Raw genomic sequence first — 112,573 nt, 5'->3', positions numbered from 1 at the left:
ACGCAGCATGTTGAAACTGCCGATCAGGTTGATGTCGATGGTTCTGCGAAAGCTTTCCAGCCGGTGCGGACCCTCGCGCCCGACGGTCTTTTCCCCCGTCGCGATTCCGGCGCAGTTCACCAGAACGTCGATACGCCCCATCGCCTTTATCGCCCCGTCGATGCCCGCCGTGGCAGAACCTTCATCGGTCACGTCGACCTCGGCAAACCCGGCACCGATCCCTTCGGCGAAAGCCGCCCCGGCCGCATCGCGGTCGAGGATCATCACCGCCGCACCGGCCTTGCGAAACGCCTCGGCGGTGGCCGCGCCAAGCCCGGATGCGCCCCCGGTGATCACGGCGGCAGAGGTGGAAAGCTTCATCGCGGTCTCCGAAATTAAATGAACATTTGTTCAAAAATAACATTTGCCGGACCCCTCTGTCCAGAGCGGCGGGAACCGGCCGAAACCGGGCATGTGCGGCTGGTTTCCGCGCAATCAGGGCAAACTTTTGCCGATGAATATCAAGCGTTTGTGACGCCCCCTTTGAGCGGTTGCAGTGTAGTCTATGTAAAGCTCACCGGCGACGGACCAATCGGCCGACCCGAAGGATCAGATCCATGAGGCCGCCCCACACGCCGGACTGACATGAGCAGAAATGGAGATTGAAATGCACATGCTGACGAAGACTGCCCTTGGCGTGGCGCTTGTCGGCGCGCTGTCGGTTCCCGCCGTCGCCGGGGGGCTGACAGAACCGCTTCCCGAAGCGCCCGTTGCAGCCCCTGTGGTACCGGTCGTCGCAGGTACGGATTGGACCGGCGCCTTTGTTGGTGGCCAGCTTGGCTACGGCGATGTGAATGCGACGGGGCTGGATGGCGATGGTGTGACCTATGGTCTGCGCGGGGGCTATGACTGGGACTTCGGCAACTGGGTTCTCGGCGTTGGGGCGGACTATGATTGGACCGATATCGACCTTGGCGGGGCGGGAGATACGCTCGATTCCGTCGCCCGACTGAAGTTGCGGGCCGGTGCCGATCTGGGACGTGCGCTGGTCTACGGCACCGCGGGCGCCGCCCATGCCAAGGCCGATGTCGGTGGCAGCAGCCTGTCAGATACCGGCTGGTTCGCAGGTGTCGGTGCGGATTACCTGATCACCGATCAGTGGACCGTGGGGGCAGAGGTTCTGACCCATCAGTTCGATGATTTCGACAATTCCGGCGTGGATGTGGACGTAACAACCGCGTCCGTGAATGTCGGCTTTCGGTTCTAATCCGGGTTTGTAACACCGGGGCGGGGGCGCCGGTCCCCGCTACCACCGCCCGCTGGCACCGCCGCCAGAAGATTTCCCACCGCCGAATCCGCCCCGATCGGATCCTGACCTTCGTCCGGCTTGCGTCTTCATGGCTCTCGGTTCCCGATCCTCCCGGAAGTCGCAGTGGCGGCAGCTGATCCGATGCAGTTCCATTGGCACTTCGCTCGCATCCGTCGCGGGTCTGATCCCGCGCTCGCTGTGAAGTCCGCGCCGCCCGCAGCCGGGGCACCGGCGAAACCGGGTCATTCCGTCGCCGATCCGGCGTCCGAACAGGCCGTAGGCCGCAATCCCGGCAAACACTATGCCGAAAAGCCAGCCGTCGAACCGTTCGAACAGGCCCGGGTTGGTGAAGGGCGCGTTATCGATGGGACCGTCCTCGGCGTTGCGAAGCGCGACCCGGTCGATCACTTCCACGACGCCGCGTTCGATCCCTTCGCCATAGGCACCGTCTCGGAAATAAGGCACCATGTCTGAACTGACGATATCCTGTGCGATCACGTCGTATCCCTGATTGTAAGCAGAGCCAAGCTGTATGCGGGTTTCGCGGTCATCGCCGACAACCAGCAACAGGATCCCGTCGTTGCGTGTGACATCGCCGACGCCCCAATCGTTGAACAAACCCTTTGTAAATTCCTCAAGATCTCCTGACGCCTCGTAGTCCTGCCGGGACCTGATCGTGACGACGGTCATCTCGATCCCGGTTTGCGACAGGAGAGCTGACAGGGCCGCCCGGGTGCCCTCTTCGGTTTCGACATCGACAAGATTGGCGAAATCGTTGAAATGCAGATCCGCAACGCTTGGATAATCGCTGGCCGCCCCTGGTCCCGTGCACAGAAAAATGACGATGCCGAGCAGGGTACAAAATCGCCGCATGAGGATTCTCCTTGTGTCGCGCCGCTAGTGCCCCGAAATCTGACGCCCTGTCATCATGACATCGTCTTGGTTTCAGTCAAACAGGGGTTGGTGCACGACCTTGCCGCTGGAAATTCTCGTGCACGTTCAGTGACGTGGCGGAAATTCAGCGACCGGGATCTGGGCGATGGCCGAAATCGTTGCAAAACCGCCGCGAATTGCCCCGGATGCAGCAATCACATTCCAACTATTAACCAAAAGCAGGCCAATATCGGCCATGATTGAGTATGAGAAACGCGGGACTGGTGGACTTGATTCGCCGGTTGGATCACTGAGGGAGTTTGTGATGCGATTGCGCGATCTGTTCATTCGACTGTCGTCGTTGCTGCTTGTCGTCTTGCTGGCGGCTTGCGGCGGCCAGTTCCGGACCAGCTATGATGCGCCGGTATCCTCCGCGAACTGGCGGGTTACCGACGTCAATGTCTCGGTTCCGACCACGTTGACGGTTTCGGAGGCTGAGGTCTTCGTTCCCAATGCCGACATCGTCTGGCGGGAAGACCCGGCGGGTGACCGGTATGCACAGGTTGCCGCACTGATGGAAAACGCGATCCGCAAGGGCGCGGCCGGAGCCAAGGGCAGCCGCGCCGTTCAGCTGGATGTCACCATGATGCGGTTCCACGCCATGACATGGAAAGCCGAGACCCAGGCCCCGGCCGGCGTTCACAATGTCGAGTTCATGATCACCGTACGGGATGCACGAACCGGTGAGGTCCTGGCCGGCCCGGATCAAATCGAGGCTTCCCTGCGGGCGATGACCGGGGCCGAAATGGCGGCCGCGCGGGGCCGCGGTGAAACCCAGAAGTCGCAGATCAGTGCCCATGTCGCGCGGACCATTGCCGGATGGCTTGGCCTTGGCGCGGACCCGCGCACGGAATTCTCCAGCGTTGGCGCCTGACCGGAATCCGCACCCATAGGGGGAGCAATTTGAATAGGGCAACGCCCGGTCGGGCGTTGCCCTTATGTTTTTGAGTTCGTGCGACCCTCTGATCCTGTCATCCACTAAGAGGATATAATGGAGGATTGCTGTGCCTACGGCGTTGGTTCGCCTGGAAAGCCTTGGCAGGACGGGGAAAGTGCATTATGCACAAGGCCATGAAACTCAACGGCACCATCTGCATTTGCTGCATTACCGGCTGACATAAGTCAGGCGGGCCGTTCTTGTCGTTTTCATCGAACCGAGAGACTGGTAAGCCCGCCGCCGGGATGCGCGCGCAAGGGATATAGGCATGACCGAAATCAGGCTCAGCAATACAAAGACCCGCAGGAAAGAAGTCTTTACGCCCATCGACCCCGAAAACGTGCGGATGTATGTCTGCGGTCCCACGGTCTATGACCGCGCCCATATCGGCAATGCCCGACCCGTGATTGTCTTCGACGTGCTCTTTCGCCTTCTCCGCCATGTCTACGGTGCGGACCACGTCACCTATGTCCGCAACTTCACCGACGTTGACGACAAGATCAACGCCGAGGCGCAGCGCCGCAAGGATGCGGGCGATCCCCGCAGCCTTGAGGAACTGATCCGCGAACGCACGGATGAGACGATCCGCTGGTACCACGACGACATGGGCGCGCTAGGCAACCTGACGCCGTCCGCCGAACCGCGCGCGACCGAATATATCGGCCAGATGATCGCGATGATCGCGGACCTGATCGCGCGGGGCCACGCCTATGAGAAAGAAGGTCACGTTCTCTTCCGCGTCCGCTCCTATGAGGGTTACGGCAAACTTTCAGGCCGCTCCGTCGACGACATGATCGCGGGCGCGAGAGTGGAGGTGGCACCCTTCAAGGAAGACCCGATGGACTTCGTCCTCTGGAAGCCCTCCACCGACGACCTGCCGGGTTGGGAGAGCCCGTGGGGCAGGGGCCGCCCCGGCTGGCATATCGAATGCTCGGCCATGAGCCATGAACTGCTGGGCGACAGCTTCGACATCCATGGAGGCGGCATCGACCTGCAATTTCCCCACCACGAGAACGAGATCGCCCAGTCGATGTGCAGCCACCCCGAGGTCGAGTTCGCCAGGGTCTGGATGCATAACGAGATGCTTCAGGTCGAGGGCAAGAAGATGTCGAAATCGCTCGGCAACTTCTTCACGGTGAGGGACTTGCTGGATCAAGGTGTGTCGGGCGAAGTGATACGCTTTGTCTATCTCTCAACTCATTATTCCAAACCAATGGACTGGACGGTTGAGAAGGCAGTCGCAGCCGAAGCGAAAATTCATGGATTCATAGAATTGGTCGCCATGTACGGTGATCTGGAAGAAGCCAAGGCGCTGGAACCAGAGAAGGCAGTTATCGACGCGCTGTCTGATGACCTGAACACACACGCGGCCTTGGAAGTGATTTCCAAGATGACTGACGCCGGAACTGCCAGCCGTCTCGCGCGGAATTTGGTGTTTATCGGGTTGTTTACTTACGAGAGACTGGCTGAGCGGGTGAATGACTATCGAATGGGGCTGGCGCTTTTGCAGTCGAAAGCGGTTGAGCTTCAGAAACTTCGTGATGAAGCGATACTTTCGAAAGATTTCTCGCGCGTCGATGTTTTCAAGGAGATGTTGGCGCGCGCGAATGTAAGCGTGCAGATGACGAAGACCGGTGTCCACCTACGACCCGAAATGGACTTCGACCCCGCCAAACTGGAGGCTCTGAAATGAGTTGGCTTGTGGCGGTCATGGAACAACACAGGCTTGCGCCGGACCCGCGGGGGGGGCGCGTTTGCGCCCGCCCCGGGGGGGCGGGTCGGGCGCAAGCCGGTTCGCAGGCGAACCGGCAAGGGGACAGGCTTTTCGCTGATCTGGAATGCGGGGCGGGAAGAGTTAGTCGTAGTGTCGTCCCGGGCCTGACCCGGGACCTCCGGATGGATCAAGAGGCCCCGGATCAGGTCCGGGGCGGGTGTGCCTTATGACGAAGGAACGCCTCTACCTCTACGACACCACCTTGCGCGACGGGCAGCAGACGCAGGGCGTGCAGTTCTCCGTCGCCGAAAAGCGCCAGATCGCTGAAGCGCTCGACGCGATGGGCATCGACCATATCGAGGGTGGCTGGCCCGGCGCGAACCCGACGGACAGCGAGTTCTTTGACAACCGTCCCGAGACGAAAGCAACTTTCACCGCCTTCGGCATGACCAAGCGGGCCGGGCGCTCCGCCGAAAACGACGATACGCTCGCTGCCGTTCTGAATGCGGGCACACCCGCCGTCTGCCTTGTCGGCAAGACCCATGACTTTCACGTCACCACCGCGCTCGGCATCACGCTCGACGAGAACCTCGAAAGCATCGGTGCATCGGTTGCCCATCTTGTCGGTAAAGGGCGTGAGGCGCTTTTCGATGCCGAGCATTTCTTTGACGGCTACAAGGCCAATCCCGCCTATGCGCTCGACTGCCTGAAAGCCGCGCATGAGGCAGGTGCCCGCTGGATCGTGCTCTGCGACACCAATGGCGGCACCTTGCCCGCCGAGGTCGGCCGCATCACCGCCGAGGTCATCGCGGCAGGTATCCCCGGTGACCGCCTCGGTATTCACACCCATAACGACACCGAAAACGCCGTGGCGGCCAGCCTTGCCGCCGTCGATGCCGGCGCGCGGCAGATTCAGGGCACGCTGAACGGTCTGGGCGAGCGCTGCGGCAATGCCAGTCTTACGGCTCTCATCCCGACGCTTCTGCTCAAGGACCCCTATGCCAGCCGCTTTGAAACCGGCGTCACGAAAGCAGCCCTGAAGACCCTGACCCGCGCGAGCCGGATGCTCGACGACATCCTGAACCGCGTGCCCCTGCGCAGCGCGGCCTATGTCGGTGCGTCGGCGTTCGCCCACAAGGCGGGGCTCCATGCGAGCGCGATCCTTAAGGACCCGACAACTTACGAACACGTCGATCCCGCATTGGTCGGCAATGAACGCGTTATCCCGATGTCCAATCAGGCCGGGCAGTCGAACCTGCGCATGCGCCTTGCCGCCGCCGGGATCGAGGTCGCGCCGAAGGATCCTGCCCTGTCGCGCATTCTTGAGATCATCAAGGAGCGCGAGGATCAGGGATACGCCTATGACGGCGCGCAGGCCTCGTTCGAGTTGCTGGCGCGGCGGGAACTTGGCCTTCTGCCAGACTACTTCGAGGTCAAGCGCTACCGCGTGACGGTCGAGCGGCGGAAGAACAAGTACAACCGGATGGTGACGCTGTCCGAGGCGGTCGTCGTGGTGAAGATCGGCGGCGAAAAGACACTCTCGGTCAGTGAAAGCATGGATGAGACGGGCAGCGACCGGGGGCCCGTCAACGCGTTGGCCAAGGCGCTCGCCAAGGACCTCGGCCCCTATCAGGCGGCGATCGACGACATGAAGCTCGTGGATTTCAAGGTGCGGATTACCCAAGGCGGGACCGAGGCCGTGACCCGCGTCATCATCGACAGCGAAGACGGGGCGGGGCATCGGTGGTCCACGGTCGGCGTCAGCCCGAACATCGTCGACGCCTCGTTCGAGGCGCTGCTTGATGCGATTACCTGGAAACTTGTGCATGACGGCGTGACCCCGGCATGAACGAAGATCCGTTCTTCACCCTCCACCGCGACATTCCCCGGCAGGGGCCGGGAACGCCCGAGGATGTGCTCTGGGTTCTCGACCAGATAGATCCGCCTGCGCGCATCATCGATGCCGGTTGTGGGCCGGGCGCGGATATCGAGGCCTTCGCCGCCAACCTGCCCAAGGTGGAAGTGGACGGCTTTGACATCGTGCCGCATTTCGTCGAGGAGGCACGCGACCGGCTAAGCTGCTTCGGCCCGCGCGTCAGGGTCTGGTGCGGCGATATGGAAGAGATCATCGGCCCTGCCGATCTGATCTGGTCGGCAGGTGCTGTCTATTTCCTCGGCATCGAAACGGCCCTTGCCCGCTGGCGCGCGGCACTTGCACCGGGTGGGGTGATCGCATTCTCCGAACCGGTCTTTCTGACCGATCCGCCATCAAAAGCGGCGGCCGCTTTCTGGGCCGACTGTCCCGGTGTCGGCATGGCGGACAAGATCGCCACACGCGTCGAAAGCGCAGGCTTCAGGACCCGCGCCACGCGGCTCATCACCGGGCGGGCCTGGCTCGACTACTACCTGCCGCTGATGTCGCGCGCCGCGCGGCTCAGGATCGGGGCGGGGCCGGATCTGGCCCGCGAACTCGACGCGGCAGAGGACGAGTTCGCGGGGTGGCGCGCCGCCCCGACCGATATCGCCTATCTTCTCAGCGTCGTGGAACCGGCATGACCGAGGCCTGCGCCGCGCTTGTTGAGGAGGGCGATCCGGGCCGCTTCGCCGCAACCATGGCCGCCCCCGTCGCGGTGCGCGGGAAACTCTGGCCGCTTTACGCCGCCAATCTGGAGATCGCACGCGCACCATGGGCAGCATCTGAGCCGATGGTCGCCGAGATGCGGCTGCAATGGTGGATCGACACGATTACTGATCTTGCCAAGGGGTCCGACCGGCGCGGCCATCCGGTGACCGAGGCACTGTCTCCCATGTTGCAGCGTGACCCCGCACTTGCGTCACTTCTGAACGGTATCGCCGAAGCGCGGCGCTGGGATTGCTGGCGAGAGCCATTCGAGGATCGTGGCGCCTTTGACATGTATCTCGACCAGACCTCGGGCAATCTGATCTGGGCCGCCGCCCGCGCGCTCGGCGCGCCCTCCTCATGTGAGGGGGCGGTGCGCGCCTTCGCCTGGGGCGCCGGGCTCGCTGCCTATTTCCGCGCAGCGCCGGAACTGGAGGCGCGTGGCCGCGTGCCCTTCACGGATGGTCGCCCGGAATCACTCCGTTTACTCGCCTCCGAGGGCCGCGCTCGTATCGCACAGGCAAAGGCCGCCAACATCCCGCTCCACGCCCGGCCCGCACTCTTGCCCGGTGCCACGGCTGATGCCGTGCTGAAACAGGCGGAACGCGATCCGTGCCGTATCGCCGATGGGCGGCTTGGTGTTTCCGGTATTGCCGAAAAATGGGCGCTGCTGACGCGCGCGCTTACCGGGCGGTACTGAGTCCCACTTTCTGTCGGGCAATATTCCGGGGGTCCGGGGGCTGGCCCCCGGTCCTCACATCGCTCTTGGCCGCAGCACCAGCCAGATGAGCGATCCGCCCGCGAGGACCAGAAACGGCAGCATTGCAAGGTTCACCGCCTGCCAACCAGCGATCACACTCGTCCCCGAACAGTTCATCAGACCGCCGGAGGCCAAAGAGGCGACGGTCACACCGCCGAAGACGACGAGATCGTTGATGCCCTGAATCCGGCCCCTCTCCTCTGGTGCATGAGCGGTGGCCAGCAATGTCGTGGCGCCGATGAACCCGAAGTTCCAGCCGAGCCCCAGAAGGATCAGTGCGACATAGAACTGTTCCAGCGCGACCCCGGACAGGGCCACTGCGCCTGCGCCTGCCAGGATGGCCAGACCTGTGCCCATGATCGCGGGCGGGCCGAACCGGGCGATCAGATGGCCGGTGAAAAAGGATGGAATGAACATCGCCAGAACATGGGCCGAAACGATATCGGCCGCATCGCCCTCCTCAAAACCACAGCCGACCACGGCGAGCGGGGTGGAGGTCATCACAAGGTTCATCAGCGCGTAGCTCACCATCGCGCAGATCATGGCGACAAGGATCGTCGGATCGCGGAGCATCTCCATCCGGGTGCGCCCCATTGGCTCGCCGTTTTTCCGCCTGGGAGGGCGGGGAATATCAAGCAACAGGAACAGGCCCGCGCCGAGGATGTTCAGGGCAGCGATTGCGACATAGGTGCCGAGAAAGGCCACCGGCAAGGCATCGGTCGTGGCCTTTGCGATCTGCGGTCCCACGATGGCCGAGGCGAGCCCACCCGCCATGACCCATGAAATCGCTTTGGGGCGGAAGGTATCCGAAGCTGTATCGGCGGCGGCGAAGCGATAAAATCCTTGTGCCGACATGTAGATACCGGTCAGGAATGACCCGGCAAGGAAGACCAGGAAGGAACCATGATACAATCCTGCGGCGCTGACGGCTGCGCCGGCCGCACCTCCGGTCGTGCCAAGCCAAAACCCCGCCCTTCGCCCAAATCGACTCATAAGTGCGGACATCGGCGTCGCCATCAGCATCGAAGATAAGACGATCATCGTGATGGGTAGCGTGGCGAGGCAGGGGTTGGGCGACAGCATCTGACCCGACAAGCCAGCGACAATGAAAACCATCGGCATCTGCGCACCAAGCACGGCCTGTGCGAGGATCAGCACGAAGACGTTTCGTTTTGCTCGGTGCGAATAGTCGGGCAGGGGGGCGGTGACTTCCATGCTGCCTGCCTAATCGCGCTTCGCGGCATTTCGCAAGTGCGACCTTGTCGCGGGTACAATTTGTCGCCCCTCGCCGGTGCTGTTTCCGGCAGCCTATCGCCTCAGGGTCAGCCGGTCCGGCCGCAATATCATTTCAAACCGGCCGAGATAGCTCATCCCAAGCAGCGAGGTATCAAGCTCGCCGCCATTCACGACAGCCGGAAGGTTGGTATCGGTCTGGCCGCCGAGTGTGAAGCTTTCCAGTCTGACAGGGGCGGTTTCCACCCGGCCATTGGCCGTCATTGCGCTGCCGAAAAAATTCAGCGTATCTGGATCAAGCCCGGCGCGTTCGGCATCGCGCCGCGTCAGAACGATCTCGCTTGCCCCGGTATCGACGACGAAAAGCACCTTGGCGCCGTTGATCTCCGCAGCAAGGTAGAAATGCCCGTCATTGGCCACCGGAACTTCCAGCGTGTCGCCCCTGACTACGGCTTCGGTCGGATAGGCCCCGCGCCTGATATCGCTCCAAACGCCCGCAACGGCGATGGCGCCGAGGAAAATCAGCGCCCAGATCGCGGCCTGCTGCGCGGTTTTGCCCAGCCGGTCCCGGTTTTCCATCAGGAAATAGCCGCCAACCACAGTGCCAAGCAGAACGAGATAGATGAGCCGGGGAAGGTCTTCGCTGTCCATGGCTCAGATGAGCCCAGTGCCCTTGACGCCGTCAACGACGAACTGCACCGACAGAGCCGCAAGCAGCATGCCCAAAAGCCTCGTGATGACCAGCAGCCCGGTCCGGCCGATGGCGCGTTCGATGGTTCCAGCGGCAAGGAAGAAAAGGAAGGACACGGCGACGACTGTGATCATCACGCCATGGATGGCGAGCGTATGGGCCACGCCCGAGGCAGGGGAGTTGTTGACGAGCAGGATCATCGTCGTGAACGCCCCCGGCCCGGCAATGAGCGGCGTGGCAAGTGGAAAGACAGACGGGTCGTGATCGGGATCGGCATGTTGCCCTTCGCGCCGTTGGGTGCGGCGTTCAAAGAGCATGTCGAGTGCGGTGACGAACAGAAGGATCCCGCCCGAAATCTTGAAGGCGGGCATGGTGATGCCGATGACCGCAAGGATCTTGTCGCCAAGCAGCCCGAAGAGCGTAAGCAGGATGATCGCGATGACGCAGGACCGCAAAGCGAGACGGCGGCGGCGGCGATCCTCCATGCCCTGCGTGAGCGCCACGAAAAGCGGTGTCAGCGCCAGGGGGTCGATGATCACGAAGAGCGTGACGAAGGCGGTTATGTAGAATTGCAGATCCATCGCTCAGGCCTCCGCCAGTTCCAGCTTCTCCGCCGCTTTCAGCCAAAGGGCCTCGGCGCGGTCCAGCCCCTCCATCACCTCGGCATATTTCTTCTGCCAGACGACCGCTTCGGCGGGCCGGTCGTAAAGCTCCGGATCGGCCAGCTTCACCGCCAGTTTGTCGCGCATTTCGTTCAGCTTGGACAGCCTTTCCTCGCATTTGCGCAACTCGGACTTCAGCGCAAGGATCGTGTCGCGCGAGGGGCGGGGGGCCTTGTCTTTTGGTTTTTCGGACGGTTTGTCGGCCTCGTCTCCGGCGAGGAGTTCCTTGCGGTAGCTCTCCAGGTCACCGGAATAGGGCGCGACCGCGCCGCCCTTGACCAGCCAGAGCCGATCGGCCACGAGACCCAGAAGGTGCATGTCGTGGCTGACGAGGATGACTGCACCGGAATACTCGGTCAACGCCTCAACCAGCGCCTCGCGGCTTTCGATATCCAGATGGTTCGTGGGTTCGTCGAGGATCAGCAGATGCGGCGCGTCGATGGTGGCCAGCAGCAGCGACAACCGCGCCTTCTGCCCGCCCGACAGCCGCGCGACAACCGTGTCGGCCTGATCCGCGCCAAGTCCGAATCCGGCAAGCCGGGCGCGCAAGCGCGGCTGCCCCTCGGCGGGCCTCAGCCGCATGATGTGCTGCAGTGGTGTTTCATCCAGATGCAGTTCATCGACCTGATGCTGGGCAAAATAGCCGATCCGCAGCTTTGACGAGCGGACGATCTTTCCCGCGCAAGGTTGAAGTTTTCCCGCCAATAGCTTGGAAAGTGTAGATTTTCCTTCGCCATTCCTGCCCAAAAGCGCGATCCGGTCATCCTGGTCGATGCGCAGGTCGAGCCGAGTCAGAACCGGCGGGCCATCATAGCCGACCGCAGTGCCTTCCATCGTGATGATCGGCGGCGAAAGCTGTTCCGGCTCGGGGAAAGTGAAGACGACCTTTTTCGCCTCTTCCGGCGCAAGGATCGGCGTCATCTTTTCCAGCATCTTGACGCGCGACTGCGCCTGCACGGCTTTCGATGCCTTTGCCTTGAACCGGTCGACAAAGCTTTGCAGATGCGCCCGGCGCGCATCCTGCTTTTTGGCCTCGGCGGCCTGAACCGCCCGCAAGGCCGCGCGTTGGCGCGCAAACTGGTCGTATGGCCCGGACCAAAGCGTCAGCTTGCGGTTCTCCAGATGCAGGATCGCGCCCACGGCCCGGTTCAGAAGGCCGCGGTCGTGGCTGATGATGATGACCGTATGGGGGTACTTGGCCAGATAGCTCTCCAGCCAAAGCGCGCCTTCAAGGTCGAGATAGTTGGTCGGTTCGTCGAGAAGCAAGAGATCTGGCTGGGCAAAGAGCACGCCCGCAAGCGCCACCCGCATACGCCAACCGCCCGAGAAATCTGAACAGGGTCGCTGCTGGTCTGCATTGTCGAACCCCAGCCCTTTTAGGATCGCCGAGGCACGGCCCTCGGCCGACCATGCGTCGATATCCGCAAGCCGCGCCTGAATCTCGGCGATCCGATGGGGGTCACTCGCGGTCTCGGCCTCTGCCATGAGGCTCGCGCGTTCGGTATCGGCCTCAAGGACCGTATCCAGAAGCGAGGTCGACGAGGACGGCACTTCCTGTGCCACGCCGCCGATCTTCGCCCGCGATGGCATGGCGATCTCGCCACCCTCCAGCGCCAGTTCCCCCCGGATCAGCCGAAAAAGCGTGGTCTTGCCCGCGCCATTGGCGCCGACAAGGCCGACCTTGTGACCGGTCGGCACGACGGCCGAGGCGCCCTCAAACAGGGGGCGGCCTTCGACGCTGTAGGTGATGTCACTGATCCTGAGCATGGCCGCGCCATAGCAGAGCGCCGGGGCGGCGAAAAGCACATGTGCTTCACCTTGCCGCAAATTCTCCCGTTGAAGACGCGCCCGCGTATGCGAGCCAGCAAAGAGCGTCACGCCGGACCGGCGGGTCCCTCAGGTCAGATGGAAAACGAAGTGCCGCAGCCGCAGGAGGATGTGGCGTTCGGGTTCTCGACAACGAAACGCGCGCCGATCAGTTCCTCGGAAAAGTCGATGACAGCATTTGAGAGGAAGGGCAGGGAGACGGAGTCGATCAGTACCTTCTGGCCTCCACCCTCAAGAACCAGATCGTCCGGGGTCGGGTCATCCAGTCGGATGTCGTACTGAAACCCCGAGCAGCCACCGCCCTCTACCGCGACGCGCAAAGCCTTCATCGCACCGGAATCGGCATTGATCTCGGCAAGCCGGGCAAAGGCCCGTTCGGTGACTTTCGGGGGCAGGGTGAGGGACATGATCGTCGTGTGTAATTGCTCTCACACCCAAGATAGTGACGGGGAAGGGGTTCCGCAACCGGGTGGGGGACAGCAGGCCAAAGGCAGCATGCCCGGTTGCGGATCGGTGGTCATGCGGCTTCGGCACGCACCACGGGGAAGTCGATGTCAGTTGCGAAGATGTGGTTGAGGTAGTTGGTGAAGATGTTCTGGACCACTGCGCCCACGGTTTCGACGACATCGGCATTGGTCAGCCCGGCCGCGCGCGCCGCCTCAAGGTCGGCATCGGAGATCAGGCCGCGGTTTTCGGTGATGACGCGGGCGAGTCGGAGGATTGCGGCAGTGCGTGGCGCTGCCGAAGCGGCCTGGCGGTTCGCGGCGATCTCGGTCGCCGGAACCTTCATCCCCGACGAGATGGCGCTGTGGGCCGAGAGGCAATAGTCACATCCGTTGGTCTGACCGACGACAAGTGCGACGGCTTCACGCTCCTGCGCGGTAAAGCTGCCCTTGCCGAGCGCATCGCCAAGGCCGAGCAGCGCAGCGAGCGTCGACGGGCTGTGGCCCGTGGTGCGGTAGAGGTTCGGAACCATGCCGATCTTGCCCTTCACGGCGGCAAAGATCGCGGTGGCTTCGGGTGATGCGTCTGAGTCAGTCAGGGGAGAAATGCGGGGCATATCTGGTCTCTTTCAGTTTCAAGGAAGGGGCTTTGCAGCACCGGTAAATGGGTCCTATTATGTTTCGGACTGTATGGTAAAGAATAATTACGGACTGAACGGTAACAAATTCGGGAGCACGCGATGGCACGTCCCCTTGGATTCGATCCGGAAGACGCGAGAACCGCGCTAATGAACGTGTTCTGGGCGCGTGGATACGAGGCGACCTCGATGCAGGACATCGAGGCAGCGACGGGTCTTCGCAAACAAAGCCTTTACCGTTACTTCGGTGACAAGCACGCGATGTATCTCGCGGCGCTGCGGTCCTACGAAGAATGCGTGGTCGCCGAGGCGGAACGGATTCTTGGCGAAACACCGGGACCTGCGCGGGCGCGGTTCTCGGCCCTTCTCGACTGGGTAATCCGCTCCTCGTCCGACACAGGGGGGATGCGTGGATGTTTCCTCGCCAATGCGAGTGCGGAAGCAAGTGCAGCCGACCCCGAAACGGCAGAGGTTCTTGCCGCGATGAGCGGTCGTATGGCTGATGCATTCGGCGCGGCACTTGCTGCCGACACGAAGTATCGTGACGACGCCGACCTCAGGCGCGCGCGGACACGGCACCTGCTCGCAGCCTATGTTGGCCTCAGGGTCTTGGTGAAGGGAGCGTTCGATGCGGCGGCGGTGCGCGAGGCAGCGGATGATCTACTTTTATCGGTCTGAAAGGCCTGTTCGCTGTACCGTTCCCCTCCTATAGTCGCGGCAAAGACGAAAGACAGACACCTATGCTCGCCCCCTATGCCTGCCAGCCCGACGAAAGCCGCGGCAGGCTTTATCCCGAACGCATGTCCACCTTCCGCTCGCCCTTCCAGCGCGACCGGGACAGGATCATCCATTCCTCGGCCTTCCGGCGGCTGAAGCACAAGACGCAGGTTTTTGTCGAACATGAGGGCGATTATTATCGCACCCGCCTGACCCATACGATCGAGGTGGCGCAGGTCGCGCGAACCATTGCGGGTACGCTGGGGCTAAATGTTGAATTGGCCGAGGCCATTGCTTTGGCCCATGACCTCGGCCATCCACCCTTCGGTCATACCGGCGAGGATGCGCTGCATGATCTGATGGCGCCCTATGGCGGCTTCGATCACAACGCGCAGGCCATTCGCATCGTCACCCGGCTGGAACGGCACTACGCCGATTTCGACGGGCTGAACCTGACATGGGAGACGCTGGAAGGCATCGCCAAGCATAACGGTCCGGTCATCGGCCCCCATGCCTCGGGCTCTCATGCGGTGAAGGAAGGGGGCGAAATGCCCTATGCGCTGGCCCAGTTCAACGCCGAATACGATCTGGAACTGCACACCCATGCCTCGGCCGAGGCGCAGGTGGCCGCCGTTGCCGATGACGTGGCCTATAACCACCACGACCTGCATGATGGTCTGCGCGCGGGGCTGTTCACCGAGGCCGATCTGATGGACCTGCCCGTCACCGGCCCCTGTTTCGAAGAGGTCGACAGGCTCTATCCCGACCTCGACCCGACCCGCCGGCGGCATGAGGCCCTGCGCCGCGTCTTCGGCGTGATGGTGGAGGATGTGATCGCGGTTGCCCAGAACCGCCTGACCTCCAGCCAGCCGCAATCGGCGCAGGCGATCCGCGACATGGACGGGCCGATCATCCGCTTTTCCAAGCCGCTCTACCAGAACCTGAAAGCGATCAAATCCTTCCTCTTTACCCGCATGTACCGGGCGCCGACCGTGGTTGTCGAACGCAAGCGGGTTACGGCGATGATCAATGATCTCTTCCCGCTCTTCCTGAAAGACCCGTCGCAACTGCCCGCAGAGTGGCACGCCGATGTGGCACGGGCGCGGAACGAGACCGAACTCGCGCGGGTCGTCCTCGACTATGTCGCGGGCATGACCGACCGCTTCGCGATACAGGAACACGAGAGGCTCTGCGGTTAACCGGCAGTGCTGATACGTGCTGTATCGACAGATTACATACTGCCGATACTCCTCCAGTCCCCAGAGTTGCCGGTCAAGCCTGAGAAGGCAGTTTCGGCTCCATAAACCGAAGCACCTGATCCACGACAGCATCCGCAGCCTCAAGTTGGGGCAGGTGCCCCACGCCTGGCAACATCGAAAACTCCGCATTCCGAATCAGGGCATGAAGGGCCTGGCCACGTTTTAGTGGAATCCAGGGATCATCTTGCCCCCAGACGATTTTAACGGGGCAACGTATCTCGCTATACAGTGGCTCGACTTCGGCGGTGTATTTCTCGTCGGCTTGGGCAAACTGGCGGTAAAAGCTGGCTGACCCGGCCTTCGTGAGCCAGGGCGCGACAAGTTCATCAAAATCGTCTGAAGCGATATCGTTGACAAGTGCACCTTCGATATAAGCCCTAACCAATGCGCGATGAATGTGCGGGGGTAAGCCCTGGAACGCATCTACATGCCGCCCTACGTGGTCGAAGAAATCCGACCCCCAAGGCCGCATCGCCACGACGTTCATGAGCATGTATTTTTCAAAATCACAGCCGTGCAAAAGGTGGGCACGCAAAGTTGTCGCGCCCCCGAAATCGTGTGCCAGGACGCGAGGTCGGCCAAGTCCCCAGTTGTCCAGCAGTTCTGCAAAAATCTCACCCTGAACATCTAGGGATGTTCTCTGATGATTGCTTTTGGCCGACTGACCATAGCCCGGCATATCATACCAATGAACACGGTAGTGCTCGGCCAGTTCAGGGATCACGCGATGCCAGGAAAAAGAGGACCAGGGCCATCCATGTGCCAGCACGAGGTCTGGTCCATCTCCTGCGCGCCCTGCCGCAACCGTACCTGCGGCCGTCTCATAACGCTCTTCCAAACCCCAACCGTGCATGCTGCCTCTCGAATCTTACTGTTAAAATAATTTAGATAGTAAGATATATGAGCTCTTAACACCGTCAAGTAATAGTTTTACGGTAAGATATGGATGGATTCGATCAGATGGACTGGACCGAAGGCGACTTCATTGGTGGCCATCCAGTACTCGATTTCCTCAACACGGCCGCAGGTCGCACCAAGCAGCGCGACGTTGAGCGATTGGTCGATTTTGAGACTTTCCTCAAATGGTCTTGCGTCGCTGGCATAGTGTCCGAGAGCGAGGTGAACGCTCTAACAGATCGTCTGCATCGCGATCCAACAGGAGCAGGAACGGCGCTGTCCGACGTATGTCGATTTCGCGAAGCGTTGCATGGTTGCCTGATCGCCGAACAGGCGGGCTCGGAATGGCCCGAGGATGCTAAGGCACTTGTGATTTCTAATCTCCGCGATTGCCTTGCAAAAGCCCAGCTCGCAAAGTGCGCCGCAAGCTATGAGTGGTCCGTTTCAGCGTGTGAAACTGATCTGGCGCTGCCACTAACCAGGCTGGTTCTTGAAACAGAAGCCCTTTTGCGAAGCGATGACCTCGCTCGTATGCGCTGTTGCGACCGTTGCTCCTGGCTCTTTATAGATCGTGGCCGTGGACCGTCTCGCCGTTGGTGTAGCATGGCAGCCTGTGGAAGCCGCGCGAAATCGGCGCGTTACTATCAGCGCAAAACTGGTAACGGGGATGAAAGGTAATTTGATCGGGCGCGGTGGAAGTTCAAGTACTTTCGAAATCCGACAGGATTGTTGTGGTGTTGCCAAATACCTTTCCTACCCGCCCGCCTTGTCATCCTTTACCCGCCCCAGAATGTAACCCGCGATCGTGCCGATCAGGCCATAGACGGCTGAGCGGTCGGCGATGCTCGAATCCGGGATGAACGAGATCATCACCACGGTCGGTATGACAAGGCAGACGGTCAGGATGCGGATATTGTTCTCGGCCAAGGCCACGTTGTGGCGGACCATGACATAGCCCACGAGAAAGAGGGCGATGGCGGCGATTCCGATCACACCGACCAGCGCGATGGTCTGATGCATGGTGACAACTTCGTCCATGTAAAAGGCTCCCGTCCTTAATATGACACCTGAAATGAATGCCTCAGATTAGCACGGAGGATCACATCCGTCCAAATCGCCTATGGCCTTGCCTTCCGCGCCGGGGCCGGATCAACTTCGCCAGAAGTTTCGCGCGAAGGGATCAGCAATGACAACGGCAGACAGGGTGGCAGTGATCACGGCAGGTGGCAGCGGTATGGGGGCGGCTTCGGCCCGCAGGCTTGCGGCCGATGGCTACCGTGTCGCGATCCTTTCATCATCGGGCAAGGGCGAGGCACTGGCGGAGGAGCTCGGTGGTTTTGGCGTCACCGGTTCGAACCGCTCGAACGAGGACCTATCCCGGCTCGTCGATGGCACAATGGAACGCTGGGGGCGGATCGACGTTCTGGTCAACTCCGCCGGTCACGGGCCGCGCGCGCCGGTGCTGGAGGTGTCGGACGAGGACTGGCACACTGGCATGGAGGTCTATTTTCTCTCTGCCGTTCGTCCCACCCGGCTGGTGACTCCGCACATGCAAAATCAGGGCCGGGGTGTGATCCTGAATATCTCGACCTTCGCCGCCTTTGAACCCGATCCGGTGTTCCCCACATCGGGTGTCTTCCGCGCAGGTCTTGCCGCTTTCACAAAACTTTTCGCCGACAAATACGCGCCTGACAATATCCGGATGAACAATATCCTGCCGGGCTTCATCGACAGCCTGCCTGAGAAGGAAGAGTTCCGCTCCCGTATCCCGATGGGCCGCTATGGTCATGAGGCGGAGATCGCGGCCACCGTCGCCTTTCTGGCTTCCGATGGTGGCGGGTATATCACTGGCCAGAATATCCGCGTCGATGGCGGCATCACCCGGTCGGTCTGACAGATGGCCGTCGATCAGGCAGTTGCGGGGCTGAGCCCGGTCATGGCCTTCGCGCTGGTCGGCGCGCTTGGCGTCGGCAGCCAGTGGCTCGCCTGGCGGCTGCATCTGCCGGCCATCGTGCTGATGCTGGTCGCCGGTATCCTCGTGGGTCCGGTATTTGGACTTCTTGACCCGGTACGCGATATCGGAGAGATCACCCGGCCGATGATTTCTCTCGCTGTTGCGGTGATCCTCTTCGAGGGCGGGTTGACGCTGGACCTGCACAAGCTGGGCGATGCGCGGCGCGGCGTCATGCGGCTCGTCCTGATCGGCGCGCCGCTGGGCTGGCTGCTGTCCACCCTCGCGCTGCGCTACGGCGCGGGGCTGGGATGGGAGGCGTCCTCGGTCTTCGGCGGCATCATGGTCGTGACGGGTCCCACAGTGATCGCGCCGCTGTTGCGTCAGGCACGGCTCGCCCGCCGACCGGCGCAACTGCTGCAATGGGAGGCGATCGTCAACGATCCGATCGGCGCGATGGCCGCCGTACTTGCCTTCCAGATCGTGCTCGTCCTGCATACAGGGGCCACCGCGGCCGAGGCGATGGGCCATCTCGCGCTCGGCATCGGATTTGCCACAATCATCGGCCTAGCCGCCGGTTTTGGCACGTCCTGGGCGTTCTGGCGGGGCAGGGTGCCGGAATACATGAAGGTCCCGGTTCTCTTTGCTGTCCTGCTTCTGGCCTTTGCACTCTCGGACACGGTGCTGCATGAGGCGGGCCTTCTGGCCGTTACCGTCATGGGCCTCGTTATCGCCAATGCCGACCTGCCGAGTTACGAGGAACTCAGGCGCTTCAAGGAACATGCGACGATCCTTCTGGTCTCTGGGGTCTTCATCCTGCTCGCCGCTTCGCTCGATTTCTCCACCCTTGGTGCGCTCAACTGGCGGGCGGGCCTCTTCATCGTGGCGGTGGTGCTGATCGCCCGGCCCCTGACGGTCCTCGTCTCGTTGATCGGAACGGATCTTCCGTGGAACGAACGGCTGCTGATTGCCGCGACCGGCCCGCGCGGCGTTGTGCTGGTGGCGGTGGCCGGTCTTTTCGGCGACCGGCTGGCAGCGGCTGGGATTGCCGACGGGGCGCTGATCGGTCCGCTGGCCTTCCTTCTGGTCCTCGCCACAGTCGTTCTGCATGGCTTCGGCCTCGCCCCGCTTGCGCGGCACCTCGGGTTGGCGGGGGCCGATCAGCCGGGTATCCTCTTCATCGGCGGTTCGCGCTTCACCACGGGCCTCGCGGAATGCCTGAAAAAAGCCGGTGCGCCGGTGCTGATCGCCGATCCGAACCGTGGTCATCTGATCCGCGCCCGTGCCGCGGGAATCAAGACCTTCTATGGCGACATCCTGTCAGAAGCTGCCGAACATCAGGTGGAGCTTCTGAGCTACCGCACCCTTGTCGCCGCGACCGACAACGATGCCTACAATACGCTCGTAGCCACCGACTTCGGCCCCGAGTTCGGCCGCGACAATTGTTGGCAGATTGCGCGGGCCAAGGCCGACAAGTCGCGCCATGCGCTGCCGACGCAGCTTGGCGGCCGCCCGTTCGGCGAAGGACGGGGCTTTGACGGGTACGAAGACCTGCTGCTCAAGGGCTGGACCTTCCGTATGACGAAACTCAGTGCGGAATTCACCCAAGGCCAGTGGCGCGAAAAACGCCCCGCTGCCGTTCTCGTTGGCCATCTCGATGCCGGCGGCGCCTTCAGGCTGACGAAAGGCGATGCCGATCCCGACCTTGCAGCCGGAGCACGCGCCATCGCCCTTCTTCCGCCGGAGACCGCTGCGCAAAGCGCCTGATCTTCTTCTGTTCGGAAATACTCCGGGCGGTGCGGGGGGCTGGCACCCCCCGCTCTGGTCGGCCAGAGCGAAGCCAGGGCCGAAACACGGCCCGAGCATTGACGCCGCATCCGCCCTCTGGCATGGCAGCGGCGATGGAAGGACCTGAGACATGAACCTTTTCGCCGATATCCGTGCGCTCGTCATCGACAGCCTCAACGCCATGGTCGCCGCAGGCGATCTGCCCGAAGGGCTAGACATGGCAAATGTCGCGGTGGAGCCGCCGCGCGATGCCGCTCACGGCGATATGGCGACCAATGCCGCAATGGTGCTGGCAAAGCCCGCCGGTCTTCAGCCGCGCGTTATTGCGGAAACGCTTGCTGCTCGGCTTGCCGCCGACGATCGCATCGTGACGGCCGAGGTGGCCGGACCCGGTTTTCTAAACCTGCGGCTTGCCCCGGCGCTCTGGCAGGCTGTGGTCAACGCAGCTCTTGCGGCGGGCCGGGATTTCGGCCGCTCGGACATGGGCAAGGGCATAAAGGTCAATGTCGAATTCGTCTCGGCCAATCCGACTGGCCCGATGCATGTCGGCCATACGCGGGGCGCGGTCTTTGGCGATGCGCTGGCAGCCCTTCTCGATTTCGCGGGCCATGAGGTCACGCGCGAATATTATATCAACGATGCCGGTGCGCAGGTCGATGTGCTGGCGCGGTCCGCCTATGAGCGCTACCGCGAGGCCAATGGCCTCAGCCCCGAGATCGCCGAAGGGCTCTATCCTGGCGACTACCTCATTCCCGTCGGTGAAGCGCTGAAGGAAAAATACGGCACCACACTGCTGGACAAGCCGGAAAGCGTCTGGCTGGCCGATATCCGTGAATTCGCGACCGCCGCGATGTTGCAGATGATCCGTGATGATCTGGCGCTCCTCGGCGTCAGGATGGATGTCTTTTCCTCTGAGAAAGCCATCACTGCTTCGGGCCGGATCGAAGAAGCGATCGAGACGCTGCGCGGCATGGGCCTGATCTATGACGGTACGCTTGAGCCCCCCAAGGGAAAGCTGCCCGAGGATTGGGAGGAACGCGAACAGACCCTCTTCCGTTCGACCGCCCATGGCGACGATGTCGACCGGCCGGTGAAGAAATCGGACGGGTCGTGGACCTATTTCGCCCCCGACATCGCCTATCACTGGGACAAGGTGCACCGGGGTTTCGACCAGCTTATCAATGTCTTCGGCGCCGATCATGGCGGCTATGTGAAGCGGCTGAAGGCGGTTGTTTCGGCCCTTTCGAACGGGCGGGTGCCTTTGGACATCAAGCTGACCCAGCTTGTGAAGCTCTACAAGAATGGCGAACCCTTCAAGATGTCGAAGCGGGCCGGGACCTTCGTCACGCTCCGCGATGTGGTCGAACAGGCAGGCGCGGATGTGACCCGCTTCGTCATGCTGACCCGCAAGAACGACGCGCCACTGGATTTCGATTTCGACAAGGTGCTGGAGCAGTCGAAGGACAACCCGGTCTTTTACGTGCAATACGCCCATGCCCGTGTGTGCTCGGTGATCCGTAAGGCAACAGAGGCGGGTATTGCCGCAGATGACGCGACGCTTGGCGCCGCCGACCTCACGGAGCTTGCGCATGAGGCCGAGATCGGCCTTGCGAAAAAGATCGCCGAATGGCCGCGTCTGGTCGAGATTGCCGCGCGAGGGCATGAGCCGCATCGGGTCGCGTTCTACCTTTATGAGCTCGCCTCTGACCTTCATGCCCACTGGAACCGGGGCAATGAGGAGACCGGTTTGCGCTTCATTCAGGACGATGCCGCCGTCAGTCAGGCCAAAATCGCCCTTGCACGGGCGGCAGGCGTTGTTATTTCCGCCGGTCTTGGTATCCTTGGCGTAACCCCTGCGGAAGAAATGCGCTGAGAATAGGCGCCACCGCCGGGACGAAGCAGGCAAGAGCCGGACCCCGAGAGGACCGGGACGAGCGAGGCAGAGCATGGCGGATTGGGATTTCGACGAATTCGAAGCCTATGACCGGCACCAGCCGGGTAAAGGTGCGGGACGTGGCGTCCGGGCGCAGAAACTTGTCAATGCGGCGGGGGCCATCACTTCGGCGGCCCTGATCGTAGGGCTGGGCGTCTGGGCGTACAAACTTGCCGTGCGCGATGTGCGCGGTATTCCTGTCATACAGGCCCTTGAAGGACCCGCGCGGATCGCGCCCGACAATCCCGGGGGCGAACTCGCGCTTCATCAGGGCATGGCAGTGAATGAGATCGCGGCAGATGGTACGGCGGGCGATGCGGCTGACCGGCTGACGCTTGCCCCGCGCGTGGACGAGCTGGATGCGGCCGACCAGCCGATGGGTGAGCTTGCATCCGCCGAGGGTACTGCCGCTGCACTGTCGCAGGAACCCGGCACTGTCCTTCCCGCCCCGGACTTCACGGCGCAGCAACTAACTGCGCCCCTGCCGGACGGACCGGTCGAACCGGTTGCCGGCCTTCCCGGAGCTGACGAGACGCAGACCGCCTTCGTTGCTCCGGATGTCATTCCCGCCAGCATTCCCGGTGTATCTACATCGCCAAGACCCCTGCCGCGCCCGGCCTCGTTCGGCGGTGAACGCGATGTGATGGCCGAAGCGGCTGCGGCGGCTGTCGCTGCCGCCTTTGCCCAGCCGGTGACCGAGGACGTCGCCGCCGCGACGCTTTCCGAGGGAACGCAGCTTGCCCATATCGGTTCTTACCCCGATGAGGCGACCGCCCGGCTGGAGTGGGACAAGGCCGCGACCCGGTTCGGGGCCCTGATGGACGGCAAGCGCCGCGTCATCGAGCAGGCCGAAAGTGGTGGTGAGGTCTTCTTTCGCCTGCGCGCTGAAGGTTTTGCCGATGTCGAGGATGCGCGCCGGTTCTGCGCAGCCCTGAAGGCCGAAAACACCGAATGCGTACCCACAGCGGTGCGCTGATGACCTCAGCGGCTTCGGCCACGATCCTCGGCCCGTCCGGTCCCGTCCTGAATGCCGATGAGGCGGCGTTCTATCGTGACGCAGACCCGTGGGGATTCATCCTCTTCGCCCGCAATGTCGAGACGCCCGATCAGCTTCGCCGTCTGACAGGTGATCTGCGTGCCGCAGTGGGTCGGGACGCGCCGGTGCTCGTCGATCAGGAAGGCGGGAGGGTACAGCGCCTTCGCGCACCGCATTGGCGTGAATATCTGCCGCCGCTCGTTCAGATGGCGCGCACTATGCCCGGAGATCATGCCCGCGCGGTCTGGCTGCGCTACCGGTTGATCGCGGCAGAGCTGCGCGAAGTGGGTATCGACGCCAATTGCGCCCCCACTGCCGATATCGCAGGGGCGGACACCCATCCTTTCCTGCGCAACCGCTGCTTCGGGTCCGACCCCGCGACGGTGACACTGGCGGCACGGGCCACAGCCGATGGTCTTCTGGCGGGCGGTGTCCTGCCTGTGATGAAGCATCTGCCCGGTCATGGACGCGCGGTGGTCGACAGCCACCTGCACCTGCCACGCGTGGCCGCGCCGCTTGAGGAGCTTGATGCGGCCGACTTCGCGCCGTTCATGGAGTTGACCGACCTGCCGATGGCGATGACCGCCCATATCGTCTTTGATGCAGTCGATCCCGATCGGCCCGCCACGGCCTCTCCGGCCGCCGTGCGACTGATCCGCGAACGCATCGGCTTTGACGGTCTGCTGATGACGGATGATTTGTCAATGGAGGCGCTGTCTGGCACACTTTCCGACCGCGCCGCCGCCGGGATCGCAGCAGGCTGCGATATCGCGCTTTATTGCAAAGGCGTGAGGGAAGAGGCCGAGGCGGTCGTCGCGGCCGCCGGTCGCATGAGCGATGCGGCGTCCCGGCGCGCCGAGGCGGCACTTGCCGCCCGGATCACACCGGATGCCATTGACACTGCCCTTCTGGAGGCCGAATTTGAGGCGCTTCTGAAGGGACAGGCGGATGGCTGAGGGCCACGAATTCGAGGAAGACACGACAAGCGTCACCGAGCGGCTGGCCGCCGAGGCGCTGATCGTCGATGTCGAGGGGTTCGAGGGGCCGCTTGATCTGCTTCTCATGCTTTCTCGGACCCAGAAAGTCGATCTGCGCAAAATCTCGGTCCTGAAACTTGCCGAGCAATATCTGGGCTTTGTCGAAAAGGCCAAGGCGCTCCGGATCGAACTCGCGGCCGATTACCTCGTGATGGCCGCGTGGCTTGCCTTCCTGAAGTCCCGCCTGCTCTTGCCGCCGGACCCGTCGGATGAGGGACCATCGGGCGAGGAACTGGCCGCGCATCTGGCCTTCCAGCTTGAGCGGCTTCAGGCCATGCGCGAAGCGGCGGCGCGACTGATGGGGCGCGACCAGAAGGGGCGCGATTTCTTTGTGCGCGGTATCCCCGAGGATGTCACGCGGGTTCGCAAGATCACCTATACTGCGACACTTCTCGACCTGATGCAGGCCTACGCCCGCACCCGCACCCATGACGAATTCCGCCCCTATGCATTCGACCGCGACCATGTCTTTACCATGGAGCAGGCGCTGGAACGGATGCGCGGGCTGATCGGCTTTGCGGGCGACTGGACGGATATTTCGGTCTACCTGCCAGAGGGATGGACGTCCGACCCGTCAAGGCGACGCTCCGCCACTGCCTCAACCTTCGCGGCCTCGCTGGAACTTGCCAAACAGGGGCATATCGAGTTGAAACAGGCCGATACATTCGCCCCGATTGCCATAAGACGGAAGCCCACGTGACCGAGATCAGCGCCCCGGAAAAGAGCCTCTTCGAAGCGCCGCCCATGGCCGAGCAGGAGCGGATGGTGGAGGCGATCCTCTTTGCGTCAGCTGACCCCGTGACGGTGGCCGAGCTGGAGGCGCGGATGCCGCATGGTGCCGATCCGGCGGAAGCTTTGGTGCATCTCAGGAAGCGTTATGAGGGCCGGGGGGTGCGGGTTGTAAAGGTTGGGGATGCCTGGGCAATGCGCACAGCGCCCGATCTGGGCTTCCTGATGCAGAAGGAAACGACCGAGACGCGGAAACTCAGCCGCGCGGCGATCGAGACACTGGCGATCATCGCCTATCACCAGCCCTGTACACGGGCCGAGATTGAAGAGATCAGGGGCGTCGCGGTCAGCCGGGGCACGGTGGATCAGCTTCTGGAAATGGAATGGATTCGCTTCGGCCGCCGACGGATGACGCCGGGGAGGCCGGTGACCTATGTTGTGACGCAGGAGTTTCTCGATCATTTCGGGCTCGAATCCGCACGCGACCTGCCGGGGCTGAAGGAGCTCAGGGCGGCGGGTCTGCTCGACAACCGGCCTTTGCCGGGGGCAGCGAACCTTTCCGAGGATGAGGAGGAAGCCGAGGATCAGGTTGGCCAGAGCGAGTTGTTCGAGGATTGAGGTGAAACGATGGATGCCCAAAGGCTGATCAACATGATCGTCAGCATCTTCACCCGGCGGCTGATCAATTTCGGCATCAACAAGGGCGTCGACGCGGTGGCGCGCAAGGGCAAGCCTAATGGCAGGATGACTGCCGAAGACAGGAAGCAAGTGCAGGACGCACGTGCTTTGGCCAAACGTGCCCGTCAGGCCGCGAAGATCACCCGGCGTTTGGGTCGTTGATCTCTACGGGCCTGACAGGCTAAAATATTTAATATTTCCGAATGTTTGCGGGACGATTTGGTCAGCGGCTGCGGAAGTGCTTTGACAGTTTCAGCCCCTGACCCTGATAGTTGGAGGCGATCCCCGCGCCGTAGACCCGTTCGGGTACGCTCGCCATGCGCTCATAGACCAACCGCCCAACGACCTGACCATGTTCCAGAACGAACGGTGCCTCGTGACAGCGGACTTCCAGAACGCCGCGTGATCCCGCGCCACCAGCTTCGGCCCAGCCGAAACCCGGATCGAAAAAGCCCGCGTAATGCACCCGGAACTCACCAACCATGGCCAGATAGGGTGCCATTTCAGCCGCGCAGTCAGGCGGGATCGCGATCGCCTCGCGGCTGACAAGGATGTAGAAGGCGCCGGGATCGAGGATGATCCAGCCGGTATCGGTGCGCACCTCTTCCCAGAATTCCGCCGGGTCGTAATGGCCGAGTTTGGAAAGATCGATCACCCCGGTATGGGGCTTGGCGCGGTAGCCGACGAGATTGCCGGTCTCGGGGCGCAGATCGACCGAAAAGCCAAGCCCGCCCGAGATCACCGCCTCGCCCGAGACAATCGGCGTTTTCGCATGGATCGCCTTCAGGTTATCATCGTCGATCAGCGTGTGGCCCTGGCGGAAGATGATCTGGTTCAGCATCTGCCCGGCCGTGGCGATGACGGAAAAGCTTTGCGGGCAGATCTCGACATAAAGGCGGCCGGAATAGCCTGCCTGAACCCGGTCGAATTCGGTGCCGTGATCGGTAATGATGCGGGTCAGCAGATCGAGACGCCCGATGGAGGATTTGGCGCTGGCCGCCCCGGTCATGCCTGCAGGCAGAGCGAGGCTTTCCATCAGCGGCACGACATAGACGCAGCCCTTTTCCAGCACGGCGCCGGGGCGCAGGTCGATGCGGTGCATCTCGAATTCCGTCAGCCGGTCTTCGACCGTTCGTCCTTTACCCGCAAGGAAAGAGGCGCGGACCCGGTAGGCCGTTGCACCAAGGCGCAGATCAAGGCTCGCTGGCTGGATCTGGGCGTCAAGTACCGGCGCATCGGCCACGATCTGACCGGCATCTACCATGGCGCGGATGGCGCTGTCGGCGAGCACTCCGGTTCCCGTCATCTGGCCCCTCCCGATATGCGAACGCCCACCCCGATCATGGGGTGGGCGTTTCGGTGATGGTCGGGCCGGCGAGATTCGAACTCGCGACCTTCCGCCCCCCAGACGGACGCGCTAACCAGGCTGCGCCACGGCCCGACGGGGCGGTGTATAGGCCGATTGCGGGGGCGGGGGCAAGCGACAAAACGCAAGGCAGGGGAACGGGATGGAATGGGCACGGTCAGGTTCAGCCGCGTGACGCGGGTACGTTGCGCTGAAGGCGATCCTTGAGGTTGACGAGCCGCAAGTAGACCGATGTGAGTTCCGATTTCTTCTCCTCAGCCCTAAGCGCATCCATTGCCCTCAGCATTGCGGCCGCGGGCTGGACATCGCGCGGCGCGGAGGCCCGCGTGACGGGGCGTTCGTCTGGCTTCTGAGACTGGGCGCCAAGCGGCAGCACGTTGTCGTCGCCGCCAAGGGGCAGGGTGGGCGCATCGACATGCATCGGCGCCTCCGGCGTGTCGTCCGGATCGGGCAGAAGCCGGTCGCCCGGTGCTGCCACATCAGGCGACGCGGTTTCCGGCCAGACCATATGCGCACTGGCGGCCGCGGGCTGATCCTTCGCCTCTTCGGTACCCGTCAGATCGACGGTCGAGAATGCCGCGACATGGCGGACGCCCTGTTCCTTGAGGATCTTCTGTACGCCTCGGATGGTCAGCCCGTCCACATGCAGCAGTTTCTTTATCCCGCCCAGAAGCGCCAGATCGTTCGGCCGGTAATAGCGGCGCCCGCCCGCCCGTTTGACGGGCCGGACCTGCGAAAAACGGCTTTCCCAGAAGCGCAGCACATGGGCTGGCGTGTCGAGAAGCTCGGAGACTTCGCTGATGGTGCGGAAGGCCTCAGCCGATTTCTCCATCGCGGATTGCCTCAGCCCTTGTTTCCGTCGGCGACGCGATCTTTCATCAGATGCGACGGCCGGAAGGTCAGGACCCGGCGCGGGTGGATTGGCACCTCGTCACCGGTCTTGGGATTGCGACCGACGCGGGCCGCCTTGTCGCGCACCGAGAAGGTGCCGAAGGACGAGATCTTGACCGTCTCGCCCTTTACCAGCGCGTCGGACATGTGCTGCAGCACGCCTTCGACCAACTGCGCGGATTCATTGCGGGAAAGACCCACTTCGCGGAACACCGCCTCGCTCAGGTCCATACGCGTCAATGTCTTGTCGCTCATCTCGTCCCCCTGAATGTTTGGGCGAGGATGAGGTGTTTAAAAACCCAAGTCAATATCAATGGCTTGGGAAGGTGTTTTCAAGCGGAGTTTTACCAGCGCAGGACGACTGAACCCCAGGAAAGACCACCGCCGATGGCCTCGGTAACGATCAAATCGCCTTCCTTGATCTGTCCGCGCTCTTTCCCGACCGACAAAGCGAGGGGAATCGACGCGGCCGACGTATTGCCGTGATCCTGCACGGTGACGACAACGCGGTCCATCGGCACCTGCATCCGCTGGGCGGTCGCGGTGATGATGCGTAGATTGGCCTGATGGGGTACGATCCAGTCGACATCGGCACCGGAGAGGCCCGCCTTGTCGAGCGCAGTGTGAGCAGTTTCCGCAAGCTTTTCAACGGCGTGGCGGAAGACCTGATTGCCCTGCATGCGTAGATGCCCTGCTGTGCCGGTGGTGGAGACACCACCGTCGACATAGAGCAGGTCCTTGTAGCTGCCATCGCTGTGCAGGTCCGTTGCGAGGATGCCGCGGTCGTCGGCCGTGCCGCCGCCGGTCGCCGATTCCAACAGCACCGCCCCCGCGCCATCGCCGAAAAGAACACAGGTGCCGCGATCTTCGAAGTCGAGGATGCGACTGAAGGTTTCGGCCCCGATGACGAGGACCCGCTTGGCCTGACCCGAAAGAATCAACGCATTGGCATTCGCCAGCGCGTAGACGAATCCGGCACAGACCGCCTGCACATCGAAGGCAAAGCCGTTCTTCATACCGATCTTGGCCTGAACCATTGTCGCAGCTGACGGAAATGTCAGGTCGGCGGTCGAGGTGGCCACGACCACGGCGTCGATATCCTCGGCCGTCATCCCGGCATCGGCCAGCGCGGCCTGGGCCGCTTTAGCGCCCAGGTCGGATGTCGTCTCACCCTCGGCCGCGAAATGGCGGCGTTCAATACCCGTGCGGCTGCGAATCCATTCGTCGGTGGTGTCGACGCGGTCCTCGAACCAGGTATTCGGGACTACACGTTCGGGGAGATAGTGCCCCACCCCCCGCACAACCGCACGAATTGTCATTCGGAATTTCCGCCCTGTTCACCCTTCGCGGCGGCATCCTGCCCCGCCTGCGCGGCAGAGGCAACCCGCGCGGCGAGTCTTTCCTGATAGCCCGACTTTGCCAGCCGGAATGCAAGTTTCAGTGCTGCCGAAACACCCGTCGCATCCGCCGATCCGTGCGATTTGACCACCGTGCCGTTCAGCCCGAGGAATACTCCGCCATTGACCCGGCGGGGGTCTATGCGTTGGCGAAGCTGTTTCAGCGAGCCCATGGCCAGAAGCGCGCCGAGGCGCGACATGAGACCGGCATTCAACGCTTCTTTCAGGAAGTCACCGACCAGCTTGGCCGTGCCTTCACCGGTTTTCAGCGCGATATTGCCGGTGAACCCGTCGGTGACAATCACATCGACCTTGGTGGAGGGCAGGTCGCTGCCCTCGACGAAACCGGCATAGTCGAAGCGGCCGGTTTCGGTTGAAGCCATCAGAAGGTCCTGTGCCGCCTTCAGCTCGGCCCCGCCTTTGTGGTCCTCGGTTCCGACATTCAGAAGACCCACCCGGGGCCGCTCGATCCCGAGCCCGTTCCGGGCATAAGAAGCGCCCATCAGGGCGTATTGCAGAAGGTCCTGCGCCTCGGCCTTGATGTCGGCGCCGACATCCAACATCACGTTGAACCCGCCCGCATTGCGCGAGGGCCAGAGGCAGGCAATAGCGGGACGATTGACACCGGGGAGTTTCCGCAGCCGGATAACCGAAAGGGCCATCAGGGCGCCGGTATTGCCACAGCTGACGGCGACGGTTGCCTCGTGGTTCCGCACACTTTCGATGGCGGACCACATCGAGGTGTCCTGCCCGTTACGCATGACCTGACCGGGCTTGTCCTCCATCGTCACGATACCGTCAGCGTGACGTATGATGCAGCGACCGCTCAGCGACGGGCGCGCAGTTACAAGGCCCCGCAGCAGCGGTTCGGGACCATGAAGGATGAACTCGATCTCCGGGTTTTTTTCGGCAGCGTCGGCCATGCCGCCGACAACGGCAGCGGGCCCCTGATCGCCGCCCATGGCGTCGACCGAAATAACGATACAACCCGAAGTCCCGGGTTTCGGGGCTTCGGGCGCTGGATCGTTTTCTGACGTCATGCCGGGGACCGGTCAGACAGCGGGCTTACGCCGCGTCTTCGTCCAGGTCGATCTCGGCGGTCTGCGCGACGACTTCGCGATCTGCGTAATGACCGCAGGCGCCACATACGTGATGCGGGCGCTTCAGTTCGCCACAGTTCGGGCATTCGTTCGGATTTGCAGCGACCAGTGCATCGTGGGCGCGGCGCATGTTGCGGCGGGACCGTGTGGTACGGTTCTGAGGGACAGCCATGTCTCAACCTCGGGCTATTTGGGGCAAAGCCCCGGTTTTCCTGGGGTTTCGACACGTGGCAGCCAAATGGCGACCGGTGCGAACCCAACGTTCAAGCGAGGCCGGGAACATACTGCGATTCCGCGCGGGCGCAAGTCTTTTCTGGCGCTTTTCCGGAGGCATCGTTTTCTCGGCCACTCACGCGGTGTCATCGCCTTTTTTCAGCAAGTCCGCAAGGCCGGCAAACGGCTTCAGCGCCTCGTCGGACAGCGGTTCTGCACCCGGCTCGGCAAAACGTGCCTCGCCCAGTTCAGCGCCTTCGGCACGGGGGTACTGCGGCAGCGCCAGTGCCAGCGCCTCAAAGAGGACCGCGCCGGGATCGATTACGTCGGACAGGGCTTCGGCACTGTCATCTTCCGGCATTTCGATCTCTTCACCCTCTGGTTCCGGCATGTCGGCCAGGTAGCGCCGGGTCACGTCTTCCTCGATCCGGGTCGTAACCGGGACGAGCGTGACAACGCAGGACTGCGTGACCGTTGCGCCAAGGCTCGCTTCCAGAAGCCAGTCGCTTCCACCCTGCGGGCGGACCTCCCCGGCAAAGCGCAGCTTGTCCAGCGCCACAAGGCCCAAGGCCTGTGCGATCCGTTTGCAGGTGGTCGCATCGGGGGTCAGTTCAAAGCGTTTTGGCTTGCGTGTCGGCAGGTCGGCGACGCGGAATGGATGCGAGTAGGGGATTGTGTCGGCTGTCATCTTGCGGTCCTGTGCGCGGGCAGGTGCTTTGCCCCGGGGGCGGCTTCGTCCTTGAAGGACGGCCCCGGCATGTTGTAAGCCGGATAAAAGGCTTGGGGCGGTAAGGCAAGAGGGCGGTATGGGTAGGCTCGGTTCCGGGATGAAGCGTGGCGCGGCGATGCTGTCGCTGATCATCCTCACGGCATGTTCGGCACAATACCGCAATCACGGTTATGTCCCGCGTGACGAAGAACTCGAAAAGGTCGTTGTCGGCGAATCGACGCAAGAGACGGTGGCCCGCGCGGTCGGTCGTCCGTCTTCGACCGGTCTTCTGACCGGCGGGGCATGGTATTACGTCGGCAGCCGGTTCCGCCATTACGGCGGCAAGGTGCCCCAGGAAGTGGACCGTCAGGTCGTGGCGATCACATTCGACGAAGGCGGCACGGTCGAGAATGTCGAACGCTTCGGGTTGGAGAACGGTCAGGCCGTGGTCCTGTCGCGGCGCGTGACCGACAGCAATATCAAGGGCCTGAGCTTCCTGCGTCAGCTTCTTGGAAATATCGGCAATATCAGTGCCGGTCAGGTTCTCGGCAACAACAACTGATACGGACCAACCAGCGGTGTCGTTTCGGTCGGATCTCAGAGGCCTGAGCCGGTTCGGGCCGCACGTCCACCCCGGCGTTGCCGCAGGCGCGGCGCGCGCGAGGGCAGATCCGCCATGATCGCCTGGCGTTCCTCGGGGCTCATCCTGCCCCAGCCAGCGATCTCGTCAATCGAGCGCAGGCAGCCGACGCAGAGCCGTTCGGCCGGATGGATCGTGCAGATCTTGATGCAGGGGCTGTCCACCTCCTGCCGTTTCCAGACCTCGTCGCTCATGGTGCCCGCCTCATATGCCCGATCCGGTCGAGCGCCCCTTGCAGGATATACCCCGCCGCGACGTGGTCGATCACCTCGGAGCGACGCTTGCGTGTCGTATCCGCCTCCAAAAGCGCCCGTTCTGCGGCGACGGTCGACAGGCGTTCGTCCCAATAGGTGATCGGCAGATCGGTCAGACGTTCCAGATTGCGGGCGAAGGCGCGGGTCGACTGGCAGCGTGGACCTTCGGTCCCGTCCATGTTGCGCGGCAGGCCCAGCACCAGCCCGCCGATCTCGCGCTTGGCGCATATCGCCAGCAACGCATTGGCATCGGCGGTGAACTTCGTCCGTTTGATCGTTTCAAGCGGTGTCGCGACCGACAGGCGCCGGTCAGAGACGGCGACACCGATGGTCTTGGTGCCAAGGTCGAGCCCCGCCAGCGCGCGGTCGCGGGGCAGGGCGGTTGCGAAATCCTCCATCGCCTCGCAGATCATTCGGCGACTCCGACCTGCACCGCCGCCGCGCGGACTTTCGCCAATTCTGCCTCATGGTCCGCGAAGACGCCCTGAGCATCGGCCCAGATTGCCTTGGCCCGGTCAACTTCGCCCAGTACCGCAAGCGAGGAGATAAGTCGCGCCCACTCCTCTGCCGGACCGCCTTCGGTGGCGAGCCGTTCAGCGAGCCCCTCAACCATCGTCCTGATCATCGCCTGCCGGTCCTCGGCACTCATCTCGGACGCTGCAGCGATATCGTCCGCATCCGGTCCCCTTACAGAGGGCGGTGTGTAATCAACCCCGGCCGCACGCGCGACGAGGTCGATCTGGGACCGGATCGGCGCGATCCATGGCGCCTCTTCCGGGCCTTCGTCCAGCAAGGATTGCCAGAAGCGGAAGGCGAGGTCCGGCCGCCCGGTCTGCGCCCACATGAGTCCGGTATAGAACCGCGCGGTGCCATTCTTCGGATCGCGCTCCAGTGCTGCTTTCAGCGCAGCCTCGGCTTCGGGCGAGACATATCCGGCGGTCGCCAGCACGTAGATGTCGGCAAGCGTCGCGTAGTCGCCCGCCGTCGCTTCGGCCCCCAGCAGCTCGATCAGCTTGTGCTGTGCCGTGGCTGCGGCAGTGTAGTTGCCCAGCCCGGCCTCATTTCGCGCCAAAAGGCGCTGACCGGTGGGATCGTCGGGATTGTCGGTGACGGCAATGCGCAGTTTGCCGATCAGGTCTGCATAGGTCGCATCGGGTTCTGGTGCGGGGGGCAGGGTGGTCTGGGCCTCGGCCTCCGCTTGTGACGGGCGTTCTGCCTTGAAGGCCTCGGCCCGCGCGACGCGTTCAGAAATCGGCAGGTCGGGATAACCCGGAGCGCCAAGGCTGAGGTAAAGACCGGCCGCGCCGGCCACGGCAGCGCCAATCAGAAGCGCCGGGAAAAGCAGGCCGCCACGTCCGGCCGTTTCCGCCGCACTACTTGTCCGGTCGGCCTCCAGAATCCGTCGGGAAATCTCGATCCGCGTCCGCTCCGCCTCGCCCGCGTCAATCACACCACGCGCGGCATCCCGGTCTATCTCGGCCAGTTGGTCACGATAGACCTGCAAGTCGGCATTGCCCGCAGACCCGCCCGCCCGGAAATGGGCGCGGATGAGCGTCGCCGACAGGAATGCGGCAAGAGCCAGCGAAATGATCCAGAAAAGCATCAAGCCTCCCGTGTTTGGCTTCATCTAAGCCCTTCGGCCCCCGTCTGAAAGGGCAAACACCCCGGCAAGGGCGGGGCGCGATGCCGCAGAGCGACCGGAATGTCGTATTTTGCCGAAATGCGACGCTTGGACGAGCGTTGCTTTTGTCCCGCCGATCCATCAAGCCGACCAGAGGTGTCACCACGCCGGAAAGGGGATTCGCATGGGGTTCAAACGTTATTCGGCTTTTGCCGTCGCACGTGAGGCGATGAACTATCACCTCGGCTGGGAACGCGCCTGGGGCTCGCCCGCGCCGAAGAAGAAATACGACGTCGTGATCGTCGGCGCCGGTGGCCATGGCCTCGCCTCGGCCTATTACCTCGGCAAGAACTACGGCATCACCAATGTCGCGATCATCGAGAAGGGCTGGCTCGGCGGCGGCAATACCGGCCGCAACACCACGATCATCCGCTCGAATTACCTGCAGGACCCTTCGGCGGCGATCTACGAAAAGGCCCGCTCGCTTTACGAGACGATGAGCCAGGACCTGAACTACAACGTCATGTTCTCCCCCCGCGGCCTTCTGATGCTGGGCCAGACCGAGCATGAGGTGCGCGGCTACAAGCGCACCGTCTATGCCAACAACCTGCAAGGCGTGGCGACCGAATGGATCTCGCCGCAGCGCGTCAAGGAACTGGTGCCGATCATCAATATCGACGGCCCCCGCTACCCGATCCTCGGCGCGCTCTATCAGGCGCGCGGCGGCACCGCGCGGCACGATGCCGTGGCCTGGGGCTATGCCCGCGCCTGTTCGCAGATGGGCATGGATGTGATCCAGCAATGCGAAGTGACGGGCGTGCGGACCGAAGGCGGAAAGGTCGTGGGGATTGACACGTCGAAAGGTGCCATCGACTGCGACAAACTCGGCATGGTCGTCGCGGGTCATTCCTCCGTGCTGGCTGAAATGGCCGGGTTCCGTCTGCCGATTGAATCGCTAGCACTTCAGGCGCTGGTCTCCGAGCCGATCAAGCCCTGCATGGATGTCGTCGTCATGGCCAACACCGTGCATGGCTACATGTCCCAGTCCGACAAGGGTGAGATGGTGATCGGCGGCGGCACCGACGGGTTCAACAACTACACCCAGCGCGGGTCGTTCCATCACATCGAGGAGACCGTGCGGGCGCTGGTCGAGACCTTCCCGATGATCTCGCGGCTCAAGAACCTGCGGCAATGGGGCGGCATTGTCGACATGACCGGCGACCGTTCGCCGCTGATCTCGAAGACGCCCGTGGATGGCATCTTCGTCAATTGCGGCTGGGGCACCGGCGGTTTCAAGGCGATCCCGGGTTCAGGCTGGGCCATGGCGGAACTGATGGCGCGGGGGTCCTCCCCGCTCGCCGAGGAATTCTCCATGTACCGCTTCCGCGAAGGCAAGTTCATCGACGAAAGCGTCGCTGCCGGGGTGGCGCACTGATGTTCCTTCCATTTGGCACAAATATCCCGGGGGTCCGGGGGCAGAGCCCCCGGCCGGCTTCCGAAAGGACTACGACATGCTGATCCTTGAATGCCCCTGTTGCGGCGTTAAGGCCGATGAGACCGAGTTGCAGGCCGGTGGCGAGGCGCATCTGAAGCGCTACGGGCCGGGCTCGACCGACGAGGAATTCGACGGCTACATGTTCAGCCGCAAGAACCCCAAGGGTGTGCATTTCGAACGCTGGCGCCATGCCTATGGCTGCGGCAAGTGGTTCCTTGCCGCGCGTTGCACCGCGACGCTGGAAGTCTTCGGGACATACCCTGCGCAGACTTCGGCCCCGCCTGCCGACCTTCAGGCGAAGATCAAACAGAAGCGCCCGAACTGGGAGGGCTATAAATGAGCACGCGTCTTCAGAAAGGCGGCCGCCTTATCGACCGGTCAAGGGCGATGTCCTTCACCTTCAACGGCAGGAAGATGCAAGGCTATGCGGGCGATACGCTGGCCTCGGCGCTTCTGGGTGCCGACCAGATGCTGGTCGGCCGGTCCTTCAAGTACCACCGCCCACGCGGCATCATGTCGAGCGGAGCCGAGGAGCCGAACGCTCTGGTGGGTCTCGGTGAGGGCGGCCGGTTCGAACCGAACCAGCGCACCACCACGACCGAGCTGTTCGATGGCGCGGTCACGGCCAGCCAGAACCACTGGCCGAGCCTTGAGTTTGACGTCGGTGCGATCAACGACAAGTTCTATCGCTTTCTGCCGGCGGGCTTCTACTACAAGACCTTCATGTTCCCGCGTTTCGCGTGGAAACATGTGTTCGAGCCCTTCATCCGCCAATCGGCGGGCCTTGGCAAAGTGCCGCATGCCCGTGACGAGGACCGCTATGAATACGCCTATGCCTTCGCCGATCTGGTGATCGTCGGCGGCGGCATCGCCGGTCTCGCCGCCGCTCTGGCCGCAGGCAAGCAGGGCAAGCGCGTCTGGCTGATCGAGCAGACCGCCCATTGGGGCGGTCGCGCCGTCGTGGACGGTGTGCAGATCCAAGGTCAGGAGGCTGACGAATGGGTGACGGAAACGCTCCAAGCCCTTGAAGGGATGGAGAACGTCACGCTCCGTGCCCGCACGATGGCCTCGGGTCTCTATGACCACGGCTACCTGCTGATGTACGAGCGCATCGCCGACCATACGCCGGGCGACGGCCGTCCGCGCCACCGGTTGTGGCGCATGCGCGCCGGTCACATCGTCACCGCGACGGGCGCCATCGAACGACCGCTTTCTTTTGCGGGCAACGATATTCCGGGCGTGATGCTGGCCTCGGCCGTCCGCGACTACGTCGTCAACTGGGCCGTCAGCCCCGGCGACCGCACCGTGATCGTCACCAACAATGACGACGCCTACCGCACCGCTCTGGCGCTGCTCGACGCGGGCCTTGCGGTTCCTGCCGTCATCGACGCGCGGCCCGAGGCCAAGGGCGACCTGCCCGAGGCGGTGCGCGCGCGCGGCGTCAAGGTGCTGGAAGGCAAGGGCATCGCCAAGGTCAAGGGCGGCAAGCGCGTGACCGGCGTCTCGGTCTGCCTGCAGGCGGGCGAGGGCGCGGAGCTGGAGACAATCGACTGCGACGCGGTCGCGATGTCGGGCGGCTGGTCGCCGGTCGTGCATCTCTGGTCCCATTGCGGCGGCAAGCTGAACTGGGACGACAAACAGGCGATGTTCCGCCCCGACCCGAACCGCCCGGCCACCGGCGCGGATGGCGAGGCGATGGTCACGGCCATCGGCTCGGCCAACGGTCACCTGACGGCCGCCGACGTTCTCGACGACGCCCACAAGGCCGTGGGCGGCAAGGGCGCGGCCCCGGGCGCGGTCTGCGCGACAGAAGCGCCGATCATGCCGGTCTGGATCATGCCGCAGGGCGCAGGCCCGGCTTTGCGCTTCAAGATGTGGCTTGACCCGCAGAACGACGTCAAGGTCTCCGATATCCAGCTCGCGGCGCGCGAAGGCTATGAAAGCGTCGAGCATGCCAAGCGCTACACCACGCTCGGCATGGCAACGGATCAGGGGAAGATCAGCAATATCAACGGTCTGGCGGTGCTTTCTGATGCACTGAACCAGGCCATCCCGGCCACCGGCACCACCACGTTCCGTCCGCCCTACACGCCCATCTCCATGGGCGCGATCGCGGGCGAGGCGCGGGGCGAGATCTTCCAGCCTTTGCGCAAGACGCCGATGCATGACTGGCACGAGGTCCATGGCGCCCATTGGGAGCCGGTCGGCCACTGGCGCCGTGCCTATTGCTTCCTGCGTACGGGTGAAGGTGTTCACGATGCGGTCAACCGCGAGATCCGCCAGGTGCGGAACTCGGTCGGCCTCTTGGACGCCTCGACTCTGGGCAAGATTCTCGTGAAAGGGCCGGATGCGGGCAAGTTCCTCGACATGCTCTACACGAACATGATGTCGACGCTGCCGGTGGGCAAATGCCGCTATGGTCTGATGTGCAACGAAAACGGGTTCCTCTCGGATGACGGCGTCGTCGTGCGCCTGAGCGAGGATACCTGGCTCTGCCACACCACCACGGGCGGCGCGGACCGCATCCATGGCTGGATGGAAGACTGGCTGCAATGCGAATGGTGGGACTGGAAGGTCTATACCGCCAACGTGACCGAACAATATGCCCAAGTGGCAATTGCGGGCCCCAATGCACGGAAACTGCTGGATAAACTCGGCGGCATGGATCTTTCGAAAGAGGCGCTGCCCTTCATGGAATGGCGCGAGGGCACGCTGGGTGGTTTCCGCGCCCGGGTGCACCGGATTTCGTTCTCCGGCGAACTCAGCTTCGAAGTCGCGGTCCCGGCCTCTGAAGGCCGCGCCTTCTGGGAGGCGCTGATCGCGGCGGGCGAGGAATTCGGCGTCATGCCCTACGGCACCGAGGCGATGCATATCATGCGCGCCGAGAAGGGTTTCATTATGATCGGCGATGAAACCGACGGCACGGTGATCCCGCAGGACCTGAACCTTCAGTGGGCGATCTCGAAGAAGAAAGAGGACTATCTCGGCAAGCGCGCGCATGAACGGTCGTTCATGGCAAGCCCCGAGCGCTGGAAGCTCGTCGGTCTTGAGACGCTCGATGGCGGCTTGATCCCCGACGGTGCCTATGCGGTGGCCGACGGGCACAACGCCAATGGCCAGCGCAATGTGCAGGGCCGCGTCACCTCGACCTATTATTCGCCCACGCTCGACAAGGGCATCGCGATGGGGCTGGTGAAGCATGGTCCCGACCGGATGGGCGAGGTCATCGACTTCCCCGTCGACGACGGCAAGGTGGTCAAGGCGCGGATTGTCGATCCGGTCTTCTACGACAAGGATGGGGAGAAGCAGAATGTCTAAGGCAGTCAGCGCCTTGGGGGGCGTTTCTCACACAGGTTTCGTCGATGTGGCCGAGGCTGGCCTGCGCGGCATGATCACGGTGCGCGGTGATCTGGCCTCGGCGAAGATGAAGAAGGCGGTCAAGGCCGCGACCGGCACCGCCGTGCCCGCCGCGCGCCGGATTGAACTCAACGGTGACAAGGGTGCTGCCTGGATGTCGCCGGACGAACTTCTGATCCTCGTCCCCTATGACGAGGCCGTTGCCACCGTCGAGGTGCTGGAAAAGGCGCTCGCGGGCGAGCATCACCTTGTCGCCGATGTCTCCGACGCGCGGTCCGTCTTCACCGTGAAAGGTGCGAAGGCTTCGGAAGCGCTGATGAAGCTCTGCCCGGTCGATTTCGAAACGCTGGCCGAAGGCGAGATCCGCCGCACCCGCGCGGCCCAGGTCGCCGCCGCCTTCTGGGAATCCGGCGCGGATGAGTTCACGCTCGTCTCGTTCCGTTCGGTCGCGGGTTACGTCATGGGGCTTCTGGAGGTTTCGGCCCGCAAGGGCGGAGAGGTCTTCCCGGCCTGAGCTTCTTCATTGCTGAAATACCCTCAGGGGGGTGCGGGGGGCGGAACGCCCCCCGTTTTCGTTTTGGCTACTGAATACCGTTCGCGCGTTGCAGTGCTCTGACATAGGCCACGATATTGGCTACATCTGACTGGGTGAGACCCTCAACAGGGGCCATGTCCCCGAACGGCCAGTGATGCGCCCTGACGCCATTCTGTGCAGCGAGCAGAAAGGCATGATCGCCGTGATGGCTTGGCTCATAGATCTTGTGAACGAGCGGCGGGCCCATGCCATTCCGGCCAGCGGCGTTTTCACCGTGACAGGAAGCGCATTTGGCGGTGAAGGCGGTTTCGCCGAGAGCTTCTTTGCCTGACAGCTCGATCGTCTTGACCTCGACCATCGGCACCCCTTCCGGCGCAGTGGAGGGGCGGGTGGTAGCAGTCTGCATGTCAGGACCGCGTTCCTGGCCGGATTTCATGCCCCAGTATCCCGCGACAAGAAGAGCAGAGAGAGCGATTGCGGCAAGTATTGTTTTGTTCATGGTGTCCTCGGAGGTTTGGAGGGGCCGAAGTTTCGAGTCTGACCCCGTTTCCTGAATGTGTTTCATCCGGATAACCGGACATCCCGAGTCACCCTTTCGGAGGACGCAAAAGCTCATTCGTTATTCGAAGGGGACAAAGTTCCGCCGGGTCGTAGCAGGATTTGAGACTGGAGAAAAAGTAAGTATCAGGCCGCACGCGCACATCGGGGAGCGACAAGGCGAAAGAATGGCTCAAGCAGCCATCACTCCAGCAGAGCGGACCGCTTGGCGGGCAGGGGGAGGGCATGTCGCCCGATGCCATTGTCGTTCCGGTGGCGTGGCAAGCTGATCCCGGCGTCCGTGTCATCGGCATAGCGGGTTGAGCCGCGACCGTCAGGGCAAGGCACAGGTAAAGGAGCCAGGCTGCAAGCATTCTGAGCATGGCGACAGGTTTAACATCATGTGCCGTGCGCTCAATGGGAATCCGGTTGGGATGCTGATCCGGCGGCCAATGCGGCGGTGCTTTGCGGTTACTGTGGCGGGGCAAAGGTCCATCTGTCTATGGTTGTCATTGCCAACAATGACCCTGTTTACTAAGAACATGCACAGAGAATAAAAAAACGGTCGTTGAGGTATGTCGAACTACCCCGTCAGCAATGTGCGTGCGCAAGTCAAGGTTGTCATCTGGGACCTGGACGAGACGTTCTGGAACGGCACGCTTTCCGAGGGTGGCATCACACCTATTCAAAAGAACATCGACCTCGTCCGGATGTTGGTCGACCGTGGTATCATGTGCTCGATCTGTTCCAAGAACGATTTTGACGCGGCCAAGGTGGCATTGGAAGAACTTGGGATCTTTGATCTTTTCATTTTTCCGCACATCGCTTGGACACCGAAGGGGCAGGCGATCGCGACCATAATTGACCGGATGCAGCTGCGCGACGAAAACGTGTTGTTCCTCGATGATAACCACCTCAACCTTGAGGAAGCGCGGTTCGTCAATCCGAACCTCATGTGTGTTGACGGAACGCTGGACCTCACGACTCTGCTTGAACTGCCCGAACTGAAGGGCAAACAGGATACCGATCACAGCCGGTTGCAGCAGTACAAGGTGATGGAGACAAAGTTCTCCGAACAGGAAACCGGCGGGCTGTCGAACGAGGACTTCCTCCGTCAGTCGGGCATCAAGATCCGGATCATCACCGATATCGACGGTCAGATGGATCGGGTGCTGGAGCTTCTGAACCGGACCAACCAGCTGAACTTTACCAAGGTGCGGGCGAATACTGAGAAGGAGCGCGCAGACCTAGACAAGCTCTTGGCCACATCTGGCATGCATGCCGGGCTGATCCATGTAAAGGACCGCTACGGCGACTATGGCATTGTTGGTTTCTTCTGCGTGCGTACGAAGTTTTCAGGCACGACCGTTCACCATTTTGCGTTTTCCTGCCGCACGCTGAACATGGGCGTCGAACAATGGGTCTGGCAGTATCTTAACAAGCCCGAATTCAAGGTGGTGGGTCCGGTTTCCGGCGATCTCGATCCGGCGATGGAGGTGGACTGGATCACCGAGGTATCCGATTTCGATGCTGGTGAGGATCAGGTCGAACAAAAGAGGCTTTGCCTTGTCGGTGGATGCGACCTGCTTCAGGTCTCGTTCTACTGCGGCACTAACCGTGACGAGTTCGTCAACAAGCAAGACGATCAGGGAATGCTTGTCCGTTATGACGATGTCGGCTTTTTCCTGAATGCGCGGGAAATGGACCTTAAACATTCCAAGCCGCTCAAAAACTTCGTCGGCTGGACCCTGCAGGACATGCTGGATCTCGACAAAAGCCTTGCCGAATCCGACCTCGTGCTCCTGTCGATGTATTTTTCGGTGCCGTCTGACAACCTTTTCACATTCGGCGGTCACGAATTCGGTGGCAAGTACTGGGCCACGATCCCGCCGCGCCGCCTGAAGAAACTGATGCGCGATCCCGACCACGCCCTGCGCTTCGCCAAGGAGATGTTTCATCGCAGGCTGCCGCTTGAAGACCGGTTGAGCCTTACGAGGTCGGCCTTCGCACGGGCACATGAACTGAAGAAGCCGGGCGTGCCGCTGTTCATCCTCGGTGCCGCGACGCGACACGGCGAACAGGCGAAACGTACGATGGCGATCCGGGAGCCTTTCAACGCCATGTGCAGGGAATTCTGCAACGCGTTTGAGGATGCGATCTTTGTTGATGTCGACGAGTTGCTTGACGCAGAGGAGTTTGCCGACAGCGATCACTACACCCGAACCGGCTACTTCAAGATCGCCGATTTTGTGAACAAGAAGACGGACGAGATTCGGCAACCGGATGGTGCCACGCTTGCGGTGGTTTTGGCTGCCGCGAACGCGCCTGCTGAATCACGGTCAATCGAAGGTCAAACCGTCAAAAAAAAAAGTCCTTGAGTCCCGTCATGACGGGCAGGTAGGCAGGGGCGAGCACTTCAAAGGACCGGAAAAGATCCGGCACCACCGCTACGCGGGTATGACGAAACAGGACCAGTTGCAGGAACAAAACCCGATGACAGAAGCGGCTGAGACCGAAAATGATGCAGTAATGAGGCGATATATCGGCTTCCTGCTGCAGGAAATGCCGAAGCTGGCCGAGAAGTCCCTCATCGCGCCGTCGGACGAACCGCACAACCGGACGAACGTACTGGACGACACGATCAGTAAGGTCGGCGACCATCCCGGTCTCAGGCTGGAATTCGGCGTCTGGCGCGGCAATTCGATCCGGCGTTGCGCCGAGCGTTTCCCCACGCAGCATTGGTATGGCTTCGACAGCTTCGAGGGCTTCCCGGATGACGGCCGTGTCGACTGGCAAAAGCCCTTCAAAGTCATCGAACTGCCCGACACACCTAAGAATGTGACGCTGGTCAAGGGCTATTTCTCGGAAACGCTCGACCCGTTCCTGATAGAAACTCCGGGTGAGGTGGCATTTGTAAATGTCGACTGCGACATCTATTCGTCGACCGTTGACATCTTCACTGCGCTCGAAAAGCACGATCGCCTCAAGCCGGGCTTGGTTATCTATTTCGACGAGCTCATCAATTACGCCGATTATATGTGGAATGAGGCCTTAGCCTTGTTCGAAATGCTGGAGCGGACTGGGCTGGGCGTCGAGTGGCTGAGCTGTGATCACCGCCTGCGCTTGCCAGAGACTTCGGCGACACACTTCCATGACGGAGATCATCCGACTTGGAACGAGGATATTCGGAATGGCTACTGGGTGCAGGCAGCCTGCGTACTGACGGACAAGCCGGTCGACTGCGGGCCTCTCGGTGAAAAGGACTATGACCAGTGTGTAACGTGGGTTCTGAGCGGTATCCGAAAGCAGGAGGAGCGACGCCAGGCTGCGCTTGACGAGCGCAATCGTCGCTTGGAAGAGCAGGAACGCGAACGTGAACGACGGTATGTCGAGCGCAAGAAGCTGGAAAAGCAGCGCCAGTTAGAAAATCTTGAGCGCAGGCGCCGCGAGAAAGCGGCTGCCCAGCAGTCGGGCGACGTCGCGGCGTCGATTGGAGCGTCCCGTCCCCGGGTCGAAAATGCGCAGGCCGAGGACACCAGCGTGGACGACCAGCAAGATGTCATCGTCGCATCGAAAGCACGGCAGGCTGGGGCACCCGCCGGCGGGCCGGTGGTCGCCCAGCCTAAGGCCGCGCGGCTCGCATCCGCAGGAAACGGCCTGACTTACAATCAGTTTATGCAGGAACTGACCCGGCGCTCAGCTGGTTGGACTTGGATGGCCCAGGATCTAGGCGAACAACTGGAAGTAGCCTTTTCCACCCATTCACCATTCCGGCTTGACATTTCGGCGACTGAGGTCGCGACCTGGATGCGCGACGCCCACAAGGATGGCTGGACGATCGAGCCTTTGAGCTGCCTCGTCATGGAGACACTAATCGAGATGAAGGGTGCCCGAACGGCTTTGGATATAGGCACCCACTTCGGCTTCATCTCAACGTTTCTCTTGCGCCTCGAACAGTTGCAAAAGGTACACGGGATCGAGATGAACCCCTGCGCCGTCGAGGCAGTCGAGCGGCACCTCGCTCTTCCTTCTAACCAAATGAAGTTCGCCCCGGAGCAGCGCTACCAGATGCACTGGTGCGCACTATCCGACAAGGACGAGCCTCAGGCGACGGTCTGGTATTCAGGGATGCGCCTTTCATTCAAGCCGCATCCGCAGTTCACAGAAGCGAAGATGGACGTCCGCTCACTCACTTCCATCGTAGAGGACATCGGCGGGGTTCCGGATTTCATCAAGATCGACATCGAGGGTTATGAGGGTAAGTTGGTGGAATCTCTCGACCGCCTGCTCGAGACCTCGCGACCGACGGTGCTGATGGAGCTGCATTGGGACGAGGTTGTCGAGATACACGGCGCAACGCGGGTCCAGCTTCTGGACCTTTTCCTGTCCCGTGGTTATTCGGCAGCGCGCCTGAACTGGCATCAACGAATGCCGCGGCAGAATTTCGGGGTCGAAGTGACGGTTGAGAACGCGGCACAGATGCTCAAGGAAAAGAACCACGCGATGTACGTGTTCTTCTGAGGGCGGGTTTATCACAACTGACCCGACACGATTGCTTCCGGTTTGGTGGTATCGGACCTGCCAGAGGACTTAGGAGAGTGAACTGGTGACAACTAAAGTGGCAAAAGCGAAAACGACCGTCGGCAAGTCGGCCAAGTCCCGGACGACGAAGAAGCTAGCTCCCGCACGCAGGTCAGCGGTGGCCGAAGCGGTCCAGGCGCACGAGTCGACCGTCGAGACCGTGGCTTCGGCGCAGCCCACCTTCGACGTCGAGGGCTTCCTCAAGCTCTTCGACGACCATATCCGCCGTATCTATGGTGAACTAAGGCAAGTCACGCAGGAGCTGAATGCTTCGGCGCGGTTGATGGCGCTCGGACCCAACCGGATCCTTGACGTACCCTGCGGCGACTATCCGTTCCGCTTCAAGCTTCCATATGTAGGTACCGACCGTGTGATGAACACGATGTTGATGCGCAGGGATTTTCCCAAAGCGGAAAACCTCGCCTCACTTGCGAACCGTCTGCCAAAGGGTGGCGTGTTCGTCGACGGCGGTGGTTTCCTGGGTGCGAGTTCATCGTACTTCTCGCAGATTCTGGGCGCTGACGAGATACATGTCTTCGAGCCACAAAGGATCATATTGCCGACGTTGGAAGAGAATCTGGCGATGAATGAGGTGAAGGGCTTGCACCTGCACAAGGCGGCCCTGATGGACGAGGAAGCTGCTGTCGCGCCGGGCACGTTCCGGCCACGCGAGATCTACAACACGCCCTTCCTTAAACATAAGGAAGGTACCTACAAAGGCATGTCGATAGACGGGCTGAATCTTTCGCGCCTCGACGTCATTCATCTAGATTTTCACGGGCCAAAAATCCTCGCGTTGAAGGGCGCGCTGAAGTCGATCGAGAAACATAAGCCGTTCATTGCGATTGACGTGGAGGGTCGTGACCAGGCCGAGGTGACCGAGTTCCTTGAGCCTATGGGTTACGACATTGCCGGACTACCGACCTCGTTCCTTTACTACCCGAAGGCGTAAGCATGGCTACGGCGTTGGTTACGATGGTCTATGACGATCCGGAGCTTCTTCGGATCTGGGTCGGCTACTATTCAAAATTCACCGACCGTCGGAATCTTTACGTCGTTACGCACGGACACCAGCCATATGTCGCCGAAGCGGCGAAGGGTTGTACGATCATCCCTGTCCACCGCCGCCCAACCTATGGTCAGATGGATGTTGACCGCTGGCATTTTGTATCGGAATTCTGCTCGTCGCTGACGCGGATGTTCGATACAGTCATCTATAACGATGTCGATGAGCTGCTGGTCGTCGATCCCGATGTCGCGTCGGACCCGCTCGCCTACATTGACGAGGTGTCGGATGAGAAGGTGCTTAGCGCCTTTGCGCTTGAGATCATGCACCGCTGGAGCGAGGAACATGACCTCGATTTCACCCGTCCGATCCTGAACCAGCGCAAATATGTTCGTTCGAACTTCACCTATTGCAAGCCTTGCGTCGTGCGCCGCCCGGTGGTGTGGGTGCCAGACGGCCACGGCATCATGCATCAACCTCAACCGAACCTTATCGACCATCTCTATCTCTTCCACCTGAAGTGGATCGACCGTCAGTTCCATATCGATCGATATGAGCGTCGCTACAGGATGCACGAAGCGGCTGAGGGAGAAGACGCCGTGCATGTCGGTGCTGGAACTTGGATAAAGTCGAAAGCGCAATACATGCGGATGACCGACGATATTGAGGATTTGCCCATCGAGAAGTGGGGCAGTGGCCTGGATTACGCCGATGAACGAAAGCTGTTTCTCGAACAGTACCACGGCTCGAACTCAGGTCGCTTTATGTCGAGCCGCCGGGTCGGTCGGGAACTCAGGGTGCTGCCCGAACGTTTTGTCGGTGCGTTCTAACCATGCCACAGAGGTCGCTCTCCCGGCGTTGAAGCCGGGATGCGGTCACACTATAAATCGTTAATACCCCAACTCAGGAGCCGTGCGATGCCATTCACCCTTCCCGACCTTCCCTATGCCCATGATGCCCTTGCAGGACTCGGCATGTCGAAGGAAACGCTCGAATATCACCACGACCTGCACCACAAGGCCTATGTCGACAACGGCAACAAGCTGATTGCCGGAACCGAATGGGAGGGCAAGTCGCTCGAAGACATCGTTACCGGCACCTATCAGGCCGGTGCGGTCGCGCAGAACGGCATCTTCAATAACGCCTCTCAGCATTGGAACCACGCCCAGTTCTGGGAAATGATGGGGCCGGGCGGCAATACAATGCCGGGCGAGCTGGAAAAGGCGATCACCGAAAGCTTCGGTTCGGTCCAAAAGTTCAAGGATGATTTCGCCGCTGCCGGCGCCGGTCAGTTCGGCTCAGGCTGGGCTTGGCTTGTCAAGGACAAGGACGGCAGCCTCAAGGTCACCAAGACCGAAAACGGCGTGAACCCCTTGTGCTTCGGTCAGACCGCGCTTCTTGGTTGCGATGTGTGGGAGCACAGCTACTACATCGACTTCCGCAACAAGCGTCCGGCCTATCTCACGAACTTCCTCGACAAGCTCGTGAACTGGGAAAACGTCGCCTCGCGCCTCTGAGGTGATCACACGGCGCGCAATACTGAAGGGCCTGCTGGGGGTGTTCCTGGCAGGCCTTTTCACGTCGGCCTATGGGTTCTTCATCGAACCCGCCTTGCGGCTGCGTGTCAAACGGCGGCGGATCAACCCGGCGAATTGGACTGGCGGCCCGTTGAAGATCGCGGTTCTGGCCGACATCCACATGGGGGAACCCTATGTTACGCTCGACCGGCTCAGGCAGATCGTGACGCGGACCAATGCGCTCGGTGCCGATCTGATCGTCATTCTTGGCGATCTGGAGGCGGGGCACCGTTTCGTAACGGCAAGGGTGTCGATGGAAGAAACCGCCAAGGTCCTTGCAGGTTTGTCCGCACCGATGGGAGTCCAAGCGATACTGGGCAATCACGACTGGTGGCATGACCGCGCCGCGCAGGCGCGTGGCGGCGGATCGAACCGGATTGCCGAGCATCTGCGTGCAGCGGGCGTGCCAGTCTTGCAGAACCGGGCGATCAGGCTGGGAGAGGGACAGGCTTCCGGCCCGTTCTGGCTGGCGGGCCTTGACGACCAGCTTGCCATCGGCATCGGTGACATGCAGTTTCGCGGTCTTGACGACCTGCCGGGCACGATGTCGCAAATCACTGACGACGCGCCCGCGATCCTGCTTGCGCATGAGCCAGATATCTTTCCCAACGTGCCAGACCGCTTCTGCCTGACTTTGTCGGGACACACTCATGGCGGTCAGGTGAGGCTTTTCGGCTATTCCCCGATCGTGCCGTCGAAATTCGGCAACCGCTATGCCTATGGCCACGTCAGGGAAGGCGCTCGTGATCTTGTTGTCTCGGGCGGGATCGGCTGTTCGATCATTCCCGTCCGATTTGGTGTCGTGCCCGAGATCACTTTGGTGGAGATCAGTGCGTGAGTGAGGCGGCTAAGGGCGTTGCCGCAATGGTGCTGGCCTGCGTCGTCTGGGGCCTGTCGGCGCTTCTCTACAAGGCCATCGCTCATGTGCCGCCGCCTGAGGTGCTGGCGCACCGGACACTCTGGTCGCTCGTTTTCTTTCTGGTCGTCCTCGCGATACAGGGTCGGCTCAGGCTCTTGCCCGGGCTGATCGGCAGCAGGGCGGTCTGGCTCGTGGCACTCGCGGCGCTGCTCGTCTCGGCAAACTGGTTTGGCTATATCTGGTCGGTCCAGAACGAGCGGGTGATCGAGGCTTCGCTTGGCTATTATATCTTTCCGCTGGTCGCGGTGCTTATCGGGTGGGTGATTTATCGTGAAAGGCTCGCTCCGCTGCAATGGCTGGCCGTCGAATTGGCCGCCCTTGCCGTTCTTGTTTTGACGGTTGGGCTCGGCGCTGCGCCGTGGATCGCACTCTACCTTGCTGTCACATTCGGCCTCTATGGCCTTCTGAAACGGCAGATCGAGGCGGGACCGGTCGTGTCCGTCGCGGGGGAGGTCACCGTTCTGGCGCCGATTGCCGCAATCTGGCTCTGGGGCGTTCACACTGGCCATTGGGGCACCGGCGGGGCGTTTGGAAAAGGCTGGTCGGATAGTCTGCTTCTGGCCGTATCCGGCGTCGCCACCGGCGGGCCGCTGATGCTCTTTTCCTATGCGATGAAGCGGGTCCGCATGGCTACGGTGGGTCTTGTTCAGTACCTCAACCCCACGCTGCAGTTCGCCCTTGCCGCCCTGCTTTTTGCAGAGCCTGTGACGCTCTGGCATATGATCGCATTTCCCGTGATCTGGGCCGCGCTCGGCCTCTATTCCTTCAGCGTTCTCAGGCAGGAACGCAGACGCCGGGCAATACCCGTCGCGGGGTAAGGGTTCAGTTCAGGCTGCTGGCCAGTACAGCCTCCAGTTCCGCCACGTTCCCGACCACTGTGATAAACCCCGCAAGAGTGGCATCCGCGAAGCCTTCTGCGACGATGTGGTCGATCAGACCGACCAGCTTGTCCCAGTAGCCCTCGGTGTTCAGTAGGATGATCGGCTTCTCATGCAGGCCGAGTTGGCGCCATGTCAGCACCTCGAAGAACTCGTCGAGCGATCCGCCACCGCCGGGCAGCACGACGACCGCGTCGGCATTCATGAACATCACCTTCTTGCGTTCATGCATCGTCTCGGTGATCACGAAGATTGAAAGGTCCCGCTTGCCGACCTCGTGCTGCAAGAGATGGGTCGGGATCACCCCGAAGGTTTCGCCGCCCGCGCCCTGCGCTGCACGCGCGACCGTGCCCATAAGCCCGATGTCGCCTGCGCCATAAACCAGCCGCCAGCCTCTCCGGGCAAGCATCTCTCCGGTGGTCCGTGCGGCTGCTTGATAGGCAGGCCGGACCCCCATACGTGAGCCGCAATAGACACAGATGGATTTCGGGGTGCTGCTCATGACCGGCCTCGCTCAGGGTTCCTTTTGACCCGTGATAACCGCGTTGCTATGGTCCCTCAAGCGCACCGGGGACGAGTGCGCGTCCGAGGGGGATGTATGACAGAAAATCCGAACGGGCAGGGGCCTCAGGCGGCCACGCTGAAATGGGTCTTGGGGGCGGTCGTCGCGTTGTTCGTGGCGATTGGGGCGTTTTATACATATCTGCGCCAGGAGGCGACTGTCGCACCGGAAGCGGTCAACGGGACTGCGTCAAAATCGACCACCGATGAGGCTGTGACAGCCGAGACGGAATCCGGGTCTGAAACCAGGACGGCGACAGAAACCGCGGAACCAGCCAGTGCCGAAGAGGCCGTTGTTGCAGAACCGACCGAAGATCCTACCGGTCAAGAATCCGCCGCCGCCGAAACCGCAACCGAAACGGCACCCGAACCGGAGGCGCAGCTGGAAGCGGAACCCGAGGTGGCCATGTCAGAGGCGCCCGTTTTCGATACGGTACGGGTGGAGGTGGACGGCTCGATCCTTGTTGCTGGTCGCGCCGGGGCTGGAAGCAAGGTCGCGGTTCTTATCGACGATGCCGAAGCCGACAGCGTCGAGGCCGACAGCCGAGGTGCCTTCGTTTCGCTCTTCACGCTCGGACCGAGCGCCGAACCCAGAGTATTGACGCTCCGGACGACGAGCCCCGACGGTGTCGTGGTTACGTCCGAGGCCAGTGTGATAATTTCACCGATCGCAGCGCCGGAAGCGGTCGCGGCAGCGGAACTCGAGGCCGTGTCTGACGGGGCTGCGGACGGTTCAAGCGATGGTCAGGTCGTGGCACCCGACACTGACACCATTGCTGAACCCGCGCCCGAAACGGATGCAGCCGCACCTCAGGTGCTGATCGTGGACAATACCGGCGTCCGCAAGCAGGACGCATCCGGCCCGGTGGTCGGGGTTGTGATCGACACGATCGGATACGGCGTCGGCGGCGAGGTTAACATCGCCGGGCGCGGAACGGCCGGTCAGTTTGCCAGGCTCTACCTCGATAACAGCGAGGTTACGACGGTGGGTATTGGCGCTGAGGGCAACTGGAACATGCATCTGCCGGAGATTGAGCCGGGCCGCTACACGCTTCGTATCGATCAGGTGGATGGCACCGGTAAGGTCACGTCACGTTTCGAGACGCCGTTCCAGCGCGAGGCGCCAGAGACCGTCGTCGCAGCATTGGGCGCTGCAGCCGGTAGCGATCTGAATACGGTGGCGGAATCCGCAGATACAGTGCCGGCGACTGCGGCACCCGATTCCACGACCGCGACTACTGGGCTGGACGGTGTCGCGCCCACAAGCGAAACCGAACCCGCCGAATCTGTTGGCGCGGAATCCCTATCCACCACATCGACCGCCGAGGGAACGCTTGCCGCTGCGCCAGCCAATGCTTCCCAACCGCAACCAGCAACCCGCGCGGCGATCGTCACGGTTCAGCCCGGCTTTACCCTCTGGCGCATCGCGCGTGAAAGCTACGGAGACGGTATTCTTTATGTGAAGGTTTTTGAGGCCAACAGGGACCTCATCCGCGATCCTGACCTGATCTATCCGGGCCAGATCTTCAAGGTGCCCGATCCGTCCGAATAGATCACAAGGCTATCGTCGCAAAACGTCCCTCGCCTCACTGCTTCGCGGTGAGGCAGCAGGCCCGCACGTCGGGATCGGCGAGACAGCAATCGTTCAAGAGGTACGATATTGTGCCGCCAATCCCGCTCGCATCCGCAGCATAGATCACATTGCGCGACTCCCGGCGTGACGTAATGAGCCCGGCCTGCTCCAGTGTCGCCAGATGAAACGACAGCCGCGAGGCCGAAATGTCGAGCAGCCGGGCGATCTCACCGGCAGGAAGCCCGCCTGCACCAGTGCCCACAAGCATGCGCACAAGGTCCAGTCGGGTTTCGTTCGCCAGCGCCGACAGCGCGAGCAGGGCTTGTTTCCTGTCCATAATTCAACACTTCATGAATTTATGAATTAACCCACTTGATAGCCGGGACGTGTTCTGCGATCAAGCGGTCATGTTTCAGAAGGGAAGATAAGATGGCAGGCCCCGCGCAGCAGAGTGACGGCTGGAAGCGAAGCGCGCGCACCCTGCGCCGTGTTGCCCCTTATCTCTGGCCGGAAGACGAGGCTTGGGTCAGGCGCCGGGTCGTGCTGTCGCTGTTGGCGTTGGCCTTCGCCAAGGTCGTCTCTGTCCTGACCCCGTTTCTCTACAAGGCGGCTGTCGATGCCCTGTCGAACGAGACGCGGAACGATGCCTGGTTGCTGGCCATCGGAGCCGTCGGGCTGACGGTGGCCTACGGGCTCGCTCGGGTCGGTTCGATCGGCTTCAACGAGCTGCGCGACGTGATCTTCGTCAAAGTTGGGCAGCGGGCGCTCAGGCAACTCGCACTGGAGACGTTCCGCCATATCCACGCGTTGTCGATGCGCTACCATATCACCCGCAAGACCGGGGGACTCAGCCGGATCATCGAACGCGGCGTGAAGGGCGTCGAGTTCCTCTTGCGCTTCATGCTTCTGTCGGTCGGGCCGCTGATCCTAGAGCTTTCCATGGTCACAGTGATCTTCGCGCTTGTCTTCGACTGGCGCTATGCCGCCGTGGTTCTGATCACCATCGCGCTTTACGTGACCTATACGTTCAAGATCACCGAATGGCGGGTAAAGATCCGCCGCAAGATGAATGAGCAGGACACCGACGCGAACCAGAAGGCGGTGGACAGCCTTCTGAACTTTGAAACCGTGAAGTATTTCGGTGCCGAGGCGCGCGAAGCCGCACGTTACGATGCGGCGATGGCGGGCTATGAGCAAGCGGCGGTCAAGACCGGCCAGTCGCTGTCGATGTTGAACTTCGGTCAGTCGCTGATCATCACCACGGGCCTCGTCATCGTCATGGTCATGGCGGCGATGGGGGTGCAGGCGGGGGTCCTGACAGTTGGCGACTTCGTCATGGTCAACGCCTATATGATCCAGATCACCATGCCCCTGAACTTCCTCGGCACGGTCTATCGTGAGATCAGACAGGCGCTTGTCGATATGGGCGAGATGTTCGACCTGCTGGGTCAACCTGCCGAGATCACCGACAAGCCGGGCGCGCCGGATCTGAGAGTCGAGGGTGGCGAAGTGGAACTGGAGGCAGTCAAATTTGCCTATGACCCGACCCGTCCGATCCTCAAAGGGGTCAGTCTCAAGGTCGGGGCCGGGCAGACCGTCGCCATCGTCGGCCCGTCTGGCTCGGGCAAGTCTACCATCGGACGGCTCTTGTTCCGTTTCTATGACGTGACAGGCGGTAGCTTGCGGATCGACGGGCAGGATGTGCGCGACATCACGCAAGATAGCCTTCACGCGCAGATCGGTGTCGTGCCGCAGGATACTGTCCTCTTCAATGACACCGTCTTTTACAACATCGCCTATGGTCGTCCCGATGCCCCGCGCGAAGAGCTGATCGCGGCGGCGAAAGCGGCAAAGATCCACGATTTCATCATGTCGCTGCCCGAAGGTTATGAGACCAAGGTCGGTGAACGCGGTCTTAAGTTGTCAGGCGGTGAAAAGCAGCGCGTGGGTATTGCCCGTACGCTTCTAAAGAACCCGCCGATCCTGCTTTTGGACGAAGCGACGAGCGCACTCGACACTCAGACCGAACGCGACATTCAGGACAGTCTGAAGGCGATGGGAGAGGGGCGGACGGTGATCACCATCGCACACCGGCTGTCGACCATTGCGGATGCCGACCGGATCGTGGTGCTGGAGAGGGGTGAGATCGTCGAGGAAGGCACCCATGGCGACCTTCTCGCACGGGGTGCACGCTACGCTGCGATGTGGGCGCGGCAATCGGCCGACGAAGAAACCCAAGAAGCGCCGGGCCCGCGCTTGCGCCTCGCCGATGCCGAAGAAGCCGCGGGCTAGCCCTGATCCGATTGTGCCGGCGCTGATCGCGCCTGCAAGACATGCATTGACGCTTTTTCCGCGAACGGTCCCGGGCTTGGCAAGGTCGCGCGCTTGCGTGTAAGACGGTGCCGAACAAAGGGCCCGTGAGCGGTCCGAGGTGGGAGAATACCGCGTGAGCGAGACCGACAGTTTCATCGAGGAAGTCACCGAGGAAGTCCGCCGCGACCGGCTCTACAAGCTCTTCCGGAAATATGGCTGGATCGGTGTGACGCTGGTCGTGCTCGTGGTCGGGGGTACAGCCTGGACCGAGTGGAGCAAGGCACAGGCCCGGCATGATGCGCAGGTCTTCGGCGATGCGGTTCTGGCCGCGCTCGACAGTGATGATGCCGCCGCGCGCGCGGTGGCGCTGGAGCAGATCGGGGCAGGGGACAAGGCTGGCCGGACGGCGGTCCTGGGCTTTCTGGCGGCTGACGAGGCGCTGAAAAGCGGCGATCGCGCGGCGGCGTTGACCCGCCTTCAGGCTTTGGCTGCGGATGCGAATCTTGCGGACAGCTATCGGCAACTGGCCGAGCTCAAGGCCGTAATCCTTGCGGATGCCGACATGCCGGCTGCCGACCGGGACGCCGCATTGTCCCGCCTGGCCGCGGCCGGTGCACCCTACCGCGTTCTGGCGTTGGAGCAGCAGGCACTGGTTCTGGCGAAGGACGGTAAGATTGACGAGGCGCTGGGGCTTTTCAATCAGATTCTGAACGAACCGGATGTGACCGCGGGCTTGCGTCGCCGGGCGTCACAGATGATTGTGGTTCTCGGCGGAGAGCCCGGAGCGGCATGATCCAGCATCCGGATGCCGGGTGGGCAAAAAAACGAAGGGGCAGACTGGTGAAGATTTCCCAAGGTGTTGGCACTCTGGCCGTTCTCGCCCTTGTGGTGGGATGTACCAAAGGTGAGGTTATCCTGCCGGGTGAGCGTCTGGACGTGCGGGCCGCCGCGATGGGCGAGGACCCGGCGACGGCGCTTGCTCAGCAATCGGTGCCCATCGCGCTTCCGGCGGCGGTTGCCAACGCCGACTGGACACAACGCGGTGGTAACGCACTGCACCGGTCGGGCAATCTTTTGCTTTCTCCGACCCTGACCCAGGTCTGGGCTGCCTCCATCGGCTCAGGTGACCGTCGCAAGAACCGCATCACGGCCAGCCCGGTCGTCGCCGGTGGACGGATTTTCACCCTCGATGCCGAGGCAAGGGTTACCGCGACCGGCACCAATGGCACTACACTGTGGCAAGCGGACCTGACGCCCGCAGCGGATCGGTCGGGTGACGCCTCTGGTGGTGGGCTTGCGGCTGGCGAAGGGCTCGTATTTGCTGCCACAGGCTTTGGCGAACTTGTCGCCCTTGATCCCGCGACCGGCGGCGTCGTCTGGCGGCAAAAGGTCGAGGCCGCGATTGGCGGTGCGCCCGCCGTGTCGGATGGAAAGGTCTTTATTGTCGCGCGGGATGATGCGGCCTGGGCGGTGCGCGCCGCCGATGGCAAGGTTGAATGGATCCTGCCCGGGACACCATCTGGTGCTGGTGTGGCCGGAGTCTCCGCCCCCGCCGTTGATCAGCGGCAGGTGGTCTATCCGTTCTCTTCGGGCCAGATGATCGCTGTCGCGAAGGACAGCGGCACCGGGCTCTGGCAGGCCCATGTGGCGGGCAAGCGGCGCGGCCGCGCTTATGCGACGGTGTCGGATCTCACGGGGGATCCGGTTATCGCCGATGGGATCGTCTATGCCGGAACTTCCGCAGGCCGGTTTGTCGCGATCAACGCCGATACTGGACAGCCGGTCTGGAGCGCCCCCGACGGCGCCCTGAGCGCGGTGAGCGTGGCTGGTGGTTCGGTCTTCCTCGTCAACGACGAAGATCAGCTGATGCGCATGAATGCCGCGACGGGCGAAGAGGTGTGGCGCGTGGACTTGCCCTATTTCACAAAGGATAAAGAAAAGCGGCGCAAGGCGATTCACGCCCATTACGGGCCGGTACTCGCTGGTGGAAGGCTGGTGATCGTGTCCTCCGACGGGCTGATCCGCAGCTTCGATCCGGCCTCGGGCGCGCTGGTCGGAACGTCTGATCTGCCGGGCGGGGCGGCCGTGGGTCCCGCCATTGCAGGCGGTGTCCTTTACGTCGTGACCAAGGACGGCAAGCTTCGGGCTTTCCGATAGGGAAAAACCCGTGTATGCGGGCCGCTTCGTATCAGGAAGAACCCCATGAGCTTCACCCTCGCCATTGTCGGGCGCCCGAATGTCGGCAAATCGACTTTGTTCAACCGCCTTGTCGGGAAGAAACTCGCACTGGTCGATGACCAGCCCGGGGTGACGCGCGACCTGCGCGAAGGCGACGCTCGGCTGGGCGATCTGAAGTTCACCGTGATCGATTCGGCGGGGCTGGAAGATGTCACGGATGACAGCTTGCAGGGCCGGATGCGGCGGCTGACCGAGCGCGCGGTGGAGATGGCCGATATCTGCCTTTTCGTGATCGACGCGCGGGCAGGGGTCACGCCCACCGATCAGGTCTTTGCCGATATCCTGCGCAAGAAGAACGCCCATGTGATCCTCGCGGCCAACAAGGCCGAGGGGAAGAACGCCGATGCCGGGGTTCTGGACGCCTATGCACTTGGCCTGGGAGAGCCCCTGCGGCTTTCGGCCGAACATGGCGAGGGGATGGACGAGCTTTATCACATGCTGCGCCCATTGGCCGAGGAGTTCGCGGCGAAGGCGGCGGCGGATGCACCTGAGGTCGATGTCGATGTCTCCGACGACGAGAGCGAGGAGGGGCCGCGCACGCCCACACGGGAAAAGCCCTTGCAGATCGCCGTCATCGGCCGCCCCAATGCGGGCAAGTCGACGCTGATCAACAAGATCATCGGCGAGGAGCGGCTGTTGACGGGCCCTGAGGCCGGGATCACCCGCGATGCGATCTCGGTCAGCGCCGACTTCATGGGCACACCGATGCGAATCTTCGACACGGCGGGAATGAGGAAGAAGGCGAAAGTCACTGAAAAACTAGAGAAACTCTCGGTTTCGGACGGGTTGCGCGCGGTCCGGTTTGCCGAGGTTGTGGTGGTTCTTCTGGATGTCGGCATTCCGTTTGAGCAGCAGGACCTGCGCATCGCCGATTTCGCCGAGAGCGAGGGCCGCGCGGTGGTCGTGGCCGCGAACAAATGGGACCTCGAAGAGGACAAGACGGAAAAGCTGAAGGAACTGCGCGAGTCATTCGAACGGCTTCTGCCGCAGTTGCGCGGCGCGCCGATGGTGACTGTCTCGGCCAAAACCGGCAAAGGGCTCGACCGGCTGCATGCGGCGATCCTCAAGGCCTATGACGTCTGGAACCGCCGGGTTTCGACCGCCAAGCTGAACCAGTGGCTGGGCGCCATGACCGAGGCGCATCCGCCCCCGGCCCCGGGCGGGCGGCGGATCAAACTGCGCTATATGACACAGGTTAAGACGCGGCCCCCGGCCTTCGTGGTTATGTGCAACCATGGCGACATGCTGCCGGAAAGCTATTCCCGCTATCTTGTCAATGGATTGCGCGCCGATTTTGACATGCCTGGCACGCCGATCCGACTGACCATGCGCGATCAGGGCGACAAGAACCCGTTCAAGGACAAGAAGTTCCACACGCCGTCGCGGCTAAGAAAGCATAAGGGAGTTCAGATCAAGAAATCCTGAGCCCCACTTCACTTTCTGTCTGGAAATACTCCGGGGGTGCGGGGGCAGAGCCCCCGCATTTGGTCAGACCAACGCGCCTTCTTTCGTCAATCGCGTCTTGCCGCCGAGCCACGGCACCAGAGCCTCGGGCATTACGATCGACCCGTCCGCCTGCTGGCCGTTTTCCAAGACCGCGATCAGGCAGCGGCCGACGGCGAGGCCGGAGCCATTCAGTGTATGGACGAAATCGGGTTTGCCTCCTGCCGGGCGGTAGCGCGCATTCATCCGGCGGGCCTGAAAATCACCGCAGACCGAGACCGACGATATCTCGCGGTACTTGTCCTGCCCGGGCAGCCAGACCTCGATGTCATGGGTCTTGCGGGCGCCAAAACCCATATCGCCGGTGCAGAGGACGACCGTTCGATAGGGCAAGCCGAGCCGCTCCAGCACGGCTTCCGCACATTTCGTCATGCGTTCGTGTTCGGCCAGCGAGGTCTCGGGCGTGGTAATCGACACCATCTCCACCTTCTCGAACTGGTGCTGGCGCAGCATGCCCGACGTATCCTTGCCCGCGCTGCCCGCTTCCGAGCGGAAGCACTGGGTATGCGAGGTCATGCGGATCGGTAGGGCTGTCTCATCGACGATGTCGCCGGCGACGGTGTTCGTCAGCGTAACCTCGGAGGTCGGAATGAGCCACCAGCCATTGGTGGTCTGATAGCTGTCCTCGGCGAATTTCGGCAGCTGGTTGGTGCCGTACATCGCCTCGTCTTTCACGAGGACCGGGGTCATCGTTTCCGTCAGCCCGTGCTCGGTCGTGTGCAGGTCCAGCATGAACTGCGCCAAGGCCCGGTGAATACGCGCAACGCCGCCGCGCAGGAGGACGAAGCGAGCGCCGGAGAGTTTCGCCGCCGTCTCGAAATCCATGCCCGGCTTCACGCCCGCGATTTCGAAATGCTCCACTGGCTTGAAGTCGAACGTGCGCGGCGTGCCCCAGCGGCGGATTTCGACATTGTCGTTTTCATCCGCGCCGGTCGGCACGTCGTCATGCGGGAGGTTTGGAATGCCCATCAGCATGTCGCGCAGCCGTACGTCTTCTGCTGCCGCTTCCTCGTTCAGCCGCGCCACCTCGGCCTTCTTCTCCGCCACCAGTGCGCGGAGCCGCTCGAACTCCGTCTCGTCGCCCTTGGCCTTGGTAGCGCCGACCTCTTTCGAAGCCGCGTTCTGGGCGGCCTGAGCGGTTTCAGCGGCAAGGATCTTGGCGCGCCTTGCCTCATCGATCGCTAGGATTTCCGACGACAAACCCGACAGCCCCCGCCGCGCCAGAAGGGCATCGAAGCGTTCAGGGTTTTCGCGGATCGCGCGGATATCGTGCATGTCATTTATCCTTCGGATGGTATCGCCGTTCGGCACGCCCCATATGCCCGATCTCTTTGGCTATTTGAACCGGCAATTGATCGGGTTTCACAGGAATGGTCCGGGCTCCTTGCAAAGCCCCATCCGCGACTATAGGTTCCCGGGCGACAAAAGCGGGCGATCAAGCGCCCCATCACGCAAGAGGACGCTTTCCATGCTGATCACACCCGCCTATGCCCAGGCCGCCGGGGGCGGTGGCGCCGCCGGTTTCGCGCAGTTCCTGCCGCTCATCCTGATCTTCGCGATCATGTATTTCCTGCTGATCCGTCCGCAGCAGAAGAAGATGAAGGAACACAAGGCGATGGTCGAGGCATTGCGCCGCGGCGATCAGGTGATCACCCAGGGCGGCATCATCGGCAAGGTCGTCAAGGTCAAGGAAGACGGCGAGCTTGAGGTCGAGATTGCCGAGGGCGTCAAGGTCCGCGTCGTGCGCGCGACCATTGCCACGGTCCTGTCCAAGACCGAACCGGCCGCGTCGAAGTAATCGCGCCCGCGTCAAGGAACTGAGCCCCCGAAATGTTGCACATCCCCCTCTGGAAGCGGATCGTCATCTGGGGGCTATGCGCCCTCGGCCTGCTGACGGCGCTGCCGAATACGTTCTACACCCGCGTCGAAAAGCACAATGACGCGGTGACGGCCGCCGAACGCGCCGGGTTCGAGACTGAGGCGCAGGCGGCCGACCGGGCGCTCTGGCCGGACTGGCTGCCGTCGGGCCTCGTCAATCTCGGCCTCGACTTGCGCGGCGGCGCGCATCTTCTGGCCGAGGTGCAGGTGGCGGATGTCTACAAGGCGCGGATGGACGGGCTCTGGCCCGAGATGCGGCGGGCCTTGGCCGACGCCCGTGGCGAGATTGGCGGCATCCGCCGGGCGCCCTCCGACCCGTCGGAATTGCGCATTCAGATCGAAAAGCCCGAGGCGATGGCGAAGGCGGTTGAGATCGCGAATGGCCTGGCCTCGAACGTCGTCAGCCTGACCGGGGTCGGACAGAAGGACATCGACGTCACCGTTGACGGCAACCAGCTTGTCATCCGTCTGAGCGAGGCCGAACGTGCCGCGACTGACGACCGGACACTGAAACAGTCTCTGGAAATCATCCGACGCCGTGTTGACGAGGTCGGCACCCGTGAACCGACGATCCAGCGGCAGGGCGACAACCGTATCCTGATTCAGGTACCGGGCATCGGTTCGGCCACCGAACTGAAGGAACTGATCGGCACGACTGCACAGCTGACCTTCCACCCCGTTCTGGGGCGCGACACTGACGGCAATGCGATCGCCAAGCCCGGCACGGTCATTTTTCCGTCCATAGACGAGGATGAAAACGGCGTTTTTTATACGCTCGACGAACTGCCCGTCGTAACGGGTGAGGATCTTGTCGATGCCCGGCCGGATTTCGACCAGAACGGACGGCCTGCTGTTTCGTTCCGGTTCAACCCGACCGGCGCGCGCAAGTTCGGTGATTATACGGCCGCCAATGTCGGCCAGTTGTTCGCCATCGTGCTGGACAACGAGGTGATTTCCGCGCCGCGCATCAACCAGCATATCCCGGGAGGCTCGGGGATCATCACAGGCTCATTCTCGGTGGAAAGCTCCACTAATCTCGCGGTTCTCTTGCGGGCCGGTGCGCTTCCCGCCCAGATGACATTTCTTGAGGAACGCACCATCGGACCGGAACTGGGTCAGGATTCGATCGATGCGGGCCGGATCGCGGCAATCGTCGGCACGGTCGCTGTCGTTGCCTTCATGATCGCGAGCTACGGTCTTTTCGGTGTCTTCGCAACGATTGCACTCGGCCTCAACATCTCCATGATGTTTGGGCTGCTCTCCACCATCGGGGCAACGCTGACGCTGCCCGGTATAGCCGGGATCGTGCTGACGGTCGGCATGGCGGTTGACGCCAACGTGCTGATTTTCGAACGCATACGCGAGGAACTGAAGACCGCAAAGGGGCCCGCGCGGGCAATCGAGCTGGGATATGAAAAGGCGATGTCGGCGATCATCGACGCCAACATCACCACGTTCATCACCGCGCTGATCCTCTTCGCCCTTGGCTCTGGCCCGGTGAAGGGCTTTGCCGTCACGCTGGTTGTCGGCCTTGTCACCTCGGTCTTCACGGCGATTTTTGTTACGCGGACCTTCGTCGTTCTCTGGTTCGACCGTACGCGGCCGAAGACGATCACGGTCTAAGGGGGCATTCTCATGGCATTCCGTCTCAAACTTGTCCCCGACAACACCAATATCGACTTCTTTCGCTGGCAATGGTTGACCTTCTGGGGGTCGGTCGCGCTGGTGATCGCCTCGATCATCCTGAGCGCCGTGGTCGGCCTGAATTTTGGCATCGACTTCAAAGGCGGCACCACAATCCGGACCGAGTCGACCTCTTCTGTCGATGTCGGCGCCTATCGCGCCGCTGTCGCGCCGCTTGGTCTCGGCGATGTGTCGATTACAGAGGTCTATGATCCGACATTCGGGCCCGACCAGCATGTCGCCATGCTGCGCATTCAGGCGCAGGAGGGGGATGAGGCGGTCACGCCCGAAATCATCACCAAGGTCGAACAGGCGCTGAAAGGCGTCGATCCGTCGATCACCTTCCCCTCGGTGGAATCCGTCGGCCCCAAGGTCTCGGGCGAACTGATCAAGACCGCGATCCTTTCGGTCCTCGCCGGGGTTGCCGCGATCTGCTTCTACATCTGGCTCCGCTTCGAATGGCAATTCTCGGTAGGCGCGGTCGTGGCACTCATCCACGATATCGCGCTGACCATTGGTATCTTCTCGCTGTTCCAGATCAAGTTCGACCTGACGATCATCGCGGCCCTGCTCACGATCCTCGGCTATTCGATCAACGACACGGTCGTCGTCTTTGACCGGCTGCGCGAGAACCTGATCAAGTACAAGACCCGGCCTCTGCGCGATCTCTGCAACCTCTCGGTCAATGAAACCCTCAGCCGCACGGTCATGACCTCGGGCACGACTCTCATGGCGCTGATCGCGCTTCTGATCTTCGGCGGCGATGTAATCCGGGGCTTTGTTTTTGCAATGACCTGGGGTGTGATCGTCGGCACCTATTCGTCCGTCTATGTCGCCAAGAACGTCGTCCTGATGCTGGGCGTCAAGCGCGACTGGGGCAAGAAGGATGACGGTCCGGCGGGCACCCAGTTCGCCACGGGCAAATGATCCAACTGACCGATATCGCCTTTGATGGGCTGACGCCTATCGACGGCTACGGACCGGGTTTTTTCCGGGTCGGTGGCAAGGTTCTGCATGGGCCCGTGCTGGTCACGGTGACCTCGGCGCGAAGCTGGGGCGGATATGAGGACATCGCCTCCCTTGTCGCGCTGGTGGAAGAAATCGACGTCCTCTTCATCGGCACTGGCAAGGCCATTGCCCACCCTCCGGCTGCACTGCGAACGGCGCTGGAGGAAGCCGGGATCGGGGTTGAGGCAATGGCGACCGACGCGGCAGCCCGCACCTATAACGTGCTTCTCTCCGAGGGGCGGCGGATCGCCGCGGCGCTCCTGCCGGTCGAATAGGCGCATTGGGCTTTCGGAGGGGCGTTTTGTGAACCTCCTCCCCTGTTCCGCTCTCTTATCAAATGGTATCCGGACGCGAATAAATCGTTTTAGGAGAATAACATGACAGTGTCCGGTGCATGTGAATGCGGAGCGGTGGCTTACGCTATCAAAGACGGCCCGCTTCATGTCTATGCGTGTCACTGCCTGAATTGCCAGACGCGAAGCGGAAGTGCTTTTGCAGAGCATGCAATGGTTCAGGACGATGCTTTTGATTGCGTCGGTTCTGTTGTGGAGTTCCGGCGCGCGGCGGATGGTATGCAGTTTACAGAGGTGTTCTGCCAGGAATGCCATACGCGGCTTTATAACCGGAACAGCATGTTGCCCGGCATGGTCTTCCTGCGCGCGGGCACGCTGCAGTGCAGCCAGCAGCTTGGACCCATGGCCCATATATGGACCAGCCGCAAACAGGCCTGGGTCACGCTGCCCGATGGAATTCCCACGTTCGAACACTCACCAAGCCCGGAAGAGTTTGGCGTCGCAGTTGCAGCGGCGCTGGAACGCAGCGCCCGGTAATGCTTTTGTCCGGGTCAGTGGAGACCACAGCTTCGCGATGCAAACGCGGGAACTGCAAGAACCGATGACATCGCCTGCAGAGCTTCCATCGAACAAACCAAGCAAACCCGGCAGCCTATTGCCCCTTTGCCTCGCGCCAAGGATCGGCTAGCCCTTGGCCATGATGCTTTCTGTCCATGACCTTGCCGTCGCCCGCGGCGGTATCACCATCCTCGACGGCGTCTCACTGACGCTCGGGGCGGGGGAGGCATTGGTGCTGCGCGGCCCGAACGGGATCGGCAAGACGACATTGCTGAGGACCATCGCCGGTTTGCAGCCCGACATCGCGGGCCGGATTGATCTGCCGCCCGAGGGGGCCGCCTATTCCGGCCATGCTGACGGGCTGAAGGCGACGCTGACGGTGCGGGAGAATCTGACCTTCTGGGCGCGTATCTACGGACAGAGCGATATTGCGCCGGCGCTTAGTGCGATGAATCTCGAAACCCTTGCCGACCGCGATGCTCAGAACCTCTCGGCTGGACAGAAGCGTCGACTGGGTCTCGCCCGCCTGCTCGTCACCGGTCGGCGCCTTTGGCTTTTGGACGAACCCACTGTTTCGCTCGATACAGCCTCGGTGGGGCTTTTCGCAGAATCGGTCCGCGCCCACTTGGCGGCGGGCGGCGCCGCTCTCATGGCGACCCATATCGACCTCGGCCTCGATGAGGCAACGATCTTCGACCTCGCGCCTTTCCGTGCAAAACCGCCACGGCCGGGGCAGGGCGGCGACTTTGACGGGGCCTTTGCATGATTTCCTGGGTCTTCTGTTCAGAAATTCACCGGGGTCCGGGGCAGCGCGCCAGGACTCTCCGCCAGAGGAGCGCCCGCCGATGCTAGCGCTTCTCCTTCGTGACCTGCGTCTTGCGACGCGCGCGGGCGGTGGCTTCGGTCTTTCTCTCGCTTTTTTCCTGATCGTCACGGTGCTTGTCCCCTTCGGGGTCGGACCGGAGGGTGGGACACTGGCCCGGATCGCGCCCGGCATCCTCTGGGTCGGCGCGCTTTTGTCCTGCCTTCTCTCGCTTGACCGCATCTTCGCGCTCGACCGCGAAGATGGCTCGCTCGATCTTCTGGCAACCGCGCCGATTCCTCTGGATGGGGTGGTTGCGGTCAAAAGCCTCGCGCATTGGCTGACGACCGGCCTGCCACTGACGTTGGCGGCCCCCGTACTCGGCGTCCTTCTGAACCTGCCACAGAGCGGGTTCCTCTGGCTGACGCTGTCGCTCCTCCTTGGAACGCCTGCGCTTTCGGTCATCGGCACGTTCGGTGCCGCCCTGACGGTCGGGCTGAAGCGTGGCGGACTGCTTCTCTCGCTCCTCGTCCTGCCGCTTTATATCCCGACGCTGATCTTCGGGGCCGAGGCGGCCAAACGCGGGGCGGAGGGGCTGGCGACCGGTACTCCGCTTCTGATGCTCGCGGGAATCACCGCAGGCACCGTTGCCATCCTGCCTTTCGCCGCGGCTGCGGCAATCCGCGTCAATCTGCGCTAGGGAGAGACGTGTTATGAGTGTTGAGCGCGCTAGCGCAAACGGCTAGTCAGGGCGCCATGTCGATCTGGGAATACGCGAACCCGAAGAAATTCATGCAGACCTCGTCCTGGGCCTTGCCCTGGGTGACGGGGCTTGCCGTGCTGACTCTGCTGACGGGGCTCGTCTGGGGCTTCTTCTTCACGCCGGACGATTTCCGTCAGGGCTCGACGGTCAAGATCATCTTCATTCACGTACCCTCGGCGATGATGGCGATCAATTGCTGGGCGATGATGCTGGTGACTTCGCTCGTCTGGCTCATCCGCCGCCACCATGTCTCGGTTCTAGCGGCCAAGGCCGCGGCACCCATCGGCATCACGATGACGCTGATTGCGCTCTTCACCGGTGCGATCTGGGGGCAGCCGATGTGGGGGACCTGGTGGGCGTGGGACCCACGGCTGACCTCGTTCCTGATCCTGTTCCTCTTCTACCTCGGCTATATCGCGCTCTGGGAAGCCGTGGAGGACCCCGACACGGCGGCCGATCTCACCTCGGTCCTTTGCCTCGTCGGATCGGTCTTTGCGCTTCTTTCGCGTTACGCGGTGCTCTTCTGGAACCAGGGCCTGCATCAAGGGGCGTCGTTGTCGCTCGACAAGGAGGAACACGTCGCGGACCAGTTTGCCCACCCACTCTGGCTCACGATGGCCGGTTTCGTCCTTCTCTTCGTCGCGCTTGTCCTGCTCAGGACACGGACCGAGATCCGGGCGCGCCGTCTTAGGGCGCTGGAAGCGCGGGAAAGGATGGCGTGATGGTGGAGCTTGGCAAATACGCGGGTACGGTCCTCGGCGCCTATGGGGTGACAATCGCTCTCTTGCTCGGCCTCGTCTGGATGACGATGCGGCAAGGTGCGAAGATGCGTAGGCGGCTGGAAGAGCAGGAACGCAGGATGGGCCGCAATGGCTAAGGTTTCACCGTTGATGCTCTTGCCTCCGGCGATCTTCGCCGGGCTTGCCGCGATCTTCGTTTGGGGCATGAGCCGGGAGGACCCCGATGCGCTGCCCTCGGCGCTGAAAGGCCGCGAAGCTCCGGCGGTGGTGGTCACTCCACTCGGCGACCTGCCGGTCTTTTCGGATGCCGATCTGCGCGACGGAAACGTCAAGCTGGTGAACTTCTGGGCAAGCTGGTGTGCGCCCTGCCGGGCGGAACATCCCAATCTTGAGCGGTTGAAGTCAGAGGGCATCACGATCTACGGCGTGAACTACAAGGACAAGCCCGAGGCCGCGCTGCGGTTCCTGAACGAGCTTGGCAATCCCTTCGCCGCGATTGGTGCTGATGACAGCGGCCGCATGGGCATCAACTGGGGGCTCTACGGTGTGCCAGAGACCTTTGTCATCGACGGCGAGGGCACGGTGATCCTGCGGTTCGCGGGTCCCATCACCGAACGTTTCCTGACGTCTGATATCTATCCGGCCATCGAAGAGGCGAAGGGCGGAAACTGAGGTTCACCTGTGTTGGACGGTACTGGTCGTGTGCTGCGCCAAGGTTCGAACCGGGATTGCCCTTCACGACACAAATGTATTGATGGATGAAAAAAGGGCCGCCGCGAGGTAGCTGCTCCTCGCGGCGGCCGGCCGTCACCCTGCGCGTGTTACGGCGATCAACAAGAGCAAACCGGCGGTTTCGAACCACGGCATACTCGGAACAAATGGAAGTCTGGTTACAATCGCTCTCATGCAGTTTTGATACAAAGTTTAGCCGTGTAAAAATATTCCGAAGTATCAATATCTTTTTAACTCATTGATATCAAATGGTTTCTTGTTTTGAAACAATGTTGTAGTGAAAACAAGTTGTGTATTCTCGCCTGATCATTTCTTGAACAGGACTAATTAACTAATTCGCCCTGCAGAATCATGTCGATGCAACATGAATGGAATGTGAACGCGGGCTTAAAATACGAGTAATTCTTCAAAAAAAATTGAGTTGTAGGAAATACGAAGGCAACTTTCGTTTCGCAGCGATGACACGCCATAGCCTTGGCACCTACGGCATCAATCTTCTGCTGTTTACCCCCACTTCATTGCGCGCGCGGGTCGTGAAGGCGATCTTTCATTATTTTTTGCAGATTATGCGGAGGTCGCAAAGAAAAAGGGCAGCCCGAAGGCTGCCCATTCTAGCGGTCACCATCCGGTCAGGCCTTGGCGAGGTTTCTGAGCACGTAGTGCAGCACGCCGCCATTCTCGACATATTCGATCTCGACCTCGGTATCGATCCGGCACTTGATCTGGATCGTCTTCTCGGTCCCGTCGGCGTAGCGGATGGTGCAGGGCACCTCGGCCAGCGGCTTGAGGTCGCCCTGAAGCCCGGCGATAGAGATGACTTCATCGCCTTTCAGGCCGAGAGACTTTCGGTTGTCGCCGCCGGTGAACTCAAACGGGATGACGCCCATGCCGACGAGGTTCGAGCGGTGGATGCGTTCGAACGATTCGGCAATCACCGCCTTGACGCCCAGAAGGTTGGTGCCCTTCGCCGCCCAGTCACGCGACGATCCCGCGCCGTATTCGATCCCGCCGATGACGATCAGGGGCGTGCCCGCCTCCTGGTAGGCCATCGAGGCGTCGTAGATCGAGGACTGTTGCCCGTCAGGCCCGAGCGTGTAGCCGCCCTCCACGCCGTCCAGCATCTCGTTCTTGATGCGGATATTGGCGAAAGTGCCGCGCATCATCACCTCGTGGTTGCCACGCCGCGATCCGTAGGAGTTGAACTCGCGGGGCGCGACCTGCCGTTCGGTCAGGTACTTGCCTGCAGGCGTCGTGTCCTTGAACGACCCGGCCGGGCTGATATGGTCCGTCGTGATCATGTCACCCAAAAGCGCAAGGATGCGGGCGTCCTTCAGATCGGTGATCTTGCCCTTCTCCTTGCCCATGCCCCGGAAATAGGGCGGGTTCTGGATATAGGTTGAGGTCGGCGGCCAGTCATAGGTTTCCGACTCGGTCACCTGCACACCCTGCCACTTGGCGTCGCCCTTGAAGACATCGGCGTATTTCTTCAGGAACGCTTCCCGCGTCACAGTCTTGTGCACGAGATCGGCGATCTCCTTGTTGGTGGGCCAGATATCCTTCAGATAGACCGGCTTGCCGTCCTTGGATGTGCCCAAGGGCTCCGTCGTCAGGTCGATATTCATGTCACCGGCCAGCGCATACGCGACGACGAGCGGCGGCGAGGCGAGATAGTTCGCGCGCACATCTGGGCTGATCCGGCCTTCGAAGTTGCGGTTGCCGGACAGGACGGCGGTGGCGACCAGATCGCCCTCGGCGATGGCCGCCGAAATCTCGGGCTGAAGCGGGCCGGAGTTGCCGATGCAGGTGGTGCAGCCGTAGCCCACCAGGTTGAAGCCGATGGCGTCGAGGTCCTCTTGCAGGCCTGCCGCCTCGAGATATTCACTGACAACCTGAGAGCCGGGGGCGAGGGAGGTCTTGACCCAGGGCTTGCGGTTGAGCCCCAGTTCGCGGGCCTTGCGGGCGACGAGGCCCGCGCCGATCAGCACATAGGGGTTCGAGGTGTTGGTGCAAGAGGTGATCGAGGCGATCACGACCTTGCCCGAGGACATGGTGTAGTCCTCGCCCTTCACTGCGACTTCCTTGCCCTGAGGACGCTTGAAGGTCTCGGCCATTTCCTTGGCGAAAGCGGCCTTAGCACTGGTCAGCGCCAGATAGTCCTGCGGCCGCTTCGGGCCCGAGATCGCCGGGACGATCTCGCCCATGTCGAGTTCCAGCGTCGAGGTATAGACCGGATTGTAATCCGAGCCGCGCCAGAAGCCGTTTTCTTTGGCATAGGCCTCGACCAGCGCGATGCGGTCCTCGTCGCGGCCCGTCTGGCGCAGGTAGCGCAGCGTTTCGCCGTCGATCGGGAAGAAGCCGCAGGTGGCACCATATTCCGGCGCCATGTTGGCGATGGTCGCGCGGTCGGCGAGCGGCAGATGATCGAGCCCCGGCCCGTAAAACTCAACGAACTTGCCGACAACGCCGTGCTTCCGCAGCATCTGGACGACCTTGAGCACAAGGTCGGTCGCGGTCGTGCCCTCGACCATCTCGCCGGTCAGTTTGAAGCCCACCACTTCGGGGATCAGCATCGAGACGGGCTGACCGAGCATCGCCGCCTCTGCCTCGATCCCGCCAACGCCCCAGCCGAGGACGGCAAGGCCGTTGACCATTGTCGTATGCGAGTCTGTGCCGACGAGCGTATCGGGATAGGCGACCGTCTCACCATTCTGGTCGGTATCGGTCCAGACCGTTTGGGCGAGGTATTCGAGGTTCACCTGATGGCAGATGCCGGTCCCGGGCGGAACGACTCGGAAGTTCTGGAAGGCGTTCTGACCCCATTTGAGGAAGACGTAACGCTCCATGTTCCGCTCATATTCGCGGTCCACGTTCATCTGGAAAGCACGGGGATTGCCGAACTCATCAATCATCACCGAATGGTCGATGACAAGGTCAACGGGGTTCAGCGGGTTGATCTTCTGCGCGTCGCCGCCAAGCGCCTTGATCCCGTCGCGCATCGCGGCAAGGTCGACCACGGCGGGAACGCCGGTGAAGTCCTGCATCAGCACGCGGGCGGGGCGATAAGCGATCTCACGCGGGTTCTGGCCGCCCTTCTTGCCCCAGTCGGAAAAGGCCTTGATGTCGTCGACCGACACGGTGCGGCCGCCATCCTCAAAGCGCAGCATGTTCTCCAGCACGACCTTCAGAGCCGCCGGGAGTTTGGAAAACTCACCCAGTCCGGCCGCCTCGGCCGCCGGGATCGAATAATAGCTGACGGTCTTGCCGCCTGCCGTAAGTGTCTTGCGCGTCTTGGCGGTGTCCTTGCCGGTGACGATTGGCATCGGGATCTCCCTAATCGGTGGGCTGTTCTCGGTCTCTCTTCGCCTGACTTGTGCCGTAAGGGAAGGGGGCGATCAAGAGGAATACGCCGAATTGTATACAATTGTGCACAATGAAAAGCAAGAGGGAGATAAACGGTCACGGAGTCTCGCAAAACCTTGATTGGCAATTTGCGATCGGTTTCACTACCAAGGTGGGGACTAGGGGATACGGAATAAAGAACATGCGCAGGATCATCAGCGCCGCGGCTGGCCTCTGGCTTGGCCTCGTCGGAACCGTGCTTGCCCAATCTGCCGGGGATAACCCGGTGGTGGTGGAGCTTTACACGTCTCAGGGCTGCTCATCCTGCCCGCCTGCCGACAAGATACTTGGTGAACTTGCGGCGCGCGACGATGTGATCGCGCTCGGTCTCCATGTCGATTACTGGGACTACATCGGCTGGAAAGATATCTTTGCGAACCGGCAGTATTCTGATCGTCAGCGCGCCTACGCGCTCCATGCCGGCGCACGCACGGTCTATACGCCGCAAATGATCGTCGCCGGGATGGATCACCTCGTCGGCAGCCGTCCGGCCGAACTCGATCAGCTGATCCGCCGCCATACCGCCAGGAAGGGCGTGGTGAAGCTGGATATCGGCCGCACTGGCAATCGGCTAAAGGTTCGGGCGCGAACCGTTACGCCACTGTCCCGCAAGGCTGTCGTTCAGGTCGTGCGGTATCTGCCAGAGCGCAAGGTTGAAATCGGCCGCGGTGAGAATGCAGGGCGGACACTAACCTACAGCAATATCGTCACCGATTGGACGCGGGTTGCTGAATGGGATGGAAAAAGCGATCTTTCGCTGGATCTGTCCGCTTCGGGTTCGGAACCGGTCGTCGTCATCATACAGGAAGACGGGCCGGGCCCGGTCCTGGCCGCCGGACGTCTGCGCTGAGGCCTGCCGCAACGTCGTTTGGCTCTGCCGATTGACACTGAGTGGCTGCACATTCCTAGCTGTCGGCCGGAATGGGCCGATGGGACGATCATGGACAGCGATGCGGCGACAAGTGAACTGGGACGGTTGACGTCAATTCTGGCCATGCAGCGCGCGGCCGCCTCGATTGGCGGCGTACCCGACTTGGCTGCGCGCCGGACTGATCTTTCCTGTATGAAGGCTTCGATTCGCGCCCGCCGTCTCGACTTCGTCCGGGCCGCGCAGGAAGACTTCGGTCGCCGCCCGGCGGAAGACACGCTGATCCTCGATCTCGGGCCGGTGGTTCAGGGGATCAATCACATGCGCCGCCACCTTGGCCGCTGGATGCGGCCCGAACGGGTTCCGGTGTCCCACACGCTCTGGCCCGGACGGGCACGGATCCACCGCCAACCTCTGGGCGTCATCGGCATCATGTCGCCGTGGAACTATCCGTTCGGCCTGTCGCTGATGCCGCTTGCGACGGCACTCGCCGCCGGAAACCGCGCGATGCTGAAACCGTCCGAACTGGCGCCTGCATCGTCGCGCCTGCTGGCTGATCTTTTGGGTGACATATTCGACGTCGATCAGGTCGCAGTGGTGGAGGGCGGCGTGGAAACCGGCGCGGCTTTTGCGTCTCTGCCCTTCGATCACCTCTTTTTCACCGGATCGACCGAGATCGGGCGCAAGGTGATGCGGGCGGCCGCCGAAAACCTCGTGCCGGTCACGCTCGAGTTGGGCGGCAAGTCGCCAGTGATTCTCGCCCGCGATGCGGATTTCGCCAAGGCCGCGCGCGATATCGCCTTCGGTAAGGTGGCGAATTCCGGGCAGACCTGCATCGCGCCTGACTATGCATTGGTGCACGAAGACGACGCGGCGGAGTTCATTGCCCGGCTGCAAGTCGAACTGGCCCGCACGACGGAGACCGCCGCGCGGCGGGGCGGGCCAACGGGGATCATCAGCTCAAGACATGCCGAACGGCTCGCGGCGCTTCTGGACGAGGCCCGCGCCGGAGGTGCAGAGGTCACCGGGGCAGGGGAGACAGGCGGCGGGGCGCCCGCGATCGTGACAGGCCTAAAGCCGGAAATGCGGCTGATGCGGGAAGAGATATTTGGCCCGCTCCTGCCGGTCGTGACCTATGCGACGATTAAGGAGGCAATTGCCCGGATCGGCGGCGGATCGTACCCGCTGGCGCTCTACCTCTATACCGCAGACCGCGACCTTAAGGACCGGGTGCTGCGTGAAACGATCAGCGGCAATGTCACGCTGAATGGCGTCATGACCCATTATGCGGTCGAAAGCCTGCCCTTCGGCGGCGTCGGCGCAAGCGGCATCGGCGCCTATCACGGGCGGGCGGGGTTCGAGGCGATGAGCCATGCCAGAGGCGTTTTCACCGAGCCGCGCCGCAGCTTCATTCCGCTCGGCCGCCCCGCCGGAAGGTTCGCGAAGCTTTTCGCACGCTATACGATGCGCTGAACCGGTTCTACTTCCAGCGGCGATGAATCCAGAACCACTGGTCCATATGATCGCGCACGAGCCGTTCCAGACTGTCGTTGATCGCCTGGGTCATGGTCAGCGGGTCACTATGTGGAATAGGTGCGTCGGTGACGATCCGGAAATTCAGCCCGTCCGGTTCACGCACCCCATAGACGGGGATTATCTCTGCCCCGTATTTCAGTGCCAGGTCGGCGGCTGAGGTCGCGGTGTAGGCCGGATGGCCAAAGAATGTCAGCTTCTCGCCGCGCCCCATATGCTGGTCCATCAGCAGGCCCAGCATGCCGCCCGAACGCAGGAACTTGACCATCGCCCCCATGCCCTTCTGCCCGCGCGGGAACAAGGGCGTGCCGATTACCGAGATTGTGTCGAGGTAATGGGCGTTGAAGAGCGGGTTCTTCATCGGCTTGTAAAGCGCGCCGACCCGGTAGCCGCGCGCGATCAGGGCGGCGCGGGCGACGTCGTAATTTCCGAAATGGCCGGTGGCGAGGATCACCGGGCGGCCCTCGCGATGGGCCGCCTCCAGCGCTTCGGCCCCCGGACCGGTCAGCGGCAGGTCGCGCACGCGCTTGATGAACTCGCGGCCCGAATAAAGCTCGATCATGGTGCGGCCGACATTGTCGGCCACGGCGCGGGCAAGGCGCCGGACTTCGGATTCCGGCAGGTCAGGGCAGACGAGCGCCAGATTGTCGCGCACCCGGCGCGACCAACCGGCAAGTGGCGCGATGAGGCGCGAGATTACCCAGCCCGCAACCGGCACCCGACGCTCATAGGGCAGGGTCCGGGCCAGCGTCAGCAGCAGCCGGAAAGCCCCGTCCGTCACTTTATCGCGCAGGCTGGCCTTCAGTCCGTTCTCCGCCGTCATCGGTCCTCGTCGATCTGGCGCGGCTCATCTTTCCGGCGCGCACCTTCCGCAGCCAGACATAGAGGCGCGAAAGCGCGATCACAAGCGCATGGGGGAAGCGGCCGGGACCGCCCTAGCAGGGATTTAACCGGCGACAGCCGGCGCGTCAGTCGTCGTCCTCGTCGCTTGTCTTCAACACCAGTTCGCCAGCGCTTTCCAGATCGCGGATGGCGACGATGATCGCGGTCATGGCCGCCTCGGCATCCTTATCCTTGACCTTACCGCGTTCGACCATCTCTTCCCTGAGCGAGGACGCCATGCGCTGCGACATGTTCGATAGAATGAATTCCGCCGCGGCCCTGTCGTTATCGCCGGCCGCTCCGGCCAGCGCGTTGATCAGCGTTGCCTGATCCACGCCACGCGTGACCTTGGAAATATCTCGTCCCTCGATCCGGTCGGGAATATCGGCGAAGGTGAAGATTGCGCGGCGCACTTGCGTGGCAAAATCGGTGTCGGTTTCGGTCAGCCCCTGCAACACGTCGTCGCGGGTCGCGGCCGGCGAGAAATTGAGGATCGCGCCCACCCGTTCCACCGGGTCGGCCTCAAACGCGCGGACCGGCTGTGTCTCCAGCTGACCGACCAGCGACAGGCCGATCTGGCGCACCGTTTCGGGGTCGATGTTGCCGGTCTGGCTGACCGCATAGGCGATGCGTCGGGCGCGGTCGCCGGGCAGCTTGCCGAGCAGTTCGGCGGCGCGCGAGACGGCGAGCTTCGACAGCATCACCGCGCCGACCTCGACGCTTTCCTCGGTCAGGACGGGCAGGAGTTTTTCTGGATCAAGCGCGGCTATCCGGTCCCAGGGATCGGCCTTGGCCGAGGCGCTGGCGAGCCGTTTCAACCGGCTGGCGGCGGTGGCGGAAATATGACCGTCGAGCATCTGCAAGGCGCCGTCGATGCCGCCGGGAAAGGACAAGCCGACCGATTCAAGACGTGTCAGGAACTCCTCCACGACATTTCGCAACGTGTCGCGATCGACCGAGCGCATGGAGCCGATCTGTTCGGTCAGCGCGGCCTGCAGGTGGTCCGGCAGATCGCGCAATGGCAGGTTACCACCTTCGGACAAAAGAAGCCGCACGATGATTGCGGCTTTCTGGCGGCCTGTCATGGCAGGCGGGGCGGGGGGACGTCCGGGTGCGGAATTGGCCTGCGGTCGCGACAAGGGCGTCAGGGCCGACATGTTCCGATTCCTCCGTTCCGGTCTTCGGAGGAGGCTGTCAGAAAGCGGTTAAAGCGTCGTTACGGTTGTTCAGCTTCCGACGGTGACGCAGCTTTGGGTCGCGGCATCCCAGGCCGTGCCCTCGGCGCAACTGATCTGGGCCTGACGTTCGCCGTGGCTGCAGCCCTGCGCAAGCACAGCCGCCGGGGCAAGGCCCGCAACAAGCGCAATCGCGGTGATCAGAGACTTCATCGGCATGGTATCCTCCATCCTGTCTGGGGTGGAGTGTGCCAGCGGAAGGGGGCGCCACGCAAACAAAAGCTGCCCGAAACCCCTTATTGCTCACGGAATCGTGTGCCGGGGTGTCAGTCCCCGAACACCCGGCGAAAGATCGTATCGACATGTTTGGTGTGATAGCCCATGTCAAACTTCTCGTTGATCGCGTCCTTGCCGAGGGCTGCCACGACTTCCTCATCGGCCAGCAGCATTTCGCGGAAATCGACGCGGTCTTCCCAGACTTTCAGCGCATTGCGTTGTACCATCGCATAGGCGTCCTCGCGGCTGACACCGGCCTGGGTCAGCGCCAAGAGAACCCGCTGCGACATGACAAGGCCGGGGAACTTGTTCATGTTGGCCAGCATGTTTTCCGGAAATATCAGCATCTTCTCGACAACGCCTGCCAGCCGGTGCAGGGCGAAGTCGAGCGTGATGGTCGCATCCGGGCCGATGCCGCGTTCGACCGAAGAATGCGAGATGTCGCGTTCGTGCCAGAGCGCCACATTCTCCATCGCTGGGATCACCGCCATGCGCACAAGCCGCGCGAGGCCTGTCAGGTTCTCGGTCAGGACCGGGTTCTTCTTATGCGGCATAGCCGAAGAACCCTTCTGCCCCATCGAAAAGAACTCCGCCCCTTCCAGCACTTCGGTGCGCTGCATGTGGCGGATCTCGATGGCGATGTTCTCGATCGAAGAGGCGATGACGCCGAGGGTCGCGAAGAACATCGCGTGGCGGTCGCGCGGGATAACCTGCGTCGAAATCGGCTCGGGGCGGAGGCCGAGTTTCTCGCAGACATGTTCCTCGACCGCAGGGTCGATATTGGCAAACGTGCCGACGGCACCGGAAATCGCGCCGGTCGCAATCTCCCACCGGGCCTTTTCCAGCCGGTTCTTGTTGCGGTCCATCTCGGCGTAGAAGCGGGCAAAGGTCAGGCCCATCGTGGTCGGTTCTGCATGGATACCGTGGCTGCGGCCGACGCGAACCGTGTCCTTGTGCTCATAGGCGCGCTTTTTCAGTGCCGCCAACACCTTGTCGACGCCGCCAAGCAAAATATCGGCCGCGCGCACAAGCTGCACGTTCAGGCAGGTGTCGAGCACGTCGGACGAGGTCATGCCCTGATGGACAAAGCGCGCCTCTTCGCTGCCCACATGCTCGGCCAGATGGGTCAGAAAGGCGATGACATCATGTTTGGTGACGGCCTCGATCTCATCGATCCGCGCCACGTCGAATTCCACGTCCCTGGCCTTCCAAACCGCATCCGCATTTTCGCGCGGGATCACTCCAAGATCGGCCATCGCGTCGCAGGCATGAGCTTCGATCTCGTACCAGATGCGGAACTTGGTTTCCGGCGACCAGATGGCAACCATGTCGGGACGGGAATAACGGGGGATCATCCGGGGGCCTTTCCGTTTGAGGGACGCGCGGGCGTGTCCTAGACTGGCATGGAACAGGTGGCAAGCGGGCAGGGATGAATATGCGGCGATTGATCCTGACGATGGGGCTTTGTCTCGCGGCTCCGGCTCTGGCTGAGGACTGGCAGGCGCTGAGCGGAGCGGAGATCACCGAGGCGCTGGCGGAGCGCAAGCTGACCTATGAGAACGGCGCGGTACAGATCTTCCGCGAAAGTGGCGCGACGACCTATAGCGTCGGGTCCGGTCTCAGCGAGGGGCGCTGGCGGGTGGAGGGGGATGAATACTGTTCGAACTGGCCCCCAGCGGCGATCTGGAGCTGTTATGCGCTGGAGCGGGATGTTGAAACCGGGCGGCTGCGCTTTGCCGGGGCCACTGGCGACATGACCGTCGGGAGTTACTCCGACGAATGAGCTTTGTGCCGAAACTTGAAGATTTTGTTGGAAATTGGAAGATCGACCGGGTGATCGTGGACCGCCTGACGGTACAGGAAGGTCGATTTGAAGGCCGCGCGAGCTTTGTGCCCGATGGTGATGCATTGCGTTATCGCGAGGAAGGACGGTTGCGATTTGGTGATGGTGCGCCGATGACGGCGGTGCGGCAGTACCTCTGGCGCGACGCCGCCGGGCGGATTGCGGTCGACTATGGCGATGGCCGGGTGTTTCACGATTTCGATCCGGCCGATCCTGCGGCCCGTCATACGTGTGAACCCGATGATTACCGGGTGCGTTACCACTTCCACGGATGGCCCGGCTGGAGTGCCGAATGGACGGTGACGGGGCCACGCAAGGATTACACGATGATCAGCCGCTATTCACGCTGATCGGCAGTGTCAGGCGGATCGTCCTGCGATGAACCGCTCCACCAGCTCGACGATAACAGGCGCCAGCGCGGGCGTAATGACATGCCCCATCCCGTCGATGACCTCCAATTCCGCCCCTGGAATCAAAGACGCGATCTCGCGCCCCTCCTCCGGCGGGATCAGCGTGTCCTCTTCGCCGTGGATCACGAGGCAGGGAAGGGCGACCTTCTGCAGGGCGTCGCGCCGGTCCGGTGTGTTCAGGATCGCCATCAGTTGCCGGTTCACGCCCTCGGCTTCTGCCCCCCGGTCATAGGCGCGTTCCGCCTGTGCCCTGAGATAGCTCTCCGTGGCCGGAAAACCCGGACTGCCCCATTCGCGGTCGCCGGCAAGCGCAGCTTCGATATAGTCAGCACGGCCCGCGGGGCGGGACAAAAGCCGCTCCCCCAGATCGAGCCCCCTGAGCCGGGCAGAAGACATGACGATCGTTGCGGACAGCAGACGGTCGGCGTAATCGCAGGCGAGGAGCTGTACAATCGCCCCGCCCATGGAGATGCCGAACACATGGGCCCGATCAATGCCAAGCGCATCCATGAGCCCTGTGACATCACGCGCCATATCGGACAGGACATAGGCGGGCTTCGGTACCTGCCCCGCGTGCAGGTAGGCCAGGATGGCGTCGGCATCACCCTCAGCTCCCGGCACCGGGCAACGCGCGGACAATCCAACATCGCGGTTGTCGAAGGTTACGAGACGGTAGCCCGCCGCCACGAGGCCGGTAATCAGCTCCGGTGCCCAGTGAACGATCTGCGAGCCCAGCCCCCGGATGAGTATCAGGGCCGGAGCGTCGGGGTCGCCATGCTCTTCGACTTCCAGATGAACACCGTTTGCCACAATACGCATTGCCATCCCCGAAAAGACCCGGTTGTGACGATGGCGCGGAGTGAAGTGATGATCAAGCGGGCTGCCACGCCCCGCGCCAGCGGGCGCTCCGGGTGCGGCAACCGACCGATACCCTGTCCGACGGGTCCGAGCCACATACTAAGGCGGTTGGTTACCCCTCGTAGTCAGGCAGGGGTGGCAGCGTGCGTAAGTAGAGAATAATCGCCGCGAGATCGTCGTCGGTCATCTTTGCGAGGAAAGAATAGGGCATCGGCGGCATCATCGGTGTTCCGTCCGGCCGAATTCCTTCGACGATCATCTTCGCGATTTCTTCATCCGTATAACCGGCGAGACCATCCTCATGTGTCGTCAGGTTGGCCGAGACCGATACGCCCCATGGACCCGGAATCTCGAACCCGCCCTGACCAAGTGAGGTGTCGAGCATCGGCCCTTCCGGTCCCATCGGCGTATGGCATTCCATGCAATGCGCGACCGGTCCGGCGAGATATGCACCATATTCGACCGTGACACCCGCGGGGATGGCCGCGACATGCTCGACCGGTGGTCCGTAGGCGGGTGGAAGCGGAATGTTGTAGACACTTTCCGGCACCGTGTTTTCCACTGCCGGAACGGTGCGCAGATAGGCCACCATGGACATTACGTCGTCGTCCGAAAGGCCGCGATACATAGCGAATGGCATCGGTGGCCTGATGAGCGATCCGTCCGGTCGAATGCCTTCACGGATCGCACGGGCGAATTCCGCGTCGGTCCAGTTGGCGACCTCGCCCGCAGGCGTGATGTTTTCCGAATAGGCGGTGAATTCCGGGATATCGAGAACCAGCCGTCCGGACAATTCCTGCCCGGCGACGAATCCGTTCGGTCCGAGAGGCGTATGGCAGTTGCCGCAGCCTGCCGGACCATTCACGAGATAGTCCCCCCGTTCAAGCGAGGGTTCGGCCCAAACCGGACCTGCCGCGAAACACGCGGCGATCACCAGCACCCGTTTCATGATGTACCCTCCCGTTCGCGCAACACCTTCATTGAGGTGCCTAAGATACCAGACTACCACGGATTATTGTGCGCCTGTGTGGAACTATTCAGGTTTCGGAGGCGAAACGAAGGCTGAATGACCGGTCAGGATTGTGTGGGAGAGCAGTGAATCACGCCTTGGTGGTTTACGCATAGGGCGGTGGCGACTCAGGTGACAAGGGTTGTTTCAACACGTGACGTGGCCTCAAGTGTCCGGTGCACCGGACATTTGTCCGCTATTTCCAACAATCTCTCGCGCTGGTCGGTGTCCAGATCGCCCTCGAGCGTGATCTCGCGCTGAAATACATCGACCTTCGCGCCGTTATCACAATCGATGCAATCCTCGGCATGGACCTTGGCGTGGCTGACATCGACCCGGACATGGGTCAGTGGCCACTTCTTGCGCCGCGCATACATCCGGATCGTCATCGAGGTGCAGGCGCCGAGGCCCGCCGCAAGGAACCCATAAGGCGACATGCCCCGGTTCGTGCCGCCATAGGCCTCGGGTTCATCGGCCAGGGCGTGGTGCAGAGGACCGGCATTGACGTGCTGAAGAAAGCCGTCGGGGTCGGCCTCGGAGACGCGGATGATACCTTCGGGTGCGCCCTTCGGCGCCGCTGGTTGTTTCAGGTTCAGATACCGCGCCGACCAAGCCGCAATGACCTCGGCGGCATATTCGGCATCGGCCGGGCGGGTGATCAGGTGGTCGGCATCGTCGAGCGTCACGAAACTCTTGGGGTGTTTCGCGGCGGAAAAGATCGCGCCGGCATTCTCTATCCCGACGATCTGGTCGCGGGGTGCGTGCAGCACCAAAAGCGCGCGTCTGAGGGTGGCGATGGGGGCGGAGAGTTCCTCGGCCGCCACTTCGCGCACGAATTCGCGGCCGATGCGGATCGGACGGCCGCCGAGATTGACCTCGGCCACGCCCTCTTCTTCGATTTTCTCTAGGGCACCTGCAAAGTTATGGGTGACATGGCCCGGGTCGAACGGTGCGCCGATGGTGACGACAGCGCGGAGGCTTTCGATCTGACCGGCGGCTTTCAGCACCGCCGCCCCGCCCAGCGAATGGCCAATGATCAGCGCCGGCGCCATGCCGCGATCGCTGAGGTAACCGCCGGCGGCAACCAGATCGGCAACATTCGACAGGAATCCGGTCGCCCCGAAATCGCCCTTGGACTGGCCAAGGCCGGTGAAGTCGAAGCGCAGGGTCGCGATCCCCATTGCAGCCAGCCGCGCCGCGATACGACGCGCGGCAACCACATCCTTGCCGCAGGTAAAACAATGGGCAAAGAGCGCAGTAGCCAGATGCGGGCCATCCGGCAGGTCGAGCCGGGCCGAAAGCTCTGCGCCGGAATGGCCGGGAAAGCTGATGCGTTCGGTTGCCATGACTCTCTCCTTGGTGCGGGTCTGGGAAAGACTGGGGGCCATACCGGCCCGTGACAAGGATTGTGACCGGTGCGTCACGCAGTGGTGAGGCCGGGGTTTTAGTCAATAACCTCAATTCATCACGATGTGTTATGAATGTCAGAACATACATTCGTTTTAATAATTCAAAACGCGCGCCTAGATAGGACGAAGAAACGATCCCCACCCAAGGAGATTTCCCATGACATGCACTGATTGCATCAACCGCGACACCGCGCCCCAGCCGTCCTCATCGTTATCGCTCGGGCTTATTCTTCTAGTCCTTGGCGGCATGGCCGTCGTCGCATCTGCCCCGACTGTGCCGGATCGGATGGGCAGCGCAGATATCGCAGCGGAAGACTGGCACGGCAATGTACGCGCCTCGGGCTGGACGAACGATTGAATGATGGGGCTGGTCAGGCCAGCCCCATCAGCCTTTCGTCGAACGGATATTTCGTCAGGTTCTCGTATCCCGTCTCTGTAATCAGCACCTGATCCTCAAGCTTGATCGAGAAATCGCCGCCATCGGGGCTGACCAGCGCCTCAACGCACAGCACCATGCCCGGCTGGACCTCGTATTCGAACGCGCCGTCCTGCCAGTGGTCGGGATAGACGATCGAGGGCCATTCATCGCACAGCCCGACGCCGTGCATCTTGACGCCGTATTTCAAACGGTCGAACTGGGCATCGAGCTGGTGGCCGCCAAAGACGAGATCGCGGAATGACACGCCCGGTTTCAGCATCTCCATATTCGTCATGATGTGCTCATGCGCGTGGCGCATGGCGTAGACCATCGAATTCGTCGGTTTGGCGTCGCCCACCCACCACGTCCGCGAGATGTCGATACAGATGCCATAAGAGCCAATCAGGTCGGTATCGAAGGCGACGATCTCGTTCGGCTGGATGATGCGCGGCCCGCATTCCTGAAACCACGGATTGGTGCGGGGACCTGACGCCAGAAGCCGTGTTTCGATCCACTCGCCGCCGCGCTTGATGTTTTCGGCGTGCAGCACAGCCCAGACATCGTCCTCGCTCATATTGCCCTGCGGCACGCCTTCGCGGCAGGCCTTCTCCATCGCGGCGATGGATTTCTCACAGGCGTCATGGGCGCAGCGCATCGCAAGGATCTCGTCCGGTCCCTTGATGACGCGGGCTTTTTCGGTGCACTCCTCGCCTTCGCCGACGATGAATTCCGCGTCTTCCAGTGCACGCAGCCCGTGGACCATGATCTTGTCGACGCCCAGATGGCGGTTCGTCCCGGCATGTTCGCGCATCACCTGATCGACATCGGCGGCAAATGCCTTCGCCGCTGCCTCCCCCCGGTCGCCGGTCGACATGTAGAACATCGAGGCACCCGACCGCACCTCGCGCACGAGCGGGTTATGCTCGGCTAGGAAGGGCGAGTTCTTGTATTCCCACAGAACCATGTACCCGTCGGCGCACAGCAGAAGCGCCCGGAACGGGTTGTGCGTGTTCCAGAGCTGCATGTTCGTTGCATCCGTCGCATAGCGGATATTCAGCGGATCGAAGAGCAGGATGCCGCCCCAGCCGCGCTCCACAACATGTTGCGTCAGCCGCTTCCAGCGAAATTCGCGCATCCGTTCGAGGTTCGGCAGCGTGAGCCCCGCAGCTTCCCATTCACGGAATGCCAACTGAGTAGGCCCGATCTCGATCCGGTTGTTGTCGTTCGGGCTGCCATCCGCCAGGGTCTTGCCCTTGGTCGGATCGATCTTGCGGGTGTCGGAATAGTGCGTGTCCATTGGGGCTCTCCGGGTTGCACGTTCAGCATCGACCCAGGTCGGGACGCCGTCCTGCACGATTGCGACATGGATCGGGTCTGTTTCCGGCTTTGCCTCACCCCATCCCGCTTGCTAGGAGGGGGCGTAGAGGAAAGGGGGCTCAGGAATGGACAAGGTCAGCGAGCAGTATGAGGCCTATCCCTATCCCGAGCGCAATCCCGCCGATGAGCGGAAGCGGCTGATCACCGGCTCGCCCTCTCATCCACTGGAGATGGACCACTTCCTCTGGGGCGGCAAACGTGACTGGTCGCAGCCGCTGCGCGCGCTGGTTGCCGGTGGTGGGACAGGCGACGCGCTCATTCAGATGGCGGCCGTCCTGACCGCCGCAGGGCGACCCTATGAAATCACCTATCTCGACCTCTCCCGCGCCTCGCGGAGCATTGCCGAGGAACGGGCCAAAGTGCGGGGGCTGACGGGTATAAGGTTCGAGACCGGAAGCCTTCTTGACGCGACGAACTACGGCACATTCGACTACATCGACTGCTGCGGGGTGCTGCATCACCTGCCCGAACCTCAGGCGGGGTTTGACGCACTGGCGCGGGCGCTGGCGCCAGAAGGCGGCATTGGACTGATGGTCTACGCACCCTATGGCCGTTCCGGCGTATATCCGTTGCAAGAGGCGTTCGGCACAATGACAGAGGGGATGAGTCCGAAGGTGCGGCTGAAGACGGCAAAAGCGGTCTATGAAAAGCTTCCTGACGGCCATCCGTTCAAGCGCAACCCGCATCTCGTCGATCACGAACAAAGCGATGCGGGTTTCTACGACCTTCTCCTGCATTCACAGGACCGGCCCTATGTCATTGGCGACCTCATCGCCGCGCTTGAGGCAGCCGGGCTTGCCTTTGTCGGTGCGCCACAGGCAGGGCTCTATGACCCGGCGCGCTTCCTGCCCGATGGCGTCACGCTGCCCGACGGGATTGATCAGGCCCAACGGATGGCATTGGCCGAAAGGCTCGACGGGACGATCAAAACCCATGTGATTTATGCCGCGCCCAAAGACCGGGTGATCCCAGTGCCGGGCAAGGACATGGCATCAGTCCCGCATCTAAAGGGCGTCAGCGGTGCCGATCTCTCGCGCGAGGTGGCGCGCAAAGGCGAGATTACAATCGCACGCGGATCGGAGAAAACCCGCCGGACAATCTCGCGGGACGTGGCCCCGCTGCTGGCCGGGATAGACGGTCGAAAGCCGCTTTCGGCGCTGGCTCAGGCGGCGCGGCTCGACCCGCTCGCCTTCAACGCGCTTTGGCGTCCTGCCGAGCGCATATTGGTGCAGGCCGGTATCCTGCTCTATTCGCGGCTATTGGGATAAAACCGTACGTTTGGTGCAGGCCGGCAAGGAATGGCGGGTGGAAAGGCGCTGCCACCGGGCCTATTCGTCGGGCGGTACAAGTCCAAGGCCGCGCAGATAGATCCCGATCCCGGCCTCAAGAAGCTCCTCGGGTGGAAATGGCGCCCGGGCGCCCGGTTTGCCGCGGGTAAAGAGTTCAACGACGCCATGACTCATCGCCCAGATATGGGCCGAGAACATCGCGGCCGGGGGGCGTTTGTCCGCAGGGATATGCTGCGACAGCTTTTCGGCCGCGCGGGAAAAGACCTGCCGCGCACGTTCCGAGGCGCGGGCAAGGTCGGGGTTGGTGTTCAGCGAAATGCCGCTTTCGAACATGGCCATGTAATGGCCCGGGAACTTCCGCGCGAAAGCAAGATAAGCGCGGCCCGTCGCCTCGAAAGCAGACAGGGCCGAAGGTTTGCCGCCGTTATAGGCGTGATCCATGAGGTCGGCGAAAATCTCGAACCCCTGCCGCGCGCATTCGGCAATGAGGTCGTCACGACCGCCAAAGTGACGGTAGACGGCGGCGGGTGTGACGCCTGCCGACTTTGCGGCATCCGAAAGGTTGAAACCTTGCGGGCCCTGCTTTTCGATGAGCATGAGCGCCGCATCTACGAGCGCGCGCCTCAGATCGCCGTGGTGATAGCCCTGTTTAGGCATCGAGGATGCCCGGCCCGCCGCAGATCTTCGCATCGGCCTTGCCGATGGCCTTCGTATCCTTGCCCGCATAGTCGACGCGGGACAGCACGGTCTGGATCGCGGCAATGCGGGCGCGGGCCTTGTCATCGGCGCGGATCACCGCCCAGGGTGCGTGTTTACTGTGGCTTTTCCTCAGTGTCTCGCGAATTGCATCGGTATAGGCATCCCATTTCTTCAGCCCCTCGACATCAATCCACGACAGCTTCCACTGCTTCAGCGGGTCCTTTTCGCGCTTGAGGAAGCGGCGGAGCTGCTCGGCTCGTCCGACATTTAGCCAGAGCTTTACCAGCGTGATCCCCTCATCAACGATCATCTGCTCAAAATCGGGAAGCTGTTTGAAGAACAGTTGCCGCTGTGGGGGCGTGCAGAAGCCGAAGACATGTTCGACGACACCACGGTTGTACCATGACCGGTCGAAGAGCGCGATTTCACCCGCTGCGGGCAGCCAGTCGGTATAGCGTTGGAAATACCATTGCGTCGCCTCCCGGTCGGTCGGTTTCGGCAGGGCCACTATATAGGCCGAACGCGGGTTAAGGTTCTCGCGCATCCGCTCGATCGTGCCGCCCTTGCCGGCAGCATCGCGCCCCTCGAAAAGTACGCAGAGCCGTTTACCGGTATTGCGGAAATCGTGCAGCATCTTGACCAGTTCGATCTGCAGAGCCTCCATATGCCGGGCATAGTCCTTGCCTTTCATCTCGCGTTCGTAGGGATAGCTGCCCGAGAGGATGTCGTCTTTGTCACCCTCGGCGATGGCCTGACGGATGGCTGCTGGGGCTTCGGTTTCAAGGTATCTGGTGATGTCCCCGACAAAGGGAATTGCCTGCGGTTCCGTTCCCTGCGTTTTCGCCATGACAATCCTCCCCTGGGAATTCGGTTTAAGTATGGCGATTGCACGGTGGCGCACAATTACCCGGTCGGCAGTTTCCCCGACCGCTGATAGAATTTCGAGACAAAATTCAGTCCCCACGGCGAGGGAAGGGTTTTGTCCAAAACTTCTCCGGTCATCGTGCTCTATTCAGTGTCGCCTGCGCTGCCAATCCTGGCGAGGTCGAATGGCGTCGACTGGTAGATCTCGTTGATCCAGTTGCCGTAGAGAAGATGCGCATGGCTGCGCCAGCGGTTCAGCGGCTGCCGGCTCGGGTCGTCGTCGGGATAGTAGTTCATCGGCACATTTATTGGTGTGCCGTTCGATACGTCGCGGTCGTACTCTTCCTTGAGCGTGCCGCTGTCATATTCGAAATGGTTGAAGATATAGAGCGCGCGGTGGCAGCGGTCCTCGATCAGGCAGGGGCCGACTTCGTCGGAACCGAGCAACGTCCTGAGCCCTCCGGCGTTGTCGACTTCTGACTGCTTCATCTCGGTCCAGCGACTGACCGGAATGACGAAGTCATCGGAAAAGCCGCGCAGATATGGAGAGGCGGGGGAAAGGTTCTGGTGGCGGAAGCAGCCGAAGGCCTTGGCGCCCAGACTGTGTTTCTTAAGGCCGTGGAAATGGTAGGCCATCGCCATGCCGCCCCAGCATACGCCGAAGGTGGAATGGACATTGGTCTGGGTCCAGTCCATGACCTCGATAAGCTCATCCCAGTAGCTCACCTCTTCGAACGGCAGATGTTCTATTGGCGCACCGGTTATGATCAACCCGTCGAACTTTTCGTCCTTCACGTCCTGAAACGGGCGATAGAAGGCTTCCATGTGTTCGGCGGCGGTATTCCGGGTCTGGTGTTCGCTCATCCGGATGAGCTGGAAGTCGATCTGCAGCGGCGTCGCGCCGATCAGCCGGGCGAACTGGTTTTCCGTCTGGATCTTCTTTGGCATGAGGTTCAGGAGCCCGATCCGCAAGGGCCGGATGTCCTGGTGCGCGGCCCGGTCCGGCGACATCACCATGACGCCTTCCTGCGACAGCACGTCGAAGGCGGGAAGAGTCTCGGGCAGGGTGATGGGCATCCGGGTACTCCTGTTCGGAAGGCCAGAGATAGGCTGGTCAGCCGCGCGCCTCAAGTGCCCCGGCGACAAGGCTTTCGAAATCGCCGGGAGTACTGATCTGTGCGACCTCTTCGGCGGTGACCGTGATGCCCCAATTCCGCGCCATCGCCTCGTAGAGCGGCTGACGATGGGCTAGGGCGCGTGAATAGGCCCAGCGCACGAAGGCGTCGGGATCGACCTTTTCTTCCGTCAGGTCGTTGGTCTTCAGATACTCCGCCCAGGCAGCGTGCAAGAAGTCCGGTTGGTAATACATTGGCTTCGGCGCGCGGTCGAAACGGCGGATCAGTTCCTCTGTATGGGCGTCAGAACCCTTGATCCAGACCATGAGCGCCGCATTCGACAGCGCGGTCAGCACCGGGTCGGCGGGATCGTCCGGGTCCACCACCTCACAGATCGACCCGCCGCTGTCGCAGATGAAGTGATCGTAGCCGTAGAGCGACTGAGCCCGCTCGGCGAAATGAACGGTGTCGAGCAGGGCGGCAATCTCGGCCGTCCGGTGCTGGTCCTGCCGGCGCATATATTCCGTAAAGGGCAATCCGCCCTTGGCCGGATCGCCCGGCTTGCCGAGATAGGTCGATAGCGGCGCGAGGTTGTTGAAGGTGATGTTCGAGGTGATATGAACGGAATCGGTCATCAGCAGTTCGCGCAAGAGCGGCACCTTCATCGCCTCGCGCTTGAAGTTGTCGGCAATGTGTTCGCCCATGTAGCGGGTGCCGATGCGGTAATCGATCGAGTAGTGGAACCAGTTGCCGCCCGCGCGCAGGAGATTGGCGATATGAGTCTTGCCGAGCCCGGACATGCCGAACACGAGTACCCGCTTGCACTTTGCCGCCTGCCATTCCGCTGCCGACTGGTAGATCATCGCCGTATTCCCGCTTGCCGTACCGGCGTTTGCCTAACCGGAACAGGGGCGAAGATCACGAAGTTTTTTTTGGCGATTTCTGACCGGAAACGAAACTGCCCCGCCGGAGCGGGGCAGTTCAGGTCAGCGTTCTGTTGGTTCAGAAGCTGTAGCCGATGCGGATACCGGCGCCGATGCCGGAGTTGTCGTTGAAGCTGGAGCCGACGGACGTTGTCGTCGCATCACCGATGGCAACATAGCGGACACCGCCAGTGATTTTCATGTTGTCCATCTTGTAGGTCGCGGCAAGACCGATGCTCGTATAGCCGTCAGTCGCGCCAAGGTTGCCGACTGGATCGCCGAGGTTCTTTTCATAACCGACGAGAACCGCACCAGACCACTGCTCGTTGAACTTGCGGCCGAGGCCGAGATTGTAGGTCACGATGTCGTTGGAATAAGAAACGATCGGCGCGCCAAGGAATTGCGGCGTGATGTCGAAGACCGTCCAATCGACCCAGCGGATCGACCCAAAGAGCAGCGTATCGGCCGCGATGCCGGTCTGAAACTCAAGGTTGACCGATTGCGGGATCTGAACATCAAGCGTGCCGTTCAGCGGGATCAGCGCAAGACCGGTTTCAACGGTGTCGTAGCTCTGATCGATCTTCGAGTTGTAGGTCAGGGCAACACGTGCTGCGATCTCAGGCTTTTCCCAGGCCACGCCCAGAACATAGCCCAACGCTGTATCGCGGTCGGCGGAAAGGTCGTAGTTGGAGAGCACCGGAGTTTCCAGATGAACCGTGCCCTTGGACGCCTGCACACGAACGCCGCCAATGACCGAAAAATTTGATGGCAGCTTGTAGCGAAGCAGCCCGGTAACGGCGAGTGACTCGACATCTGCTGACGAGCCGGCAAACGGGTAGGGCGCGTTGCCTGCCGGATAGCTGACACTCGCCCCAATTGGCTGGTCTACGATAATCGCGAGGTCAACTTTATCGTTAAGAGCCTGCTTATAACCCAGCGAATAAGTAACATAGCTGCCAGCCATATCACCGCTCACAAGCCCCGAGAAAGGCCCGTTGCCGACGCCGGTGACGCCTGGGTTAAATGCCCCGAGCGTGAACTCAGCATAATTGCCGGGCTCGAACAGGATCGCCACGGATTGGGCGGACCTCTCGAGACCGCCGGCAAAGGCCGTGGACGCACTCAGTATGAGGCCGCTCGCTACGGCCAGTGTTCTGTTCATCGTCTTCTCATCCCTAACAAGATCGTGGTTGCTTGTTTTGTTTTTTTAGAACCCTTCCCATCGGGTTGCGTTGGCGTCAATTTGTGACGTTGCGTTCTGGCACGGGGGTGGAGCGTGTGACGTAACGATACTTTGCTTCCGCGCGGATGTTGAGTAAATTCGCGAAAAAGATGATCGCTCCGCCAAAAATCACCATTAGGTCGAGTGGCTCCGCGTAAAAAACCATGCCTATCAGCGCGATTACAGGCAGCCGCAGGAAGTCGACGGGCGTCACGACCGAGGCGGGGGCGAGTGTGAGGGCCTTGGTCAGGCTGAAATGTGCGCCGAGCCCGGCAAGCCCCATCACGATGACCCAGGGAATCGTTTTTGCGTCTGGCCAGGTGATACTCCCATCATATCCGGCGCAGACAAGACTGAAGCCCGATTGCATGGCCGCCAGCCAGAAGAGGATGCCGATGATTGATGCGCGGCGGGTCAGACGCTTGGTTGCGATCGCCGTGCCCGCGAATGCCACTGCGCAGAGAAGGGCCGTAATCAGGCCCACAGAGAGGCCTCCGGCGCCGAACGGACGTGCGACGATCAGAATGCCGCAAAAGCCGAGCAATACCGCCAACAGTTTCGTGCGGGTCAATCGTTCGGACAGAAAGAACGGCGCGGTCAGAGCGACGATCAGAGGGCTGGAGAATTCCAGCGCAAAGAGCTGTGCAAGTGGAATGAGGGCGAGTGCGTAGAGCCAGAGGTTCTGTCCGGCAAAGTGGATAACGTTGCGAATGAAATGGTGACCAAGATGGCGGGCTTCGATCTCGATCAGGCGGCCGGTCGCTGTTGCAAATGCGACCACGGCGATGACCCCGATCAGCGAGCGGTAGAGCATCATTTCGAACGTATCGAGTGCCGCGCCGATCTCGCGCCCAGAAATGGCAAGGGCGGAGAAGCCGATGATGGAGCCCAGCATCCAGAAAGCCGCCGCCACCGGACGGTGAATATCTGACGAAGTCACACCGGTTGCGGTCATGCGGGTGCACCGGCCGCTTTGTCGCGTTCATGAAAGATGAAGCCGAGGAAATTCAGCAGCACCTGTGCTGCCAGTATCGCTGTGGAACCGGACGGATCGTAGTCTGGGGCAACCTCCACCAAATCAATGCCGACAATGTCGTGCGCCCGTGCAGCACCTTGCAGCAGTTCCAGAACCTCATAATAGAGAAACCCTCCATGGCTGGGGGTTCCGGTGCCGGGGGCGATGGAGGGACAAAATCCGTCGATGTCGATCGTGACGTAAAGGCGTGCTCCCTTCGGGATCCGTGCCAGAACCGCTTCGGCCCCAAGCTTGCGGACCTGACGGACTGACAAGATATCCGCGCCCATCTTGCGGGCTGCGTCATAACCTTCCTTCGCGGTGGAGGACACATTGCGGATGCCGAGTTGCGTCAGGCCGGTTACATAGCCCTTTTCGGCGGCGCGGCGCATCGGGTTGCCGTGGCCGTGGCGGACCCCGTGACGCTCGTCGACAAAATCGAGATGGGCGTCGATCTGCAGGATATGGACCGGGTCCTGACCCTCGAAGGCGCGGATGCACGGGATGTTGACCGAATGATCGCCGCCGATCACCACGGGCAAGGCTCTCGCCTTCAGGATTGCCCGAACGCCTGCCTCGATATTGGCGTGACTTCTTTCCGTGTCGGTATGGACGATATCGGCGTCGCCGATATCGACGATCCGCACGTCGGAGCCGAGATAGGTGGCGTCATCCTCGTGGTCATAGGCCCCGGCATGACCGAAGGAAAAGAGTGTCGAGGCTTCGCGCACCGCGCGCGGGCCGAAGCGGGCGCCGGGGCGGAACTGGGTGCCAAAGTCGAACGGAGCGCCAAGGATCGCGACATCGGCCTCTATCCGGCTCCAGTCCTCAACGTAGGGACGCTTGCCGAAGGTAGAGATCCCGACGAAGGGCAGGTTGAGCCGTCCGCTTTCATATCCGTGTCCACCCATCCGGCTTCCTCCCTGAAGACGATTAACCTTTCGCCGCAACACTGCGCGGGTTTTGCTGCCGAGGGAAGGCCGGGCGATCTATGGCGCTTACTGCGCGACCGAAAAGCCGCAGCAGGCGGGATTTTTTGGGGCGGTGTTCGCGAGGCCTCGCATCCCGGGCACCGCTCCGTCATCCTGCCATGGCGAAAAACTCAGGAGAACCGGAGAGATGGCGTTCAAACCTCCAGCACCGACCAAGCCCGGATTGTGGCGGCGCACTCCTCCGGCCGTCTTTCCGTCGATCATGGGGCTGTTCGGTCTCGGCCTGGCCTGGCGGCGGGCCGCAGGGGCGGTTTCCGGGCCTGATGGGATCGGTGAGGCGATCCTCGGCGCGGCGTCGTTGCTGTTCGTCTTCGCGTTGGTCGCCTATCTATCAAAGCTAGCTCGTCGGCCAGGTGTGTTGATCGAGGAACTACGCATCCTGCCGGGACGTGCCGGGGTCGGCACAATGGTGCTGTGCCTCTATCTTCTGGCGCTTGCCTTGGCACCCTATGCTGGTCCCATCGCATTTGGGATAACGATGGCCGGGTTTGTTGCCCATGCCCTGCTGGTCACGATCCTGATCTATGTTTTTGCAACCGGACCGGCAGAGCAACGGCGTGTTACGCCGGTCTGGCACCTGAATTTCGTCGGCTTCATCATCGGTGCTCTGGCGCTGACCCAACTGGGTTCACCGCTTGGGGCGCTCGCGGTGTTCGGCGTGACGACACTGATCGCGGTCTGGATCTGGGCTGTTGGGCTGGAGCAGGTCCTGCGCGAAACTGTGCCACCGCCCTTGCGCCCGATCCAAGCGATCCATCTTGCTCCGGCCGCGCTTCTTGGATTGGTGGCCATGGCGCTCGGGCTTGAAACGGTGGCCACTTGTCTTGCAGCATTGGCTGCCGTGATTCTTGTCTGGCTTCTCGTGCGTGTTCTGTGGCTGACGGCTGCTGGCTTTTCAGCACTTTGGGGGGCTTTCACGTTCCCTGCCGCCGCGACAGCATCCTTGTGGCTGACATTGGGCGGCATTTGGCATTGGCCCGGAATCGCGGCGTTAGGACTTGCCACCTTCATCGTCCCGCCGATTGCATTCCGGGTTCTGCGTCTTTGGGCAGGCGGGCAGCTAGCAGTAAAAACCAACGCTGCGACTGCCTAGATAAGACTGACCCAAGCGCGGGCAAGTGCAAGACCTGCCGCGTCTGCTCTGGCACCGTGACTGGCTTCTTCAGTTGCGTGATCCCTGTGCCAGCCGGGCCTCATTGCTTCGGCGGCATCCTGGAAGTCGCGGGTCCAGCCCGCCACAACAGCGCGATTGGCTTCGAAGTGGAACTGCGTGCCATAGATCGCTCGTCCGATGCGGAAGGCTTGATGGGGCGCCGCCGCGCTTTCGGCCAGATGCACCGCGTTCTCAGGCAAGGTGAACGTATCGTGGTGCCACTGGAAGATCGGAAAAGCTGCCCCGGCCGAGGAAAGCACCGGATCGCTTGAGCCGGCATCGGTCACCTGAACGTTGCACCAGCCGAATTCAGGCGCCGCCCCGATCAGATTCGTCCCGCCATATCCGCGCGCCAGCAATTGCGCGCCCAGGCAGATGCCGAGAACAGCGCGATCGGCTTCACCGAAGTTGCGCATCAATCGGGACAGCGGTTCAAGGTAGCGATGGTCGGCATCGTCGATCGCCGATTGTTCGCCGCCGAGGACGACGAGGGCATCGAAGGCTTCCGGGCCGGCGGGAAGGCGACTGTCCTGCCGTGGCCGGAACAGAGTGGTCTCGGCCCCGGCTTCGTCCAGCGCCCGTCCGACAGCACCCAAAGACGTGTCGGCAATATTCTCGACGATGGCGACCCGCATCATATCCTCCCACGTTTTTCCGGATTGAGCACGGCGGAGGGCCCGGCGCAAGCATTTGGCGTTTTTTCGGGGAATTAGGGCTTGCCATCCCGATCCCCCCATGAAACAGGGAAGCGCCAAACGAAAGCTCCCTATGAGGTCCCCCATGGAGATTCGCGAGGCTCTCACCTTCGATGATGTGCTTCTGGTTCCCGCCGCGTCGAGCGTCTTACCGTCCGATGCCGATACGTCGACCTGGGTGACGAAGTCGATCCGGATGAATATCCCGCTTCTCTCGTCGGCCATGGACACGGTGACCGAGGCGCGTATGGCCATTGCCATGGCCCAGGCGGGCGGGATCGGTGTGGTTCATCGCAACCTCGACATCGAGCAGCAGGCGGCCGAAGTCAGCCGGGTAAAACGGTTTGAAAGTGGCGTCGTCTACAACCCGATCACGCTGACCCCGAACCAGACCCTCGCCGACGCGAAGGCGCTGCAGGAGCGGTATAACGTGACCGGTTTTCCCGTAGTCGATGAACGTGGTCGCGTCGTTGGTATCGTGACCAACCGTGACATGCGTTTCGCCTCGGATGACGAGACGCCAGTCAAGGTGATGATGACTGCGGATAATCTGGCGGTGCTGACAGAGCCTGCGGATCTCGATCAGGCGAAGTCGCTGATGAAGGCGCGGCGCATCGAGAAACTGCTGGTCACGGACGGGCAGGGCAAGCTGACCGGTCTCCTGACGCTGAAGGATACCGAGAAAGCAGTCCTGAACCCCCACGCCTGTAAAGACGAATTGGGGCGGCTGCGCGTCGCGGCTGCATCGACCGTTGGTGACGCCGGTTTCGCGCGGTCTCAGGCGCTGATTGAAGCTGGCGTGGACATGGTGGTGATCGACACGGCCCATGGTCACAGTGAAGGCGTGGCGAAGGCGGTGGAGCGGATCAAGGCGTTGTCGAACAATGTGCAGGTCATCGCCGGGAACGTGGCGACAGCCGAGGCGACGCGGGCGCTGATCGCGGCCGGTGCCGATGCGATCAAAGTCGGCATCGGGCCGGGGTCCATTTGTACGACGCGGATCGTCGCCGGTGTCGGCGTGCCGCAGCTGACCGCGATCATGGATGCAGCGGGGGCGGCGGGCGAGACGCCCGTGATTGCCGATGGCGGCATCAAGTATTCCGGCGATTTTGCCAAGGCCATCGCGGCGGGGGCCTCCTGCGCGATGGTGGGATCCGCCATTGCGGGCACCGATGAAAGCCCCGGTGAAGTTATTCTTTATCAAGGGCGTAGCTTCAAAAGTTATCGTGGCATGGGCTCGCTTGGCGCCATGGCGCGCGGCTCGGCCGACCGCTATTTCCAGAAGGATGCTGCCTCGGACAAGCTGGTGCCAGAAGGAATCGAGGGGCAGGTGCCCTACAAGGGTTCCGCGGCGGCGGTGGTGCATCAACTTGTCGGCGGCCTGCGTGCGGCGATGGGCTATACCGGAAACCGGACGGTGGCCGACATGCGCAAGAACTGCCGTTTCGTGCGTATCACCGGGGCGGGCCTGAAGGAAAGCCACGTCCACGATGTGCAGATCACGCGCGAAAGCCCCAATTACCGGGTGATGTAAAACCAAGTGATCGCCTTGCCCTGCAGGGCGATCCTCAAGCGGATCGGAAGGCGGGATCATGACCCCGGCGGCACGGCTTGGCGCGGCAATCGACATTCTGGACCAGGTGCTGGACGGGGCCGCGGCTGAACAGGCCTTGACCTCGTGGGCGCGGGCCAGTCGCTTTGCCGGTTCCGGTGACCGGGCTGCGATCCGAGACCATGTCTATGACGCTTTGCGTTGTCTGCGGTCGTTCACTGCGCTCGCCGGTGCCGATACGCCGACCGGACGGGCGCTGATCCTCGGTTTGCTTCGCGCCGCGGGGCGGGACCCTGATGAGTTTTTCACCGGCGAAGGTCACGCGCCTTTGCCGTTGTCGCAGGCCGAGCGTGATGCCCTTGCTGCCGCCCCCGAAATGGACGCGCTGCCCGCGGCCGTGGCATTGGATTGTCCCGATTGGTTAGCGGCACCACTTGAGAACGTTCTGGGGGAAAACTTTGTACCTGTCTTGCAGGCTTTTCGTAACCGCGCACCGGCTATCTTGCGGGCGAATGCCGTGCGCGCCAGTGTTCCGGTGGCTATCGGGGTGTTGAAGAGTGATGGCATCGAAGCACGACCGCACCCGCTGACCCGGACGGCCATCGAAGTCACTGAAAATACAAGGCGTATCCGGAATTCCAAGGCGTATCGCGATGGATTGGTGGAGCTTCAGGACGCAAGCCCGCAAGCCGCCGTCGCTGCGCTGCCACTCCGACCGGGCATGCGGGTGCTCGATTTCTGCGCGGGGGGCGGTGGCAAGACACTGGCGATGGCCGCCCTTTGTCAGGCCGAGTACGCAGCCCATGATATCGCACCGCAAAGAATGCGTGATCTGTCCGAGCGTGTCCGCCGCGCGGGGGTCTCAGTCACGATCCGGGACGAAAAAGCACTATTGGGGATGTGTTTCGACCTCGTGCTGCTGGACGTGCCGTGTTCGGGCACTGGCACATGGCGGCGGGCGCCGGACGCAAAATGGGCTCTCACACCCGAGAGGCTTTCAGACCTGTTGCGGATTCAGGCTCGCATTCTGGACCGGGCTGTAGATCTGGTCGCGCCGGACGGGTCGATCGCCTACATGACCTGCTCGCTGCTGGCATCGGAGAACCGGGAACAAACCGACGCGTTCATCGGCCGCCATCCCGGCTGGAAACGCAGCGACGAGCGGGTCTTTACGCCGGTCGAGGGCGGGGACGGCTTTTACAGCACACTATTGACGAGAGAGTAAGCGTAAGTTTACACAATTTATAGTAGTGCTTCGACGAGAGTTAATCGTCGGTTAAGCATTTCCCGTCGGAATGCGGAACATCCGAATCTGAAAGGGGGAATGAAGGTGTCGTATTCGGCGCTAGATCCGCATCCGATGACCCGAACGGCTTTGCGATTTTCGTCGAACGGCCACTACCTCGTTCTTGCGTCGTTTGGTTTCGCGGTTCTTGCATTCACCGTTGCAGATGGGATTGCCGCACTTGTCGTTTGCGGTATGTCGGGAGCATTCGCGATACTGGCCGGCCTGATTGCATTGCTGAAAAACCAGCACGCCAAGGCCTACGATAATCTCCAGTCTCAGTTGTCCGCATTCATCGCCCATGATGCTGCGCCGAGTTTTACAACCGATATTGCGGGAGAGATCGGGTCGCAGAACAAGGCAGCGTTGGAACGGTTCGGCCGACGGGGCGGGCAGACCCTGACACGGGCCCTTGACGACGTCTTTGCCAGCCCGGCGACCGTGTTGCATCGGATGCAGGAATTGGCAAAAGCGAATGGTGCCGCGCATGAGGACTTCGTCACCCGAAAGGGACATGCGCGGCTTGCCGTGCACAAAATTGGTGAAACCGGATTCCTATGGCGGTTGGAGGATATGGTGGACCGCGGGGCAGGTGGGCGCAACGCGAACTCGATCAGCCTTCCGATGCTCACGGCGTCGAAGACCGGGATGATCCTGTTCATGAACGAGGCCTTGAAGCGCCTCGTTGGCGACCGGGTCAAGACGCTTGACGGCATCTTCAATGACTTGCCGCTCCGACCCGGAGAGGAGCACGAAATTTCCAGTGCGGCTGGACCGGTCAGGACGCTCATTGCGGCCATCGAGGGCAATGGAGGACGGCGGGAAATTTATTTCTTACCGGCGGCGGCGTTTCCCGTGCAAACGGGTGATCCGACGGCCTTCGAAACTCTGCCCGTGGCATTGCTCCGACTTGATGATGATGGACAGTTGACCGACGCGAACCGGGCCGCGCGGACATTGCTTGGCAATGTTGAAATCGGGACGGCGTTTGCAACCATCGTTGAGGGATTGGGAAGGCCGGTTGATGACTGGCTCGCCGACGCGTTGGCGGGCCGTGGTGAACGGCGACCCGAGGTTCTGAAGGTACGCCGCTCGGATCAAGACGCTTTCCTGCAAGTAACTCTGACCCGGGTTCTCGAAAATGGCAGCCCCGCGCTGGTTGCCGTTCTCTCGGATGCGACCCAGTTGAAGACGCTCGAGGCGCAGTTTGTCCAAAGCCAGAAGATGCAGGCGATCGGCCAACTGGCAGGCGGTGTCGCGCATGATTTCAACAATCTTTTAACTGCGATTTCAGGGCATTGTGACCTTCTCTTGCTGCGACATGACAAGAGCGATCCGGATTATGCCGACCTTGTGCAGATCAACCAGAATGCCAATCGCGCGGCGAGCCTTGTTGGTCAGTTGCTGGCGTTTTCCCGCAAGCAGACGCTGAAGCTGACAACCATTGATCTGCGCGACACACTTTCGGACCTTACCCACCTTCTGAATCGACTGGTTGGTGAAAAGGTGCGCCTTTCACTCATGCATGCAACCGATCTTGCGCCGATCCGCGCCGACAAGCGACAATTGGAACAGGTCATCATGAACCTCGTCGTCAACGCGCGTGATGCGATGCCGCAGGGGGGGGAGATACGTATTGAAACTGAAACTGTGATGCTGAAGGAAGATCTGCACCGCGACAGGGCAACGATTGAGCCAGGAGACTACGTTATCGTCCGCGTCACCGATCAGGGCTGCGGCATTTCGCCAGAACAGCTGCCGAAGATATTCGAGCCGTTTTACACTACAAAACGCCAGGGGGAAGGCACGGGGCTCGGCCTTTCGACTGCGTATGGAATCATCAAGCAGACTGGCGGCTTTATCTTCTGCGATACGGTGCCGGGACAAGGCACGACGTTTTCGCTGTATTTCCCGGCCCATGAAGCCTCTGACGTGGCCGAGACAGAGGAGGTTCCGGCCGTGCAGCCGCGCCGCGTCACGCAATCGGGTGAGGGTGTCATCCTGCTGGTTGAGGACGAAGCCCCGGTCCGCGCCTTCGCCAGTCGGGCACTCAGGTTAAGAGGCTACACGGTGATCGAGGCGGAGAACGCGGAAGACGCCCTGAAAGCGCTCGAGGATGAGGCGTTGGCCGTCGATGTTTTTGTCACCGATGTCATCATGCCCGGTATGGATGGTCCATCCTGGGTTCGCGAAGCATTGAAGGCCCGCCCGAATACCCGGGTCGTTTTCGTGTCGGGCTATTCCGAGGAAAGCCTGACACAGACCCGCGAACGCATTCCGAATTCAGTGTTTTTGCCAAAACCGTTCTCTCTCAGTGAATTGACGGCGACAGTTCAGGGGCAAATCCACTAATCCCCATTTGTCGGGAACTTTCTTCCGAAGCAGCGGATTTGCGGCAGCGCGAAATGCGCGTTCCCGGCTTTGGGATCAGGCGGGGTGTTCCACATTCAACGTATCATAGAGGGCGAAGTCGCGCACGCATTCCTCACGCAATCTGCGCTCAAGGTCGGGCGCGAGGTTGGTGGTTCCTTCCGGAGAAACATTGAGCCGCGGCAGCGATATCTCGCAATCCAGCCGGTCTTCGAGAAACCGAACAAAGGCCGGCATATCGTCGTAGCGAAAGATCCTGTCGACGCCCGGGCCGCGTTCGGGGATCAGAAATCGGCTCTGACGTCCGACATTGGCGTAACTGGGTTGCGGGTCGCTGAGATAGCCCTCGACGAATGTGTCGAAACTGACGTCCTTGGTGCTGTTTTCCTTATGTTGGCTGCCCGGCCGTTGCCGGTACCGGTACCAGCTTCCGAGCCAGTCAAGCGGTTCGCGCATTACCGCGACAACCATGAAATCTTCATCCGCCGCCTGGCCGAGATAGGGGGCGAGGTATTTCCAGTACCGGAAGGCGGATGTGTGCTTAAGTTCCGGCGGCCGCTGGATCACGACACTGGCAAGTGGTTCCAGGGCGGCCTCAATTGCCGTTGATCCGGTTTTCGGGGTCGCAAGATAGACCAATCGTTGTTTCCAGAAAACCAGCATCACGTCTCCATCAGGGCCCGGAACGAGAAAACACGTTCCCGTTAACTAAAGATTTACCGAAAGAAGAAAAAGTCGATTTTAGGAAAATTGGGTTGATCTGTTCGTGTTTTGATCTCATAACGACGAGAACAAGAGGCGAACAAGAGCAATGATTGCCGCGCCCTATCGGGTGTGAAATAAGGAAGCAAAACATGGCGACAGCGGATCTTCTGAGCATGAACGACAAGCGCAGCGCGGACAAACAAAAGGCGTTGGACAGCGCATTGGCGCAAATCGAGCGGCAGTTCGGCAAGGGCTCCATCATGAAGCTCGGCGCCGATAACCCGGTGATGGAGATCGAGTCGACCTCGACCGGGTCTTTGGGGCTCGACATCGCTTTGGGTATCGGTGGCCTTCCAAAGGGGCGAGTGGTGGAGATCTACGGGCCTGAAAGCTCGGGTAAAACCACGCTGACCCTGCACGCGGTTGCGGAAGAACAAAAAAAGGGCGGGGTATGCGCCTTCGTCGATGCCGAGCACGCGCTTGACCCTCAATATGCCAAGAAGCTGGGTGTGAACCTTGATGAACTGCTGATCTCGCAGCCTGATACCGGTGAACAGGCGCTGGAGATCGTCGATACGCTGGTACGGTCGGGCGCGGTGAGCATGGTCGTCGTTGACTCGGTCGCGGCGCTGACGCCGAAATCCGAACTGGAAGGCGATATGGGCGATTCGAGCGTGGGTGTTCATGCGCGCCTGATGAGCCAGGCGATGCGCAAGCTGACCTCTTCCATCAGCCGGTCGAACTGCATGGTGATCTTCATTAACCAGATCCGCATGAAGATCGGTGTGATGTTTGGGTCGCCGGAAACCACGACGGGTGGTAACGCCCTGAAATTCTATGCCTCTGTCCGTCTCGATATCCGCCGCATCGGGTCGATCAAGGACCGCGATGAGGTTGTGGGCAACACGACCCGCGTAAAGGTTGTGAAGAACAAGGTCGCCCCGCCCTTCAAGCAGGTCGAGTTTGACATCATGTATGGCGAAGGCATCTCCAAGACCGGCGAGTTGATCGACCTCGGGGTCAAGGCTGGCGTCGTGGAAAAGTCGGGTGCCTGGTATTCTTATGGCGACGAACGCATTGGTCAGGGCCGCGAGAATGCCAAGCAGTTCCTGAAGGACAACCCCGACATCGCCTGGCAGATCGAGGACAAGATCAGGGCGAGCCATGGTCTCGATTTCGGATCGTCGGATGAGGACGGGCCCGGCGACGAGGTCATGGAGGCCTGACCCCGAAACGTTGCCCTGTGGCACATTGACGGTATCATGACGGCGCGGACAGGGTTGTCCGTGCCGTTTTTTCTTGGGGGGCCTGATGGGGGCATACGAAGCCATAGCCGCGGTTGTTGAGGACTATGTGACGGGAATGGCGCGGGGAGATGGCACATTGCTCCGCCGCGCCTTCCATCCGAAAGCCGCCTCAATCGGGCATTTCGATGGTGGGCTGGAATGGGCGAATGTCGAAGAGTTCATCGCAGCCTGCGAAACCGAGGCGATCGCCGCCGATACGCCGGTCCCGCCGCATGAGATCGAGTCGATTGCGATTGCCGGAGATACGGCGATCGTGCGGGTGCACGATGTCTGGGCTGGTCTCAATTTCCGCGACACGCTGACGATGCTTCAGCATGAGGGCCGCTGGCAGATCGTTTCAAAGGTCTTCCTGCACCTGAACTGAGCGCGATGCTGCACCGCAGGAATATGGACATGGGGGCCGACAAGGGCTAACACGCCAAGGCTGATCCCTTCCGCCGAAAGAGGCCTGCCCCGATGCCCAGCCTGAACGACATCCGCTCGACCTTCCTCGACTATTTCCGGCGCAACGATCACCGGATCGTCGACAGTTCTCCGCTGGTTCCGCGCAACGACCCGACCCTGATGTTCACCAACTCGGGCATGGTGCAGTTCAAGAACCTCTTCACCGGGGTGGAGACGCGGGATTATGTGCGCGCCTCGACCAGCCAGAAATGCGTGCGCGCGGGCGGCAAGCACAACGACCTCGACAATGTCGGCTATACGGCGCGGCACCATACCTTCTTTGAAATGCTGGGGAATTTCAGCTTTGGTGATTACTTCAAGAATGAGGCGATCCCCTTCGCCTGGGAGTTGCTGACCAGGGATTTCGGGCTGAACAAGGACAAACTTCTGGTTACGATCTATCACACCGACGACGAGGCGGCGGGGATCTGGAAGAAGGTTGCGGGAATTTCCGACAGCCGCATCATCCGCATCCCCACGGACGACAACTTCTGGCGCATGGGCCCGACCGGCCCCTGTGGCCCCTGCACCGAGATCTTCTACGATCATGGCGACCACATCTGGGGCGGCCCTCCGGGCTCGGCCGAGGAGGATGGTGACCGTTTCATCGAGATCTGGAACCTTGTTTTCATGCAGAACGAGCAGTTCGAGGATGGCTCCATGCGCGCGCTCGACACGCAGTCGATCGACACCGGCATGGGGCTGGAACGGATCGGCGCGCTGTTGCAGGGCAAGCACGACAACTATGACACCGACCTGATGCGCAGCCTCATTGAGGCGTCGGCCCATGGCACCTCCTCCGATCCCGACGGGCCGGGCAAAGTCCATCACCGGGTGATCGCGGACCATCTGCGCTCCACCTCGTTCCTCATTGCCGACGGGGTCATGCCGTCGAATGAGGGGCGCGGCTATGTGCTGCGGCGGATCATGCGCCGCGCGATGCGGCATGCGCATCTTTTGGGCGCTCAGGACCCGCTCATGCACCGGCTGGTTCCCGCGCTGGTTCGTCAGATGGGCGCGGCCTATCCCGAACTGACCCGTGCGCAGGCACTGATCGAGGAAACGCTGAAGCTGGAGGAAACCCGCTTCAAACAGACGCTCGACCGCGGTTTGCGGCTTCTGGACGACGAACTCGGCAAGCTTGGCGAAGGTCAGCCGCTTCCGGGCGCTGCGGCCTTCAAGCTTTACGATACCTATGGTTTCCCGCTTGACCTCACGCAGGATGCCTTGCGGGAAAAAGGTCGCAGCGTCGATGTCGAGGGCTTCGACCATGCGATGCAGGAACAGAAGGCCAAGGCGCGGGCCGCCTGGGCCGGGTCTGGCGAAACACAGGACGCGACGATCTGGTATGATCTCGCTGAAAAGCACGGGGGCACCGAGTTCCTCGGCTACGATACCGAGACGGCGGAGGGCCAGATCCTTGCGCTGATCGCGGATGGCAAGGAAACGGGGGCGGCTGCGACGGGCACCAAGGTGCAGATCGTCGTCAATCAGACACCCTTTTATGCCGAAAGCGGCGGTCAGGTCGGCGATACCGGGCTGATCCGCACCGATACCGGCATGGCACGGGTGACCGACACGAAGAAATCCGCTGGTGTCTTCATTCATATCGCGGAGGTCAGCGAAGGTGAGATCGCGCGGGGTCAACCGGCGAAGCTGGAAGTGACCCATGTCCGCCGCACCGCGATCAGGGCGAACCATTCGGCAACGCACCTTTTGCACGAGGCGCTCCGCAAGGCGCTTGGCAGTCATGTCGCTCAGCGCGGCTCGTTGAATGCCGAGGATCGCTTGCGCTTCGATTTCAGCCATTCAAAGGCGCTGAGCATTGAGGAACTGGCAGGGGTCGAAGCCGAGGTGAACACGTTCATTCGTCAGAATGCGCCCGTCGAAACCCGAATCATGACGCCCGACGATGCGCGCGCCATCGGCGCACAGGCGCTCTTCGGAGAGAAATACGGTGATGAGGTGCGCGTGGTCTCGATGGGCCATGAGGCCGGATCGGGCAAGGGCGCGGATGGGTCAACCTATTCGCTGGAACTGTGCGGCGGCACGCACGTGAAGCGCACCGGCGATATCGGCGCCTTCGTCACACTTGGTGACAGCGCTTCGTCCGCCGGGGTGCGTCGGATCGAGGCACTGACCGGGCAGGCAGCACTCGATTATCTGCGCGCGCAGGATCACCGGTTGGCCGAAGTGGCGCTGGCGCTTAAGGCGCAGGCCGCAGATGTTCCGGCGCGGGTGAAAGCGCTGATGGACGAACGAAAGGCGCTGGCAAACGAAGTCGCGCAACTGCGCCGCGAGCTGGCGATGGGTGGCGGGGCTGCGGGTGCGGCCGCGGACCGAGAGGTCAATGGCATCAGGTTCCTGCCGCAAGTCGTCTCGGGCGTCTCGGGCAAGGACCTGCCAGCGCTGGTCGATGAACTGAAATCGCGCGTCGGCTCCGGCGCGGTGCTGGTCGTGGCCGATACCGGCGGCAAGGCAGCCGTCGCGGCGGGCGTCACAGCCGACCTGACCGCGCGGCTTTCGGCTGTCGATATCGTCAAGGCGGCGGCAGAAGCACTTGGCGGCAGGGGCGGCGGCGGGCGGCCTGATATGGCGCAGGCCGGGGGTGCGGATGCGTCGAAGGCCGATGATGCGGTCAAGGCCGCCGAGGCGGTGATCGGAGGGGTAAAATGAGCGATACGAAATCGGCGCTGTGGATTGCGCATGTGAAAGTGACGGACGCCGAGGCCTATGGAAAATATGCCGCCGCAGCCGGTCCGGCGATCGCCAAACATGGCGGGGTATTTCTGGCCCGTGGCGGTCGGTATGTGCAGCTTGAGGGCAATGACCGGCCGCGTAATGTCGTGGCGCGCTTTCCGTCGCTGGAGGCGGCTGTCGAGTGCTATAACAGCGCGGAATATCAGGCAGCACTTGCCCATGCGAAGGGCGCGTCAGAACGCGACCTGATGGTGGTTGAGGAAGCCTGATGGTCGCCCTTGCCCGGCTTCTGGCGACCCATGCCGGGGCAGGGCGGGTGACATGGATCGGGCTTCGCCCCGCGCGGCTGGCTGAGCTGGTCGCCGTGACCGAAGTAGAGGTGACCGAGGCGGGTCTTACTGGCGACCACGCCCGCGCGGGCCGCCGGGCACTGACGCTCATTCAGGCCGAGCATCTGCCAGTGATCGCGGCGCTATGCCGACAGGATCATGTCACACCGGACCTTCTGCGCCGCAATATCGTGGTTGAGGGGATCAACCTGACGGCGCTTCGCCATTCCCGACTGGTAATTGGCGGGGTCGAGATCGCCCTTACCGGTCCGTGCCCGCCATGCTCTCGGATGGAGAAGGCATTGGGGCAAGGCGGCTACAACGCCATGCGCGGCCATGGCGGCTGGTATGCTGAAGTGATCCGGCCCGGTCGGATCAGGGTTGGCCACACGGTAGTGTCGAAGGCGTCGGAGCCGCCCGCTACGTAATGCAGCTCGACGCTGAAACCGCGACACATGAAATCTGTCGATATTTGTCATCCGCCGCGCTAAATTAAGCCCAAATCAACGAGGTGCGCGCCAGACTTCCGCAAAGGGGAGGATTTTGGCAACCCGCCCGCGAGCAGAGGTAAGAATATGTGCAGATGGGCAGCCTATACGGGCACTCCGATCTTTCTTGAGGATATCGTCAGCCGCCCGGGGCATTCGCTGATCCACCAGAGTCAGTGCGCGTCGGAGTGCAAATCGGCGATCAACGCAGATGGGTTCGGGCTCGCATGGTACGGCGAACGAGAGGAACCGGGGCTTTTTCGCGACATCCTGCCCGCGTGGTCCGACCCGAACCTGCGCTCGCTGACCGCACAGGTGAAATCGCATCTGTTCCTCGCTCATGTCCGTGCCTCGACTGGTACCGCGACCAGCCGCAACAACTGCCATCCCTTTGCGGTCGGGCGCTGGTCGTTCATGCATAACGGCCAGATCGGTGGTTATGACGGCCTTCGGCGCGATGCCGAGATGCTGATCCCTGATCAGCTTTATGCCCACAGGAAGGGGGCGACGGACAGCGAGGCCCTGTTCCTGATCGCGCTCGGCGAGGGGCTGGATGATGATCCGAAAGGGGCACTGGAACGCGCCACGGCACGGATGGAGGCCCTTTCGCGTGAAAAGGGTACTGGCCCGCATGTCCGCATGACCGTGGCTTTTTCTGACGGAAAACGGCTTTACGCCGCGCGCTATGCGACCGACGACAAGGCACCCACGCTCTACCATCGCTGGTCCGAAACCCGGGTCGGCCGCGCGGTTGTGTCCGAACCGCTGGAGACCGGTGAATGCTGGGAAGCAGTGCCACCCGGCAGCTTCTGTACCTTTGACGGCGAGGCTGTGACGGTGGAACCCTTCGCGCCCGACTGTTTGGCCCGCGCCGCCTGACCATCAGGGCGCGACCTCTGGTCCGATTGTCGCTTACGGTACCGTCAAATGTCGTTTTCGCCCGCGAAACGACGCATCCCGCGTTCGGGAAAAGGGCAATCCGAGTACAAGGTGGCCGAAACCGACTTGTCAGGAGACTCGAGGACATGAGTGAAGTTGCGGAAGGCCGGCGGGCACGGGGTGGCGGCGGTGCCGCACGGCGGGCAGAACGGACGGCTGTGCGTATCGAATGCGCGAAGTTCATCGAACGCAACATCCCGAACCTCGAGATTCTGAACGATGAGGCGCTGGAGATCATCGAAGCCAATGCCGAGACGATTCTCGAAGAAGTTGGCGTCAACTTCGTCGAAAACCCGGAAGCGCTGAAGCGCTGGAAGGATGCCGGTGCCGACGTGCACGGCGAACGTGTGCGCATCCCGAAGGGCCTTGCCCGCCAATTGTGCAAGACCGCACCCTCTTCCTATGTCCAGCACGCCCGGAACCCTGAGCGTAACGTGACCGTTGGCGGCCGTGGTCTTGTGCTTGCGCCCGTCTATGGTCCGCCCTTCGTGCGCGATGCTGATGGCGGGCGCCGCTATGCGACGCTCGACGATTTCCAGAAATTCGTAAAGCTCGGCTACATGTCGAAATGGTTGCATCATTCCGGCGGCACGGTTTGCGAGCCGACCGATATCCCGGTGAACAAGCGTCACCTCGACATGCTGCTGGCGCATATGACGTTGTCGGACAAGCCGTACATGGGCTCGGTGACGGAACCGGTCCGGGCCGAAGATTCGGTCGAGATGTCAAAGATCCTGTTCGGGTCCGACTTTGTCGACCAGAACACGGTCATGACCTCGCTCATCAACATCAACTCGCCGATGACCTTCGACGGGATCATGATGGGCGCGCTTGAGGTCTATGCGAAGGCCAATCAGGCCGCGATCATCTCGCCCTTCATCGTCGGCGGCGCGATGGCGCCGGTGACGGTCGCGGGTACACTGACGCAGGTCATGGCGGAAGTGCTGGCGGGCGTCGCTTACAGCCAGCTCATCCGCCAGGGCGCGCCGGTGATCTTCGGTGCCTTCGTGACCTCGATCGACATGAATTCTGGCGCGCCGACCTTTGGCACACCTGAAGCGGCGCATATCACCTACGGCGCGGGCCAACTTGCCCGGCGCATGGGGCTGCCCTACCGGTCGGCAGGCTCGTTCTGCGGATCGAAGCTGCCGGACGCTCAGGCGGCATACGAGACGTCGAACTCGCTTAATATGGGCCTTCTGGCCGGTGTGAACTTCATGCTGCATTCCTGCGGCTGGCTTGAGGGCGGTCTTGTCTCGTCCTTCGAGAAGTTCGTGATGGATGCCGATCAACTTGGTGTTCTGCATCACATCGCCAAGGGCATCGACATGTCCGAGACCGGGCAGGCGATGGACGCGATCCGCGAAGTTGGTCCGGGTGGTCACTACCTCGGCTGTGCCCATACGCAGGCAAACTTCAAGCAGGCCTTCTGGCGCACCGAACTGCTGGACTACAAGCCGTTCGAGACCTGGGACGAAGAAGGGGCCCGCGACACAGTTGCGCTCGCCAAGGCGCGTGTTTCGAAGCTGCTGAACGACTACCAGAAGCCCGCAATGGATCCTGCGATCGAAGAGGCGCTGAACGAATACGTGGCGAAGAAGAAGGCCTCGATGCCTGACGCCTTCATGTGATCGTCGTCTGGCGGCGTCAAAAGTCACAGGGCCGCCCCGGATCGGGCGGCCCATTCCATTGGTGGCAGGTCGAAGTCACGCACAGGACCTGAGCAGGCGGACCTCCGCCATCATTGCGATCAAAACCTCGATATGGCGTGTGAAGGAGTAGCTGGCATCGCCGGTCCGGCGCGTCGCTTCGATCCGTTCTTCTTCTTCCATCAGAATGGACAATGCCCTGTCGGGGTCAGGGACCGCATTGGCCCGCACGAGGCGCTTCAGGTCACGGTTCCGGTTGTATTCGGCCAACCCGGCCCTCGCTGCGCGGATCAAAAGCCGGGGGCGGCGCAACTCCTGAAGCATCGACGGAAGATCGGACATCAGTTTCCTCCATGTTGAAAACAACCGGAGAATGAAACAGGAAGTCCCGGTGTTGCGGATTGTCGCCGGGTAGCGTCCGTATCTTTCAGAGAAATTTATAATTTATCAATAATTCTCGGGATCGTGCTCGCCTTTAACGATCAGGTAACGAATGCAACCGACGGTTGATCCTATTGTGGTTAATGCAGCGTAAATTGCTGTAGGAAATTCGGGGGACTGAATGACGGTTATGGCCCAACCGCCAGCGGCATTGCCTGGCTGGCTGCCAGAAAATGCGCGCCTTTATCTGCGTCATGTCGAAGAGGGGCTGTCGCTGCGCGCTCTTGCCCGGTTCGAAGGCTGCCATGCGTCAACAATCCTCAGAAAAGTCCGCGCGTTTGAAAACCGACGCGATGACCCGCTGATCGACGAGGCATTGAACCGGTTTGGTCGGCTCTATGTCCCGCCAAGCTGGTCCGAACGAGCACGAAAGACGGAAACAGCATGTCAAAAACAGGAAGGAGCCTGCCATATGAGTGCACCGGTCCGGTCGACCAAGTGTCACGTCCCCGATGAAGCCGCATTGCATCGGGAAGCCCGCCGGATTCTCCGGCGGTTATGTGAAATCGGTGCTGTTCTGGTCGTTTCGACCGAGATGGAAAAGGCCGTTGTATTAAAGGGAACGGTCCGGACAGGTGTTGTCGACAGAACCGTGGCGCAGGCATTCGCCCTGAAAGACTGGATCGCCGTGCAAAAGCCGGGCCGGGTGACGACCTACGAGATTACCGGGGCAGGGCGCGCAATGCTGAAGCGTCTGCTTGCGCAAGACCAGGCATCGCGCAGTCCGGGATTCGCTGAAACGCAGAACCGGTTTTCGGAACAACACCGGGATTGGGGCGAACGCGATATTACCGAAGCGGGGGCCGACAATCGGCATCGGGTCCGATACAACCTCGCCGAGAGCCCGCTGACAGTGCTGGCGCGCCGGAAGGAAAAGGACGGCAATCCCTTTCTCAGTTCGGATCTGGTCGCTGCGGGTGAACGACTGCGCGAGGATTTTGAGCTCGCTCAGTTGGGTCCGAGAGTTGCACAGAATTGGGACAGGTTCCTGACAGCGGGCGACAGGGGCAGTTTTTCCGGCGGTGTTGGCGGCGGATCCGGACAGGCGCGCGATCGGGTTGCCGCAGCACTACGTGATCTTGGTCCCGGGCTTGGCGACATGGTCCTGCGCTGCTGCTGTTTTCTGGAGGGGCTGGAGGCCGCGGAGAAACGCATGGGCTGGTCGGCGCGGTCGGGCAAGATCGTCCTGCGCATCGCGCTTCAGCGCCTGAAGCGCCACTATGACGAGACCTATGGCGGGCAGTCTCCGATGATCGGCTAAATAAAAAGCGCCCCGGCTTCCGGGGCGCTTTTCTGTTTCAGCGGATGGATAAACCGTCAGTTCAGATCGAACCGGTCGGCGTTCATCACCTTGGTCCAGGCCTTCACGAAGTCGCCGACAAAGGCACCGGCGTTGTCGTCCTGAGCATAAACTTCGGCGATTGCGCGAAGCTGGGAGTTCGAACCGAAGACCAGATCAGCCCTTGTGCCGGTCCACTTCACCGCACCGGAGGCAAGATCGCGGCCTTCGTAAACCCCGTCACCTGCGGCGCTCCACTTCGTGCCCATGTCCAGAAGGTTGACGAAGAAGTCGTTCGTCAACTGACCGGCACGCTCAGTCAGGATACCATGCTTGCTGCCGCCGCTATTGGCGCCGAGGACCCGTAGGCCGCCGACCAGCACCGTCATTTCGGGCGCGGTCAGGGTCAGAAGCTGGGCGCGGTCGATCAGCATCTGTTCTGCCGGGACGGCGTATTTGCCCTGCATGTAGTTGCGGAATCCATCTGCCTTCGGTTCCAGAACGTCAAAGGCTTCGACGTCGGTCTGATCCTGCGACGCATCCGTCCGGCCCGGGGTGAACGGAACCTCGACACTGTGACCCGCCGCTTTCGCAGCCTGCTCCACGGCCGCGCCGCCTGCCAGCACGATCAGGTCGGCGAGCGAGATCTTGCGGCCACCCGCAGCAGAGCCGTTGAACGCGGCGCGGATTCCCTCCAGGACAGCGAGCACCTTGGCGAGTTGCGCAGGGTCATTGACCTCCCAGTCCTTCTGCGGCGCAAGACGGATACGGGCACCGTTGGCACCGCCGCGCTTGTCCGAACCCCGGAAGGTGGAGGCAGAGGCCCAGGCCGTCGCGACCAGTTCCGACACTGAAAGACCGGATCCGAGAACCTTTGCCTTGAGGTCGGCGATATCGGAGGCGTTGACCAGCGGGTGGTCGACCGCCGGAATCGGGTCCTGCCAGATCAGGTCTTCGGCCGGAACCTCCTTGCCAAGGTATAGCGCCTTTGGCCCCATGTCGCGGTGGGTCAGCTTGAACCAGGCGCGGGCGAACGCATCGGCGAATTCTTCGGGGTTGGCGAGGAACCGGCGCGAGATTTTTTCGTAAGCCGGGTCCATGCGCAGCGACATGTCGGCCGTCGTCATCATCGGACGGTGTTTCTTGGACGGGTCATGGGCGTCGACGACCATGTCCTCTTCGGCTACGTCCTTGGCCAGCCAGATATTCGCGCCGGCCGGGCTCTTCGTCAGTTCCCACTCATATTTGAAGAGAACCTTGAAATACCCCATGTCCCACTTGGTCGGGTTGGGCTTCCAGGCGCCCTCGATGCCGCTGGTGATCGTGTCATAACCTTTGCCCGTGCCGTGCGACGACAGCCAGCCGAAGCCCATCGCTTCGATCGGGGCGGCTTCGGGTTCGGGGCCGACAGCATCGGCCGGACCATTGCCATGGGCCTTGCCGAAGGTGTGTCCACCCGCGACGAGTGCAACTGTTTCCTCGTCGTTCATCGCCATGCGGCCAAAGGTTTCGCGGACGTCGTGGCCCGAAGCGACCGGATCGGGATTGCCGTTCGGCCCTTCCGGGTTGACGTAGATGAGGCCCATCTGAACGGCGGCCAGCGGATTTTCAAGGTCGCGCTCCCCAGAATACCGCTTGTCACCGAGCCAGGTGTCCTCATTGCCCCAATAGATGTCCTCTTCCGGCTCCCAGATGTCGGCGCGGCCGCCGCCGAAGCCGAAGGTCTTGAATCCCATCGATTCTAGCGCACAATTCCCGGCGAGGATCATCAGGTCGGCCCAGGAAATCTTGTTGCCGTACTTCTTCTTGACCGGCCAGAGCAGGCGCCGGGCCTTGTCGAGGTTGCCGTTATCCGGCCAGCTGTTGAGGGGCGCGAAGCGCTGCGCGCCAGTGCCGCCGCCGCCACGCCCGTCGCCCGTGCGGTAGGTTCCGGCACTGTGCCAGGCCATGCGGATGAAGAGCGGGCCATAGTGGCCGTAATCGGCAGGCCACCAGTCCTGACTGTCGGTCATCAGGGCATAGAGGTCCTGCTTCAACGCGTCGAGGTCTAGCGATTTAAAGGCCTCGGCATAGTCGAAGTCGGCACCCATCGGGTTTGACTTTGCAGAATGCTGGTGAAGGATCTTCAGGTTAAGCTGGTTCGGCCACCAGTCCTTGTTCGATCTGCCGCCCGCAACGGTGTGATGTACCGGGCATTTGATGTCGCCGTCCATGTATCCTCCAATCGGTTCGATGTTTTGTCCCGACGGCGGTTGGAACCCGGGAAGGGCTCCTGTTCCGTTCCGACGGGATCGGGATTTGCAGCGTGACTATGGGCCCGGTTTGTAATAATTAAAAATCGGAAATTCTTCGTGTTGCGATAAGGAATGCTTATGCCCTTGACATTGCGACAGTTGAGCTATTTTCTCGCTCTCGCCGAGGCGCGCAGCTTTGGGGGCGCCGCCGAAAAGGTCCACATTTCTCAGCCAGCATTGTCCATGCAGATCAAAGAACTGGAGACTGTTCTTAACGTCACTCTCGTCGAACGACTGCCAAGGGGCCTGCATCTGACGCGCGAAGGGCGCGAGCTGGAAACACGCGCCCGGCGGATTCTGGCCGAGATCAGCGAACTGGAAGCCGCGGCGCGGCGCAAGGCTTTGTCCGGAAGGCTGAACCTTGGCGTCATTCCGACCGTGGCCCCATATCTTTTGCCCCGCGCCCTGCCGAACCTGCGGGCCGACGACCTGACCCGTGATCTCAGGATTCGCGAGGCCCGTACTGATGACCTGATGGCCGATCTGAATTCCGGCCGGCTGGATGCAATCGTGGTGGCTGATCTGCCCTACGGTTCAGACCTGTCCGCCACGCCATTGTTTGAGGACAGGTTCCTGCTGGCAGGCAGTGCCCGGCGGATTTCAGCGGCTTCTGCCGGTATGGAAGCATTGAGACCGGCCACGCTCGACCCCGATCAACTGCTGCTGCTGGATGAAGGCCACTGCCTAGCCGATCAGGCGCTGGAAGTTTGTGGTCTCGACCGCAAACGCCTACGTCTCGATCTTGGGGCCGCCTCGCTGTCGACGCTTTGCGGGCTTGTGGGGCAGGGGGTCGGGTTGACCTTTCTGCCGGAAATCGCGGTCGCAACGGAATCGGCGGCTGTGCCCGGGATAGCCTTGCGCCGCTTTTCAGACCCCGAACCTTCCAGACGTATCGTATTGGTGCGCCGTGTCACCAGCGACGGCGAAGGCTGGTTCACGAGACTTGCCGAAATTCTGGCAGAGGCCGGCGCGGCATTGGTGAATGCCGCGCGCAGCCCCGGGGGCTAGGCTACCCGGATGATCCCAAGGCTACTGTGCGCTCGTCACACCCAGACTGTGGGCGAAGCCGGCCAGAATACCCCCAAGGAGCGGGGCGACGATGAAGAGCCACAACGAACTGAGCGCAGCGCCACCGGCAAAGATCGCAGGTCCGAACGACCGGGCAGGATTGACCGAAACGCCGGTTACATCGATGCCAACCAGGTGAATGCCCGCCAGCGTCAGTCCGATTGCCAGCCCAGCGAGGTTGGTGGGCGCGCCGTTCTGCGTCACGCCGAGAATGACGGTGACGAAGAGAAACGTCGCGACCGTTTCGAACAGGAACGCAGCGCCCATCGAATACTCACCCAGATAGCCCGCACCATAGCCGTTCTGGCCAAGCCCGTTTGTGGCCAGCGAATAGTCAGCCCGACCGGATGCGATCATGAGGATCACCGCCGCGGCCAGCGTCGCCCCGGCCACCTGAGCGATGGAGTAGATTGCCGCATCGCGCCCGCTCATTCGGCCCGCAGCCATCATGCCAAACGACACTGCCGGGTTCAGATGCGCGCCCGAAATCGGACCGATTCCGTAGGCAGCGGCGACAATCGACAGGCCAAATGCCAGCGAGATCCCGAGCATACCAATATGCTCGCCCATCAGAACCGCCGATCCGACCCCGAAGAACACCAGGATGAACGTTCCGATTGCCTCGGCGACGAATTTTGAAGACATGTATCCTCCCATTCCGCGCAATCCCGCCATGTGCGCAGTTTCATTGTGTTTCACTGAGAAAAGGCATATCTCCGGTACGACCGCTAGTTAGGGGGAATTATTCGTGCGCGACCTCAAAATTCCGGACCAGCGTCACCCAGAAAAAGCCCATCGGGCGGATCAGGCGCAACCGAAAAAACCCGACTGGATCAGGGTCAAGGCCCCGACCTCGGCAGGGTACAAGCAGACGCGCGATATCCTGCGCACGAACAAGCTGGTGACGGTCTGCGAAGAGGCTGGCTGCCCGAATGTTGGCGAATGCTGGTCGGCCGGTCACGCCACAATGATGATCATGGGCGAGATCTGCACGCGCGGCTGTTCGTTCTGCAACATTGCCACCGGCCGCCCGGATGCGCTGGACGTCTTTGAACCCGGACGCGTCGCCCATGCGGTCGAGACGCTGGGCCTGAACCATGTCGTGATTACCTCGGTCGACCGCGACGATCTGGAAGATGGCGGGGCTGAGCATTTCGCCCAGACGATCCGTGCCGTTCGGCATCGCTCGCCGGGAACGACGATCGAGATCCTGACCCCGGACTTTCTTAAGTGTAGACCGGAGGCACTTGAAAAGGTTGTGGAATCCCGTCCGGACGTCTTCAATCACAACCTTGAAACCGTGCCCGGCCTCTATCCGTCGGTCCGTCCCGGCGCGCGGTACTTTCACTCGCTCCGGCTTTTGCAACGGGTGAAGGAACTGGACCCGGCGATGTTCACCAAGTCGGGCATCATGGTCGGGCTCGGCGAGAACGCGCAGGAGGTCCGGCAGGTCATGGATGACATGCGCGCCGCCGATATCGACTTTCTGACCGTCGGCCAGTATCTGCAGCCGACTCCGAAACACCACCGCATCGACCGGTTCGTCACGCCCGAGGAGTTCGCAGGCTATGAAAAGGCCGCCTATGGCAAGGGCTTCCTGATGGTTTCGGCGACGCCGCTGACGCGGTCATCCTATCACGCAGGAGACGACTTCGCGCGTCTGCGCGCGGCGCGGCTGGAGCGTTTGGGCCGGGCCTGAAACGAAGGGCGGGCAGATCGCCCGCCCAAATCAGGTTCAGAACTTGTAGCCGAGCGACAGATCCCAGACCGCATCGAAGCTGCTGCTGTCGGCGACACCCATCTGCACATAGGCAGAGTTCCAGAATTGGTATGTGCCGCTCAGACCATAGAGTGCATCGACGCCGTCGATGTCGAGGACGGTTGCCGAAACATCCAACTTCTGAACCGGCCGGTAAGTCGCCCAGGCCATGAACGCGTCTGGAATGACATTGCTGCCAATCGTGTAGCCAATCCCCGCCTCGTAGAGGTCCGTGCTCGCGCCGATCTCGGCATGCACCGCCGATTGTGACGAGGTGCCCTGTGGTTTTACAATCTCCACAGAGCCGTTGGTGAAGAACTTGCCCATCTCAAAGCTGGCGGCAAGGTCAAAGACGGTCGCCTCCGAGTCGGACAGGCGGTGGTAAGATGTCGCCGCTTTAAACGCTCCGTAATCTGCATCATACCGCAGGCCGACCGGGACGTCGTCATTCGTCAGATAAACCAGTTCGACGATTCCACCGGTGAACGTGTCCTGAGTTATCCCCACCAATTTGATACCGCCCACATCCGGCATGCGGCTGAAAGCGCTCGCGGCGTTGCGCGGCACACCGAAGCTGAACTTGCCATAGCTGGTCGTGTAGGTGGCAGCTGCGAAAACCGCCGATTCGGAGCCAATTCCATCGCTGTCGATCGCGAGAACACCGAGATCAAAACCAAGCCCGCCCGCTCCGCCAGCCGGGCCGAAACTCAGATCAACGTCACCGAAGAGGAAGGTTTCGTCGGAACCGTCGCTGTGAAGCGATTCAATTTCGACCTCGCCCTTGACGACGATATTCGGGGCCGATTGTGCGGCGATTGTGGTCGGGACCGCCGCCGCAAGGACAAGCCCGGCGAAGGCTTTGGAAAGATGATCTGCATACATGAATTCGGCCCCCGATGAGTTCTATTGGCCGCAGCCATTCGCCCGTTCTCGCCGGTGCTACAAGTGTTCCTTGCAATCAGATGCCAGTTAATTGGTCGCTGTAGCGTGAACTGCACAGTTCCGGACAGCAGTGCCAATGAGCCGGTTCAGAAGTTGAACCCTATCG

112 protein-coding genes and 1 tRNA gene (2 of these 113 cut by a window edge) are annotated in these 112,573 nt (G+C 61.8%); 64 read left to right on the top strand and 49 right to left on the bottom strand.

What is annotated here, in order from left to right; translation table 11 throughout:
• Positions 1–360, bottom strand: partial view of an SDR family oxidoreductase gene (locus tag QKW60_RS13610; RefSeq protein WP_282369441.1) — the 5' end (the start) only. It extends 384 nt beyond the left edge of the window; 360 of the gene's 744 nt are visible here — the first part of the coding sequence; its start codon is at positions 358–360; its stop codon lies off the left edge, out of view.
• Positions 361–646: 286 nt separating this feature from the next.
• Between QKW60_RS13610 and QKW60_RS13605 the strand changes: the two genes are divergently transcribed.
• Complete coding sequence (locus QKW60_RS13605) at positions 647–1,246, top strand: outer membrane protein (protein WP_282369440.1); 600 nt, start codon at positions 647–649, stop codon at positions 1,244–1,246.
• Between the two features lie 39 nt (positions 1,247–1,285).
• Here the strand turns inward: QKW60_RS13605 and QKW60_RS13600 are convergent, their stop codons facing one another.
• Both QKW60_RS13600 and QKW60_RS13595 read right to left on the bottom strand, forming a co-directional pair.
• Entirely contained in the window at positions 1,286–2,161 is an 876-nt protein-coding gene (locus QKW60_RS13600) for a TPM domain-containing protein (RefSeq protein WP_282369439.1), read from the bottom strand.
• Between the two features lie 126 nt (positions 2,162–2,287).
• Entirely contained in the window at positions 2,288–2,419 is a 132-nt protein-coding gene (locus QKW60_RS13595; RefSeq protein ID WP_282369438.1) for a hypothetical protein, read from the bottom strand.
• A 67-nt stretch (positions 2,420–2,486) separates the two neighbouring features.
• Between QKW60_RS13595 and QKW60_RS13590 the strand changes: the two genes are divergently transcribed.
• The 5 genes from QKW60_RS13590 to QKW60_RS13570 all read left to right on the top strand — a co-directional run bounded on the left by QKW60_RS13590 (position 2,487) and on the right by QKW60_RS13570 (position 8,192).
• Positions 2,487–3,095 (top strand): DUF6778 family protein, encoded by a 609-nt coding sequence (locus tag QKW60_RS13590; RefSeq protein ID WP_282369437.1) that lies wholly within the window; start codon positions 2,487–2,489, stop codon positions 3,093–3,095.
• Positions 3,096–3,426: 331 nt separating this feature from the next.
• Complete coding sequence (gene cysS, locus QKW60_RS13585; RefSeq protein ID WP_282369435.1) at positions 3,427–4,851, top strand: cysteine--tRNA ligase; 1,425 nt, start codon at positions 3,427–3,429, stop codon at positions 4,849–4,851.
• Positions 4,852–5,098: 247 nt separating this feature from the next.
• Entirely contained in the window at positions 5,099–6,721 is a 1,623-nt protein-coding gene (gene cimA, locus QKW60_RS13580; protein WP_282369433.1) for a citramalate synthase, read from the top strand.
• Positions 6,718–7,428 carry a class I SAM-dependent methyltransferase gene (locus tag QKW60_RS13575; RefSeq protein ID WP_282369431.1) on the top strand — a complete coding sequence of 237 codons (711 nt, stop codon included), beginning with the start codon at positions 6,718–6,720 and terminating at the stop codon, positions 7,426–7,428. Before cimA ends, QKW60_RS13575 begins: the two co-directional genes overlap by 4 nt.
• Positions 7,425–8,192: a squalene/phytoene synthase family protein gene (locus tag QKW60_RS13570; RefSeq protein WP_282369429.1), complete on the top strand. Its 768-nt coding sequence runs from the start codon at positions 7,425–7,427 to the stop codon at positions 8,190–8,192. Before QKW60_RS13575 ends, QKW60_RS13570 begins: the two co-directional genes overlap by 4 nt.
• Positions 8,193–8,246: 54 nt before the next feature.
• Here the strand turns inward: QKW60_RS13570 and QKW60_RS13565 are convergent, their stop codons facing one another.
• The 6 genes from QKW60_RS13565 to QKW60_RS13540 all read right to left on the bottom strand — a co-directional run bounded on the left by QKW60_RS13565 (position 8,247) and on the right by QKW60_RS13540 (position 13,725).
• Positions 8,247–9,467: an MFS transporter gene (locus QKW60_RS13565; protein ID WP_282369427.1), complete on the bottom strand. Its 1,221-nt coding sequence runs from the start codon at positions 9,465–9,467 to the stop codon at positions 8,247–8,249.
• A 93-nt stretch (positions 9,468–9,560) separates the two neighbouring features.
• Entirely contained in the window at positions 9,561–10,136 is a 576-nt protein-coding gene (locus QKW60_RS13560; protein ID WP_282369425.1) for a retropepsin-like aspartic protease family protein, read from the bottom strand.
• Between the two features lie 3 nt (positions 10,137–10,139).
• Complete coding sequence (locus tag QKW60_RS13555; RefSeq protein ID WP_282369423.1) at positions 10,140–10,757, bottom strand: MarC family protein; 618 nt, start codon at positions 10,755–10,757, stop codon at positions 10,140–10,142.
• A 3-nt stretch (positions 10,758–10,760) separates the two neighbouring features.
• Entirely contained in the window at positions 10,761–12,605 is a 1,845-nt protein-coding gene (locus QKW60_RS13550) for an ABC-F family ATP-binding cassette domain-containing protein (protein ID WP_282369485.1), read from the bottom strand.
• Positions 12,606–12,739: 134 nt separating this feature from the next.
• On the bottom strand, positions 12,740–13,072 hold the full coding sequence (locus tag QKW60_RS13545) for a HesB/IscA family protein (RefSeq protein ID WP_282369421.1): 333 nt from the start codon (positions 13,070–13,072) through the stop codon (positions 12,740–12,742).
• 110 nt (positions 13,073–13,182) lie between these two features.
• Positions 13,183–13,725, bottom strand: a complete 543-nt coding sequence (locus QKW60_RS13540) for a carboxymuconolactone decarboxylase family protein (RefSeq protein ID WP_282369419.1) — start codon at positions 13,723–13,725, stop codon at positions 13,183–13,185.
• A 123-nt stretch (positions 13,726–13,848) separates the two neighbouring features.
• On the opposite strand from QKW60_RS13540, the gene QKW60_RS13535 reads away from it, so the two are divergent.
• Together QKW60_RS13535 and QKW60_RS13530 are read left to right on the top strand one after the other, a co-directional pair.
• Positions 13,849–14,424, top strand: a complete 576-nt coding sequence (locus QKW60_RS13535) for a TetR/AcrR family transcriptional regulator (protein ID WP_282369417.1) — start codon at positions 13,849–13,851, stop codon at positions 14,422–14,424.
• 62 nt (positions 14,425–14,486) lie between these two features.
• Positions 14,487–15,662, top strand: a complete 1,176-nt coding sequence (locus QKW60_RS13530; RefSeq protein ID WP_282369415.1) for a deoxyguanosinetriphosphate triphosphohydrolase — start codon at positions 14,487–14,489, stop codon at positions 15,660–15,662.
• Positions 15,663–15,735: 73 nt separating this feature from the next.
• On the opposite strand, the gene QKW60_RS13525 is transcribed toward QKW60_RS13530, so the two are convergent.
• Positions 15,736–16,575, bottom strand: coding sequence for an alpha/beta fold hydrolase (locus QKW60_RS13525; protein ID WP_282369413.1), 840 nt, complete (start codon positions 16,573–16,575; stop codon positions 15,736–15,738).
• Positions 16,576–16,682: 107 nt separating this feature from the next.
• Here QKW60_RS13525 and QKW60_RS13520 point away from each other — a divergent pair, with 107 nt between their 5' ends.
• The gene (locus QKW60_RS13520) at positions 16,683–17,297 is read left to right on the top strand and encodes a CGNR zinc finger domain-containing protein (protein WP_282369411.1); all 615 of its coding nucleotides are present in this window, start codon (positions 16,683–16,685) and stop codon (positions 17,295–17,297) included.
• 75 nt (positions 17,298–17,372) lie between these two features.
• Here QKW60_RS13520 and QKW60_RS13515 read toward each other — a convergent pair whose 3' ends face one another.
• Complete coding sequence (locus QKW60_RS13515; protein ID WP_282369409.1) at positions 17,373–17,657, bottom strand: hypothetical protein; 285 nt, start codon at positions 17,655–17,657, stop codon at positions 17,373–17,375.
• A gap of 148 nt (positions 17,658–17,805) precedes the next feature.
• On the opposite strand from QKW60_RS13515, the gene QKW60_RS13510 reads away from it, so the two are divergent.
• The 8 genes from QKW60_RS13510 (at position 17,806) to QKW60_RS13475 (ending at position 25,933) form a co-directional block, all read left to right on the top strand.
• The gene (locus QKW60_RS13510; RefSeq protein ID WP_282369408.1) at positions 17,806–18,513 is read left to right on the top strand and encodes an SDR family oxidoreductase; all 708 of its coding nucleotides are present in this window, start codon (positions 17,806–17,808) and stop codon (positions 18,511–18,513) included.
• 3 nt (positions 18,514–18,516) lie between these two features.
• A complete protein-coding gene (locus QKW60_RS13505; protein ID WP_282369407.1) occupies positions 18,517–20,337 on the top strand; it encodes a cation:proton antiporter in 1,821 nt (606 codons plus the stop codon).
• Between the two features lie 151 nt (positions 20,338–20,488).
• On the top strand, positions 20,489–22,231 hold the full coding sequence (gene argS / locus QKW60_RS13500) for an arginine--tRNA ligase (RefSeq protein ID WP_282369406.1): 1,743 nt from the start codon (positions 20,489–20,491) through the stop codon (positions 22,229–22,231).
• A 73-nt stretch (positions 22,232–22,304) separates the two neighbouring features.
• Positions 22,305–23,267 (top strand): SPOR domain-containing protein, encoded by a 963-nt coding sequence (locus tag QKW60_RS13495; RefSeq protein WP_282369405.1) that lies wholly within the window; start codon positions 22,305–22,307, stop codon positions 23,265–23,267.
• Complete coding sequence (locus QKW60_RS13490) at positions 23,243–24,283, top strand: glycoside hydrolase family 3 N-terminal domain-containing protein (RefSeq protein WP_282369404.1); 1,041 nt, start codon at positions 23,243–23,245, stop codon at positions 24,281–24,283. The genes QKW60_RS13495 and QKW60_RS13490 overlap by 25 nt, the downstream gene beginning before the upstream one ends.
• Positions 24,276–25,064, top strand: a complete 789-nt coding sequence (locus QKW60_RS13485) for a segregation and condensation protein A (protein ID WP_282369403.1) — start codon at positions 24,276–24,278, stop codon at positions 25,062–25,064. The genes QKW60_RS13490 and QKW60_RS13485 overlap by 8 nt, the downstream gene beginning before the upstream one ends.
• Positions 25,065–25,108: 44 nt before the next feature.
• Positions 25,109–25,711, top strand: coding sequence for an SMC-Scp complex subunit ScpB (gene scpB / locus QKW60_RS13480; protein WP_282369483.1), 603 nt, complete (start codon positions 25,109–25,111; stop codon positions 25,709–25,711).
• Between the two features lie 9 nt (positions 25,712–25,720).
• Positions 25,721–25,933 (top strand): hypothetical protein, encoded by a 213-nt coding sequence (locus tag QKW60_RS13475; protein ID WP_282369402.1) that lies wholly within the window; start codon positions 25,721–25,723, stop codon positions 25,931–25,933.
• A 61-nt stretch (positions 25,934–25,994) separates the two neighbouring features.
• On the opposite strand, the gene QKW60_RS13470 is transcribed toward QKW60_RS13475, so the two are convergent.
• From QKW60_RS13470 to QKW60_RS13435, 8 genes are all read right to left on the bottom strand, one after another.
• On the bottom strand, positions 25,995–27,077 hold the full coding sequence (locus QKW60_RS13470; RefSeq protein ID WP_282369401.1) for a 2'-deoxycytidine 5'-triphosphate deaminase: 1,083 nt from the start codon (positions 27,075–27,077) through the stop codon (positions 25,995–25,997).
• Positions 27,078–27,134: 57 nt separating this feature from the next.
• Positions 27,135–27,212 (bottom strand) — tRNA-Pro (locus tag QKW60_RS13465).
• An 88-nt stretch (positions 27,213–27,300) separates the two neighbouring features.
• The gene (locus QKW60_RS13460) at positions 27,301–27,969 is read right to left on the bottom strand and encodes a MerR family transcriptional regulator (protein ID WP_282369400.1); all 669 of its coding nucleotides are present in this window, start codon (positions 27,967–27,969) and stop codon (positions 27,301–27,303) included.
• Positions 27,970–27,980: 11 nt separating this feature from the next.
• Positions 27,981–28,283, bottom strand: a complete 303-nt coding sequence (gene ihfA / locus QKW60_RS13455; protein WP_282369399.1) for an integration host factor subunit alpha — start codon at positions 28,281–28,283, stop codon at positions 27,981–27,983.
• Positions 28,284–28,372: 89 nt separating this feature from the next.
• Positions 28,373–29,347: a beta-ketoacyl-ACP synthase III gene (locus tag QKW60_RS13450; protein ID WP_282369398.1), complete on the bottom strand. Its 975-nt coding sequence runs from the start codon at positions 29,345–29,347 to the stop codon at positions 28,373–28,375.
• The gene (gene plsX / locus QKW60_RS13445) at positions 29,344–30,465 is read right to left on the bottom strand and encodes a phosphate acyltransferase PlsX (protein WP_282369397.1); all 1,122 of its coding nucleotides are present in this window, start codon (positions 30,463–30,465) and stop codon (positions 29,344–29,346) included. Before plsX ends, QKW60_RS13450 begins: the two co-directional genes overlap by 4 nt.
• Before the next feature lie 25 nt (positions 30,466–30,490).
• Complete coding sequence (gene rpmF / locus QKW60_RS13440) at positions 30,491–30,697, bottom strand: 50S ribosomal protein L32 (protein ID WP_263740195.1); 207 nt, start codon at positions 30,695–30,697, stop codon at positions 30,491–30,493.
• 177 nt (positions 30,698–30,874) lie between these two features.
• Positions 30,875–31,426 carry a YceD family protein gene (locus QKW60_RS13435; protein WP_282369394.1) on the bottom strand — a complete coding sequence of 184 codons (552 nt, stop codon included), beginning with the start codon at positions 31,424–31,426 and terminating at the stop codon, positions 30,875–30,877.
• A gap of 118 nt (positions 31,427–31,544) precedes the next feature.
• Between QKW60_RS13435 and QKW60_RS13430 the strand changes: the two genes are divergently transcribed.
• The gene (locus tag QKW60_RS13430) at positions 31,545–32,009 is read left to right on the top strand and encodes an outer membrane protein assembly factor BamE (protein ID WP_282369392.1); all 465 of its coding nucleotides are present in this window, start codon (positions 31,545–31,547) and stop codon (positions 32,007–32,009) included.
• 35 nt (positions 32,010–32,044) lie between these two features.
• On the opposite strand, the gene QKW60_RS13425 is transcribed toward QKW60_RS13430, so the two are convergent.
• Genes QKW60_RS13425 through ccmI form a run of 3 tightly spaced genes read right to left on the bottom strand, consistent with a single transcriptional unit; the run spans position 32,045 to position 33,944 of the window.
• Complete coding sequence (locus QKW60_RS13425) at positions 32,045–32,281, bottom strand: DUF1289 domain-containing protein (RefSeq protein WP_282369391.1); 237 nt, start codon at positions 32,279–32,281, stop codon at positions 32,045–32,047.
• Positions 32,278–32,754, bottom strand: coding sequence for a Holliday junction resolvase RuvX (gene ruvX / locus QKW60_RS13420; protein ID WP_282369389.1), 477 nt, complete (start codon positions 32,752–32,754; stop codon positions 32,278–32,280). The genes QKW60_RS13425 and ruvX overlap by 4 nt, the downstream gene beginning before the upstream one ends.
• Positions 32,751–33,944, bottom strand: coding sequence for a c-type cytochrome biogenesis protein CcmI (gene ccmI / locus QKW60_RS13415; protein ID WP_282369388.1), 1,194 nt, complete (start codon positions 33,942–33,944; stop codon positions 32,751–32,753). Before ccmI ends, ruvX begins: the two co-directional genes overlap by 4 nt.
• 202 nt (positions 33,945–34,146) lie before the next feature.
• Between ccmI and QKW60_RS13410 the strand changes: the two genes are divergently transcribed.
• From QKW60_RS13410 to QKW60_RS13395, 4 genes are all read left to right on the top strand, one after another.
• Positions 34,147–35,397 carry a sarcosine oxidase subunit beta family protein gene (locus tag QKW60_RS13410; RefSeq protein WP_282369387.1) on the top strand — a complete coding sequence of 417 codons (1,251 nt, stop codon included), beginning with the start codon at positions 34,147–34,149 and terminating at the stop codon, positions 35,395–35,397.
• Positions 35,398–35,473: 76 nt separating this feature from the next.
• The gene (locus QKW60_RS13405; RefSeq protein ID WP_282369386.1) at positions 35,474–35,797 is read left to right on the top strand and encodes a sarcosine oxidase subunit delta; all 324 of its coding nucleotides are present in this window, start codon (positions 35,474–35,476) and stop codon (positions 35,795–35,797) included.
• Complete coding sequence (locus QKW60_RS13400; protein WP_282369384.1) at positions 35,794–38,775, top strand: sarcosine oxidase subunit alpha family protein; 2,982 nt, start codon at positions 35,794–35,796, stop codon at positions 38,773–38,775. The genes QKW60_RS13405 and QKW60_RS13400 overlap by 4 nt, the downstream gene beginning before the upstream one ends.
• Positions 38,768–39,328, top strand: a complete 561-nt coding sequence (locus tag QKW60_RS13395; RefSeq protein WP_282369383.1) for a sarcosine oxidase subunit gamma — start codon at positions 38,768–38,770, stop codon at positions 39,326–39,328. The genes QKW60_RS13400 and QKW60_RS13395 overlap by 8 nt, the downstream gene beginning before the upstream one ends.
• 67 nt (positions 39,329–39,395) lie before the next feature.
• Here QKW60_RS13395 and QKW60_RS13390 read toward each other — a convergent pair whose 3' ends face one another.
• The gene (locus QKW60_RS13390; RefSeq protein WP_282369381.1) at positions 39,396–39,848 is read right to left on the bottom strand and encodes a c-type cytochrome; all 453 of its coding nucleotides are present in this window, start codon (positions 39,846–39,848) and stop codon (positions 39,396–39,398) included.
• A gap of 613 nt (positions 39,849–40,461) precedes the next feature.
• On the opposite strand from QKW60_RS13390, the gene QKW60_RS13385 reads away from it, so the two are divergent.
• From QKW60_RS13385 to rarD, 7 genes are all read left to right on the top strand, one after another.
• Positions 40,462–42,264: a hypothetical protein gene (locus tag QKW60_RS13385; protein ID WP_282369379.1), complete on the top strand. Its 1,803-nt coding sequence runs from the start codon at positions 40,462–40,464 to the stop codon at positions 42,262–42,264.
• Positions 42,182–44,407, top strand: a complete 2,226-nt coding sequence (locus QKW60_RS13380; RefSeq protein ID WP_282369378.1) for a class I SAM-dependent methyltransferase — start codon at positions 42,182–42,184, stop codon at positions 44,405–44,407. The genes QKW60_RS13385 and QKW60_RS13380 overlap by 83 nt, the downstream gene beginning before the upstream one ends.
• A gap of 85 nt (positions 44,408–44,492) precedes the next feature.
• Complete coding sequence (locus QKW60_RS13375) at positions 44,493–45,419, top strand: class I SAM-dependent methyltransferase (protein WP_282369376.1); 927 nt, start codon at positions 44,493–44,495, stop codon at positions 45,417–45,419.
• A gap of 2 nt (positions 45,420–45,421) precedes the next feature.
• Positions 45,422–46,303, top strand: coding sequence for a hypothetical protein (locus QKW60_RS13370; protein WP_282369374.1), 882 nt, complete (start codon positions 45,422–45,424; stop codon positions 46,301–46,303).
• 87 nt (positions 46,304–46,390) lie between these two features.
• Entirely contained in the window at positions 46,391–46,990 is a 600-nt protein-coding gene (locus QKW60_RS13365; RefSeq protein WP_282369372.1) for a superoxide dismutase, read from the top strand.
• A gap of 40 nt (positions 46,991–47,030) precedes the next feature.
• Positions 47,031–47,888: a metallophosphoesterase gene (locus tag QKW60_RS13360; protein ID WP_282369371.1), complete on the top strand. Its 858-nt coding sequence runs from the start codon at positions 47,031–47,033 to the stop codon at positions 47,886–47,888.
• A complete protein-coding gene (gene rarD / locus QKW60_RS13355; protein WP_282369370.1) occupies positions 47,885–48,787 on the top strand; it encodes an EamA family transporter RarD in 903 nt (300 codons plus the stop codon). The genes QKW60_RS13360 and rarD overlap by 4 nt, the downstream gene beginning before the upstream one ends.
• Before the next feature lie 4 nt (positions 48,788–48,791).
• On the opposite strand, the gene QKW60_RS13350 is transcribed toward rarD, so the two are convergent.
• Complete coding sequence (locus tag QKW60_RS13350; RefSeq protein WP_282369368.1) at positions 48,792–49,349, bottom strand: LOG family protein; 558 nt, start codon at positions 49,347–49,349, stop codon at positions 48,792–48,794.
• Positions 49,350–49,445: 96 nt separating this feature from the next.
• Between QKW60_RS13350 and QKW60_RS13345 the strand changes: the two genes are divergently transcribed.
• Positions 49,446–50,960 carry a LysM peptidoglycan-binding domain-containing protein gene (locus tag QKW60_RS13345; RefSeq protein WP_282369366.1) on the top strand — a complete coding sequence of 505 codons (1,515 nt, stop codon included), beginning with the start codon at positions 49,446–49,448 and terminating at the stop codon, positions 50,958–50,960.
• Between the two features lie 34 nt (positions 50,961–50,994).
• Here QKW60_RS13345 and QKW60_RS13340 read toward each other — a convergent pair whose 3' ends face one another.
• Positions 50,995–51,318, bottom strand: coding sequence for an ArsR/SmtB family transcription factor (locus QKW60_RS13340; RefSeq protein ID WP_282369365.1), 324 nt, complete (start codon positions 51,316–51,318; stop codon positions 50,995–50,997).
• 92 nt (positions 51,319–51,410) lie between these two features.
• Between QKW60_RS13340 and QKW60_RS13335 the strand changes: the two genes are divergently transcribed.
• The 4 genes from QKW60_RS13335 (at position 51,411) to der (ending at position 56,957) form a co-directional block, all read left to right on the top strand.
• Entirely contained in the window at positions 51,411–53,273 is a 1,863-nt protein-coding gene (locus QKW60_RS13335) for an ABCB family ABC transporter ATP-binding protein/permease (RefSeq protein WP_282369364.1), read from the top strand.
• Between the two features lie 154 nt (positions 53,274–53,427).
• Complete coding sequence (locus QKW60_RS13330; protein WP_282369363.1) at positions 53,428–54,087, top strand: tetratricopeptide repeat protein; 660 nt, start codon at positions 53,428–53,430, stop codon at positions 54,085–54,087.
• Positions 54,088–54,134: 47 nt separating this feature from the next.
• The gene (locus QKW60_RS13325; protein WP_282369362.1) at positions 54,135–55,451 is read left to right on the top strand and encodes an outer membrane protein assembly factor BamB family protein; all 1,317 of its coding nucleotides are present in this window, start codon (positions 54,135–54,137) and stop codon (positions 55,449–55,451) included.
• A gap of 45 nt (positions 55,452–55,496) precedes the next feature.
• Positions 55,497–56,957, top strand: a complete 1,461-nt coding sequence (gene der, locus QKW60_RS13320) for a ribosome biogenesis GTPase Der (protein WP_282369361.1) — start codon at positions 55,497–55,499, stop codon at positions 56,955–56,957.
• A gap of 63 nt (positions 56,958–57,020) precedes the next feature.
• Here der and serS read toward each other — a convergent pair whose 3' ends face one another.
• A complete protein-coding gene (gene serS, locus QKW60_RS13315; protein ID WP_282369360.1) occupies positions 57,021–58,310 on the bottom strand; it encodes a serine--tRNA ligase in 1,290 nt (429 codons plus the stop codon).
• A 193-nt stretch (positions 58,311–58,503) separates the two neighbouring features.
• Between serS and yajC the strand changes: the two genes are divergently transcribed.
• The 10 genes from yajC to QKW60_RS13265 all read left to right on the top strand — a co-directional run bounded on the left by yajC (position 58,504) and on the right by QKW60_RS13265 (position 65,432).
• A complete protein-coding gene (yajC, locus tag QKW60_RS13310; protein WP_263740169.1) occupies positions 58,504–58,833 on the top strand; it encodes a preprotein translocase subunit YajC in 330 nt (109 codons plus the stop codon).
• Between the two features lie 32 nt (positions 58,834–58,865).
• A complete protein-coding gene (secD, locus tag QKW60_RS13305; protein ID WP_282369359.1) occupies positions 58,866–60,536 on the top strand; it encodes a protein translocase subunit SecD in 1,671 nt (556 codons plus the stop codon).
• A 12-nt stretch (positions 60,537–60,548) separates the two neighbouring features.
• Positions 60,549–61,523 carry a protein translocase subunit SecF gene (gene secF / locus QKW60_RS13300; protein ID WP_282369358.1) on the top strand — a complete coding sequence of 325 codons (975 nt, stop codon included), beginning with the start codon at positions 60,549–60,551 and terminating at the stop codon, positions 61,521–61,523.
• Positions 61,523–61,879, top strand: coding sequence for an Mth938-like domain-containing protein (locus QKW60_RS13295; RefSeq protein ID WP_282369482.1), 357 nt, complete (start codon positions 61,523–61,525; stop codon positions 61,877–61,879). Before secF ends, QKW60_RS13295 begins: the two co-directional genes overlap by 1 nt.
• A gap of 102 nt (positions 61,880–61,981) precedes the next feature.
• On the top strand, positions 61,982–62,434 hold the full coding sequence (locus QKW60_RS13290) for a GFA family protein (RefSeq protein ID WP_282369357.1): 453 nt from the start codon (positions 61,982–61,984) through the stop codon (positions 62,432–62,434).
• Positions 62,435–62,594: 160 nt separating this feature from the next.
• A complete protein-coding gene (gene ccmA / locus QKW60_RS13285) occupies positions 62,595–63,221 on the top strand; it encodes a heme ABC exporter ATP-binding protein CcmA (protein ID WP_282369481.1) in 627 nt (208 codons plus the stop codon).
• A gap of 79 nt (positions 63,222–63,300) precedes the next feature.
• The gene (gene ccmB, locus QKW60_RS13280) at positions 63,301–63,957 is read left to right on the top strand and encodes a heme exporter protein CcmB (RefSeq protein ID WP_282369356.1); all 657 of its coding nucleotides are present in this window, start codon (positions 63,301–63,303) and stop codon (positions 63,955–63,957) included.
• A 56-nt stretch (positions 63,958–64,013) separates the two neighbouring features.
• The gene (locus QKW60_RS13275) at positions 64,014–64,742 is read left to right on the top strand and encodes a heme ABC transporter permease (RefSeq protein WP_282369355.1); all 729 of its coding nucleotides are present in this window, start codon (positions 64,014–64,016) and stop codon (positions 64,740–64,742) included.
• On the top strand, positions 64,742–64,897 hold the full coding sequence (gene ccmD / locus QKW60_RS13270; RefSeq protein WP_282369354.1) for a heme exporter protein CcmD: 156 nt from the start codon (positions 64,742–64,744) through the stop codon (positions 64,895–64,897). Before QKW60_RS13275 ends, ccmD begins: the two co-directional genes overlap by 1 nt.
• A complete protein-coding gene (locus tag QKW60_RS13265) occupies positions 64,890–65,432 on the top strand; it encodes a DsbE family thiol:disulfide interchange protein (protein ID WP_282369353.1) in 543 nt (180 codons plus the stop codon). Before ccmD ends, QKW60_RS13265 begins: the two co-directional genes overlap by 8 nt.
• 689 nt (positions 65,433–66,121) lie before the next feature.
• On the opposite strand, the gene acnA is transcribed toward QKW60_RS13265, so the two are convergent.
• Positions 66,122–68,812, bottom strand: a complete 2,691-nt coding sequence (gene acnA, locus QKW60_RS13260; protein ID WP_282369352.1) for an aconitate hydratase AcnA — start codon at positions 68,810–68,812, stop codon at positions 66,122–66,124.
• A gap of 221 nt (positions 68,813–69,033) precedes the next feature.
• Here acnA and QKW60_RS13255 point away from each other — a divergent pair, with 221 nt between their 5' ends.
• Positions 69,034–69,741 carry a DUF1223 domain-containing protein gene (locus QKW60_RS13255; protein WP_282369351.1) on the top strand — a complete coding sequence of 236 codons (708 nt, stop codon included), beginning with the start codon at positions 69,034–69,036 and terminating at the stop codon, positions 69,739–69,741.
• 90 nt (positions 69,742–69,831) lie between these two features.
• Positions 69,832–71,232, top strand: coding sequence for an aldehyde dehydrogenase family protein (locus QKW60_RS13250; RefSeq protein WP_282369350.1), 1,401 nt, complete (start codon positions 69,832–69,834; stop codon positions 71,230–71,232).
• 7 nt (positions 71,233–71,239) lie between these two features.
• On the opposite strand, the gene QKW60_RS13245 is transcribed toward QKW60_RS13250, so the two are convergent.
• From QKW60_RS13245 to purB, 4 genes are all read right to left on the bottom strand, one after another.
• Positions 71,240–72,115, bottom strand: coding sequence for a lysophospholipid acyltransferase family protein (locus QKW60_RS13245; protein WP_282369349.1), 876 nt, complete (start codon positions 72,113–72,115; stop codon positions 71,240–71,242).
• A gap of 145 nt (positions 72,116–72,260) precedes the next feature.
• Entirely contained in the window at positions 72,261–73,331 is a 1,071-nt protein-coding gene (locus QKW60_RS13240) for a flagellar motor switch protein FliG (RefSeq protein WP_419762683.1), read from the bottom strand.
• 69 nt (positions 73,332–73,400) lie between these two features.
• On the bottom strand, positions 73,401–73,568 hold the full coding sequence (locus QKW60_RS13235; protein WP_282369348.1) for a carbohydrate-binding module family 14 protein: 168 nt from the start codon (positions 73,566–73,568) through the stop codon (positions 73,401–73,403).
• Between the two features lie 107 nt (positions 73,569–73,675).
• On the bottom strand, positions 73,676–74,980 hold the full coding sequence (purB, locus tag QKW60_RS13230; protein ID WP_282369347.1) for an adenylosuccinate lyase: 1,305 nt from the start codon (positions 74,978–74,980) through the stop codon (positions 73,676–73,678).
• An 80-nt stretch (positions 74,981–75,060) separates the two neighbouring features.
• Between purB and QKW60_RS13225 the strand changes: the two genes are divergently transcribed.
• Positions 75,061–75,408 (top strand): hypothetical protein, encoded by a 348-nt coding sequence (locus QKW60_RS13225; protein ID WP_282369346.1) that lies wholly within the window; start codon positions 75,061–75,063, stop codon positions 75,406–75,408.
• Positions 75,405–75,818 (top strand): DUF6314 family protein, encoded by a 414-nt coding sequence (locus tag QKW60_RS13220; protein ID WP_282369345.1) that lies wholly within the window; start codon positions 75,405–75,407, stop codon positions 75,816–75,818. The genes QKW60_RS13225 and QKW60_RS13220 overlap by 4 nt, the downstream gene beginning before the upstream one ends.
• A gap of 9 nt (positions 75,819–75,827) precedes the next feature.
• Here QKW60_RS13220 and QKW60_RS13215 read toward each other — a convergent pair whose 3' ends face one another.
• From QKW60_RS13215 to QKW60_RS13205, 3 genes are all read right to left on the bottom strand, one after another.
• A complete protein-coding gene (locus QKW60_RS13215) occupies positions 75,828–76,697 on the bottom strand; it encodes an alpha/beta fold hydrolase (protein WP_282369344.1) in 870 nt (289 codons plus the stop codon).
• Between the two features lie 151 nt (positions 76,698–76,848).
• Positions 76,849–77,685 carry a c-type cytochrome gene (locus QKW60_RS13210; protein WP_282369343.1) on the bottom strand — a complete coding sequence of 279 codons (837 nt, stop codon included), beginning with the start codon at positions 77,683–77,685 and terminating at the stop codon, positions 76,849–76,851.
• Between the two features lie 188 nt (positions 77,686–77,873).
• Positions 77,874–79,091 carry a bifunctional alpha/beta hydrolase/OsmC family protein gene (locus tag QKW60_RS13205; RefSeq protein ID WP_282369342.1) on the bottom strand — a complete coding sequence of 406 codons (1,218 nt, stop codon included), beginning with the start codon at positions 79,089–79,091 and terminating at the stop codon, positions 77,874–77,876.
• A gap of 220 nt (positions 79,092–79,311) precedes the next feature.
• Between QKW60_RS13205 and QKW60_RS13200 the strand changes: the two genes are divergently transcribed.
• The gene (locus tag QKW60_RS13200) at positions 79,312–79,512 is read left to right on the top strand and encodes a hypothetical protein (RefSeq protein ID WP_282369341.1); all 201 of its coding nucleotides are present in this window, start codon (positions 79,312–79,314) and stop codon (positions 79,510–79,512) included.
• Between the two features lie 13 nt (positions 79,513–79,525).
• On the opposite strand, the gene dddP is transcribed toward QKW60_RS13200, so the two are convergent.
• Positions 79,526–80,869: a dimethylsulfonioproprionate lyase DddP gene (dddP, locus tag QKW60_RS13195; RefSeq protein WP_282369340.1), complete on the bottom strand. Its 1,344-nt coding sequence runs from the start codon at positions 80,867–80,869 to the stop codon at positions 79,526–79,528.
• Positions 80,870–81,014: 145 nt separating this feature from the next.
• On the opposite strand from dddP, the gene QKW60_RS13190 reads away from it, so the two are divergent.
• Positions 81,015–82,217 carry a class I SAM-dependent methyltransferase gene (locus QKW60_RS13190; RefSeq protein WP_282369339.1) on the top strand — a complete coding sequence of 401 codons (1,203 nt, stop codon included), beginning with the start codon at positions 81,015–81,017 and terminating at the stop codon, positions 82,215–82,217.
• Between the two features lie 60 nt (positions 82,218–82,277).
• Here the strand turns inward: QKW60_RS13190 and QKW60_RS13185 are convergent, their stop codons facing one another.
• The 7 genes from QKW60_RS13185 to speB form a co-directional block, all read right to left on the bottom strand.
• Positions 82,278–82,895: a TetR/AcrR family transcriptional regulator gene (locus QKW60_RS13185; RefSeq protein WP_282369338.1), complete on the bottom strand. Its 618-nt coding sequence runs from the start codon at positions 82,893–82,895 to the stop codon at positions 82,278–82,280.
• Positions 82,888–83,784, bottom strand: a complete 897-nt coding sequence (gene ppk2, locus QKW60_RS13180) for a polyphosphate kinase 2 (RefSeq protein WP_282369336.1) — start codon at positions 83,782–83,784, stop codon at positions 82,888–82,890. Before ppk2 ends, QKW60_RS13185 begins: the two co-directional genes overlap by 8 nt.
• A 161-nt stretch (positions 83,785–83,945) precedes the next feature.
• Entirely contained in the window at positions 83,946–84,878 is a 933-nt protein-coding gene (gene metA, locus QKW60_RS13175) for a homoserine O-acetyltransferase MetA (protein ID WP_282369334.1), read from the bottom strand.
• Positions 84,879–84,915: 37 nt separating this feature from the next.
• Positions 84,916–85,779: a DEAD/DEAH box helicase family protein gene (locus QKW60_RS13170; protein WP_282369332.1), complete on the bottom strand. Its 864-nt coding sequence runs from the start codon at positions 85,777–85,779 to the stop codon at positions 84,916–84,918.
• 139 nt (positions 85,780–85,918) lie between these two features.
• On the bottom strand, positions 85,919–87,001 hold the full coding sequence (locus QKW60_RS13165; protein WP_282369331.1) for an outer membrane protein transport protein: 1,083 nt from the start codon (positions 86,999–87,001) through the stop codon (positions 85,919–85,921).
• Between the two features lie 76 nt (positions 87,002–87,077).
• Positions 87,078–88,016 (bottom strand): DMT family transporter, encoded by a 939-nt coding sequence (locus QKW60_RS13160; protein ID WP_282369330.1) that lies wholly within the window; start codon positions 88,014–88,016, stop codon positions 87,078–87,080.
• Entirely contained in the window at positions 88,013–88,987 is a 975-nt protein-coding gene (gene speB / locus QKW60_RS13155) for an agmatinase (protein WP_282369329.1), read from the bottom strand. The genes QKW60_RS13160 and speB overlap by 4 nt, the downstream gene beginning before the upstream one ends.
• 208 nt (positions 88,988–89,195) lie before the next feature.
• On the opposite strand from speB, the gene QKW60_RS13150 reads away from it, so the two are divergent.
• Complete coding sequence (locus tag QKW60_RS13150) at positions 89,196–90,161, top strand: TDT family transporter (protein ID WP_282369328.1); 966 nt, start codon at positions 89,196–89,198, stop codon at positions 90,159–90,161.
• On the opposite strand, the gene QKW60_RS13145 is transcribed toward QKW60_RS13150, so the two are convergent.
• On the bottom strand, positions 90,158–90,856 hold the full coding sequence (locus QKW60_RS13145; RefSeq protein ID WP_282369327.1) for a type 1 glutamine amidotransferase: 699 nt from the start codon (positions 90,854–90,856) through the stop codon (positions 90,158–90,160). The genes QKW60_RS13150 and QKW60_RS13145 overlap by 4 nt on opposite strands.
• Before the next feature lie 145 nt (positions 90,857–91,001).
• On the opposite strand from QKW60_RS13145, the gene guaB reads away from it, so the two are divergent.
• The 3 genes from guaB (at position 91,002) to QKW60_RS13130 (ending at position 96,105) form a co-directional block, all read left to right on the top strand.
• Entirely contained in the window at positions 91,002–92,450 is a 1,449-nt protein-coding gene (gene guaB, locus QKW60_RS13140) for an IMP dehydrogenase (RefSeq protein WP_282369325.1), read from the top strand.
• Between the two features lie 58 nt (positions 92,451–92,508).
• Entirely contained in the window at positions 92,509–93,693 is a 1,185-nt protein-coding gene (locus tag QKW60_RS13135) for an RsmB/NOP family class I SAM-dependent RNA methyltransferase (protein ID WP_282369323.1), read from the top strand.
• Positions 93,694–93,792: 99 nt separating this feature from the next.
• The gene (locus QKW60_RS13130) at positions 93,793–96,105 is read left to right on the top strand and encodes an ATP-binding protein (RefSeq protein ID WP_282369322.1); all 2,313 of its coding nucleotides are present in this window, start codon (positions 93,793–93,795) and stop codon (positions 96,103–96,105) included.
• Positions 96,106–96,180: 75 nt separating this feature from the next.
• On the opposite strand, the gene QKW60_RS13125 is transcribed toward QKW60_RS13130, so the two are convergent.
• On the bottom strand, positions 96,181–96,786 hold the full coding sequence (locus QKW60_RS13125; protein WP_282369321.1) for a sulfotransferase family protein: 606 nt from the start codon (positions 96,784–96,786) through the stop codon (positions 96,181–96,183).
• 191 nt (positions 96,787–96,977) lie between these two features.
• On the opposite strand from QKW60_RS13125, the gene recA reads away from it, so the two are divergent.
• The 7 genes from recA to QKW60_RS13090 all read left to right on the top strand — a co-directional run bounded on the left by recA (position 96,978) and on the right by QKW60_RS13090 (position 104,666).
• Positions 96,978–98,054, top strand: a complete 1,077-nt coding sequence (gene recA / locus QKW60_RS13120; RefSeq protein WP_282369320.1) for a recombinase RecA — start codon at positions 96,978–96,980, stop codon at positions 98,052–98,054.
• Positions 98,055–98,139: 85 nt separating this feature from the next.
• A complete protein-coding gene (locus QKW60_RS13115) occupies positions 98,140–98,499 on the top strand; it encodes a nuclear transport factor 2 family protein (protein ID WP_282369318.1) in 360 nt (119 codons plus the stop codon).
• 92 nt (positions 98,500–98,591) lie between these two features.
• Positions 98,592–101,255, top strand: a complete 2,664-nt coding sequence (gene alaS, locus QKW60_RS13110; protein ID WP_282369317.1) for an alanine--tRNA ligase — start codon at positions 98,592–98,594, stop codon at positions 101,253–101,255.
• Positions 101,252–101,548 (top strand): DUF1330 domain-containing protein, encoded by a 297-nt coding sequence (locus tag QKW60_RS13105; protein ID WP_282369316.1) that lies wholly within the window; start codon positions 101,252–101,254, stop codon positions 101,546–101,548. Before alaS ends, QKW60_RS13105 begins: the two co-directional genes overlap by 4 nt.
• Positions 101,548–102,036, top strand: a complete 489-nt coding sequence (locus tag QKW60_RS13100; protein WP_282369314.1) for an MOSC domain-containing protein — start codon at positions 101,548–101,550, stop codon at positions 102,034–102,036. Before QKW60_RS13105 ends, QKW60_RS13100 begins: the two co-directional genes overlap by 1 nt.
• 147 nt (positions 102,037–102,183) lie before the next feature.
• Entirely contained in the window at positions 102,184–102,975 is a 792-nt protein-coding gene (locus QKW60_RS13095) for a class II glutamine amidotransferase (RefSeq protein WP_282369312.1), read from the top strand.
• A 146-nt stretch (positions 102,976–103,121) separates the two neighbouring features.
• On the top strand, positions 103,122–104,666 hold the full coding sequence (locus QKW60_RS13090) for a trimethylamine methyltransferase family protein (RefSeq protein ID WP_282369311.1): 1,545 nt from the start codon (positions 103,122–103,124) through the stop codon (positions 104,664–104,666).
• Between the two features lie 75 nt (positions 104,667–104,741).
• On the opposite strand, the gene QKW60_RS13085 is transcribed toward QKW60_RS13090, so the two are convergent.
• Positions 104,742–105,026: a DUF6477 family protein gene (locus QKW60_RS13085; protein ID WP_282369310.1), complete on the bottom strand. Its 285-nt coding sequence runs from the start codon at positions 105,024–105,026 to the stop codon at positions 104,742–104,744.
• A 220-nt stretch (positions 105,027–105,246) separates the two neighbouring features.
• Between QKW60_RS13085 and QKW60_RS13080 the strand changes: the two genes are divergently transcribed.
• Positions 105,247–106,386, top strand: a complete 1,140-nt coding sequence (locus QKW60_RS13080) for a DUF6456 domain-containing protein (RefSeq protein WP_282369309.1) — start codon at positions 105,247–105,249, stop codon at positions 106,384–106,386.
• Positions 106,387–106,442: 56 nt separating this feature from the next.
• Here QKW60_RS13080 and katG read toward each other — a convergent pair whose 3' ends face one another.
• Complete coding sequence (gene katG / locus QKW60_RS13075) at positions 106,443–108,617, bottom strand: catalase/peroxidase HPI (RefSeq protein WP_282369308.1); 2,175 nt, start codon at positions 108,615–108,617, stop codon at positions 106,443–106,445.
• 159 nt (positions 108,618–108,776) lie between these two features.
• Here katG and QKW60_RS13070 point away from each other — a divergent pair, with 159 nt between their 5' ends.
• On the top strand, positions 108,777–109,706 hold the full coding sequence (locus QKW60_RS13070) for a hydrogen peroxide-inducible genes activator (RefSeq protein WP_282369306.1): 930 nt from the start codon (positions 108,777–108,779) through the stop codon (positions 109,704–109,706).
• Between the two features lie 21 nt (positions 109,707–109,727).
• Here QKW60_RS13070 and QKW60_RS13065 read toward each other — a convergent pair whose 3' ends face one another.
• Positions 109,728–110,411 carry an MIP family channel protein gene (locus QKW60_RS13065; RefSeq protein WP_282369305.1) on the bottom strand — a complete coding sequence of 228 codons (684 nt, stop codon included), beginning with the start codon at positions 110,409–110,411 and terminating at the stop codon, positions 109,728–109,730.
• Between the two features lie 103 nt (positions 110,412–110,514).
• Between QKW60_RS13065 and lipA the strand changes: the two genes are divergently transcribed.
• On the top strand, positions 110,515–111,465 hold the full coding sequence (gene lipA / locus QKW60_RS13060; RefSeq protein WP_282369304.1) for a lipoyl synthase: 951 nt from the start codon (positions 110,515–110,517) through the stop codon (positions 111,463–111,465).
• 36 nt (positions 111,466–111,501) lie between these two features.
• On the opposite strand, the gene QKW60_RS13055 is transcribed toward lipA, so the two are convergent.
• Positions 111,502–112,407: a hypothetical protein gene (locus QKW60_RS13055; protein ID WP_282369303.1), complete on the bottom strand. Its 906-nt coding sequence runs from the start codon at positions 112,405–112,407 to the stop codon at positions 111,502–111,504.
• 146 nt (positions 112,408–112,553) lie between these two features.
• Positions 112,554–112,573, bottom strand: the 3' portion of a protein-coding gene (locus tag QKW60_RS13050) for a hypothetical protein (RefSeq protein ID WP_282369302.1). Its footprint extends 106 nt past the window's final position; the window shows 20 of its 126 coding nt (coding positions 107–126); its start codon lies off the right edge, out of view — the gene reads right to left on this strand; it ends in the stop codon at positions 112,554–112,556.

The organism is Albidovulum aestuarii, assembly GCF_029961185.1.
Classification (GTDB): Bacteria; Pseudomonadota; Alphaproteobacteria; order Rhodobacterales; family Rhodobacteraceae; genus Albidovulum; species Albidovulum aestuarii.
Note: the sequence above shows the minus strand (reverse complement) of the source record. Positions and strands in the feature narration are given on the sequence as shown.

Bases quoted from the DNA above. Each gene is read 5' to 3' on its own strand.
- QKW60_RS13185 (WP_282369338.1), bottom strand. From the start codon at position 82,895: ATGCCTAAACAGGGCTATCACCACGGCGATCTGAGGCGCGCGCTCGTA.
- QKW60_RS13265 (WP_282369353.1), top strand. From the start codon at position 64,890: ATGGCTAAGGTTTCACCGTTGATGCTCTTGCCTCCGGCGATCTTCGCC.
- ccmI (WP_282369388.1), bottom strand. From the start codon at position 33,944: ATGCTTTTCTGGATCATTTCGCTGGCTCTTGCCGCATTCCTGTCGGCG.
- QKW60_RS13590 (WP_282369437.1), top strand. From the start codon at position 2,487: ATGCGATTGCGCGATCTGTTCATTCGACTGTCGTCGTTGCTGCTTGTC.
- QKW60_RS13385 (WP_282369379.1), top strand. From the start codon at position 40,462: ATGTCGAACTACCCCGTCAGCAATGTGCGTGCGCAAGTCAAGGTTGTC.
- QKW60_RS13365 (WP_282369372.1), top strand. From the start codon at position 46,391: ATGCCATTCACCCTTCCCGACCTTCCCTATGCCCATGATGCCCTTGCA.
- QKW60_RS13170 (WP_282369332.1), bottom strand. From the start codon at position 85,779: ATGATCTACCAGTCGGCAGCGGAATGGCAGGCGGCAAAGTGCAAGCGG.
- serS (WP_282369360.1), bottom strand. From the start codon at position 58,310: ATGCACGATATCCGCGCGATCCGCGAAAACCCTGAACGCTTCGATGCC.
- QKW60_RS13525 (WP_282369413.1), bottom strand. From the start codon at position 16,575: ATGCACGGTTGGGGTTTGGAAGAGCGTTATGAGACGGCCGCAGGTACG.
- acnA (WP_282369352.1), bottom strand. From the start codon at position 68,812: ATGCCAATCGTCACCGGCAAGGACACCGCCAAGACGCGCAAGACACTT.
- QKW60_RS13165 (WP_282369331.1), bottom strand. From the start codon at position 87,001: ATGAACAGAACACTGGCCGTAGCGAGCGGCCTCATACTGAGTGCGTCC.
- QKW60_RS13555 (WP_282369423.1), bottom strand. From the start codon at position 10,757: ATGGATCTGCAATTCTACATAACCGCCTTCGTCACGCTCTTCGTGATC.
- alaS (WP_282369317.1), top strand. From the start codon at position 98,592: ATGCCCAGCCTGAACGACATCCGCTCGACCTTCCTCGACTATTTCCGG.
- QKW60_RS13390 (WP_282369381.1), bottom strand. From the start codon at position 39,848: ATGAACAAAACAATACTTGCCGCAATCGCTCTCTCTGCTCTTCTTGTC.
- QKW60_RS13220 (WP_282369345.1), top strand. From the start codon at position 75,405: ATGAGCTTTGTGCCGAAACTTGAAGATTTTGTTGGAAATTGGAAGATC.
- cimA (WP_282369433.1), top strand. From the start codon at position 5,099: ATGACGAAGGAACGCCTCTACCTCTACGACACCACCTTGCGCGACGGG.
- QKW60_RS13235 (WP_282369348.1), bottom strand. From the start codon at position 73,568: ATGCCGATGAAGTCTCTGATCACCGCGATTGCGCTTGTTGCGGGCCTT.
- ccmB (WP_282369356.1), top strand. From the start codon at position 63,301: ATGCTAGCGCTTCTCCTTCGTGACCTGCGTCTTGCGACGCGCGCGGGC.
- QKW60_RS13205 (WP_282369342.1), bottom strand. From the start codon at position 79,091: ATGGCAACCGAACGCATCAGCTTTCCCGGCCATTCCGGCGCAGAGCTT.
- QKW60_RS13160 (WP_282369330.1), bottom strand. From the start codon at position 88,016: ATGACCGCAACCGGTGTGACTTCGTCAGATATTCACCGTCCGGTGGCG.
- QKW60_RS13130 (WP_282369322.1), top strand. From the start codon at position 93,793: ATGAAGGTGTCGTATTCGGCGCTAGATCCGCATCCGATGACCCGAACG.
- QKW60_RS13510 (WP_282369408.1), top strand. From the start codon at position 17,806: ATGACAACGGCAGACAGGGTGGCAGTGATCACGGCAGGTGGCAGCGGT.
- ccmD (WP_282369354.1), top strand. From the start codon at position 64,742: ATGGTGGAGCTTGGCAAATACGCGGGTACGGTCCTCGGCGCCTATGGG.
- rpmF (WP_263740195.1), bottom strand. From the start codon at position 30,697: ATGGCTGTCCCTCAGAACCGTACCACACGGTCCCGCCGCAACATGCGC.
- cysS (WP_282369435.1), top strand. From the start codon at position 3,427: ATGACCGAAATCAGGCTCAGCAATACAAAGACCCGCAGGAAAGAAGTC.
- QKW60_RS13570 (WP_282369429.1), top strand. From the start codon at position 7,425: ATGACCGAGGCCTGCGCCGCGCTTGTTGAGGAGGGCGATCCGGGCCGC.
- QKW60_RS13240 (WP_419762683.1), bottom strand. From the start codon at position 73,331: ATGTCGGCCCTGACGCCCTTGTCGCGACCGCAGGCCAATTCCGCACCC.
- QKW60_RS13070 (WP_282369306.1), top strand. From the start codon at position 108,777: ATGCCCTTGACATTGCGACAGTTGAGCTATTTTCTCGCTCTCGCCGAG.
- QKW60_RS13460 (WP_282369400.1), bottom strand. From the start codon at position 27,969: ATGGAGAAATCGGCTGAGGCCTTCCGCACCATCAGCGAAGTCTCCGAG.
- ccmA (WP_282369481.1), top strand. From the start codon at position 62,595: ATGATGCTTTCTGTCCATGACCTTGCCGTCGCCCGCGGCGGTATCACC.
- ppk2 (WP_282369336.1), bottom strand. From the start codon at position 83,784: ATGGCGAAAACGCAGGGAACGGAACCGCAGGCAATTCCCTTTGTCGGG.
- secD (WP_282369359.1), top strand. From the start codon at position 58,866: ATGTTGCACATCCCCCTCTGGAAGCGGATCGTCATCTGGGGGCTATGC.
- QKW60_RS13085 (WP_282369310.1), bottom strand. From the start codon at position 105,026: ATGTCCGATCTTCCGTCGATGCTTCAGGAGTTGCGCCGCCCCCGGCTT.
- argS (WP_282369406.1), top strand. From the start codon at position 20,489: ATGAACCTTTTCGCCGATATCCGTGCGCTCGTCATCGACAGCCTCAAC.
- QKW60_RS13335 (WP_282369364.1), top strand. From the start codon at position 51,411: ATGGCAGGCCCCGCGCAGCAGAGTGACGGCTGGAAGCGAAGCGCGCGC.
- QKW60_RS13135 (WP_282369323.1), top strand. From the start codon at position 92,509: ATGACCCCGGCGGCACGGCTTGGCGCGGCAATCGACATTCTGGACCAG.
- QKW60_RS13215 (WP_282369344.1), bottom strand. From the start codon at position 76,697: ATGCGTATTGTGGCAAACGGTGTTCATCTGGAAGTCGAAGAGCATGGC.
- QKW60_RS13100 (WP_282369314.1), top strand. From the start codon at position 101,548: ATGGTCGCCCTTGCCCGGCTTCTGGCGACCCATGCCGGGGCAGGGCGG.
- QKW60_RS13410 (WP_282369387.1), top strand. From the start codon at position 34,147: ATGGGGTTCAAACGTTATTCGGCTTTTGCCGTCGCACGTGAGGCGATG.
- QKW60_RS13520 (WP_282369411.1), top strand. From the start codon at position 16,683: ATGGACTGGACCGAAGGCGACTTCATTGGTGGCCATCCAGTACTCGAT.
- yajC (WP_263740169.1), top strand. From the start codon at position 58,504: ATGCTGATCACACCCGCCTATGCCCAGGCCGCCGGGGGCGGTGGCGCC.
- QKW60_RS13125 (WP_282369321.1), bottom strand. From the start codon at position 96,786: ATGCTGGTTTTCTGGAAACAACGATTGGTCTATCTTGCGACCCCGAAA.
- QKW60_RS13055 (WP_282369303.1), bottom strand. From the start codon at position 112,407: ATGTATGCAGATCATCTTTCCAAAGCCTTCGCCGGGCTTGTCCTTGCG.
- QKW60_RS13095 (WP_282369312.1), top strand. From the start codon at position 102,184: ATGTGCAGATGGGCAGCCTATACGGGCACTCCGATCTTTCTTGAGGAT.
- QKW60_RS13340 (WP_282369365.1), bottom strand. From the start codon at position 51,318: ATGGACAGGAAACAAGCCCTGCTCGCGCTGTCGGCGCTGGCGAACGAA.
- QKW60_RS13490 (WP_282369404.1), top strand. From the start codon at position 23,243: ATGCGTACCCACAGCGGTGCGCTGATGACCTCAGCGGCTTCGGCCACG.
- ihfA (WP_282369399.1), bottom strand. From the start codon at position 28,283: ATGAGCGACAAGACATTGACGCGTATGGACCTGAGCGAGGCGGTGTTC.
- QKW60_RS13115 (WP_282369318.1), top strand. From the start codon at position 98,140: ATGGGGGCATACGAAGCCATAGCCGCGGTTGTTGAGGACTATGTGACG.
- QKW60_RS13190 (WP_282369339.1), top strand. From the start codon at position 81,015: ATGGACAAGGTCAGCGAGCAGTATGAGGCCTATCCCTATCCCGAGCGC.
- QKW60_RS13395 (WP_282369383.1), top strand. From the start codon at position 38,768: ATGTCTAAGGCAGTCAGCGCCTTGGGGGGCGTTTCTCACACAGGTTTC.
- recA (WP_282369320.1), top strand. From the start codon at position 96,978: ATGGCGACAGCGGATCTTCTGAGCATGAACGACAAGCGCAGCGCGGAC.
- secF (WP_282369358.1), top strand. From the start codon at position 60,549: ATGGCATTCCGTCTCAAACTTGTCCCCGACAACACCAATATCGACTTC.
- dddP (WP_282369340.1), bottom strand. From the start codon at position 80,869: ATGGACACGCACTATTCCGACACCCGCAAGATCGATCCGACCAAGGGC.
- QKW60_RS13150 (WP_282369328.1), top strand. From the start codon at position 89,196: ATGGCGTTCAAACCTCCAGCACCGACCAAGCCCGGATTGTGGCGGCGC.
- QKW60_RS13345 (WP_282369366.1), top strand. From the start codon at position 49,446: ATGACAGAAAATCCGAACGGGCAGGGGCCTCAGGCGGCCACGCTGAAA.
- ruvX (WP_282369389.1), bottom strand. From the start codon at position 32,754: ATGATCTGCGAGGCGATGGAGGATTTCGCAACCGCCCTGCCCCGCGAC.
- purB (WP_282369347.1), bottom strand. From the start codon at position 74,980: ATGATCCCCCGTTATTCCCGTCCCGACATGGTTGCCATCTGGTCGCCG.
- QKW60_RS13290 (WP_282369357.1), top strand. From the start codon at position 61,982: ATGACAGTGTCCGGTGCATGTGAATGCGGAGCGGTGGCTTACGCTATC.
- der (WP_282369361.1), top strand. From the start codon at position 55,497: ATGAGCTTCACCCTCGCCATTGTCGGGCGCCCGAATGTCGGCAAATCG.
- QKW60_RS13105 (WP_282369316.1), top strand. From the start codon at position 101,252: ATGAGCGATACGAAATCGGCGCTGTGGATTGCGCATGTGAAAGTGACG.
- QKW60_RS13600 (WP_282369439.1), bottom strand. From the start codon at position 2,161: ATGCGGCGATTTTGTACCCTGCTCGGCATCGTCATTTTTCTGTGCACG.
- QKW60_RS13495 (WP_282369405.1), top strand. From the start codon at position 22,305: ATGGCGGATTGGGATTTCGACGAATTCGAAGCCTATGACCGGCACCAG.
- QKW60_RS13475 (WP_282369402.1), top strand. From the start codon at position 25,721: ATGGATGCCCAAAGGCTGATCAACATGATCGTCAGCATCTTCACCCGG.
- QKW60_RS13450 (WP_282369398.1), bottom strand. From the start codon at position 29,347: ATGACAATTCGTGCGGTTGTGCGGGGGGTGGGGCACTATCTCCCCGAA.
- plsX (WP_282369397.1), bottom strand. From the start codon at position 30,465: ATGACGTCAGAAAACGATCCAGCGCCCGAAGCCCCGAAACCCGGGACT.
- QKW60_RS13225 (WP_282369346.1), top strand. From the start codon at position 75,061: ATGCGGCGATTGATCCTGACGATGGGGCTTTGTCTCGCGGCTCCGGCT.
- guaB (WP_282369325.1), top strand. From the start codon at position 91,002: ATGGAGATTCGCGAGGCTCTCACCTTCGATGATGTGCTTCTGGTTCCC.
- QKW60_RS13560 (WP_282369425.1), bottom strand. From the start codon at position 10,136: ATGGACAGCGAAGACCTTCCCCGGCTCATCTATCTCGTTCTGCTTGGC.
- QKW60_RS13485 (WP_282369403.1), top strand. From the start codon at position 24,276: ATGGCTGAGGGCCACGAATTCGAGGAAGACACGACAAGCGTCACCGAG.
- QKW60_RS13430 (WP_282369392.1), top strand. From the start codon at position 31,545: ATGGGTAGGCTCGGTTCCGGGATGAAGCGTGGCGCGGCGATGCTGTCG.
- QKW60_RS13400 (WP_282369384.1), top strand. From the start codon at position 35,794: ATGAGCACGCGTCTTCAGAAAGGCGGCCGCCTTATCGACCGGTCAAGG.
- QKW60_RS13425 (WP_282369391.1), bottom strand. From the start codon at position 32,281: ATGAGCGACGAGGTCTGGAAACGGCAGGAGGTGGACAGCCCCTGCATC.
- QKW60_RS13535 (WP_282369417.1), top strand. From the start codon at position 13,849: ATGGCACGTCCCCTTGGATTCGATCCGGAAGACGCGAGAACCGCGCTA.
- katG (WP_282369308.1), bottom strand. From the start codon at position 108,617: ATGGACGGCGACATCAAATGCCCGGTACATCACACCGTTGCGGGCGGC.
- QKW60_RS13090 (WP_282369311.1), top strand. From the start codon at position 103,122: ATGAGTGAAGTTGCGGAAGGCCGGCGGGCACGGGGTGGCGGCGGTGCC.
- speB (WP_282369329.1), bottom strand. From the start codon at position 88,987: ATGGGTGGACACGGATATGAAAGCGGACGGCTCAACCTGCCCTTCGTC.
- scpB (WP_282369483.1), top strand. From the start codon at position 25,109: ATGGCCGAGCAGGAGCGGATGGTGGAGGCGATCCTCTTTGCGTCAGCT.
- QKW60_RS13080 (WP_282369309.1), top strand. From the start codon at position 105,247: ATGACGGTTATGGCCCAACCGCCAGCGGCATTGCCTGGCTGGCTGCCA.
- QKW60_RS13505 (WP_282369407.1), top strand. From the start codon at position 18,517: ATGGCCGTCGATCAGGCAGTTGCGGGGCTGAGCCCGGTCATGGCCTTC.
- QKW60_RS13515 (WP_282369409.1), bottom strand. From the start codon at position 17,657: ATGGACGAAGTTGTCACCATGCATCAGACCATCGCGCTGGTCGGTGTG.
- QKW60_RS13405 (WP_282369386.1), top strand. From the start codon at position 35,474: ATGCTGATCCTTGAATGCCCCTGTTGCGGCGTTAAGGCCGATGAGACC.
- QKW60_RS13255 (WP_282369351.1), top strand. From the start codon at position 69,034: ATGCGCAGGATCATCAGCGCCGCGGCTGGCCTCTGGCTTGGCCTCGTC.
- QKW60_RS13350 (WP_282369368.1), bottom strand. From the start codon at position 49,349: ATGAGCAGCACCCCGAAATCCATCTGTGTCTATTGCGGCTCACGTATG.
- QKW60_RS13565 (WP_282369427.1), bottom strand. From the start codon at position 9,467: ATGGAAGTCACCGCCCCCCTGCCCGACTATTCGCACCGAGCAAAACGA.
- QKW60_RS13210 (WP_282369343.1), bottom strand. From the start codon at position 77,685: ATGAAACGGGTGCTGGTGATCGCCGCGTGTTTCGCGGCAGGTCCGGTT.
- QKW60_RS13545 (WP_282369421.1), bottom strand. From the start codon at position 13,072: ATGTCCCTCACCCTGCCCCCGAAAGTCACCGAACGGGCCTTTGCCCGG.
- QKW60_RS13435 (WP_282369394.1), bottom strand. From the start codon at position 31,426: ATGACAGCCGACACAATCCCCTACTCGCATCCATTCCGCGTCGCCGAC.
- metA (WP_282369334.1), bottom strand. From the start codon at position 84,878: ATGCCCATCACCCTGCCCGAGACTCTTCCCGCCTTCGACGTGCTGTCG.
- QKW60_RS13250 (WP_282369350.1), top strand. From the start codon at position 69,832: ATGGACAGCGATGCGGCGACAAGTGAACTGGGACGGTTGACGTCAATT.
- QKW60_RS13530 (WP_282369415.1), top strand. From the start codon at position 14,487: ATGCTCGCCCCCTATGCCTGCCAGCCCGACGAAAGCCGCGGCAGGCTT.
- QKW60_RS13550 (WP_282369485.1), bottom strand. From the start codon at position 12,605: ATGCTCAGGATCAGTGACATCACCTACAGCGTCGAAGGCCGCCCCCTG.
- QKW60_RS13245 (WP_282369349.1), bottom strand. From the start codon at position 72,115: ATGACGGCGGAGAACGGACTGAAGGCCAGCCTGCGCGATAAAGTGACG.
- QKW60_RS13540 (WP_282369419.1), bottom strand. From the start codon at position 13,725: ATGCCCCGCATTTCTCCCCTGACTGACTCAGACGCATCACCCGAAGCC.
- QKW60_RS13275 (WP_282369355.1), top strand. From the start codon at position 64,014: ATGTCGATCTGGGAATACGCGAACCCGAAGAAATTCATGCAGACCTCG.
- QKW60_RS13065 (WP_282369305.1), bottom strand. From the start codon at position 110,411: ATGTCTTCAAAATTCGTCGCCGAGGCAATCGGAACGTTCATCCTGGTG.
- QKW60_RS13575 (WP_282369431.1), top strand. From the start codon at position 6,718: ATGAACGAAGATCCGTTCTTCACCCTCCACCGCGACATTCCCCGGCAG.
- QKW60_RS13470 (WP_282369401.1), bottom strand. From the start codon at position 27,077: ATGACGGGAACCGGAGTGCTCGCCGACAGCGCCATCCGCGCCATGGTA.
- QKW60_RS13595 (WP_282369438.1), bottom strand. From the start codon at position 2,419: ATGGCCGATATTGGCCTGCTTTTGGTTAATAGTTGGAATGTGATTGCT.
- QKW60_RS13200 (WP_282369341.1), top strand. From the start codon at position 79,312: ATGACATGCACTGATTGCATCAACCGCGACACCGCGCCCCAGCCGTCC.
- QKW60_RS13370 (WP_282369374.1), top strand. From the start codon at position 45,422: ATGGCTACGGCGTTGGTTACGATGGTCTATGACGATCCGGAGCTTCTT.
- QKW60_RS13145 (WP_282369327.1), bottom strand. From the start codon at position 90,856: ATGCGGGTCGCCATCGTCGAGAATATTGCCGACACGTCTTTGGGTGCT.
- QKW60_RS13605 (WP_282369440.1), top strand. From the start codon at position 647: ATGCACATGCTGACGAAGACTGCCCTTGGCGTGGCGCTTGTCGGCGCG.